Source organism: Janibacter sp. HTCC2649 (genome assembly GCF_000152705.1).
Taxonomy (GTDB): domain Bacteria; phylum Actinomycetota; class Actinomycetes; order Actinomycetales; family Dermatophilaceae; genus Knoellia.
Genome location: NZ_CH672413.1, coordinates 2,546,139 through 2,661,481 on the forward strand (window position 1 = coordinate 2,546,139; position 115,343 = coordinate 2,661,481).

General features: G+C 67.9%; 100 protein-coding genes (1 of these 100 only partly in view). 33 read left to right on the forward strand and 67 right to left on the reverse strand.

Annotated features, from left to right (window positions below):
- The coding region (locus JNB_RS22295) for a helix-turn-helix domain-containing protein (RefSeq protein ID WP_371177769.1) at positions 1 to 424 on the reverse strand (424 nt) is incomplete at its 3' end.
- A gap of 146 nt (positions 425 to 570) precedes the next feature.
- Between JNB_RS22295 and JNB_RS12215 the strand changes: the two genes are divergently transcribed.
- Together JNB_RS12215 and JNB_RS12220 are read left to right on the forward strand one after the other, a co-directional pair.
- Positions 571 to 2,040, forward strand: coding sequence for a glycosyltransferase family 39 protein (locus tag JNB_RS12215; RefSeq protein WP_009776789.1), 1,470 nt, complete (start codon positions 571 to 573; stop codon positions 2,038 to 2,040).
- A gap of 84 nt (positions 2,041 to 2,124) precedes the next feature.
- Positions 2,125 to 3,057, forward strand: coding sequence for an alpha/beta hydrolase (locus JNB_RS12220; RefSeq protein ID WP_009776790.1), 933 nt, complete (start codon positions 2,125 to 2,127; stop codon positions 3,055 to 3,057).
- A 5-nt stretch (positions 3,058 to 3,062) separates the two neighbouring features.
- On the opposite strand, the gene JNB_RS12225 is transcribed toward JNB_RS12220, so the two are convergent.
- Positions 3,063 to 4,001 carry a thermonuclease family protein gene (locus JNB_RS12225; protein ID WP_009776791.1) on the reverse strand — a complete coding sequence of 313 codons (939 nt, stop codon included), beginning with the start codon at positions 3,999 to 4,001 and terminating at the stop codon, positions 3,063 to 3,065.
- A 233-nt stretch (positions 4,002 to 4,234) separates the two neighbouring features.
- Here JNB_RS12225 and JNB_RS20525 point away from each other — a divergent pair, with 233 nt between their 5' ends.
- The gene (locus JNB_RS20525) at positions 4,235 to 4,732 is read left to right on the forward strand and encodes a hypothetical protein (protein WP_009776792.1); all 498 of its coding nucleotides are present in this window, start codon (positions 4,235 to 4,237) and stop codon (positions 4,730 to 4,732) included.
- 150 nt (positions 4,733 to 4,882) lie between these two features.
- On the opposite strand, the gene JNB_RS12235 is transcribed toward JNB_RS20525, so the two are convergent.
- From JNB_RS12235 to JNB_RS12270, 8 genes are all read right to left on the reverse strand, one after another.
- Positions 4,883 to 5,761: an ABC transporter permease gene (locus JNB_RS12235; protein ID WP_009776793.1), complete on the reverse strand. Its 879-nt coding sequence runs from the start codon at positions 5,759 to 5,761 to the stop codon at positions 4,883 to 4,885.
- The gene (locus tag JNB_RS12240; protein WP_009776794.1) at positions 5,758 to 6,918 is read right to left on the reverse strand and encodes an ABC transporter permease; all 1,161 of its coding nucleotides are present in this window, start codon (positions 6,916 to 6,918) and stop codon (positions 5,758 to 5,760) included. Before JNB_RS12240 ends, JNB_RS12235 begins: the two co-directional genes overlap by 4 nt.
- The gene (locus JNB_RS12245) at positions 6,915 to 8,489 is read right to left on the reverse strand and encodes an ABC transporter ATP-binding protein (RefSeq protein ID WP_009776795.1); all 1,575 of its coding nucleotides are present in this window, start codon (positions 8,487 to 8,489) and stop codon (positions 6,915 to 6,917) included. The genes JNB_RS12240 and JNB_RS12245 overlap by 4 nt, the downstream gene beginning before the upstream one ends.
- A 12-nt stretch (positions 8,490 to 8,501) precedes the next feature.
- Positions 8,502 to 9,569, reverse strand: a complete 1,068-nt coding sequence (locus tag JNB_RS12250) for a BMP family ABC transporter substrate-binding protein (protein WP_009776796.1) — start codon at positions 9,567 to 9,569, stop codon at positions 8,502 to 8,504.
- A 250-nt stretch (positions 9,570 to 9,819) separates the two neighbouring features.
- The gene (locus JNB_RS20530) at positions 9,820 to 11,508 is read right to left on the reverse strand and encodes an HNH endonuclease signature motif containing protein (protein ID WP_009776797.1); all 1,689 of its coding nucleotides are present in this window, start codon (positions 11,506 to 11,508) and stop codon (positions 9,820 to 9,822) included.
- A 163-nt stretch (positions 11,509 to 11,671) separates the two neighbouring features.
- A complete protein-coding gene (locus tag JNB_RS12260) occupies positions 11,672 to 12,463 on the reverse strand; it encodes a dienelactone hydrolase family protein (RefSeq protein WP_009776798.1) in 792 nt (263 codons plus the stop codon).
- A 32-nt stretch (positions 12,464 to 12,495) separates the two neighbouring features.
- Complete coding sequence (locus tag JNB_RS12265; RefSeq protein ID WP_237700653.1) at positions 12,496 to 13,716, reverse strand: MFS transporter; 1,221 nt, start codon at positions 13,714 to 13,716, stop codon at positions 12,496 to 12,498.
- Positions 13,717 to 13,805: 89 nt separating this feature from the next.
- Positions 13,806 to 14,228 carry a MarR family winged helix-turn-helix transcriptional regulator gene (locus JNB_RS12270; RefSeq protein WP_009776800.1) on the reverse strand — a complete coding sequence of 141 codons (423 nt, stop codon included), beginning with the start codon at positions 14,226 to 14,228 and terminating at the stop codon, positions 13,806 to 13,808.
- 98 nt (positions 14,229 to 14,326) lie between these two features.
- Here JNB_RS12270 and JNB_RS12275 point away from each other — a divergent pair, with 98 nt between their 5' ends.
- Entirely contained in the window at positions 14,327 to 15,448 is a 1,122-nt protein-coding gene (locus tag JNB_RS12275) for an NAD(P)-binding domain-containing protein (protein WP_237700654.1), read from the forward strand.
- Positions 15,449 to 15,588: 140 nt separating this feature from the next.
- Here JNB_RS12275 and JNB_RS12280 read toward each other — a convergent pair whose 3' ends face one another.
- The 3 genes from JNB_RS12280 to JNB_RS12290 all read right to left on the reverse strand — a co-directional run bounded on the left by JNB_RS12280 (position 15,589) and on the right by JNB_RS12290 (position 17,642).
- On the reverse strand, positions 15,589 to 16,350 hold the full coding sequence (locus tag JNB_RS12280) for an MOSC domain-containing protein (RefSeq protein WP_009776802.1): 762 nt from the start codon (positions 16,348 to 16,350) through the stop codon (positions 15,589 to 15,591).
- A complete protein-coding gene (locus JNB_RS12285; protein ID WP_040883764.1) occupies positions 16,347 to 16,778 on the reverse strand; it encodes an OsmC family protein in 432 nt (143 codons plus the stop codon). Before JNB_RS12285 ends, JNB_RS12280 begins: the two co-directional genes overlap by 4 nt.
- 102 nt (positions 16,779 to 16,880) lie before the next feature.
- Positions 16,881 to 17,642 (reverse strand): class I SAM-dependent methyltransferase, encoded by a 762-nt coding sequence (locus JNB_RS12290; RefSeq protein WP_009776804.1) that lies wholly within the window; start codon positions 17,640 to 17,642, stop codon positions 16,881 to 16,883.
- Positions 17,643 to 17,731: 89 nt separating this feature from the next.
- On the opposite strand from JNB_RS12290, the gene JNB_RS12295 reads away from it, so the two are divergent.
- The 11 genes from JNB_RS12295 (at position 17,732) to JNB_RS12345 (ending at position 24,690) form a co-directional block, all read left to right on the forward strand.
- The gene (locus tag JNB_RS12295; protein ID WP_009776805.1) at positions 17,732 to 18,154 is read left to right on the forward strand and encodes a VOC family protein; all 423 of its coding nucleotides are present in this window, start codon (positions 17,732 to 17,734) and stop codon (positions 18,152 to 18,154) included.
- An 11-nt stretch (positions 18,155 to 18,165) separates the two neighbouring features.
- A complete protein-coding gene (locus tag JNB_RS12300; protein ID WP_009776806.1) occupies positions 18,166 to 18,786 on the forward strand; it encodes a GntR family transcriptional regulator in 621 nt (206 codons plus the stop codon).
- Positions 18,787 to 18,975: 189 nt separating this feature from the next.
- Positions 18,976 to 19,857: a universal stress protein gene (locus tag JNB_RS12305; RefSeq protein WP_009776807.1), complete on the forward strand. Its 882-nt coding sequence runs from the start codon at positions 18,976 to 18,978 to the stop codon at positions 19,855 to 19,857.
- Positions 19,858 to 19,867: 10 nt separating this feature from the next.
- Positions 19,868 to 20,122 (forward strand): hypothetical protein, encoded by a 255-nt coding sequence (locus tag JNB_RS12310; protein WP_009776808.1) that lies wholly within the window; start codon positions 19,868 to 19,870, stop codon positions 20,120 to 20,122.
- Positions 20,119 to 21,009, forward strand: a complete 891-nt coding sequence (locus JNB_RS12315; protein ID WP_040883766.1) for a universal stress protein — start codon at positions 20,119 to 20,121, stop codon at positions 21,007 to 21,009. Before JNB_RS12310 ends, JNB_RS12315 begins: the two co-directional genes overlap by 4 nt.
- A 1-nt stretch (position 21,010) precedes the next feature.
- Positions 21,011 to 21,325: a hypothetical protein gene (locus tag JNB_RS12320; RefSeq protein WP_040883768.1), complete on the forward strand. Its 315-nt coding sequence runs from the start codon at positions 21,011 to 21,013 to the stop codon at positions 21,323 to 21,325.
- Positions 21,316 to 21,615 (forward strand): hypothetical protein, encoded by a 300-nt coding sequence (locus tag JNB_RS12325; protein WP_009776811.1) that lies wholly within the window; start codon positions 21,316 to 21,318, stop codon positions 21,613 to 21,615. Before JNB_RS12320 ends, JNB_RS12325 begins: the two co-directional genes overlap by 10 nt.
- A gap of 58 nt (positions 21,616 to 21,673) precedes the next feature.
- Entirely contained in the window at positions 21,674 to 22,435 is a 762-nt protein-coding gene (locus JNB_RS12330; RefSeq protein WP_009776812.1) for an SDR family NAD(P)-dependent oxidoreductase, read from the forward strand.
- A 47-nt stretch (positions 22,436 to 22,482) separates the two neighbouring features.
- Positions 22,483 to 23,730 carry an NAD(P)/FAD-dependent oxidoreductase gene (locus tag JNB_RS12335; protein ID WP_009776813.1) on the forward strand — a complete coding sequence of 416 codons (1,248 nt, stop codon included), beginning with the start codon at positions 22,483 to 22,485 and terminating at the stop codon, positions 23,728 to 23,730.
- Positions 23,731 to 23,779: 49 nt separating this feature from the next.
- Entirely contained in the window at positions 23,780 to 24,094 is a 315-nt protein-coding gene (locus tag JNB_RS12340; RefSeq protein WP_009776814.1) for a TusE/DsrC/DsvC family sulfur relay protein, read from the forward strand.
- Positions 24,095 to 24,165: 71 nt separating this feature from the next.
- A complete protein-coding gene (locus JNB_RS12345) occupies positions 24,166 to 24,690 on the forward strand; it encodes a DsrE/DsrF/DrsH-like family protein (RefSeq protein ID WP_009776815.1) in 525 nt (174 codons plus the stop codon).
- Between the two features lie 239 nt (positions 24,691 to 24,929).
- Here the strand turns inward: JNB_RS12345 and JNB_RS12350 are convergent, their stop codons facing one another.
- Positions 24,930 to 25,601: a BON domain-containing protein gene (locus tag JNB_RS12350; RefSeq protein WP_009776816.1), complete on the reverse strand. Its 672-nt coding sequence runs from the start codon at positions 25,599 to 25,601 to the stop codon at positions 24,930 to 24,932.
- Positions 25,602 to 25,739: 138 nt separating this feature from the next.
- Here JNB_RS12350 and JNB_RS22160 point away from each other — a divergent pair, with 138 nt between their 5' ends.
- Positions 25,740 to 25,874, forward strand: coding sequence for a hypothetical protein (locus tag JNB_RS22160; protein ID WP_009776817.1), 135 nt, complete (start codon positions 25,740 to 25,742; stop codon positions 25,872 to 25,874).
- A 34-nt stretch (positions 25,875 to 25,908) separates the two neighbouring features.
- Positions 25,909 to 27,045, forward strand: coding sequence for a N(5)-(carboxyethyl)ornithine synthase (locus tag JNB_RS12355; protein ID WP_009776818.1), 1,137 nt, complete (start codon positions 25,909 to 25,911; stop codon positions 27,043 to 27,045).
- Positions 27,046 to 27,164: 119 nt separating this feature from the next.
- Here the strand turns inward: JNB_RS12355 and JNB_RS12360 are convergent, their stop codons facing one another.
- The 7 genes from JNB_RS12360 to JNB_RS12390 form a co-directional block, all read right to left on the reverse strand.
- Positions 27,165 to 27,560, reverse strand: a complete 396-nt coding sequence (locus JNB_RS12360) for an NUDIX domain-containing protein (protein WP_009776819.1) — start codon at positions 27,558 to 27,560, stop codon at positions 27,165 to 27,167.
- A gap of 2 nt (positions 27,561 to 27,562) precedes the next feature.
- Entirely contained in the window at positions 27,563 to 28,441 is an 879-nt protein-coding gene (locus JNB_RS12365; RefSeq protein WP_237700655.1) for an amidohydrolase family protein, read from the reverse strand.
- Positions 28,438 to 29,313: an arylamine N-acetyltransferase gene (locus JNB_RS12370; RefSeq protein WP_009776821.1), complete on the reverse strand. Its 876-nt coding sequence runs from the start codon at positions 29,311 to 29,313 to the stop codon at positions 28,438 to 28,440. The genes JNB_RS12365 and JNB_RS12370 overlap by 4 nt, the downstream gene beginning before the upstream one ends.
- 86 nt (positions 29,314 to 29,399) lie before the next feature.
- The gene (locus JNB_RS12375) at positions 29,400 to 30,308 is read right to left on the reverse strand and encodes a hypothetical protein (protein ID WP_148232405.1); all 909 of its coding nucleotides are present in this window, start codon (positions 30,306 to 30,308) and stop codon (positions 29,400 to 29,402) included.
- 270 nt (positions 30,309 to 30,578) lie between these two features.
- Entirely contained in the window at positions 30,579 to 30,923 is a 345-nt protein-coding gene (locus JNB_RS12380; protein WP_009776823.1) for a metalloregulator ArsR/SmtB family transcription factor, read from the reverse strand.
- Entirely contained in the window at positions 30,920 to 31,408 is a 489-nt protein-coding gene (locus JNB_RS12385; RefSeq protein WP_009776824.1) for an SRPBCC family protein, read from the reverse strand. Before JNB_RS12385 ends, JNB_RS12380 begins: the two co-directional genes overlap by 4 nt.
- The gene (locus JNB_RS12390; protein WP_009776825.1) at positions 31,405 to 32,676 is read right to left on the reverse strand and encodes an MFS transporter; all 1,272 of its coding nucleotides are present in this window, start codon (positions 32,674 to 32,676) and stop codon (positions 31,405 to 31,407) included. Before JNB_RS12390 ends, JNB_RS12385 begins: the two co-directional genes overlap by 4 nt.
- Before the next feature lie 141 nt (positions 32,677 to 32,817).
- Here JNB_RS12390 and JNB_RS12395 point away from each other — a divergent pair, with 141 nt between their 5' ends.
- A complete protein-coding gene (locus tag JNB_RS12395) occupies positions 32,818 to 33,525 on the forward strand; it encodes a M50 family metallopeptidase (RefSeq protein ID WP_009776826.1) in 708 nt (235 codons plus the stop codon).
- Here JNB_RS12395 and JNB_RS12400 read toward each other — a convergent pair.
- Together JNB_RS12400 and JNB_RS20535 are read right to left on the reverse strand one after the other, a co-directional pair.
- The gene (locus JNB_RS12400; RefSeq protein ID WP_040884778.1) at positions 33,518 to 34,516 is read right to left on the reverse strand and encodes a DNA topoisomerase IB; all 999 of its coding nucleotides are present in this window, start codon (positions 34,514 to 34,516) and stop codon (positions 33,518 to 33,520) included. The two genes, JNB_RS12395 and JNB_RS12400, sit on opposite strands and share 8 nt — an antisense overlap.
- Positions 34,517 to 34,554: 38 nt before the next feature.
- Positions 34,555 to 34,890: a hypothetical protein gene (locus tag JNB_RS20535; RefSeq protein WP_009776828.1), complete on the reverse strand. Its 336-nt coding sequence runs from the start codon at positions 34,888 to 34,890 to the stop codon at positions 34,555 to 34,557.
- A gap of 101 nt (positions 34,891 to 34,991) precedes the next feature.
- On the opposite strand from JNB_RS20535, the gene JNB_RS12405 reads away from it, so the two are divergent.
- Positions 34,992 to 35,243, forward strand: coding sequence for a hypothetical protein (locus JNB_RS12405; RefSeq protein ID WP_148232406.1), 252 nt, complete (start codon positions 34,992 to 34,994; stop codon positions 35,241 to 35,243).
- A 15-nt stretch (positions 35,244 to 35,258) separates the two neighbouring features.
- Here JNB_RS12405 and JNB_RS12410 read toward each other — a convergent pair whose 3' ends face one another.
- The 3 genes from JNB_RS12410 to JNB_RS12420 all read right to left on the reverse strand — a co-directional run bounded on the left by JNB_RS12410 (position 35,259) and on the right by JNB_RS12420 (position 39,934).
- Positions 35,259 to 37,055, reverse strand: a complete 1,797-nt coding sequence (locus JNB_RS12410) for an alkaline phosphatase (RefSeq protein WP_009776830.1) — start codon at positions 37,053 to 37,055, stop codon at positions 35,259 to 35,261.
- A gap of 180 nt (positions 37,056 to 37,235) precedes the next feature.
- Positions 37,236 to 39,455, reverse strand: coding sequence for a catalase/peroxidase HPI (gene katG, locus JNB_RS12415; protein WP_009776831.1), 2,220 nt, complete (start codon positions 39,453 to 39,455; stop codon positions 37,236 to 37,238).
- The gene (locus JNB_RS12420; protein ID WP_009776832.1) at positions 39,452 to 39,934 is read right to left on the reverse strand and encodes a Fur family transcriptional regulator; all 483 of its coding nucleotides are present in this window, start codon (positions 39,932 to 39,934) and stop codon (positions 39,452 to 39,454) included. The genes katG and JNB_RS12420 overlap by 4 nt, the downstream gene beginning before the upstream one ends.
- 477 nt (positions 39,935 to 40,411) lie before the next feature.
- Between JNB_RS12420 and JNB_RS12425 the strand changes: the two genes are divergently transcribed.
- The 3 genes from JNB_RS12425 (at position 40,412) to JNB_RS12435 (ending at position 42,468) form a co-directional block, all read left to right on the forward strand.
- Positions 40,412 to 40,717 (forward strand): hypothetical protein, encoded by a 306-nt coding sequence (locus tag JNB_RS12425; protein ID WP_009776833.1) that lies wholly within the window; start codon positions 40,412 to 40,414, stop codon positions 40,715 to 40,717.
- Positions 40,714 to 41,361, forward strand: coding sequence for a hypothetical protein (locus JNB_RS12430; RefSeq protein ID WP_009776834.1), 648 nt, complete (start codon positions 40,714 to 40,716; stop codon positions 41,359 to 41,361). The genes JNB_RS12425 and JNB_RS12430 overlap by 4 nt, the downstream gene beginning before the upstream one ends.
- 132 nt (positions 41,362 to 41,493) lie before the next feature.
- A complete protein-coding gene (locus JNB_RS12435) occupies positions 41,494 to 42,468 on the forward strand; it encodes a triacylglycerol lipase (protein WP_148232407.1) in 975 nt (324 codons plus the stop codon).
- A 12-nt stretch (positions 42,469 to 42,480) separates the two neighbouring features.
- Here JNB_RS12435 and JNB_RS12440 read toward each other — a convergent pair whose 3' ends face one another.
- The 10 genes from JNB_RS12440 to JNB_RS12480 all read right to left on the reverse strand — a co-directional run bounded on the left by JNB_RS12440 (position 42,481) and on the right by JNB_RS12480 (position 66,882).
- On the reverse strand, positions 42,481 to 43,731 hold the full coding sequence (locus tag JNB_RS12440; protein ID WP_009776836.1) for a hypothetical protein: 1,251 nt from the start codon (positions 43,729 to 43,731) through the stop codon (positions 42,481 to 42,483).
- A complete protein-coding gene (locus tag JNB_RS12445) occupies positions 43,724 to 44,086 on the reverse strand; it encodes a hypothetical protein (RefSeq protein WP_009776837.1) in 363 nt (120 codons plus the stop codon). Before JNB_RS12445 ends, JNB_RS12440 begins: the two co-directional genes overlap by 8 nt.
- Entirely contained in the window at positions 44,083 to 44,214 is a 132-nt protein-coding gene (locus tag JNB_RS22165; RefSeq protein WP_009776838.1) for a hypothetical protein, read from the reverse strand. Before JNB_RS22165 ends, JNB_RS12445 begins: the two co-directional genes overlap by 4 nt.
- A gap of 106 nt (positions 44,215 to 44,320) precedes the next feature.
- Positions 44,321 to 48,151 (reverse strand): hypothetical protein, encoded by a 3,831-nt coding sequence (locus JNB_RS12450; RefSeq protein WP_009776839.1) that lies wholly within the window; start codon positions 48,149 to 48,151, stop codon positions 44,321 to 44,323.
- Positions 48,148 to 52,107 carry a hypothetical protein gene (locus JNB_RS12455; RefSeq protein ID WP_148232408.1) on the reverse strand — a complete coding sequence of 1,320 codons (3,960 nt, stop codon included), beginning with the start codon at positions 52,105 to 52,107 and terminating at the stop codon, positions 48,148 to 48,150. Before JNB_RS12455 ends, JNB_RS12450 begins: the two co-directional genes overlap by 4 nt.
- A 10-nt stretch (positions 52,108 to 52,117) precedes the next feature.
- Positions 52,118 to 53,125 carry a hypothetical protein gene (locus JNB_RS12460; RefSeq protein WP_009776841.1) on the reverse strand — a complete coding sequence of 336 codons (1,008 nt, stop codon included), beginning with the start codon at positions 53,123 to 53,125 and terminating at the stop codon, positions 52,118 to 52,120.
- Complete coding sequence (locus JNB_RS12465; protein WP_009776842.1) at positions 53,122 to 55,251, reverse strand: hypothetical protein; 2,130 nt, start codon at positions 55,249 to 55,251, stop codon at positions 53,122 to 53,124. Before JNB_RS12465 ends, JNB_RS12460 begins: the two co-directional genes overlap by 4 nt.
- The gene (locus tag JNB_RS12470) at positions 55,248 to 65,309 is read right to left on the reverse strand and encodes a DUF6603 domain-containing protein (RefSeq protein ID WP_009776843.1); all 10,062 of its coding nucleotides are present in this window, start codon (positions 65,307 to 65,309) and stop codon (positions 55,248 to 55,250) included. Before JNB_RS12470 ends, JNB_RS12465 begins: the two co-directional genes overlap by 4 nt.
- Before the next feature lie 6 nt (positions 65,310 to 65,315).
- On the reverse strand, positions 65,316 to 65,948 hold the full coding sequence (locus JNB_RS12475) for a hypothetical protein (protein ID WP_009776844.1): 633 nt from the start codon (positions 65,946 to 65,948) through the stop codon (positions 65,316 to 65,318).
- Positions 65,949 to 66,360: 412 nt separating this feature from the next.
- On the reverse strand, positions 66,361 to 66,882 hold the full coding sequence (locus JNB_RS12480; RefSeq protein WP_009776845.1) for a pyridoxamine 5'-phosphate oxidase family protein: 522 nt from the start codon (positions 66,880 to 66,882) through the stop codon (positions 66,361 to 66,363).
- Positions 66,883 to 67,140: 258 nt separating this feature from the next.
- On the opposite strand from JNB_RS12480, the gene JNB_RS12485 reads away from it, so the two are divergent.
- The gene (locus tag JNB_RS12485) at positions 67,141 to 68,535 is read left to right on the forward strand and encodes an IS110 family transposase (RefSeq protein ID WP_083784584.1); all 1,395 of its coding nucleotides are present in this window, start codon (positions 67,141 to 67,143) and stop codon (positions 68,533 to 68,535) included.
- A 43-nt stretch (positions 68,536 to 68,578) separates the two neighbouring features.
- On the opposite strand, the gene JNB_RS12490 is transcribed toward JNB_RS12485, so the two are convergent.
- Together JNB_RS12490 and JNB_RS22225 are read right to left on the reverse strand one after the other, a co-directional pair.
- Positions 68,579 to 68,824 (reverse strand): WhiB family transcriptional regulator, encoded by a 246-nt coding sequence (locus tag JNB_RS12490; RefSeq protein ID WP_040883775.1) that lies wholly within the window; start codon positions 68,822 to 68,824, stop codon positions 68,579 to 68,581.
- Positions 68,825 to 69,018: 194 nt separating this feature from the next.
- Positions 69,019 to 71,730, reverse strand: a complete 2,712-nt coding sequence (locus JNB_RS22225) for a hypothetical protein (RefSeq protein WP_009776848.1) — start codon at positions 71,728 to 71,730, stop codon at positions 69,019 to 69,021.
- A 788-nt stretch (positions 71,731 to 72,518) separates the two neighbouring features.
- Here JNB_RS22225 and JNB_RS21545 point away from each other — a divergent pair.
- Positions 72,519 to 73,019 (forward strand): hypothetical protein, encoded by a 501-nt coding sequence (locus JNB_RS21545; protein ID WP_158306141.1) that lies wholly within the window; start codon positions 72,519 to 72,521, stop codon positions 73,017 to 73,019.
- A 21-nt stretch (positions 73,020 to 73,040) separates the two neighbouring features.
- Here JNB_RS21545 and JNB_RS12505 read toward each other — a convergent pair whose 3' ends face one another.
- From JNB_RS12505 to JNB_RS20545, 11 genes are all read right to left on the reverse strand, one after another.
- The gene (locus JNB_RS12505; protein ID WP_009776850.1) at positions 73,041 to 73,682 is read right to left on the reverse strand and encodes a DNA-3-methyladenine glycosylase; all 642 of its coding nucleotides are present in this window, start codon (positions 73,680 to 73,682) and stop codon (positions 73,041 to 73,043) included.
- 127 nt (positions 73,683 to 73,809) lie between these two features.
- Positions 73,810 to 74,556 carry an SDR family NAD(P)-dependent oxidoreductase gene (locus JNB_RS12510; RefSeq protein ID WP_202795229.1) on the reverse strand — a complete coding sequence of 249 codons (747 nt, stop codon included), beginning with the start codon at positions 74,554 to 74,556 and terminating at the stop codon, positions 73,810 to 73,812.
- A 31-nt stretch (positions 74,557 to 74,587) separates the two neighbouring features.
- Entirely contained in the window at positions 74,588 to 75,487 is a 900-nt protein-coding gene (locus JNB_RS12515; RefSeq protein ID WP_148232410.1) for a DMT family transporter, read from the reverse strand.
- Positions 75,488 to 75,542: 55 nt separating this feature from the next.
- Positions 75,543 to 77,240, reverse strand: a complete 1,698-nt coding sequence (locus JNB_RS12520; RefSeq protein ID WP_009776854.1) for a ribonuclease J — start codon at positions 77,238 to 77,240, stop codon at positions 75,543 to 75,545.
- A gap of 269 nt (positions 77,241 to 77,509) precedes the next feature.
- Positions 77,510 to 78,472 (reverse strand): hypothetical protein, encoded by a 963-nt coding sequence (locus JNB_RS20540; RefSeq protein WP_148232411.1) that lies wholly within the window; start codon positions 78,470 to 78,472, stop codon positions 77,510 to 77,512.
- A 14-nt stretch (positions 78,473 to 78,486) separates the two neighbouring features.
- Positions 78,487 to 79,170, reverse strand: coding sequence for a DUF6345 domain-containing protein (locus JNB_RS12525; RefSeq protein ID WP_009776856.1), 684 nt, complete (start codon positions 79,168 to 79,170; stop codon positions 78,487 to 78,489).
- Positions 79,171 to 79,627: 457 nt separating this feature from the next.
- A complete protein-coding gene (locus JNB_RS21340) occupies positions 79,628 to 80,374 on the reverse strand; it encodes a hypothetical protein (protein WP_148232412.1) in 747 nt (248 codons plus the stop codon).
- Complete coding sequence (locus JNB_RS12540; protein ID WP_040883778.1) at positions 80,371 to 81,261, reverse strand: hypothetical protein; 891 nt, start codon at positions 81,259 to 81,261, stop codon at positions 80,371 to 80,373. The genes JNB_RS21340 and JNB_RS12540 overlap by 4 nt, the downstream gene beginning before the upstream one ends.
- A 184-nt stretch (positions 81,262 to 81,445) precedes the next feature.
- Complete coding sequence (locus JNB_RS12545; RefSeq protein WP_009776862.1) at positions 81,446 to 81,703, reverse strand: DUF1778 domain-containing protein; 258 nt, start codon at positions 81,701 to 81,703, stop codon at positions 81,446 to 81,448.
- A gap of 62 nt (positions 81,704 to 81,765) precedes the next feature.
- Positions 81,766 to 82,958, reverse strand: a protein-coding gene (locus tag JNB_RS12550) for an IS3 family transposase (protein ID WP_237700583.1) whose coding sequence is annotated in 2 segments (ribosomal slippage) — positions 81,766 to 82,677 and positions 82,680 to 82,958 — 1,191 coding nt in all. Because the reading frame shifts where the segments join, the coding sequence is not laid out codon by codon here.
- 259 nt (positions 82,959 to 83,217) lie between these two features.
- The gene (locus JNB_RS20545) at positions 83,218 to 84,822 is read right to left on the reverse strand and encodes a hypothetical protein (RefSeq protein ID WP_009776863.1); all 1,605 of its coding nucleotides are present in this window, start codon (positions 84,820 to 84,822) and stop codon (positions 83,218 to 83,220) included.
- Between the two features lie 106 nt (positions 84,823 to 84,928).
- Here JNB_RS20545 and JNB_RS12565 point away from each other — a divergent pair, with 106 nt between their 5' ends.
- Positions 84,929 to 85,405 carry a hypothetical protein gene (locus JNB_RS12565; protein ID WP_009776864.1) on the forward strand — a complete coding sequence of 159 codons (477 nt, stop codon included), beginning with the start codon at positions 84,929 to 84,931 and terminating at the stop codon, positions 85,403 to 85,405.
- A gap of 550 nt (positions 85,406 to 85,955) precedes the next feature.
- Here the strand turns inward: JNB_RS12565 and JNB_RS12570 are convergent.
- Positions 85,956 to 86,942, reverse strand: coding sequence for an IS481-like element ISJs1 family transposase (locus tag JNB_RS12570; protein WP_040883780.1), 987 nt, complete (start codon positions 86,940 to 86,942; stop codon positions 85,956 to 85,958).
- Between the two features lie 259 nt (positions 86,943 to 87,201).
- Positions 87,202 to 88,338 (reverse strand): PIN domain-containing protein, encoded by a 1,137-nt coding sequence (locus JNB_RS12575; protein WP_158306142.1) that lies wholly within the window; start codon positions 88,336 to 88,338, stop codon positions 87,202 to 87,204.
- Between the two features lie 291 nt (positions 88,339 to 88,629).
- Between JNB_RS12575 and JNB_RS12580 the strand changes: the two genes are divergently transcribed.
- Positions 88,630 to 90,345, forward strand: coding sequence for an ATP-binding protein (locus JNB_RS12580; RefSeq protein ID WP_009776868.1), 1,716 nt, complete (start codon positions 88,630 to 88,632; stop codon positions 90,343 to 90,345).
- A 269-nt stretch (positions 90,346 to 90,614) separates the two neighbouring features.
- Entirely contained in the window at positions 90,615 to 91,889 is a 1,275-nt protein-coding gene (locus tag JNB_RS12585) for a hypothetical protein (protein ID WP_009776869.1), read from the forward strand.
- Positions 91,890 to 91,896: 7 nt separating this feature from the next.
- On the opposite strand, the gene JNB_RS12590 is transcribed toward JNB_RS12585, so the two are convergent.
- Positions 91,897 to 93,396 carry a DNA cytosine methyltransferase gene (locus JNB_RS12590; protein ID WP_009776870.1) on the reverse strand — a complete coding sequence of 500 codons (1,500 nt, stop codon included), beginning with the start codon at positions 93,394 to 93,396 and terminating at the stop codon, positions 91,897 to 91,899.
- Positions 93,397 to 93,708: 312 nt separating this feature from the next.
- On the opposite strand from JNB_RS12590, the gene JNB_RS12595 reads away from it, so the two are divergent.
- On the forward strand, positions 93,709 to 94,920 hold the full coding sequence (locus JNB_RS12595) for an IS110 family transposase (RefSeq protein WP_040883616.1): 1,212 nt from the start codon (positions 93,709 to 93,711) through the stop codon (positions 94,918 to 94,920).
- Positions 94,921 to 95,738: 818 nt separating this feature from the next.
- Here JNB_RS12595 and JNB_RS12605 read toward each other — a convergent pair.
- On the reverse strand, positions 95,739 to 96,098 hold the full coding sequence (locus JNB_RS12605; protein WP_040884792.1) for a nucleotide pyrophosphohydrolase: 360 nt from the start codon (positions 96,096 to 96,098) through the stop codon (positions 95,739 to 95,741).
- 158 nt (positions 96,099 to 96,256) lie between these two features.
- On the opposite strand from JNB_RS12605, the gene JNB_RS12610 reads away from it, so the two are divergent.
- Both JNB_RS12610 and JNB_RS20550 read left to right on the forward strand, forming a co-directional pair.
- Positions 96,257 to 98,116: a DUF2075 domain-containing protein gene (locus tag JNB_RS12610; protein ID WP_009776873.1), complete on the forward strand. Its 1,860-nt coding sequence runs from the start codon at positions 96,257 to 96,259 to the stop codon at positions 98,114 to 98,116.
- Positions 98,117 to 98,190: 74 nt separating this feature from the next.
- The gene (locus tag JNB_RS20550; RefSeq protein ID WP_202795231.1) at positions 98,191 to 99,084 is read left to right on the forward strand and encodes an HNH endonuclease; all 894 of its coding nucleotides are present in this window, start codon (positions 98,191 to 98,193) and stop codon (positions 99,082 to 99,084) included.
- A 119-nt stretch (positions 99,085 to 99,203) separates the two neighbouring features.
- On the opposite strand, the gene JNB_RS21345 is transcribed toward JNB_RS20550, so the two are convergent.
- From JNB_RS21345 to JNB_RS12620, 3 genes are all read right to left on the reverse strand, one after another.
- Positions 99,204 to 99,626, reverse strand: coding sequence for a hypothetical protein (locus JNB_RS21345; protein WP_148232413.1), 423 nt, complete (start codon positions 99,624 to 99,626; stop codon positions 99,204 to 99,206).
- A 196-nt stretch (positions 99,627 to 99,822) separates the two neighbouring features.
- Entirely contained in the window at positions 99,823 to 99,945 is a 123-nt protein-coding gene (locus JNB_RS22170) for a hypothetical protein (RefSeq protein WP_009776875.1), read from the reverse strand.
- A gap of 306 nt (positions 99,946 to 100,251) precedes the next feature.
- A complete protein-coding gene (locus JNB_RS12620; RefSeq protein ID WP_009776876.1) occupies positions 100,252 to 101,073 on the reverse strand; it encodes a hypothetical protein in 822 nt (273 codons plus the stop codon).
- A gap of 201 nt (positions 101,074 to 101,274) precedes the next feature.
- On the opposite strand from JNB_RS12620, the gene JNB_RS12625 reads away from it, so the two are divergent.
- Both JNB_RS12625 and JNB_RS12630 read left to right on the forward strand, forming a co-directional pair.
- Positions 101,275 to 102,102 (forward strand): hypothetical protein, encoded by an 828-nt coding sequence (locus JNB_RS12625; RefSeq protein WP_040883783.1) that lies wholly within the window; start codon positions 101,275 to 101,277, stop codon positions 102,100 to 102,102.
- 71 nt (positions 102,103 to 102,173) lie between these two features.
- Entirely contained in the window at positions 102,174 to 102,575 is a 402-nt protein-coding gene (locus JNB_RS12630) for a hypothetical protein (RefSeq protein ID WP_009776879.1), read from the forward strand.
- Between the two features lie 208 nt (positions 102,576 to 102,783).
- Here JNB_RS12630 and JNB_RS12635 read toward each other — a convergent pair whose 3' ends face one another.
- Positions 102,784 to 103,071 (reverse strand): DUF1905 domain-containing protein, encoded by a 288-nt coding sequence (locus JNB_RS12635; RefSeq protein ID WP_009776880.1) that lies wholly within the window; start codon positions 103,069 to 103,071, stop codon positions 102,784 to 102,786.
- A gap of 141 nt (positions 103,072 to 103,212) precedes the next feature.
- Between JNB_RS12635 and JNB_RS12640 the strand changes: the two genes are divergently transcribed.
- Positions 103,213 to 104,223 (forward strand): intradiol ring-cleavage dioxygenase, encoded by a 1,011-nt coding sequence (locus JNB_RS12640; protein ID WP_040883785.1) that lies wholly within the window; start codon positions 103,213 to 103,215, stop codon positions 104,221 to 104,223.
- 48 nt (positions 104,224 to 104,271) lie between these two features.
- On the opposite strand, the gene JNB_RS20555 is transcribed toward JNB_RS12640, so the two are convergent.
- From JNB_RS20555 to JNB_RS12690, 10 genes are all read right to left on the reverse strand, one after another.
- Positions 104,272 to 105,276: a uracil-DNA glycosylase gene (locus JNB_RS20555; RefSeq protein WP_050766618.1), complete on the reverse strand. Its 1,005-nt coding sequence runs from the start codon at positions 105,274 to 105,276 to the stop codon at positions 104,272 to 104,274.
- Positions 105,273 to 105,662 (reverse strand): hypothetical protein, encoded by a 390-nt coding sequence (locus JNB_RS12650; protein WP_009776883.1) that lies wholly within the window; start codon positions 105,660 to 105,662, stop codon positions 105,273 to 105,275. The genes JNB_RS20555 and JNB_RS12650 overlap by 4 nt, the downstream gene beginning before the upstream one ends.
- A gap of 505 nt (positions 105,663 to 106,167) precedes the next feature.
- A complete protein-coding gene (locus JNB_RS12655; RefSeq protein WP_050766619.1) occupies positions 106,168 to 106,794 on the reverse strand; it encodes a hypothetical protein in 627 nt (208 codons plus the stop codon).
- 126 nt (positions 106,795 to 106,920) lie between these two features.
- On the reverse strand, positions 106,921 to 107,700 hold the full coding sequence (locus tag JNB_RS12660) for an FHA domain-containing protein (RefSeq protein WP_009776885.1): 780 nt from the start codon (positions 107,698 to 107,700) through the stop codon (positions 106,921 to 106,923).
- Complete coding sequence (locus JNB_RS12665) at positions 107,697 to 108,977, reverse strand: VWA domain-containing protein (RefSeq protein WP_009776886.1); 1,281 nt, start codon at positions 108,975 to 108,977, stop codon at positions 107,697 to 107,699. Before JNB_RS12665 ends, JNB_RS12660 begins: the two co-directional genes overlap by 4 nt.
- Complete coding sequence (locus JNB_RS12670) at positions 108,970 to 110,193, reverse strand: protein phosphatase 2C domain-containing protein (RefSeq protein WP_009776887.1); 1,224 nt, start codon at positions 110,191 to 110,193, stop codon at positions 108,970 to 108,972. The genes JNB_RS12665 and JNB_RS12670 overlap by 8 nt, the downstream gene beginning before the upstream one ends.
- Positions 110,190 to 112,514: a serine/threonine-protein kinase gene (locus JNB_RS12675; RefSeq protein WP_009776888.1), complete on the reverse strand. Its 2,325-nt coding sequence runs from the start codon at positions 112,512 to 112,514 to the stop codon at positions 110,190 to 110,192. Before JNB_RS12675 ends, JNB_RS12670 begins: the two co-directional genes overlap by 4 nt.
- Positions 112,511 to 113,659 carry a hypothetical protein gene (locus tag JNB_RS12680; RefSeq protein WP_009776889.1) on the reverse strand — a complete coding sequence of 383 codons (1,149 nt, stop codon included), beginning with the start codon at positions 113,657 to 113,659 and terminating at the stop codon, positions 112,511 to 112,513. Before JNB_RS12680 ends, JNB_RS12675 begins: the two co-directional genes overlap by 4 nt.
- Positions 113,656 to 114,630 (reverse strand): glutamate ABC transporter substrate-binding protein, encoded by a 975-nt coding sequence (locus JNB_RS12685; RefSeq protein ID WP_009776890.1) that lies wholly within the window; start codon positions 114,628 to 114,630, stop codon positions 113,656 to 113,658. The genes JNB_RS12680 and JNB_RS12685 overlap by 4 nt, the downstream gene beginning before the upstream one ends.
- Positions 114,627 to 115,343: the 3' portion of a hypothetical protein gene (locus JNB_RS12690; RefSeq protein ID WP_050766620.1), read on the reverse strand. The gene runs 606 nt beyond the window's last position; 717 of the gene's 1,323 nt are visible here — the last part of the coding sequence; its start codon lies off the right edge, out of view; the stop codon is at positions 114,627 to 114,629. Before JNB_RS12690 ends, JNB_RS12685 begins: the two co-directional genes overlap by 4 nt.

Sequence of the window (115,343 nt, forward strand, 5' to 3'; positions counted from 1 at the left end):
CGAGCACCCGCGTCACGATCGAACCGATGGTGCGCCACGCACATCGCAGGAGCGTGGTCACCGCCGTGATCGACATCTGCGTGGCGGCCCAGGCCGCCATGTCTTCGAACGCCGTGGTGTGCCTGGCCCCGTGCCGAGCCCACGGCACCCACGCGACCACGACCCCATGCTCACGGCAGCTCACCCGAGGGATCCGTGCGTGGACAAACACGCGTCGACGATCCCAATCCAAGCCACGCCATCGCCGTTGCCGACCACGGTCATAGCGCGGACACCGCCGCCGGCAATGTGGACACCGCTGCCGCGACCCGAACCTCGTGCGTGCCCGAACGAGCACAACGCCCTCGACCAATTCGGCCCCATCGACGACCACCTCGGAGGGGGCGAACCCGCACACCTGACCGATTACCCTCGTACTGAGCACGCTGCCGCGATCCCTTCATTCTCGTTCCTAGACAGTCGAGAACTTAGGCCGCAGCAGCGTGCTCACTCACGTTTACGACCCACACCAACAGCAGGAGAGCCGAAATTGGGTGGGTGAGGCACGGCGGGACCTGCCAGCATGACCGGGTGAGAGTCCCGCGGGGTTCGTTCATCTGCGCCGTCGTGCTGGGCGTGGTCCTCGTCGCTGTCGGCGGGCGCTACGGCTACCACCGCGACGAGCTCTACTTCATCGAGGCCGGGCACCACCTCGCGTGGGGACAACCCGACCAGCCCGTCCTCGTCCCGACCCTCGCCGCGGTCTGGGACACGATCACCGGTGGTCACCTCTGGGCGTTCCGCATCCTTCCAGCGCTCGCAGCCGCCCTCACGACGATCGTCGCGGCGCTCACCTGTCGCGAGCTGGGCGGTAGCAGACGCCATCAGGTCGCAGCCTCCGTCCTCACCGCCGTCACCTCGATCGTCCCCGGCACCGGCCACCTGTTCTCGACGACGACCTTCGACCTCCTCGGCACGGCCACCACGATCTGGCTGCTCGTCCGCGCCCTGCGCGACCGGCGCCTCACCTCGTGGCTCCTCGTCGGACTCGCCGCCGGCATCACGGCCGAGGTCAAGGTCCTCATCTTCACGGTGCTCGCGAGCTGTGCCGTCGGCATCGCGCTCACCAGCCAACGCCGCGTCCTCCGAGCCCCGGGCCCGTGGCTCGCCGCCGTCATGGCGACACTCCTGGCCGCGCCCTTCCTCCTCTGGCAGGCCTCTCACGGTTGGCCGATGAGTGACGTCGCCGCCAGCGTCGCGAGCGGCGGCTCGACGTCGTCGGCCGATCGCGGGACGGTCATCCCGTTGTCCTTTCTCATGATCGGACCGTTCCTCTCGATCCCGTTCGTCATCGGTCTGGTCCACCTCTGGAGGCGGCCGAGCCTTCGCTGGCTGACGATCGCGTATGCCGTGTTCCTCGTTTTCGTTGTCGTCTCCGGTGGCAAGGCCTACTACCCCGCAGGCTTCTTCCCGGCCGTCCTTGCCGCAGGCGCCATCCCCACGCTCGACTGGCTCGATGGGAGACACCGCACCCGCCTCGCCGCAGGAGTCCTCGCCGTCATGTCCATCCCCACCGCGCTCTTCTCGCTGCCCCTGGCCCCCCAGGGCTCAACGGTCTTCGAGGTCGCCACGGCGGTGAACCCGGACGGGGCAGAGACGGTCGGCTGGCCGGCATACGTCGAGACGATCCGCAAGGTGAGCCGAGCGCTCCCGGACCGTGACAACGCCATCGTCCTGGCCCGCAACTACGGCGAGGCGGGCGCGATCAGCTTGGCCCGACGCGACAGTGCCGTCGATCGCGAACTCGTGCCGCCGGCATACTCCGGGCACAACGGTTTTGCGGAGTGGGGGCCGCCGCCGCCCGAGGCGACCACGGCGATCGTCATCGGGTTCTGGCCGGACGCCGAACTCGCCGCGACCTTCACGACGTGCACCGTGCAGACCCACCTCGAGACGCCGAGAGACATCGACAACGACGAGGACGGGGCGCCGGTCCAGGTGTGCCGCGGGCTCGTGCGGCCCTGGAGCCAGTCGTGGCCGGCGCTGCGCCGTCTCGCCTGACGGCGGACTCCTCACATCCACGGCAAACGACCAGATTCGGCGGGTAGCGTCAGCAGCCGAGCCCAACCCCCACAGGAGCCTTCAATGGAGTCGAGCACCCTTGCCGTCACTGCGAACGATGGCACGTCGCTGCACACCTACCGCTGGTTGCCGGACGGTCCGCCGCGCGCCATCGTGCAGCTCGCGCACGGCATGGCCGAGCACGCGTCACGCTACGAGCGGTTCGCGGAGGCGCTGACGGGTGCCGGCTACGCGGTCTACGCGAACGACCACCGCGGCCACGGTCAGACCGCCTCGGCTGCGGACCACGGCTACTTCGCCGATCACGACGGGTTCAACACCGTGGTGACCGACATGAGCACGCTGAGTGAGTTCGCCCAGGCCGAGCACCCCGGCGTGCCGCTCGTGCTCTTCGGCCACAGCATGGGTTCGTTCCTCAGCCGCGCGTATGCCGCTCAGCACGGCGCGCGTCTCGCGGCTCTCGTTCTCAGCGGCACCGGTGGCGATCCCGGTCCGCTCGCTGCCGTCGGCAAGCGCGTCGCCGGTCTCCAGGCCCGGCTCCGCGGCCGTCACCACCCGTCCGGGCTCATGGACAAGCTCACGTTCGGGGCATTCAACTCGAAGTTCAAGCCGAACCGCACGGCCTTCGACTGGCTGTCGCGCGACGACGCCGAGGTCGACAAGTACATCGCGGACCCGTTGTGCGGCAACGTGTTCAGCGCCGCCTTCTACGCCGATCTGCTTGGTGGACTCCAGCAGATCAACAGTTCCAGTGCCTTTGCCGCCGTTCCACGCGACCTGCCGATCCTCGTCATGTCGGGCGAGCTCGACCCCGTCGGCGACAACGGCAAGGGTCCGCGCGAGGTCGCTGACAAGTACCGCAAGGCCGGGGTCACCGACGTCACCACGACGATCTACCCCGAGGGCCGCCACGAGGTGCTCAACGACTCCAACCGTGACGAAGTCACGGCCGACGTGCTCGCCTGGCTCGACAAGCACCTCCCCACGCGCGACTGACCTCGTCAGTTCCTGGCCTTGCGCCAGCCGGCGTCGAGGGCGTCCTGCTCACTGCAGAACCAGCGCTCGCCCTTGCTCTCAGTGATGACGGTCTGGTCGTAGCTTCCGCCACCTGGCACGTGGTAGATCTTCACGCCCTCGCTGTTGATGTTCCCCTTGATGACACACCCACCAGAAGGCTTCTGTGGGACTGCGGATGTCGCCCTGGGCGCCGGCGGGGCCAAGGGAGCGGCACAGGTCGCGCTCCAGATCCCGAGCCGCTTCGCCTTCGCGCGCTTCTCCGCGGCTTGGTACGCATCCCGGTGCTCGTAGGCACCGTCATAGGTGAGTTCCCGTGCGAAGCCGCCCTCGATGAGAACCTGTGCCACGAGCTGCCCGTCCGTCGTCGAGACGTGGCGGAGCAGGCGGCCGTAGCGATCGCGGTCGGCCTGACTCGGATCGCGCGCGAGATGGACAGACCTGCCCTGCACCAGGCTCTGCATCTTGCTGGACGCCTTCTGGGACCAGCACTGCGCCCCTTTCAACTCCGGAGCATCGAGACCGATGAGCCGGACGCGCTCGGTCTTTCCATTGACGAGGACCTTGATCGTGTCGCCGTCAGTGATGCCGACGACCGCCAGGTCTGCACCGGCAGCGGTCTTCGAAGCACCCTGAGGTTTGGGACTCGCGGTGGGTGGGGTGGTCGGTGGCGTGGTGGAGCTGGCCACCTGCGGGCTCGGCATCGCGGCCGCCGACGGTGCAGCTGATGGTCCATCGGAGGCTGGCGCCGTCGTCGCGGTGGCCGATGGGCTGCCCTCATCAGCGATCGCCAAGAGTTCTCCGGCCGCCCCCAGACCAAGTACCAGCAGCAGCAAGCCACACACGCCCGCAACCACGACGCGGAGCAGCGTGCGTCCGAGTGATCCGCGAGCTCCTTCCGAGTTCGCGGGCGATCCTGCGGCCATGGTGTGCACGCTAGACGGCAGCGCGCAGGAGCACGTGGGAACAGCGGAATTGCGCTCGGGCCGGGGACGCGGGCCAGCACGAAATGGTGCGAGATCCCGATGCCACTGACCTGGGCCCACTGCGCGAGGCCCTCCATGCCAGCAAAGAGCGCGGCCGTGTATCTGGCCCGGCAGCAATTCCTCCTGTTCCGTGACGAGCCCATCTCGGGCCTCACCGAACACGGAGGAAGCGCATGACCACTGGAGCAGATGTCATCAGGGCCCTGGCCCACCGTCCCCACGACCACGACTCCTTCCTGGAGTTGCTGGCCCGACACCACAGCAGCCTCTGGGAGGTCATCGGCGGAGGGCCTCAGGGACCGGGCGGCGTGGGTCGAGTGGCTCTCAACCCCCAGCCGATCCCGCCCGGTGAGGCTGGTCGCGTGGTGCTCCTGGCCATGGCCCGCGGCATCATCATCGTCGGGGGACGGAGCAAGACCGCACAGAGTGCCTTCATGGAGGACATCGAGGACTGGTGCGGCACCAAGTGGCCGCGGCGTTGGCCGTGGCCCGGGCCGGGTCCGTTCCCGGAACCCGACCCCCGACCCGACGCCCGAACCGACGTGCACGTCCAGGCGATGCTCGGTGCTGCCTTGGCTGCGGCTGAGGTGGCGGCGAGCTATCCCGCCGGTGAGTTGCAGGACGTCTTCAACAAGGCCTCCGAACAGTTGACCGAAGCGGCCTTCGCCTGACCCGAGACACACCCGGGGAGCGAGGCGACCGTCCCGGGGACGTCGAGAAAGGGCAATGTGCGCGTTTGCGACGAAGGAGCAACTGAGCGCACATTGCCTTTTCTCGACGTCTCGACTTCCGACTTCTCGACTTGCGACATCCGACCGGAGTCAGCCGACGATGCGCGACTCACGGTCGTAGTTCTTGCCGAGGAACTGGGGCACGAGCGCCCAGCGGAAGGCGAAGCCCATGACGAGCAGAGTCGCGACGTAGGGGAGCATCGCCACGAACTGGTGCGGGATCCCGACACCACTGACCTGGGCCCGCTGGGCAAGGACCTCCATGCCGGCGAAGAACGCGGCCCCCGCGAGGATGAACTGCGGGCGCCAGCCACCGAAGAAGGCGAGCGCAATCGCGAGCCAACCGCGTCCGGCAACGATCCCATCGGCATACACGCCCGAGAAGACCATCGGCAGGTAGGCGCCGCCCACGGCCATGAGCGCGGCGCCGATGGTCCCGGCCCACATGCGCGTGCGGTTGACGTTGATGCCGAGCGAGTCGGCCGCCTTGGGGTTCTCACCGACGGAGCGCAGGCGCATCCCTGCGTCCGTCTTGTAGAGCCACCACCAGAGGAAGGCGGAGAGCCCGATCGCGAGGTAGACCAGCACGTCCTGGCCGAAGAGGAAGTCGGGGAGCGGCGCGATGCGCGGCGGCTCGTCGTTGCCGATGACCACGCGATAGAGCAGCGACGCGGTCCCGCCAGCGAGGAAGAACAGTGCGAGGCCGACGACGAACTGGTCGAGACGGAGCGACGTCGTCGCCCACGACAGGACGAAGCCGACGGCCGCTCCGGCGAGGGCCGCGACGACGAGGCCGACGAGGTTGCCGCCTGCCTTGAGGGACACGACGTAACCCACGGCAGCACCGAGGAGCATGAGCCCCTCCTGCGCGACGTTGAAGATGCCGGCCCGGCCGCTGAGCATCGTGCCCTGCGCGACGAAGAGGAAGGGCACCATCGCGGTGATGGTGAGGCTGAGGAACTCGGTCATGCGGCCGCTCCCGTCGTTGTGGTGGGGCCCGCTGCAACGCTGGCCCGGCGGGCCGACCGCCCGGCTCGAGCTCGTCGCAACCGTTCGGTGGCGACGTCGGACATGAGCAGGAAGAGCAGGATGAGGCCCTCGAGGATGAGGACGATCTCGACGGGTGCTCCGGAGACGCGCTGCATCGAGCCGGCGCCGACCTCGAGGACGGCGATGCCGAACGCGACGAACGGGACGGCGGCGAGGGAGCCGCGGGCGATGAGTCCGATGATGATGCCGAGGAGCAGGAAGTTGGACTGGATGCCCTCGAGGGTGCGCTGGTGCACGCCCGAGACCTCGATCGCTCCGGCCAGGCCGGCGAGCCCACCGGCGACGACCATCGACATGACGGCCACCCGACCGGTGCGTATGCCGTGCAGCTTCGACGCGCGCTCATTGAGACCGACGGCCCGCAGCTCGAAGCCGGCGACGCTGCGCTTGGCCATGACCGCGGCGACCACGGAGACGAGGACGACGAGCAGGACACCGGTGTGCATGGGCGGACGACCGATGCCCGGGAGCACGGCACCGTCGCCGATGGGCAGGGTCACCGCACCACCGGCACCGGGGTCGGACCACACGACCGACGCGATGTAGTCGAGCACCTCGAACGACACGAAGTTGAGCAGCACCGTCGAGAGGATCTCGTTGATGTGGAAGGACTCCATGAGCCAGGCCGAGATGGCGGCCCACACGACACCGGCGAGCGTTCCGACGACGAGGACGAGCGGCAGCAGGATGACCATCGGCAGGTCCGACATCGTGATGCCCACGGCGGCCGCACCCACGGAGCCGAGGATCATCTGGCCCTCGCCACCGATGTTGAACCGGCCGGCGCCGAGCGGGATCGCGAACGCGAGGGACAGCAGGGTCAGCGGCGCCCACTTGTGCAGCGTCTGGACCAGGCCCGTCTCGTTGCGGAACGAGTTGGTGAGCACCGCCCGGAAGGCCTTCGCCGGGTCGTGCCCCAACAAGGTGATGAGAACCCCGACCACGACGAAGGCGGCGAGGACAGCGATGACGTAGGGCACGGCGGCATACGCCATGGTCTTGGCCCGCTGCGACAGCGGCGGCGCGACGGCAACGTCGGCAACCACGTCGGGAGCGTCCGTGATGTCGGTGCTCATGCGCCGACTCCTGTCATGAGGCGACCGAGGTCGTAGGGGTTGGCCTCGCCGCGCGCGAAGTCGCCGACGAGCTGGCCCGAGTAGGCGACCGTGATGCGGTCCGAGAGAGCGAGGACTTCGTCGAGGTCCTCGGAGATGACGATGACGACGCAGCCTTCCGAGGCCGCGCGTCGCACCCGGTCGTAGACGAACTGCGTTGAGCGCAGGTCGAGTCCGCGGGTGGGGTTGTGCAGCAGGAGGAGCTTGGGGTTGTGGGCGAAGGCCCGCGCGAGGATGACCCGCTGGATGTTGCCGCCCGAGAGCTGACCGCAGGGCGTCGCGGCACTCGGCGTCTTGACGCTGAACTCCTTGATGGCCTCGACGGCTTCGGCGCGCGCGGTGCGCCAGTTGATGAGGCCGGCCTTCGCTCTGGTCCGGTGGGAGCCGAGGACGAGGTTCTCGGTGATTCCGGCACCGGGGAGTATGCCGTCGCGCTGCCGGTCCTCGGGGACGTAGACCACGCCGCTGCGCAGCCAGGTCGCGGTGGGTCGGCCGACGAGCTCAAGGTCCTCGACGGTGAGCGAGCCTGTGGCAGAACGGATTCCGGTGAGGGCCTCGGCGAGCTCGCCCTGTCCGTTGCCGGCGACACCGGCGATGCCGAGGATCTCTCCCGGGCGCAAGGACAGGCTCACGTCGTCAACGAGGGGCTTGGCTCCGGGACCGGCGACGGTGAGGCCGCGGACGGTGACACGGGCAGGGGAACTGGTCACGTCCGCGGCCGCACCCTCAGGTAAACCCTCCAAGGAGGCCTCACCGAGCTCATCCTCACCCAGGGCGACTTGGGCCGCCTGAGCCAGTGCGGCTGCCTCGGCGTCTCCGCCGGCAACCTCACCGATCATGGTGGACGCGAGGTCGTCGGCGCTGGTGTCCGCCTTGTTGACCGTCGCGATCCACCGGCCGTCACGCATCACCGTCATCCGGTCGCAGACCTCCATGGTCTCGCGGATCTTGTGGGTGATGAGGACGACCGACATGCCGTCGTCGACGATGGCCCGCATCGACGAGAACAGGTCATCGACCTCCTGCGGGGTGAGGTTCGTCGTCGGCTCGTCGAGCACGAGGATCTTCGCGCCGCGATAGAGAGCCTTGAGGATCTCTACGCGCTGACGCACCCCGACGGGCAGGTCAGCGACGCGGGCACTCGGGTCGACCGTGAGGCCGAAGCGCTCGGACAGCTCGGTGATCCGCTGCGCCGGCGTCTGGGTCGACCCGTCCGCTGCCGTGAGCTGTGACGAGTCCGTGCCGAGGACGATGTTCTCGGTGACGGTGAAGACGTCCACCTGGAGGAAGTTCTGGTGGACCATCCCGATGCCCGCCGTGATCGCATCCTTGGGCGAGGAGATCGAGACGGGAGCGCCGTCGATCTCCACGGTCCCGGCATCGGGCGCGTAGAGGCCGTAGAGGACGTTCATCAACGTCGTCTTGCCCGCGCCGTTGCCACCGAGCAGGCCGTGGATCTCACGGTCGGCGACGGTGAAGTCGACCCCGTCAAGCGCCACGACCGGCCCGAAGGTCTTGCGAATGCCGGACATCCGGAGCAAGGGTCAGCCGATCTTCGCTGTGTTGAGCTCGACCTTGACGGCGCCGGACTTCACGTCGGCCATGGCCTTGTCGACCGCGGCCTTCGCGTCGGCGGGAACGCTGTCGGCGAGCTTGATCGTGACACCGGTGTCGAAGCCGAGCAGGTAGTTGCCCTTCTCCTCGCCGGCCTTGATCTTGGCGAGGACCTCGGCGAGCGGCTTGGTGAAGTCGTACTCGACCGTCCCGCCGTAGTGGGGTCCGGCGGCGGCGGACTTGTCGGTGTACTTCGCCGTCACCCAGCCGTCACCCGCGGCGCGACCCTCGAAGGCCTGGAAGGTGCCCGTTGCGCCCTGGTTGAGGGAGCCGACGATGACGTCCGCACCCTGACCGAGGAGCTGGGTGGTGAACTGCTGGGCCTTGGCGGCGTCGTTGAAGTCACCGGTCCAGACAGGCTTGAGGGTGGTCGTGGCGCCGCCGTCCTTGATCGCCTGCTCCATGGCGTGAACCTCGGCCATCGAGAAGGGCAGCGAGAGGCCACCGACGTAGCCCACGGTGCCGGTCTTGCTCAGCTTGGAGGCGAGGATGCCGATGCCGTAGAAGCCGAGGTGGAACTGACGGTCGATCGTCCAGACGTTGGCCGGCTGGTCCTTGGGGATGCCGTCGTACTCCGCGATGAAGTTCACGTCGGGGTTGTTCTTGGCGACCTTGGCGGTGGCGTCGTAGAACTGCGAGCCGTGCGTCCACACGACCGTGGCTCCGTCGCCGACAGCCTCGGTGAGGCGGGCCTCGACGTCGGGGACGGCAACCTTCTCGGTGAAGGAGACCTCGGCACCGGCGCTCTTCGCGGCGTTGAGCGCCGTGAGACCGACGGCGTTGTAGTCGGCGTCGTTGGTCGGACCGGAGAAGATGGCAGCGACGACGGCCTTGTCACCGCCGCCCCCCTCCGCAGAGTCGGTGGTGTCATCGCCGCTGCCGCCGCACCCGGCGAGCACGAGGGCAGAGATCGAGGCGAAGGCGAGGGTGGTCGCAGCTCGGCGACTGAGTCGTCCCTGGGTGGTCAGGGTGGTCAGGGGGGAACGCGAACGGGTCATGGCTGGTCCTCTGCTGGCCGGAACGACTCTGGGGCCGAGTCGCTCGCACGGTGTGCCGAGCAGTCTGTTGCGTCCGTCGCGGTGGGCTCATTGGCAGCACCTGCCCAACGCGCCAGAGCCCTGTTGGCAGTCTCAACCGAAGGGAGCCCGTTGTGTTGCGTCCTGATGTCGACCCGATTGCAAACCTTGCCAAACCACGCCAAACCCACCAACCGTGCGGTATGCCGCCCGCTCGCCTTGTCGTCCCGGCTCAGGACGTGTGGGTGCGTTCTTCGTCGAGCATGGTGGCGAGGGCGTCGTCGATTTCTGCCTCTCGTTGGGCTTCGAGGCGTTCGCGGTCCTGCTCTTCGGCGGTCCACTCCTCGATCCAGGCTTCGATGACGTGGTCGGGTGGTTCGTTGGCCCAGGGATCGGGGGGTCCGGTGTCGAGGCGGGCGCGTTCCGCCGCGCCCTGATCAGCCGTCGCCTGCTTCTTTGCGCGCTCCCGCCGGATCTTGTTCAGGCGGGCGGGGAGGTCGCGGTCGTAGGAGCCGGGAGTGAGGTCCCAGGTGACGCACCGGCCGTGTTCGTCGGGTGGGTGCACGGTCGCGATGAAGCGCTTGTCGTGGACGTGGGTGTGGTGGCGTTGACAGAGCAGGGCCGCGTTGGCCAGGTCCGAATCCCCACCATCGACCCAATGAACCAGGTGGTGCGCCTTGGCCCACCCGGCCGGAACATCACAGCCGGGATAGGTGCAGTGCTTGTCGCGGTGCCACAGGGCGCGGCGCTGTGCCTTGGTGAACAACCGCACGGCCCGCCCCACGTCCAAGATTTCCCCGTTCGAGCCGAACACGACCGGCAGGATGTCGGCGTCGCACGCGAGCTGGCGCACGACCGCCGGGGACAGCATCGTGGCCTGAGCGCGCGACACCATCACCCGTCCACGCCCGGAACCCTCAGTTTCACGGTCGAGGTCGGGCGCAGTGTCAGTGTCTTCGTGGTCGGGGAAGTGGGCCAGGAGGTCGTCGAAGTCAATGTTGACGTGCAACGTCGTCGACGCCCCACCGGGTGAACTCTCCGCGGCAGCGTCTTCACCGGCGACTCGACCGCAGACCTCGGCCAACGCTTCCGCCCGACGCTGCTCAGCAGGTCGCAGGTCCCGCTCTCCCGTGACGTCATTCGGGGCTGGCTTGGACAACGGTCCGATCGCGGCCTCCAACGTGGCGGCCTGCTCCGGGGTCAATCCCAACCGGTACTCGGTGATGTCGGCGTCATTGATGCGCGGCGAGGTCAGGTACGCGGCCTTGCGCACCTTCTCCTGCATGTCATCGAACTCACCCTCCGCCCCGAACATCGCGATCAGGTGCGGGCGCAGCCGGCGCGCCTCAGCCTGACCCCACTGCACCCCGTGATCCAGGATCGCGTCCGCCACGGTGGGCACGGCCTCGGGGCGCAACTGGTCCTCGAGCTTGGCCATCTCCTTGAGCGCCGTCAACGCCAAGGCGGGACCGACCTCCCCGGTCAGGACCCGCGCCCACACCACACCCTCGGGCCGCTCCGGGTCCGCATACGCGCCCGCGCTGGGACCCGCCGTGGACCAGAGCCCGCCCGGCACCGAACACGCCACAGCCTGCGCCAACTGCGCAACCTGACCCGCCCCGTCCTGTCGCAACGACGGTGCGTGCTCACGCACCCAGGAGTGGACCGACCCCACCCCGCGACGAGCGGACGTGAACTCACCCCGATGCGACGCCTCCGCGGTGACGCGCACCTGCGCGGCCCCCGCACGTGCCTTGACGTCATCGGCCAGACGCATGAACTCCGCCAACTCCGGCCCACTCAACCGGGTCAACACATCCCCCAACGGACCCGCCCCCGAGCCGTCGGAAGCCAACGCGTCACGGGCACCCTCCAACGCTGCGCGCAGTCGCGCGACGTCGGTTGCGGGTGTCTCGTCCATGCCCCCAATTGTCCTAGAACTCACGTTCGACTGTCAAGCATTTTCGGCTACGCTCTGGGCTGAATTCCGAACTCTCACAACCGAATTCACGCCGCAGGCATCGCGAGCAAGCCAGTCGTCAACCGGCCAGAATCCACGCTAACAACGCCCACCGACAGGCGCCTCAGGCGCCATCCAACGGCCCGAGCCGACGAGCGAAGAGGGCCTCCAGCTCGGCGAAATGCCGCTCGGTCGCGCCCTCGTCATACATCGCCGTGTCCGACATCGTGTAGCCGTGCGCCGCACCCGAATAGATCTCGTTGCTGGCGACCAACCCTGCCGACGTCAACGCCGCACCCAGGGCCGCAACGGCCTCAGGAGGCATCGACCGGTCCTGGTCCGCGTGCCCGAACACGAACTCCGCGCGAGCACTCCCCAGCCCGAGGTGAGGGCTGTCGTCCGTGTCGGTCACCAATCCACCACCGTGGAAGCCACCCACCGCCGCAACACCCGGGTCGAGGTTCGCCGTGCGCATCGCGAGGCGCGCCCCCATGCAGTAGCCCGTCGTGCCGGCGGCCCCACCAGCCACGCCGTCGAGCCCTCGAAGGGCTTTGAGGTATGCCGGGATGTCCCGTTCCGCCTGCTCCGCACCGAGGCGCTGGACTCGCGGTGACGCCAGCGCGAAGAACTCCTCACGGGCACCCGGCTCGGTGAGATCCCGCTGCGGCGCGAGGTCTGCGGCCCGACCCTCACGGAAGAAGAGGTTGGGTGCCAGGACGACATAACCCCAGTCCGCGATCTGCTGGGACATCTCTGCGATGCGCGGCCGGAGCCCGATCGCATCCATGAAGAAGAGGACACCCGGGAGGTCGCCGTGACCCCTTCGCTCTGGGGCAGCCAGACGCTCGGCACTCGGGCGGGCGACGTAGGCCTCGGCCACCCCGCCATCGGGCATGACGATCTCGATGGTCTCCACCCCAGCAGTCTGCACCCGCCCGAGAGGAGTCATCAGTCGGTGAGCGACAGGGCCATGGCCTCGTCGAGCCGTTCTTCCTCGACCGACTCCTCACGATCGAGGTGAGCGAGAGACGAGCGGCCGGCATACAGGACAACGATGGCGAGCGCGACGGCACCTGCGCCGACCCAGAAAGGAAGGTGCGGGCTGACTTCTTCGCCGAGCTTTCCGGCGAGCCACGGAGCAACGGCACCACCGGAGAAGCGCACGAACGAATACGCCGCGGACGCCACCCCACGCTCCACCGGGGCGGCCTTCATGACCGACTCGGTGATGAGGGTGTTGTTGATGCCGAGCGCGAACCCAGCCAGGACGACTCCGACGATGAGGACCGGCTTCGAGGACGTGAAGATGCCCATGGACGCGAGAATCACCGCGAACGCCGCCATCGCGCCATAGATCGAGCGCAGCGACCCGAATCGGTGCTGCAGGCGCGGCGCGACGAAGACCGACGAGAACGCGAGCATCGCGCCCCACCCGAAAAAGATCAGGCCGATCTGGATGGCACCCAGCCCCAGCGGGAACGGCGTGAACGCGAGCAGCGTGAAGAACCCGAAGTTGTAGAGCATCGCCGTGAGCGCGACGTGCAGCAGCCCGCGGTGACGCAGCGCGCGGATCGGGTCCGCGAGGCTCGTCGGCTTTCCCTCCGGAGGAGTCGCCGGGAGCATGAACGTCGTCAGCACCAGCGCAAGAACCATGAGTCCGGCGACACCGAAGAACGGCCCACGCCAGGACAGCTCGCCGAGGAGCCCGCCGATGAGCGGGCCCGTGGCGATGCCGACACCGAGCGCCGCCTCGAACAGGATGATCGCCTGCGCCGTCGAACCACGCGCTGACCGGACGATGGTGGCCAGGGCCGTTGCGACGAAGAGCGCATTGCCGAGCCCCCACACGGCGCGGAAGATGACGATGCCGGTGACACCGTCCTGGGTGCCGGCGAGTGCCGAGCCGACGATGATGATCGCGAGTCCGGCGAGCAGGGTGCGCTTGGCGCCGATCCGGCTCGAGACCGCGCCGGTGAGCAGCATCGCCACCCCCATGACGGCCATGTAGCTCGTGAAGAGCAGCGACACCTGCGACGGCGACGCGCCGAGATCATCGGCAATGGGCTTGAGGATCGGGTCCACCAGGCCAATGCCCATGAACGCGATGACGGAGGCGAAGGCCACTGCCCACACGGGCCGCGGCTGACGCCACATCGAGGTTTCACTCATGTCTGAACTTCCTATATTGATTGGCTATACATCTGGGTATGCCGCTGGGCTGGCTTGCGATCGAGGGTTGCCTCGGGTGCCCGGCTCGGTCAGGTGATGAGCGAGTCGACGATGCCGATGGCCCGGGTGAGGGTGGCGGCGTCGCGCTGGCTCAGGCCCTCGAGGAGCGGCGTGATGGCTGCCGTGCGCGAGGCGCGTGCCGTGGCCAGCTCACTCTCACCCTTGGCCGACAGGGCGATGAGGCTGGCCCGCGCGTCGTCCGGATCGGGAGTGCGGGTGAGCCAGCCGTGCTGCTCAGCCCGCTGGATCTGTGACGTCATCGTCGGCTGGCTGCAGTGGTCGGCCTCGGCCAGGTCGCCGATGCGGGCCGGGCCGATGTCTCCGACGAGGGCAAGGAGTCGCATCTGCGCCGGCGGCACCTCCAGGTGCGCGTTCCGCGTGGCCCACCGGTGCAGCCGCGCCACGGTCCGCAACAGCTGATCGCCGTCCACGGTCACTCCTTCGTTGATCACTCTACCCATACTACATAGGTTCCCAATGTTGTTCACCTTCTCCTCATGTTCCGATACGCGCTCAGTTGCTCCTTCGTCGCAAACGCACGCATCGCAACATGTGGAGAGGCGTGGTTGCGGCATACCTGAGCGTTCGTGGGCGTTCTGGAAGCGTGGATGTGTGGGACTCGATCGTGATCGGGGCGGGCCAGGGTGGACTGGCCGCGTCCTACTTCCTCAACCAGCGGGGCGTCGACCACCTCGTGCTCGACAGCAACCCGCGACCCGGCGGCGCGTGGCAGCACCGGTGGGACTCGCTCACGATGCACGAGGTGCATGGCGTTGCCGACCTCCCCGGCGACCCCGCACCCGGTCGCTCGAGCGAGCGCGCCAATGTTGCCGTGCCGAACTACTTCGCCGACTACGAGCAGCGGCACGAGCTGCGCGTCGTGCGACCGGTCGAGGTCACCGAGGTCACGAGCGCGGGCGCTCTGCTGGTCGTCCACGCCGGCGAGCGCGCGTGGCGAACCCGGACCCTCGTCAACGCCACCGGGACATGGACGAGCCCGAACTGGCCGCGTTACCCCGGGGCCGAGGTCTTCCGGGGAGAGCAGTTCCACACCGCCACCTACCCCGGGCCGGAGTATCTGCGCGGCAAGCGGATCATCGTCGTCGGCGCGGGGGCGTCGGCCGTGCAGTTCATCGGCGAGCTCGCGCCGATCGCCGACGTGGCCTGGGTGACCCGGCGACCTCCGGTGTGGCGCACGGAGGAATTCGGGCCGCAGACGGGCCTGCAGATCGTCACCGAGGTCGAGAAGCGCGTCGTCGCCGGCCTGCCGCCGAGCAGCGTCGTCGGGGCGACGGGGCTCATGCTGCGCGCACACGAACAGGAGGCGGCCGAGCTCGGCGCCTACGACGATCCCCTGCCCATCTTCGAGCGCCTGGTCCCAGAGGGTGCGCAGTGGGCCGACGGCACGGTCGAGGCCGCCGACACCATCCTGTGGGCGACCGGATTCCGTTCTGCCGTGGACCATCTGGAACCTCTGGGTCTGCGCGGACCTCTCGGCGGCATCCCCCTGGAGCGCGTCCCGGGCAACGTCCAGGCCGCGACGACGGCCGTCCACGACCGACGGGTCCACCTCATTGGCTACGGCCCGTCCGCGAGCACGATCGGCGCCAGTCGCGCAGCCCGTCGCGCGGCGCTCGAAGTCGCCCAGCAGGTCACCGACCGCGCATCCTGACCACGCGACTTCGTGCCCCGCACGGACACGGACCGCGAGGCGACTTCGTGCCCCAGACGGACGCGGCCCCACGGCCGAAGGCCTCCCTGAACGTGTCCGTGTGGGGCACGAAGTCAAGCAACCACGGGACGGGAGGGGAGTCAGCCGAGGGAGACGCGCCCTGGCGTCACGACTCTCGCGCCGAAGCCGAAGGGCAGGCGGCCGTCAGCAGCCTTCACGTGCTCAAGCAGTCGCGAATTGCGTTCTCCCGTCACGGGATCAAGGTCGATGACGGCGCAGCGCTCCAACGGCTCGCCGACCTCGACGACCGCATCGCCCAGCTGAAGCCTCACCCCCGGTTCCGGGTCCTCGTCCGAGTCGAGAGTGACGGTGGCCCGGAAGCGGACATCGAGAGCCGGCGGAACGGCATACCCAGTGTTTCTGAGAGCCTCGCAGAGGCGACGCAAGGCACCCGTGGTGACGATGGAGATCGGGTCGGCGTAGACGACGTCGCCGCGTTCGGCGCGCGCCAAGACCACGTCACGTCCGAGGTGCGAGGAAAAGACGGCGTTGAGTGCGGTGTCCTGCAACCGAATCCGTGCGCCACGCCCCCAATAGTCAGCGACGGGTATGCCGGCCCACGCAGAGCGTGGGACCCGCGCAGCGTCTCGCGTCGCCGCTTCCGTCGTCTGCCCGTCCGGGGTGGTCACGGACAGGCGGTCGCCGAGGTCGCGCGCGACGAGCTGGACGAGCGAAGGGTTCTCGACGGTGCGCAGGACACGTGCCGCGGCCCTGTCGACGAGGCACCAGGTGCGGTCGCCGACAGGGCCGTGGTCGTCGAGCTCGATCTCGTCGCGGTCGGTGTGGCGGGTGCCCTTGATGAGGGCGAGACCGAGCCGTTCGACGCGCAGACGAGAGGTCACTCGGAGAGCTTGGCCTCGAGCGTGATCGGGACGGCCGACAGGGCCTGGCTCACGGGGCAGTTCGCCTTGGCGTCCTCGGCTGCGGCCTGGAAGTCCTCGGCCGACATGCCGGGCACGGCGCCGACGACGTTGAGCGCGATACCGGTGATGCCGGTGCCGGGAACGAACGTCACGGCGGCGGTGGTGTCGAGGGTGGTCGGCGGGGTGCCGGCCTTGGCGAGCCCGTTGGAGAAGGCCATGTTGAAGCAGGACGAGTGCGCCGCGGCGATGAGCTCCTCGGGGCTGGTCTTGCCGTTGGCCTCCTCGGCGCGCGAGGGCCAGTTGACGTCGAACGTGCCGATGCCGGACGACTCGAGCGTGACCTGACCGTTGCCGGTGAAGAGGTCGCCCTCCCAGTGGTTCGTGGCGGTGCGGGTGGTTCCTGCCATGAGGGACTCCTTGTTCGAGGTGGACTTCCTGCCCTCATCCTCGTCGTGCCCCTCGGTGGCACACAAGGGCGGGGGTCGACTGAGGGTGCGGCAAGGGTGCGGTCAGGCGCGGCCGCGGACCGTCCAGGCGACCGCGGTCACGTCGAACGCGCCCTCGGCCGGGAAGCCGGACCGACACTCCTCGCGCAGTGCCGAACGAGCCTGCGGGTCAAGCGTCTTCACGTAGTCGCCCGCGGGCCCGACGCCGAGGGTGAAGGGTTCCCACCACTCCTCGAAGCTGGGGTGGGTGACGGTCACCGCGATCTCTCCCGCCTCGACCTCGGTGAGACCGGCTTCGTTGGCGAGCTCCTCGAGGTGGCCTTCGCGGGCTCCGGCGAGATGGGACTCGTCGGTGATGCTCGGGTTCAGCCGACGGGCGGCGCTCCACAGGGGGTTGAGCGGCGACCGGTCGCCGGCGAGATCCCAGGTGCAGGCCGACACCTGGCCACCGGGCTTCGTCACCCGCGCCATCTCCGCGATACCCGTGACCGGGTCCTGCATGAAGTGCACGACGAGCTGGGCGAGCGTCTGGTCGAACTCGTCATCCCCGAACGGCAGCTGCTCGGCGGGGGCGCGATGGACCACGAGGTCGGGGAAGCGGGCGCGAATCGCCTCGACGAACGGTTCCGACGGGTCGGCGGCGGCGACCTGGCCGACCCCCAGCCGGTCGATGAGGACGCTCGTCAGGGCACCCGGGCCGCAGCCGACGTCGAGCGCGCGCTCGCCACGCCGCACCCCGACCCAGTCGGCGAACACCGTGCCGAGCGGCTCGGAGTAGCGGCCCATGAACCGGCCGTACGCCTCAGCAGCAACCTCGAACGTCACCCGATGGACGCTACGCGCCTTGGGTTGCCACGTCGAGAGGCTTATGTATACATTTAAGTGACTTGCACACAAATCCTGAGGAGTATGCCGTGACCGCTCGTCCCTGTTTCCACCTCGCCATCCCTGTCGATGACATCGCCGCTGCGCGGTCGTTCTACGGCGGGGTCCTCGGGCTGTCCGAGGGTCGCTCCGCGGAGCAGTGGATCGACTGGAACTTCTACGGCCACCAGGTCGTGACCCACGAGGTCGCCGTCCACCCCGGCCCTGCTGGCCACAACCACGTCGACTCGCACGAGGTGCCGGTGCCGCACTTCGGTGCCGTGCTCTCGATCGAGGACTTCCACGAGCTGTCGGCCACGATGCGGGCCGCTGGGGCGACGTTCGTCATCGAGCCCTACCTGCGCTTCGAGGGCCAGCCCGGTGAGCAGTGGACGATGTTCTTCCTCGACCCGTCGGGCAACGCGATGGAGTTCAAGGCTTTTGCGGACGAGTCGCAGATCTTCGCGAAGTAGGGTCCCTCTCCGTGACTTCGACCAAGGCCGACCGGGTGCGTGAGGCGGTGCTCGCCGACATCATGTCCGGCGCCCTCACGCCCGGGTCGCCCCTCGACGAGGTCGTCCTGGCGCAGCAGCACTCGGTGTCACGCACCCCCGTGCGCGAAGCCCTGCGCCGCTTGCAGAGCGACGGCCTGCTGGAGACCGGCGCACGACGCCAGCTGCTCGTGGTCGACGTGTCGGTCGAGCACCGGCGCGAGATCACCACGCTGCGCGTGGCCCTCGAGGGTGCCGCGACCGAGGCGGCCTGCGAGCTGCGCGACGAGGACGACCTCGACCGCCTCGAGCTGCTCCTGCTCAAGCAGCGCCGGGCCGCCGACGCAGGGGAGGCCGAGACCTTCCTGCGCCTCGACGAGGAGTTCCATCTCGCGATGGCCGGGGCGGCCCGGATGCCGACGCTGTCGCGGATGCTCGGCCAGCTGGGGGCGTTCGTCCGACTCGGCCGCCTCGGGGAGCCGACCACCAAGACGCACATGCTGGGACTGGTTCGGGAGCACGAAGAGCTCGTGTCGCTGCTGCATTCTCGCAAGTCCTCCAGGCTCCGCACCACCCTCGCCACCCACATCGAGCAGACCCAGCCCCGCACCTGACCGACTTCGTGCCCCGCACGGACGGCGAGCGCCAGCGAGCTGTCCGTGCGGGCACGAAGTCGAGGCTCAGACGGGGAGCGTGGGGCCAGGTGGCAGCGGAATGCGAGGGGGCGGCATACGCGTCGGGACCTTCGGCCCTGTGGCGGGGAGGGGCCGGGGCCCCACGCTGGCGGGAGAGAGGAGTCAGAAATGACCACCACGCACCAACCGCAGGGAGCCATCGTCGTCGGGGTGCACAACCGGCCCTCCGACGACAACGCCATCAGCCAAGGGATCAGGCAGGCGCGGCTGTCGCACCGCCCGCTTCACCTCATCCACGCGCTCAGCCCGGGGATCGTGCCCTGGACGGCGGAGTACATCGAGACCAAGAACCTGGCCCTGAAGGAGTGCCGCGACCGCGCCGCCGAGAAGGCGTCGGACCTGGACATCTCCTGCACCCTTCACGTCGACGAGCCGGCTGGGGTACTCGTCGAGGCGAGCCGATCGGCCGCGCTCGTGATCCTGGGTTCGTCGGGCCACAGTCGATCGGTGGACGTCGCTCGGACGGCGATCACCCGCAAGGTCATCTCCCACGCCGCCTCTCCCGTCCTGGTGACGCCACAGTTCGTCGAGTGGGACGAGTCCGGGCGCATCGTCGTCGGCGTGGATGCCACCGAGCACTCGATGCCAGCCCTGGAGTGGGCGTTCGCCGAGGCGGCTGCTCGGAATGCGCGGCTTCTCGCGATCCAGACCTGGTGGTGGGAGGCTCCGGCCAGCTCACTCGGGGGCAACTCGTGGGACGGCGACGAGGTTGAGGTCGCCGAGTCCCAACGCATCCAGCTCACCGAGATGCTGGCCGGCTGGCGCGAGAAGTACCCGGAGGTCAGGGTCGAGACCTGGGTGACCCGAGGGCGTGCCGCCCGCGTGCTCGAGGAGCTGTCCGCAACAGCGCGCCTCGTGGTCGTGGGGACTCGCGGGCGGGGTGGGTTCGCCGGCCTCCTCCTGGGCTCGGTCAGCGACCACGTCGCCCACCACGGCCAGTGCCCCGTGGTCGTCGTTCCTTCCAACGCCCACTCACAGTCGCAGGGATGAGGTGGTTCCGATGATGGACTGGGAAGACATGGGACCTGGCAACGGCGCGATGGTCTTCGCCTGGATCCTTGGCCTGCTGCTGCTGGTCGGGCTCATTGCCCTGGCCGTGACCGTGCTGATCCCCGGTGATCGGACACGTGCCACGCACCCCCCTCACCCCGACGCCCAGTCGGCCGCTGAGTCCGAGCTGGAGTTGCGCTACGCCCGTGGCGAGATCGACGCGGCGGCCTTCGTGGAGGCCCGTTCGGTCCTGCGTCAGCGATGAGAGGTCGCAGACCGGTCGTCGTCGGGGTGGACTCCGGCCACGAAAGCTGGCTCGCCCTCGGGTGGGCAGCCGACGAGGCCACCCGACGTGGTCGACCGCTGCACCTGATCCATGCCCGCACCTCGTCTGATCGTGCGCGTCCCGAGGGGGTGGACGCTCAGGGAGAGCGGCTCGCGCCGACAGGCCTCAATGCAGCGGTGGCTCAGGCACGCACGCTGGCCCCGGGCATCGAGGTGACGGCCGAGGCGACGGACCAGACGCCCGTTCGCGCACTGACCGAGGCATCGTCCTTCGCCACCTGCGTCGTCGTGGGGGCGCGTGGGCGTGGTGCCCTGGTCGGGACGCTCCTCGGGTCCACCTCGGCGCAGCTCACGGTGCACGCAGCCTGTCCCGTCGTCGTGGTCCGCTGTCCGGCGGAGATCGGCGAGGGCCGCCCCACGGTGGTCGTGGGCGTCGACGGCTCAGCCCTCTCGTCGGCGGCCATTGGCTACGCCTTCGCCAGGGCTGCCGACCGTGGCATCCCGCTCACCGTGGTTCACGCCTGCCCCTCTCGTGCCCACGGTTCCCACGGTGCCTACGTCCCTCCGTGGCAGACCGATGACCCCGCGGCCGCGGTCGAACGCGAGCAGGCAGCCACGGCAGAGGAGGTCGCTGGCTGGGCCGAGACGTTCCCCGACGTCCGGGTCCGTCGGCACGTCCTCCGAGGCGATCCCGCATCGATCCTGGTCGACCACTCACGTGGAGCCGAGCTGCTCGTCGTCGGAAGCCGCGGCTTCGGCGGGATGAGCGGCCGGTTGGTCGGCTCTGTGAGCCAAGCAGTCCTGGGGCGCGCCCACTGCCCCGTCGTCGTCGTCCAGACAGAGTCCTCCACACAAAGGAGTCACTGACATGAACCGCCCGGACCCCGTCGCCACCGAAGTCGCTACAGGGAGCGGAGGTGGTGCGGTGAGCGAACGGCTGTCGGGGCTCTCGGTCGGGGAGCTGCTCGCCGAACTCACCGAGGTGGAGGACTCTCTGCACAGGTTGCCCGGGGTCGGCGCGGACGCAGACCCCGGGATTCACGAGAGCGTGCGACGCCCCTTGCGCGAGCGAGAGCACGCCATCCTGGGCGAGTTCACGGCACGCCGGCACCGGCGCGGACTCATCGCAGCCCCCTTGGTTCAGGAAGGTGCCCGCCGAAGGACATCGCCCCCATGGGTGTGAGGCCAGGACGGGTCGCCCTCCTCGTGGGACTCGTCTTCCTCCTGGCGGGGTGTGCAGCGACGGCGAACGACGCCGTCGGCACTGGCACCCAGAGCGGGTTCTGGCTCGGCCTGTGGCACGGATCCATCTCGCCCGTCACCTTCGTCATCTCACTGTTCAACGACCACGTCGCGATCTACGAAGTGCACAACTCGGGCCACTGGTACGACTTCGGCTTCGTTCTGGGCGCCTCCATCGCGTTCTCGAGCGCCGCCCGCTCCGGCCGCAGAAGCCGGGACCAACGGCCCTGACCTCGCGGCCTCCACGGGCGGACAGTGGAAGCACCACGAGTTGAGAGGAAGTTCGCACATGAACACCTACGGATTGGGCGGCAAGACCGCCGTCATCACCGGCGGAGCGTCAGGGATCGGTCGGGCCTGCGCCCACGTCCTCGCCCGCTCCGGGGCCGACATCTCCATCTGGGACCGCGACCAGGGCGCGATCGACGTGGTGCTCAAGGAGCTGCAGGACTGTGACTTCCGCGTGCACGGTGCCGTCGTCGACGTCACCGACTCTGCGGCCGTCGACCGCGCGATGGACGAGGTCGTCGACGTCCTCGGGCACGTGAGCATCGCCGTCTGCAACGCTGGCATCGGCGGCGAAGCCCTGACCAGCGGGGACTACACCGACGACGCCTGGCACCAGGTCATCCGGGTCAATCTCGACGGCGTGTTCTTCACGCAGCGCGCGGCCATTCGGGCGATGAAGGCCTCCGGTCGAGGCGGCTCCATCATCAACATGGCCTCGATCCTGGGCGCGGTCGGATTCCCGACGGCCACGGCATACACGGCTGCGAAGCACGGTGTCGTCGGGCTCACCCAAGTGGCGGCCTGGGAACACGCAGCAGACGGCATACGCGTCAACGCGGTCGGTCCGGGGTTCATCCGCACACCCCTCATCGAGACGCACCTGACCGAGGACGTCATCGCTGGTCTCGCTGCGCAGCACGCCCTCCAGCGCATTGGCGAGCCCGACGAGGTCGCCGAACTCGTGGCCTGGCTGGCCAGTGACGGCGCATCGTTCGCGACCGGCACCTACTACCCGATCGATGGTGGCTACCTCGCCCGCTAGCGAGTCGCCCCACAGCAACGCAACCAGGACCAGAAACGGGAGTCACCGTGAAACAGACGCTGCTCATCCTCGGCGGAGGCACCGCCGGAACGATGATCGCCAACACCGTGCGCAAGCGCCTGCCGGAGGTGGACTGGGACATCACCGTGATCGACCGCGACGACGTTCACCTCTACCAACCCGGGCTGCTGTTCATGCCCTTCGGCCGCTACACCCGCGACCAGGTCACCCGGTCGCGGCGCAGCTGCCTCATTGAGGGGGTGACCTTCGTCCTCGCCGAGGTCGAGCGCATCGAGCCGAGCAGCAACGAGGTGAGGCTCGTCGGCGGTGACGTCCTCGACTACGACTACCTCGTCGTCGCCACCGGCACCTCGAGCCGTCCCGACCAGACCCCGGGAATGCTCGGGCCCCAGTGGCGCAAGAGCGTCTTCGACTTCTTCACCGTCGATGGTGCCGAGGCTCTGGCGGCGGCGCTGACCCGCTTCGACCACGGACGGCTCGTCGTCCACCTCACCGACATGCCGATCAAGTGCCCTGTCGCACCCCTCGAGTTCACCTTCCTGGTGGACGCCTGGCTGCGGGACAAGGGCTGCCGCGAGGCCGTCGACCTCATCTACGTGACCCCGCTGGCGGGTGCCTTCACCAAGCCGATCGCCTCGGCGCAGCTCGGGCACATGCTCGAGGACCGCAGGATCACGGTCGAGCCCGACTTCCTCGTCGAGCGCATCGACAACGAGGCCAAGGCCCTGGTGTCCTACGACGAACGCGTCATCCCGTTCGACCTCCTCGTCACGATCCCGCTCAACATGGGGTCCGACATGCTGATGCGGTCCGGCCTGGGCAACGAGCTCGGCTACGTGCCGGTCGACAAGCACACGTTGCAGTCCACGCAGTGGCCCAACGTCTTCGCCGTCGGTGATGCCGCAGACCTGCCGACCTCCAAGGCCGGGTCCGTCGCCCACTTCAGCGTCGAGATCTTCGTCGACAACTTCCTGTCCCTCATTGAGGGCAAGGAGCTCACCGCCTCCTTCGACGGGCACGCGAACTGCTTCATCGAGTCCGGCGACGGCAAGGGCCTGCTCATCGACTTCAACTACGACACCGAGCCGCTGCCGGGCAGCTACCCCCTGCCGACCATCGGACCTCTCAAGCTCCTCAAGGAGACGCGGTCCAACCACCTCGGCAAGCTCGCGTTCCGCTGGGTCTACTGGAACGTCCTCCTCCCCGGACGGCCCCTGCCGCTACCCAGCCACATGTCCATGGTCGGCAAGAAGCCGCCAGCCCTGGTCCCGTAGTTCCCCACCCGACCTGTCTCCCACGACAGGTCTTTGCAAGGAGTCCGCCATGCCCGTCACCACCATTGCCGACCGACCGATCCACGTCGACGACGAAGGTTTCCTCACCAGCTACGACGAGTGGGACGAGCAGCTCGCCACCCACCTGGCCGCGCAGATCGGCATCACCCTCACCGACGCGCACTGGGACGTCCTGCGCTTCCTCCGCAAGGACTTCGCCGAGCAGGGCGAGACCGCGACCATCCGCCGAGTGGCCATGTTCGCGGGCACCCCCATCAAGTCCCTCTTCGCCCTCTTCCCGCAGAAGCCCGCCAAGAAGATGGCCTACATCGCCGGCCTGCCCAAGCCGCGCGGTTGCGTCTGACCCAGCCACCCCGCACACCCCGCAGGTCCACCCACCCAGCCACACGGCATACGCAGCATGGAAGGCATGACATGACCACCACCGAAGCGGCACCAGCGATCGTCCCCCAGTTCGACACTCCGTCCGCTACCGGCGGCGGTGGGCGCAAGCTCGCGATCATCTGCTCCAAGGGGAGCCTCGACATGGCCTACCCCGGACTGATCCTCGCGAATGCCGCCCTGGGCGAGGGCGTCGAGACGCACCTGTTCTTCACGTTCTGGGGCTTCGACATGATCACCACGAAGACCATGGCCGACCTCAAGTTCACGCCTCTCGGCAACACGGCCACGCACATGCCCCAGGGCCTCGGCGGTCTGCCCGGCATGACCCACCTGGCCACCTCGCGACTGCGGAAGTCGATCGCCGACCTCGACGTGCCCGACGTCCCGGAGTTCCTCGAGCAGATCGTCGCGTCCGGCGGTCACCTGTGGGCCTGCCAGCTGTCGGCCGACATGAACCACCTGACGAGCGAGGACCTCTACGACGAGGTCGAGGGGATCATCAGCGCGAGTGACTTCATCGAGAAGACCGACGGAGCGCAGCTGCTCTTCATCTAGCAACACAGAGGGGTATGCCGGTGGGTTGCGTTCGCGGCCCACCGGCACTGTCGTGTCGGCCCCCTTGGACGTCAGGGGGTCGTGGTCACGGGCGCCGGCGCCGGCCGAAGACGAAATAGGCGAGTGGACCGACCGTGTTTGATGAAGCTTGCGCAGGCCCACCACAGGCGGCTGCCCCTGACCCCGTCGACCGGTCGGCGCCTCAGGTCGCGCAGTGCTGCGATGCTGCGGCGCTGCGATCAGGACCCTACGGTGAGCCGGTTGATGACCGACGTGACGCCGGGCGTGGCCCAGGCGGCGTGCCCGACCTCGTGGAACTCGTGCCAGGTGTCGACCGAACCGGTCAGCTCGATCGCGGTGCCACGGACGGCGACCTGGACCCGGTCAGCCTCCACCTGGGCGTTGCGCACGAGCGCCTGCCGGATCTTCGCCTTCGCCTGGTCGGCAGCAAAGGGAAGCTTGGGCTTGATCTCGATGTCGTTCTGCACGAACGACACCCCGGGAGCGTGTCGGACCGCCCGCAGGGCCGCCTCGCGCTGGTAGTTCCAGGCGAGCGATCCACTGAGCGTGACGCGTCCGAGGTGCACCGCGACCTTGACGGCTCCCCGTGGGATGACGACGGTGTTCTTGAGTGCCTCGGCGGCTGCCCGCGCGATGTCCACGTCCTCGTGCCACCCCAGACGATGCTTGACGATGATCTGGTCGGCCACCCCCGTCACACCCCTGACGTGGAAGGTGGCCGCGAGCGCCGCCTCCTTCTCGGGATAGGAGTCGACCTCTCCCGAGAGGGTCACGGCCCCGTCGGTCACGGCGACACCGATGTGGTCGGCGTCCACGTCGGGCCACCACCTCAGCTCGTCGGTGACGTGGGTCTTGAGCTGGTGGTCTGTCTGGTGAAGTGTGCTTGTCATGCTTCCAGCCTCGGCCGGGGCCACGCCGCGAGACAGGGACCAAGGTCCGCCTGCGACGCGGCGATCGGGCCCCTTCGGCCACGGGGCGTAGTCTCCGAACAGCGGGACCCTTCGGGTCTCCCCACCAAGGGACTGAACATGTCCGACAAGTCACCACGCCACGCGTTGACCAAGAAGTCCGGCAAGTCCATCAAGGAAAAGCGGGCCGACAAGAAGTCGAAGGCCGCCGAATCAACCGGGATCGAGACGACACTGCATGGCAAGAAGCGCTGACACCCGTTCCACCCCCCTCCTCACGCTCGGAGTGATGGCTCACTCCCGCAAGGAGAACGAGCACCGGCTCCCGATCCACCCCACCCACGTCGAGCGGATCGACCCGGAGCTGCGCGCGCAGATCTTCGTCGAGGAGGGCTACGGCCTGCCGTTCGGTGTCACCGACGAGGCGCTCGCGGCACAGCTCGGCGGGGTGCGCACGCGTGACGAGCTCATCGCCGAGTGCGACATCATCCTGCAGCCCAAGGTGCAGTCGGAGGACCTCGCGGAGCTGCGCGACGGGCAGATCGTCTGGGGGTGGCCGCACTGTGTCCAGGACCAGGCGCTCACCCAGGAGGCGATCGACAAGAAGCTCACCCTCATCGCGTTCGAGGCGATGAACCACTGGGCGCGTGACGGCAGCTTCCTGCTCCACGTGTTCCACCTGAACAACGAGCTCGCCGGCTACTCGTCCGTGTTGCATGCCCTGGCCCTGTCGGGCACGACCGGCACCTATGGTCGCAAGCTCAGGGCGGTCGTCATCGGGTTCGGTGCGACGGCCCGTGGCGCGGTCACGGCGTTGAGTGCCCAGGGCATCGACGACGTGCGGGTGCTCACCGCCCGCAAGGTCGCCGCAGTGGCATCACCCATTCACTCCGTGCAGATCGTCCACCTCGACCACGACGATGACGACCCCACCCAGACGCGCGTCGTCACCAACGAGGGCCGCATTCCCCTCGATGCCTACCTTGCCGACAACGACATCGTCGTCAACTGCGTCCTGCAGGACACCTCGACCCCCTGGACCTTCCTGCAGGAGGAGGACCTGCGCGCCTTCCGCCCGGGCAGCCTCATCGTCGACGTCAGCTGCGACGAGGGCATGGGCTTCAGCTGGGCCCGCCCGACGAGCTTTGAGGACCCGACGTTCATCGTGGGCGACAACCTCACCTACTACGCCGTCGACCACACGCCGTCCTACCTCTGGAACTCGGCGACGTGGGTCAACAGCGAGGCGCTCCTGCCGCACCTGCGCACGGTCCTGTCCGGGCCCGACGCCTGGGTCAAGGAGACGACGATCGAGCGGGCCATCGAGATCCAGGACGGCGAGATCCACAACAAGGACATCCTCGCGTTCCAGGACCGCGAAGACACCTTCCCGTATGCCGTTCGCTCACCTGCCGCGACCGACTGACGACTTCGTGCCCCGCACGGACGGCGAGCGCCTGACGACTTCGTGCCCCGCACGGACGGCGAGCGCCAGCGAGTTGTCCGTGCGGGGCACGCAGTCGTGCTCTGCGTGACCGCCTGACCTCAGGCGCGGATCGCGTTGAGGAGGTCCGGCAGGCTGGCGGGGTCGGCGAGCGTCAGGTGCACCAGTTCGGCGGCTTCGAACCACCTGAGCTGGTCGTGCTCGTCGGGTGCGGCATTGACCGGCTCACCCTCCCAGCGGTCGACGACGAACGCGTGCATCTCGATGCCGGGATCCGAGAACGCCATGGGCATCGGCCGCGGGTCGAGGATCCGCACGCCGAGTTCTTCACGACACTCCCGGACCACAGCCTGCGCCGGTGACTCGCCCGGCTCGATGTGGCCGCCAGCAAGGTCCCAGCAGTCGGGATACCACCGCCGCTCGGGGTTCCGGTGCACCAGCAGGATGCGACCGTCGCGGATCAACGCCGCGGTTGCGATGGCAACACGAGTGGGCACGATCAGAGTCCGAACATGCGAGCACCGTTGTCGTGCAGGACCGCTCGCAACCAGCCGTCACCGAGGTCGAGCCCGACGACGGCCGCCACCGCCTCCTCATAGGGATACGGGATGTTGGGGAAGTCGCTGCCGAAGAGGATGCGGTCACCCAGTGCCACGAGCCGGCCGCGCTCTGCCACCGGGAACGGCGCCAGCTGCTCCATGAAGTCGTGGAACGCCATGGTCGTGTCGAGGTGGACGCGGTCGTGGTCCTCGGCCAGGTCAAGGAACTCCGAGTACTCCGGCGCTCCCATGTGTGCGATGACGAGCTGCAGCTGCGGGAAGCGGCGCAGCACCTCGGCGACCGGCCCGGGCCCGGTGAAGCGGCCAGCGTCCGGGCCGCTGCCGCAGTGGATGACGATCGGCGTGCCCGCGTCCTCGAGCTGACCCCACACCGGATCGAGCAGCGGGTCGCGGGGGTCGTAGTCACCGACCTGGATGTGCGACTTGAAGACCCGCGCCCCGGCCGCGAGGGCGTCTGCGACATCGGCGCCCGCCGACTCCTCGGCGAAGAACGTCGCCGTGTGGAGGCAGTCCGGCGTGCGGGACGCGAAGTCCGCGGACCACCCGTTGAGCCACGCGGCCATACCCGGTTTGTGCGGATAGAGCATGGAGGTGAACGCGATGACTCCGAACCCACGCAGCTGCGCGAGCCGCTCCTCCTCATCACCTCGGTACGTGATGGGCCAGGCGTTCCCGGTCCGCTCCTCGACGGCGTCGAAGAACTTCCACACCTTGGCGAGCACGGGCTCGGGCATGAAGTGGGTGTGCACGTCGACCATCCCGGGGATACTCAGGCGATCGATCGTGGCCCGCAACGGTGTCACCTGCGGCGCGGTCACGACTGGTCCTTCGATCGGAGGCGGCGGACGACGTCGACGAGAGCCACGCCCTCTGCCGGAGTGAGGTTCGCACCGAGGCTGTCGATGAGCTCCGGCAGCGAGTCGAAGTCGTCGGGAGTGATGGCGCGATGCTCGGTCGGCCGTCCCGGGCGCCTGATGGTCACGGAGTCCTCGGTCAGGGCCGCGATCAGCGCGGTGCCGTCCTCGTCGGTGCCCTGAGCGACACACATGAGTGAGGTCATGAAGTGGCTCGTCGGCTGGGTACTCGTCCAGTGGTGCCCCATCGCCACATCGACCGGACGCACCGGCAACGAGTCGATCGTGTGCATGACCTCCCACTCATCTCCGGTGTGCCGCAACACTTCCCACGCCTGCGTGGTGCCGTCCGAAATCGTGCGTATGCCGTGCCGCCACCCTTCCGCTGTCACGTCGGCTCCATCGACCAGAGGGATGGGAGCGAGCGGGGACCGACCGAAGCCCGGGTCGCAGATGAACCGCTCACCCTCGAGATCGACCATGACGACGAGGTGGGTGCGCGGCGCGAGCTGCGGGTCGCCCACACGACCAAGGTGACGGGTCACGGCATACCCGAGCCGGTGAAGAACGGCGGCGAAGAGGGAGGCGTGCTCGAAGCAGTAGCCGCCACGACCGCGCCCGACGAACTTCTCCTGGATCGCCGGCAGGCTGACGCCGGGGTGGGTGCCGAGGAGGACGTCGAGGTTGTCGAAGGTGAAGGTGCGGATGTGCGCCGTCTGCAGCCGGGTCAGCGCCTCGAGGCTCGGCGGCTCAGCAGCGGCGCCGGTGCGCGCGAGGTAGGCGTCGAGGTCCAGCGTCTCGGTGAGCCAGAGGTCAGCAGGCAGTGCGTCGGTCACAGCCCCATCCGATCACGCGGTACCCATCATGCCCAGAGCTGTACGTGCGATTCGGTCAGCGCGGTCCATGGATGTCCAAGACCTGGTCAGTGGCCGCAACCGTCGATGTTCTCCTGCGTCATCGACCACTTCCACTGCCCATCCTCCACGAGCATGTGTGCGTCCACGGGGACATTCATGCCCGACGTCGTGACCTGGGCGGACACCTTTGTCGCGGGCAGCTTCGCTTGGGTGCCGGGAATCGTGATCGTTCCGGCGTCCGTGACGCTCAGAACCTTCGACCACTTGAGATTGGGCACCTCCTCGCTGGCGCGGCACGCCAGATACTCCTTCTCGGAGACCACGTCGCGCTGGGCACTGACCAACGTGGCGTACTGCGCCTCCCAATCCTTCTTCTCGAACTGGTCGACCCACGTCTTGAAGGAAGCTTCAGCCGTTCCGGTCGGGGCGGCGGGGGCTGTCGAGGCCGTGGTCTCGTCCGCATCTGAGTCTCCCAACGAGCCTGTGTAAACAGCACAGTCGACGGGTGTGCCCGACGTGATCACGGACGCGTCGATCTTGATCTTGCCCGAGGCCGGCACGAGCTCCGGAAACTCGGAACCACCTCCGACGATTGTCCCAGCCTTGTCCGTGCACGCGATGGCGAGGCGTACATCCTTGAGTGCCTCCGCCGTGGGGTTACTCAGCTCGAAGCTGGCCTGCTGGCCGCCGTACTCAGACTTCGTGATGACGACCTTCGAGACCGGCAACTTAGGGAAGGGCTTGTCACTGAAGGTGCCTTCGGCCTGGACGTCGATTGTTGCTTCGACCTTGGCGACCTTTTCACCCGGCGCGAGAGTGACTTGGGTACCGACAATGTGGTCCGATTCAGGTTGGCTGAAGGACTCGAGCTGCGATTCTGACTTGAGCAATTTTCCGGCCGCGTCTAGGACGTTGAAATTGACCGTGACCGTCTGCCCGACATACGTCGAATTGTTGTGGACGACGGCACTCACCCACACGTACTCGTCGTTCTGACCAAAGCCACTCTTGACAAGAGTGCCCAGGTCCTTCGGCGCGCTCGCCTTCGCTGCGGGTGTGGCGGGGGCGTCCGAGGCAGACCCCGAGGGACCTTCGTCACCGCTTCCGCACGCTGCTAGCGAAAAGATTGCAGCCGATGCAATGAGCGCAGTGCGAATCACGTTTCCCCCGATGTTGATGATGAGTGCAAGAGGAATGTATTCGAGGGTTGTGCGCGTGTCCGTCGAATAGCCCGTTCTGGCCAGCTAGCTGCGATCGCTTTGGCCCTGCATGGACTCCGCCAGCCTCTTGATGCGGTGCAGGCGCGCGTCCCACGTCTTCCCGACGGCACTGAGCTGAGCCACGGCTCGGGCGAACTGGGCGTCGTCCAGTCGATAGTGCTTCTCTCGGCCGGTCGTCTCGGCGTGGACGAGGCCAGCGCGGTCGAGCACGGCGAGGTGCTTGGCCACGGCCTGCCGCGTCACGGGAAGCCGTTCGCCCAGGCTCGTCGACGTCGCCGACCCGTCGGTGACGAGGATGTCGAGGACCTGGCGCCGGATCGGGTCACCGAGCGCGGACCACAGCTGGTCGTCGATGACGGTGGTGATCACGAGCGGGCCACCTTTGCCGCGTGAGCGCCCAGTCGGGGCAGGAAGAAGTCCCAGCCGCGCTCGTGGTCGTGGAACGCCTCCTCGAGCACGGCGGCCTCCCAGCCCATCTCACGAAAGCCGGTCTCGGTCAGTCGCAGCACGGTCCCCGGAGGCGACGGCTCCAGGTCGATCGTCACGAGTAGCGAGTTGCCGGCAGCGGGCGTCTCCCCATCGGGCGAGGTCCACCGGAAGGAGAAGGTGCGCGGTGGGTCACTCTCGACGACGACGAAGGGGACCGGTTCGTCACGGTCGGCCCACACGAGCTGACCGATCGCGCCCGGGCGCGCACCTGCGTCGAGGGACGCGTCGTCGGACCACCACTCCCGGATGTGCTCCGGCCGGCTGATGACGTCGAAGACGACCTCGGGCGCCGCGTCGATGCGGATCTCCCGCTCGAGCGTTCCGAACTCGGTGAGCTCCATCGCCTGCTCCGTTCCCGCAATCATTGGTTGCGCTCCACGTTACCCGACGTCGTCAGCACCTCCGGGGAGGAGGCACGTGCGGCAGCCGCGGCAGCGTCCTCGTCCGCACTGCCCACCCGAAGGCCGAGCGTGGCCACGGCGATGGCGATGGCCGCGACAGCGAAAAGGCCGCCCACAGTGACAATCGCCCCCACGCCGTCGACGGTGATGGCCGCCCCACCCGCGAGGGACCCGATCGCGATGCCGGCATTGACCGCGGAGGCCGGGAGGGAAGCAGCCAACGGTCCACCCGGGCCGGCGAGCGTGACGACCCGGTGCTGGAGCGACGGCGCCATCCCCATCCCGAACAGCCCCATGCCCAGGATCGCGAGGCCAACGAGGATCGGGCTCGCCCCGAAGGCCGCCATGAGCCCGATCGAACCCAGCACCCCGACGCAGCCGACCACGAGGGCGCGCGCAGCGTGGGCATCAGCGAACCGCCCACCGACTGACGACCCGACCGTGGTCGCGACGCCGTAGGTGAGGAGGAAGGCGCTCACCACCGATCCCCGCACGTGCGTGATCTCGTCGAGGAAGGGCACGACATAGGTGAGGACCGACTGGATCGCGGCGAAGATGACGGCGCACAGCGCCAGGAGGGCGAGCACTCGCGGCGCGAAGGCGTGCCGGGCCTGCTCGAAGGCCCGACTGCCACCGGCCGTCGGCACGGAGGGCAACACCATGCTCGCGAGCGCCAGCACCAGGGCGGCGATGACGACGACCGCGACGAACGACGCCCTCCACCCGATGGCCTGGCCCAGCACGGTCCCGAGCGGCAGGCCGAGTGCACTGGCGCTGGCGAACCCGGAGATCACCACGGCCATGGCCCGGCCCGCCCGCTCCGGCGGCACCACCGAGGTCGCCGTCGTGATGGCGGCGGCGATGTAGAGCCCCTGCACAGCGCCGATCAGCACGCGCGCCACGAGGAAGGTGGAGTAGTCCGCACCCAGGGCCGGCAGCAGGTTGGCCGCGACGAACACGCCCGTCGAGCCCAGGACGACGAGTCGTCGGTCGAGGGCCGTCGTGAGGAAGGTGAGCAGAGGCCCACCCACAGCCAGCCCGACAGCGTTCGCCGTGACGAGAGCTCCGGCCGAGGGCACCGAGACATCAAGGTCGGCGGCGATGAGGTCGATCAGCCCCACGACGAGCATCTCGGCGCAGCCCATGACGAAGGCTCCGGTGAAGAGGACGGCAAGCACCACGGTCGCGCGAGGGACTCGTCCGTTCGCTGGGGTGGTCGAGGCCCTGGTCATGACGTTCTCCTTCGACGGCGCTTCAGAGTGCAACCTTTGGTTGCTTACAACGTAACGCGAGGACGCGGCATACGCAACCTTTTGTTGCCTTGAAGCACCCCGAACGGCATCACACAGGGCGCCCGCCTACGCTCACCGCACATGGACGTCGGCACCGAACTCTCCACGCGCCTGGGGTCAGCCGCGCCCGGACTCAACGCCGGCGCCCTCGCCACGGCAGCACTCGCAGCCCTCGCCGTGGTCCTCGTTCCGACGATCTGGCTGCAGCTGCGCATCGCCGTCACGCTCGTCCACGAACTCGGCCACGCGATCATCGGCATCGCGTTCGGCCGCCGCTTCACCGGCTTCGTCGTCCGCGGAGACATGTCCGGCCACGCCGTGACCGTCGGCCCGGCGCGCGGCATCGGCCGCATTGCGACGACCTGGGCCGGCTACCCGATGCCGGCTCTCGTCGGTCTCCTCATGGTCTGGTCGGCAACGACGGGGTATGCCGCCGCGCTCCTGTTCGCGTGCCTGCTCACCTTGGTCGTCGTGCTGGCCTTCGTGCGCTCCGCCGGGACCCTGGCCACGGTCGCGGCCGCCGGTGTCGGCATCGGCGCGCTCTGGTGGTGGCGCAACGACGAGGTCCAGGCGCTCGCCGTCGTGTCGACCGGGCTCGTCCTCCTCATCGGCGCCTGGCGCCACCTCGGCGCCCTCACGTCGGCCCACGGACGGCGCGACCGCGGAAGTGACGCGGCCGTGCTGAGGCAACTGACCGGCATACCCGCGTTCGTCTGGATCGGGACCTTCGTCGCCGTGCTTGCGCTCGCGACCTGGGAAGCCGCGCGGCTCCTCCTCGCCCTCAGCTGAGCAGCGAGCGGACGGCCTTCTCGAGGGTGGCCTGGCGCTTGAGCGGGTCCCGGCCGGTGGCCTTGGGGATGGCGATCGTCTCGCCGTTCTCGTAGTGGTCGATGACGCGGGGGTCGACGTAGGACTTGCGCGCGATCGTCGGGGTGTTGCCGAGGTAGTCGGAGACCTGCTCGACGGAGTCCTTGATCGCGCGGCGCCTGGAGGCCTGGGTGTCGCCCGGCTCCGGTGAGGTCGCCAGCGCGGCCGCCGCGTGGACGGTGGCGTGCCAGGTGCGGAAGTCCTTGGCCGTGACGTCGGCATCGAAGAGATTCGCGAGGTAGGCGTTGACGTCAGCGGCCTCGAGGTCGACCCAACGTGAGCCGTCGGTGCGATAGGCAAGAACGCGGGCGGAGGTGGTCCGGCGGCGGCGCATGACGCTGAGTGCCGCGGCGACGTCCTTGTCGCGGATGGTGACCTGCTGGGCGACACCACTCTTGCCATCGAACGAGAACTGCAACCCCTCACCGACCTTGCGGACGTGCTGGCGCTCGAGGGTGGTGAGCCCGAAGGAGCCGTTGGCGTCCGTGTAGACGTCGTTGCCGATTCGGAAGTAGCCGAGGTCGAGCAGACGCACGGCGACAGCGGCGGCCCGCTCGAGCGGCATACCCTCGCGGTGAAGGTCGCTGGTCACGCGGCGGCGGGCAGCGGGGAACTGGGCGGCGGCCTCCAGGACGCGGTCGAACTTCAGCTCGTCGCGCTTGGCGCGCCAGTCCGGGTGATAGAGGTACTGACGACGACCGGCGTCATCGGTACCGACGGCCTGCAGGTGACCGTTGGCGACGGAGCAGATCCACACGTCCTCCCAGGCGGGCGGAATCGCGAGGGAGCGGATCCGCTCGACGTCGCTCGCGGGCAGCCGCTTGTCGCCCTTGTCGACGTAGGTGAATCCCTTGCCGGCGCGTCGTCGCGTCCAGCCTCGGTCCTTGGGCGAGACGGTGCGCAGTCGGGTCATGAGCGCCATCGTCGCAGGTCAGGGGCTGAATTGGAGCGTTACCAGTCATGGCCGGTGGTGAGGAGGGCCGACTCCATCTCGAATCGCTGGCGGCGCGACAACGACCCCCGACCCTCTGGCACCGGGAGATCCACGCTGCGGCAGTAGTCCCGCAACACCAGGTCATAGGCGAGGTTGGTGGCCGCCAACCTCTCGGCCTTCCACGGCTGGTTGCCCTCCTCGACCTGCCGCACCAGCTGGGCCATCCGGGCGAGCTCGAGTCCGAGCAGGACCGGAGGCAGCGGCTCGGGCGGGCGGCGCTGCCGCAGGGCGACGACGACCGCCAACAGGGCAGCGAGCATCGCCAACCCGACCATGCCGAGGGTGCTTCCCATCCCGCTCACCTCTGGGCCATTTTCCCCCGAGGAGCCGCCCACCACAATGGCCCACTGCGTGCTGCTCCAAGGCAGGCAGAAGCGGGATACTCGCCATCCCCGTGGGCGACGCCCGTTCGTGGGCTGGCCGAGATCGGGCCGTGGTGGAGGCAGAGCGCGATGGACCCGACGAGGTCTTCACGTTCGCCCATGAAGTGGTCGCCATCGACGGGGACACGGTTGTCTTGCGGGTCGCTGTCGACTACCCGAGCTCGACGTGGCGTGACCTCTGGGTGGTGACGTTCGCCCCGGATGGTCGAGCCACGGCCTTCGAGGAATGGCCGTTCTCGCCCTCTCAGCCCGACGGGCACTGAACGGCCAACAGCCGATCAGGCTCCCGTCGGTTGGTCTTCTCGTGCACCGACCGGGCCGGTGGCTGCTGAGGTGCGGCGACTGCCGGCGACGGTCTGGAAGCTGCCGGTGTAGGTCGGCGCCAGTCCGTGAACGGTGCGCGGATCGGGGCGGGCGCTCGTGGGTACGGGCGTGTGGTGGTAGTCGACCTGAACCCTGTCCGGCGTGACGTCGATGACCGCGAAGCCGTGGCCGACGCCGTCGATGTAGCGGATCCACGGGTTGAGCTGCCGCGCGGCACCGATGGCCTGACGGGTGACCGCGACCACGACCTCGGGCGGCTGCCCAGCCAGTGGAGCCGTGCCGCCGATGACCTCGAAGAAGCCGTCGCTCGTGACGCTGGGGCAGACGAACTCCACTCCCGCGGACGTGTAGGTCGGGCTGCCGGGTGTCGCCGCGACCGGCAGGTCGCAGACGAAGGAGGCGTGGATGTCGCCCGTCAGCACGACGATGTCACCGGCGTCTGCGCTGGGCTGGGCGGCCGCGTGGGTGAGGAGGTTCGTGCGGTCGGCGGTGTAGCCGTCCCACTGGTCGGCGTTGACGAACGTGTAGCCCGGTGCGCCGAGAGCCGCGCCCGGGTAGAGGACGGGTGCGACCATGACCTGGTTGCCGAAGAGGTGCCAGCGGCGACCCTGCTCGGCGATGCCGTCCTTGATCCAGGTGAGCTGTTCGGGCTCGGGCAGGTGTCGGCCCGGGTGTGCGAGCCCACCATCGATGGCCGGGCTGATACCGATCGGCACGAACCCGTCGAAGGGGACATTGGGGACGCTGATCTGGGCGCTGCGGTTCTGCCGGGTCTCGACGATCGACAGGTCGCCGAGGTCGCCGAAGGTGAACCGCCGGAAGAAGCGGGTGCCCTGGTGGGGAGTCGCCTGCGACTGGTCGGGGAGGCGAAACGGCATCCACTCGAGGTAGGCCTGCATGGCCTGCGCGCGGCGGGCCAGGTAGTCACCCTCCGACGCCTGGTGGTTGCCCGCGCCAGCGGCCCAGGCGTTGTTGGCGACCTCGTGGTCGTCGAAGATCGTGATCCACGGGTGCTGGCGGTGCGCTGCCTGCAGGTCGCCATCGGCCTTGTGCAGGGCATGGCGCAGGCGATAACCCTCGAGGTCGATCGTCTCGGTGGGGGGCTGGGAGTCGCGGACTCCGGCGAGCGAGGCCGGGCCGTAGCGGTCGGCGCCGTTGCCGTACTCGTAGATGTAGTCGCCGACGTGCAGGACGAAGTCGAGGTCGTCGCGCTCGGCGATGGTGCGGTAGGCGTTGAAGTAGCCGCCGGTGTAGTTGCTGCAGCTGACAAGGGCCATGCGCAGTGCGTGGGTCTCGCCCTCGACGTCACCGGCCGTCTGGGTGCGGCCGGTGGTGGAGAACTCACCCAGGCTCTGGAAGCGGTAGTAGTAGCGCGTGTAGGCATCGAGGCCGGTCACGTCGACCTTGACCGTGTGGTCGCTGGCGGCGTTCGTCATGACCATGCCGTGCGCCACGACTCGGGTGAACTGGGAGTCCAGCGACACCTGCCAGCGCACGGGAAGGGGAGCGCCGAGGCCGCTGCCGGGTGCAGCGACGGGGGCGCCCTTGCCCTTGGGCGGAGGGGTGGCCCGGGTCCAGATGACGACGGCGTCGCCGGTCGGATCGCCGCTGGCGACGCCATAACCGAAGACACCCTTGCTCGCCGGTGCTGCGGCGGCGGCCGGGTCGAAAAGGCGGGGTACTGCCAGGGCTGCACTCGCGGCGGCCACACCCTTGAGCAGGCTGCGGCGGTCGACCGAAGGAGTCGTCATGTCTGGACGCTACGCCCGTTGTGTTGATCCGGAGGGCGATCGGCATGAACCCCCGCGCAACGCTGGGGAGCCACCGACTTCGTGCCCCATACGGACCATTCCAGCGGACGTCTTTCGTCCGTGGTTCGGTCCGTATGGGGCACGAAGTCGGGGTTGAGCTGGGTGGGTGCGGGGTGGTTCCTACTTCTTGACGTCGAAGCGGTCGGCGTCCATGACCTTGGCCCAGGCAGCGACGAAGTCGTGCACGAACTTCTCGCTGGCGTCGTCGGAGGCGTAGACCTCGGCGACGGCCTTGAGCTCGGAGTTCGAGCCGAAGACCAGGTCGGCGCGCGTGCCCGTCCACTCCTGGCCATTGGCGCCGCGACCCGTGTAGGTGTCGTCGCCAGCCGACGTCCACGTCGTCCCCAGGTCGAGCAGGTTGACGAAGAAGTCGTTCGACAGCGTGCCGACGCGGTCGGTGAGCACACCAGCGGTCGAGCCACCGGAGTTGGCACCGAGCACGCGCAGTCCACCGACGAGAGCGGTCAGCTCGGGCGCGGAGACGCCGAGGAGGTTGGCGCGGTCGATGAGGAGGTACTCGGCCGGCAGACGGTTGTCGCTCCGGTCGTAGTTGCGGAACCCGTCAGCCTTCGGCTCCAGCCACGCGAACGACTCGACGTCGGTCTGCTCCTGGGTCGCGTCGCCGCGGCCAGGGGTGAACGGAACCTCGACCTCGACGCCACCGGCGCGAGCGGCCTGCTCGACACCGACGTTGCCACCGAGCACGACCGCGTCAGCGAACGAGAGGTTGTTCGCGCCAGCGATCTCCTCGAGCGTGGTCAGCACCGGAGCGAGCTCGGACGGGTCGTTGGCCTCCCACGAGCGCTGCGGCTCGAGGCGGATGCGGCCACCGTTGGCGCCACCGCGCTTGTCGCTGCTGCGGAACGAGCCAGCCGCGGCCCAGGCCGCCTTGACCAGCTTCGTGGCCGTGAGCCCGGAGGCAGCGATCGCGGCCTTGGCGGCAGCGATGTTCTCGGCGGACGTGCCGAGCTCGTTGGCGGGGATCGGGTCCTGCCAGAGGAGCTCCTCGGACGGAACCTCGGGGCCGACGTAGCGGTCGACCGGGCCCATGTCGCGGTGGGTCAGCTTGTACCAAGCGCGAGCGAACGCGTCGGCGAAGTCGGCCGGGTTCTCGTGGAAGCGGCGCGAGATCGCCTCGTAGGCCGGGTCGACCTTGAGGGCGAGGTCGGTCGTGAGCATCGTCGGGAGACGCTTGGCGCCGCCCTCGTTCGGTGCCGGGACGGTGGCCTCGGCGTCCTTGGCGACCCACTGCGAGGCGCCGGCCGGGCTCTTCTGGAGCTCGTACTCGAAGCCGAAGAGGTGGTCGAAGAAGCCGTTGCCCCACTGCGTCGGCGTTGCGGTCCAGGTGACCTCGAGCCCCGAGGTGATGGCGTCGGCGCCCTTGCCCGAGTTGAAGGTGCTCAGCCAGCCGAGGCCCTGGTTCTCCAGGGGGCCGGCCTCCGGCTCGGGTCCGACGTGGGCCTCCGGGTCACCGGCGCCGTGCGTCTTGCCGAAGGTGTGGCCGCCGGCGATGAGCGCCACGGTCTCCTCGTCGTTCATCGCCATCCGCTTGAACGTCTCGCGGATGTCGATCGCCGAGAGGGCCGGGTCCGGGTTGGCGTTGGGGCCTTCGGGGTTGACGTAGATGAGGCCCATCTGGACTGCGGCGAGCGGGTTCTCGAGGTCGCGCTCACCGGTGTAGCGCTCGTCGCCGAGCCACTCGGTCTCGGGGCCCCAGTAGACGTCGTTGTCGGGCTCCCACGCGTCGACGCGACCGCCGGCGAAGCCAAAGGTCTTGAAGCCCATGGTCTCGAGCGCGACGTTGCCGGTGAGGATCATGAGGTCGGCCCACGACAGGCTCTGGCCGTACTTCTTCTTGACCGGCCACAGCAGACGCCGGGCCTTGTCGAGGTTGCCGTTGTCGGGCCAGGAGCTGAGCGGGGCGAAGCGCTGCTGGCCGGTGCCGCCGCCGCCACGACCGTCCGCGACGCGATAGGTGCCGGCGCTGTGCCATGCCATGCGGACCATGAACGGGCCGTAGTGACCGAAGTCGGCGGGCCACCAGTCCTGCGAGGTCGTGAGGACGGCCGCGATGTCGCTCTTGACCGCAGCGAGGTCCAAGGTCTCGAACGCTGCGGCGTAGTCGAAGTCCTCACCGAGCGGGTTCGTCACCGGCTGGTTCTTCGCGAGGATCTTGAGGTTGAGACGGTCCGGCCACCAGGTGCGGTTCGGGTCACCCTGGGTGGGCTGCGAGGTGGCTCCGTGCACGACGGGGCAACCGCCGGCTCCTTCGGAGGCGGGGGAGTCCTCGTTCATCTCCTTGACTTCGGCGTCGTCGGTCCTGTTGTCGTTGACGGTCATCGGCGTCCCTTCTCATCATTCGGTTTGGTGGTCGGGTTGGTGGTGAGTTCGGTTGTCGCAGTGGACTTCTGGCAGGTCTGGCACAGGCCCCAATAGACGACCTCCGCCTCGTCGACGGCGAAGCCCGTCGGGGCGTCGGATGCATCCAGGCAGGGAGCCGCGCCGGTCGCACAGGCGACGTCGGTGATCGAGCCGCACACACGGCATACGGCGTGGTGGTGGTTGTCTCCCACGTGCAGCTCGTAGCGCGCCACGGAACCGGTCGGCTGGATGCGGCGCACGAGCCCCGCGTCGGTCAGCGCGCTGAGGCAGTCATAGACCGCCTGGTGAGAGACCGAGGTATGCCGTGTGCGCACCTGCTCGATGACCGTTCCGGTGTCGGCGTGCGGGCTGTCGTGCAGGGCGTTGAGGACGGCCACGCGGGGACGGGTCACCCGGAGGTTCGCCCCTCGCAACAGGTCTTCGACATCCGTGGGCACGTGCCCAACCCTTCCGCCTTTTCTTGAACCTGTCAAGAAAAGACCTGCCTCCCTTCCGGGAGACAGGCGAAGGGCCCTCGGAAGTATGAGTTCCAAGGGCCCTTCAGGGTGATCGGTCGATGTGACGATCCCGATCGACTTCTCTTTGCCTCCGGTCCCGGGTGCCTACGTCACCTGGCTCCCGCAGCGAGCGAACCCGCTGTGTGGACCTTCTTCTCCGAGCTGTCCCGCTCTCCCCGGGGGGAGTGCGTAGGACATTTCTACGCCTCAATTGCGTTGTGCCACAGGGGCTTTGGCAAAACTTCTCCAAGTATTTTCGTCATCCACAGGGTGGGGCCAGTTGTGCACCGAAACGAGGCGGTTGTCCACCGGTTCTCGCCTGTGTCCCCAGCCTGTCCCCAAGGGCCTGTGGACAGCGCCCTCGACGAACATCGCGCGACCTCTGCGGCGGGGCTCGGGTCTCGGTATCTTCGCCACATGCCCCAGTTCGTCGAGCCCGACAGCGTCAGCCTGAACCTCAACGAGGGAGAGCCCACGATCACCCTGAGCGACGTGGAGATCTCCAGCGCCGAGGGGTGGTCCTTCCTCAACCGCGCGACCCTGCTCGTCGTCGACGGTCCCGACGACGAGGGGTTCCTGCTCCGCCGCCTCACCGAGCAAGGCGGTGACATCGCGCCCGCTGGCTGGGACGAAGCAGTCAAGGCGCACGGGTCGGTGACCGTCCTCGCGTCGGGGACACGCATCGTCGCAACGGCGCTCGAGCAGTCGAGCGAGGAGTCGTGAGCTACGACTTCGTCGCCCTGGTCCCGGAGGTCGCAGTCGGTGGCGACGACGAGGTCCTCGCCGCCGCCTCGCGGCTGACCGACGACGAGTCCGGGGTCGAGACGGTCGACCCGCGCATCGCCGCCTTCCACGCGGAGCTCGCCGCCCTCGTCGAGAACCTTCCCGACGACGAGAAGTGGATCTCGGTCTGGCCGCTGGCCCCGAGCGCCCAGGCACTCTTCGTCCCGGTGCCCTACCCGAGCGCAGACGAAGCCCTGCTCACGCTCCTGCGACTCACTGCCCGCCACGGCCTCGTCCTCGTGGACCTCAGCTCCGACTCCGTCGACCATCCCCCTCAGGGTCTCCCCGTCAGCGTGCGCGGCGGCGACGGCACCCGCCTCGGCGCACTGACCCGTGAACGACTCATCGCGCTGGTCCACGACGTCGGTGGCGACGAGCCGTTCCTCGTCCTCGACACCGGTGAGCGGTTTGCCCAGATCTACCGCGAGTCCGACGGCTCGTTCCTCCTCGAGCACGCCAACGAGTCCGGGCACGTCGGCACCACGGTGGCCGGTGCTGATGAGGCAGCCACGCAGCTCTGGCTGTGGCTGGACGACGATTCCGAGTTCGGGGCCGGCCTCACCTTCACGCCCGTCGCAGGCTGAGGGCACACGGTCAGGACGGACGGGGTCACATCGTGGTGTTGATTACTCACCGGTAGCCGAAGGGGTGGCGCGGCCGTAGTCTCTCAAGGACAGGCCCAACGCCGGGTCGGCCACGCAACAATGGAGTTGTCGATGCCTCTTCGTCTCACCCGTGTCATGCCCGCACTTGTCGCTGCCGCTGCCGCGGTCGCACTGCTTCCCCAGTCGGCCAGCGCCGCCACTGTTGCCGCTGATCCGGTGGGACCGGAACAGATCAGCTTCCTTCCGGCCAAGCTGTATTCGTCGCTCGCCCCCACCGCCCTGCCGCCGGGCACCAACGACTGGACCTGCCAGCCGTCGGCCGCGCACCCGCGCCCCGTCGTCCTCGTGCACGGCACGTGGGCCAACCGCTACGACTCGTTCGCGATGATCGCGCCGCACCTCAAGCGCGCCGGCTACTGCGTCTACGCTCTCAACTACGGCGATGAGAACGTCTCCGTCCTCGGTCAGCTCCCGGGTCTCTACGCCACGCAGACCATCAAGCCCGCAGGCGGCGAGATCAGCAGCTTCGTCGACCAGGTGCTCGACTCCACCGGCGCCGACCAGGTCGACATGTTCGGCTGGTCGCAGGGTGGGATCGCAGCCCGTTCCTACCTCAAGTTCTATGGCGGCACGAACGCCGCGAACCCGGCAGCCAACAAGGTGAAGAACCTCATCACCTTCGGTGCCACGAACCACGGCACGACGCTCTCGGGTCTGGGCGCACTCGCCGGCCAGCTGGCCCCGGCCACCATCCCGCCGGTCCTCGGCCCAGCCGCTGCCGACCAGCTCATCGACTCACCGTTCCTCACCGAGCTCAACGCCGGCGGTGACACCCAGCCGGGCGTGACCTACACGATCATCGGGTCCAGGTACGACGAGGTGTCGACGCCCTACCAGCGGACGTTCCTCACTGCCGGACCCGGCGCAACGGTCAACAACATCACTCTGCAGAACGGGTGTGAGATCGACCTGAGCGACCACCTCTCGGGGCTGTACTCCTACCGCCTCGTCGGCCTCGTGAAGAAGGCGCTCGACCCGACGGGCAACGTCTATGTGCCCTGCCTGCCGAATGCCCCGGTCCTCTGACTCCACCGGCTGTCAGGCGGTGAAGACAACGACCCGCGGCTCGAGGTTGCGGCGGTTGGTCCCGCCCTGGAGCGTCGAGCCCACCGCAACCCACGACGTGCGCCGACTCGGGTGCGCCCGGATCGTGAGGTAGTCGCCCCACTTGCCGTCCAGGGGTGAGTGGCTCGACGTCGCCACCGTCGCCATGTCCCACGCGGGCACGACCCCCGCCCTGGGCGGGAAGCCCGACAGCGACCCGACGGCCAGGGCTGGCTTGCCCCCGCCACCGAAGTAGGCCGCCATCCCGACCTTGCCCGACACCGTGCGTGCGAGCGCCGGATAGGCCCACGGCCCGGTCGCGGACCACAGGTCGGGCTCGGCCACGACCTTGAGCGTGGACTCGTCGATGACCGCGCACCGCACGAACGGGTGCGGTCGCCCTGCCCTCCGGCCGGACGACCACGCGAAGCCCAGGTGCGACCCCAGCCGGAACGCGCCGGTGATCCGGTCGTCGGCGCGGCTCAGCCACTCGGCAGCACCACCCGTGGCCGCATAGTTCCCGTCGTCCCACGGCGAGACCTTCACCGACCACTGCGTCACCGACGGCGAGGAGTCGGGCCAGGCGAAGACCCGCAGCGACGACGACGCAAGGTCGGTCGAGCCGAACCACATCGTGTCGCCAGCACCTGCCGTTCCTGCGCCAGCCACCGGCCGCAGCGACCCGGCCGTCGTCGTCGTCCAGTGCTCGTGCGGGAGCGGACCGGCCTTCGTCAGTCCCGACCGCGGCCAGCGCACGACGACCGCCCGCACCCACCGGTCCTGCAGGTCATAGACGTTGGTCGTCAGATAGAGGTGCTTGCGGGTGAGCCCGAGGTCGGGGAAGTCGAACCACACCTTGTCCCACGACGGCACGAGGTCGGTCGGTGCGAGGTCCCACCACCGCCAGGTCCCGGGCCGCCCAGTCGTCGAGACCGCGAGCCGCTGGATGTTGCCCTTCCCAGGCCCCGGCGGCTCGTACTGCAGCAGCCACACCCACAGCCTCCCCACCCTCAGGGTCACCTGGTCGCAGCCGAATCGCCCCTTGTCGGCGGGCAGCTCGGTGAATGGATCGAGGAACTGCCAGCTCGCACCGCTGTCCTCCGAGTGCGTCGCAAACCAGTTGCCCGTCACGAAGAAGCCACTGCTCGATGCCGCCACACTCGGCTCGCCGACGGTCCCGGTCTGGATGCCGGTGGCCGCATCGTCGAGCGGCAGGTCGGAGCGGATCGTCACCATGTCAGCCACCCGGCCCGTCGGTCGCGCGGGTGGGTTCCACCGGTTCGGTGGACTCGGTGGGTTCCGTCAACAGATCGGGTATGCCGCCCGCTCCCGTTCCGTCCGCCGGCCCACCTTCGCGGGTGGGTCCGGGCTTCTTGCGCCGGCGGGCCTTGGCCTTCTCCTTGGCGTCGAGGAGTGCGTCCGTGGCGGCTCCACCGAACTCGTCTTCCTCATCCGCGTCGCCACCGCCCCCCGCACCCCTGCTTCGTGCCGCGAGAGCGTCGGAGGCACTGGCCGGGCGCGGACGTCGCGGCTCCTGCCGTCCGGCGAGCTCGGACTCACCCGGCGTGCTCTCGGTGGTGCGCCCCTTCGGCCGGGTCATGGACGCGCGACCTTTTCGGGTCTCGCCCGCCACGCCTTCACACGGGACTTCACGGCGTTCCAGGCCTCGACGATGACGATCACGATGGGGATGAGGAGGACGGGGTATTCCTCGAAGAACGGTTCCATGGCGGTCCTTTCGATGGGGCGGATTGTCGACTTCGTGCCCCGCACGGACACGAATAGGAGGCCTTCGGCCGAAGATCGTGTCCGTGCGGGGCACGAAGTCGGTGTTCTAGGGGACGGCGGGGACTGTTGGGCGGGGGCCGAGGGCGACGACTCGGCACGCGGCATACGGCCACTGCCGGACGAGCTGGTCGACCGTGATGGGCAACGGGGCGATCGGGAGGATCGGGTTGTTGGGAGGCTCGACGTCGTCGTTGAACGAGCCGACGAGCGCGAGGAACACCACGGCGACCGGCGCCACGGCCGGGAGCGCCGGTGGCGTGAGGTCGACGTCGATCGAGATGGCCCGCGGGGTCCGGGCGTCGAGCGGCACGGTGAGTGGGATCCGCGCCGAGCCGTCGGGGAGTCGAGCGACCGTCCAGCCGGCTGGTGTCGGTCCGCCCTGCGCCGCCGAGGTCCAGGCCCGCGTGTGCAGGTCGACCACTCCAGCCACGGGTGCGGTGAGCCCGTCCGCGAGAGTGGGCACGAAGCGCCACAGCAGAACGGCCCACGCATCACCCGCCGCCACCGTCCGCGAGTCCCGGTGGTGCAGCAGCACGTCGACCGTCGACGGCTCCGAATAGACCGACCAGTTCGCACCCGAGAAGCCCGGCGGCACAACGCATTCCATGAGGTCGACCTCGCCCGCGGGCAGGGTCGGGACGGTCGGCGTGGACCAGGGCGGACGGCATACCGCGAAGGAACCGACGGGACCGGGAGCAACGGTGAGGTCAGGATTGAGCCGGGTTCCGACGATCGGGTCCCACAGCACTCGGTCGATGAACTGACCTGCCGGGAGCCCGAGACGGTTGCGTTCGATCGCGACGATCTCGCCCAGGGGCGCCGTCCACTGCCCGGTCGGCACGATGTTGGGGTGTCGCCAGCGCAGGGCGGTCTGGAACTGCCACAGCTGATAGGGGTTGGGGACGCTGCCGACGTTGATCGGACCACCGGGCCAGACGGGAGGCGCCGCCACGGGTACGCGCGGGCGGATGACGATGTCCGGACTGCTGTGCGCGGGCAGGGCGACGACGGGCGCCTGACGCGGGTCGGTCATCGGGGTCGGCAAGGTGCGGCGGTCGTCGTGGTTGTGGACCCGCACATAGGTCCGGCGCCGGGCGTCGTCGAGGAGGTCCACCTCCCACACCCCGCGTGACTGCACCGCGGCCCGCAGGATCCGTCGTCGGGTGGCCATCGGCGGGGGCGCGGCCGGCAGGGGCGGGACCGTGGGGTCGACCCAGATCCCGAGGTCCTGGACGCTCGTCTGCGGCAGGCCGTTGTCGAACAGGACCCAGTCGTGCAGGCCGGCGTCGTCATGGCGAGTGCCGTGCCAGACACCGGTCGCGGTCCCGACGTAGACCTGGTCCGGGTGGCCCGGGTCGACGACGGCGGCATACGCCGGGTCGAGGGGGCCGAGGACGCCCAGGGGGCCGGGCAGCGCACGCCGCAGACCGGTGGCGCGGAACCGGTCGTCGGCGGAGGAGTACCACCAGACCGTCTCGCTGTCGTTGCCCAGCGTGCCGAGAGTCGTGACATAGAAGTCGTGGGTTCCGGGGACGGGCGCCACGTCGGAGATGACGTGGGTGCGCGGGATGAGCACCGAGCTCGCGCGCAGCGACCAGCGCTCGTCCACCCAGTTGCCGGAGGGCAGCTGCCGGTAGCGGACGATGCCGTTGTCAAAGGCGGCGAGCAGCTCGGTGGCCGAGACCCAGCGGACGGTGTGAACGCGAAGGTAGTTCGTCACCGGGGTGCCACCGCGCGGCACACCCCTGGTCGTTGCGGCGAGGTTGATGTCGGCTCCGGCCGCGGTGCGACGATCACCCGCGGAGGCGCCGGTCGCCGAGGTGTGGACGGGCAGGACCCGCCAGGTGCACGGGGCGACTCCGCCAAGGTCGTCGGTGATCCAGACGCGGTTCGTCCCGAGGGCGATGCGGCCCCCGGCACCGTTGGCCACGGCGGAGGCACCGGAGTAGAACGACGACAGGTTGTTCTCGCGGTCGAGGGTGATCGTCGCCCAGTTCGGCTGGAGCGGCTGCCGCTGGAGCGGGTCGATGAACGATGCATGGTTGCCCTGCCACGCGCCCTGCACCTCCTGGGCGACGAGCACGTGGGGCTGGGTCGGGTGGAACGCCACCCCACCACCGTCTGCGGAGAACACCTGGTCCCACACCGTGTCGCCCGTGCGCACGAGGATCCCGTTGTCCTGCACGCCAATTGCCATGAACTGACCCGACACCGGGTGGCTCGCGAGGAAGCCGGCCTCGAGGGTGGCCAGACCATTGGCCCGGGCCGCGAAGGAGTGCGCCCGGCCACCCGCGGTCGACACGAAGACGCCGCCGTCGCACCCCACCCAGACCGTGCGGGCACCGGGGGCGCCGACGAGGCGGATGACGTGCACGTCCGAGTGGACCGTGTTGCCGATGAGTCCGGCGTCGGTGGCGCCGTCGCCGGCGGGAGGTGCGCCGATGCGCGAGATACCCGGCGCGGCCACGACGGTCTGAGCGGCCTGGACATCGACCGCCCACAGGGACGCGACCCAGCCGCCCACTCCGGTGGGCGAGAAGGCACTGCCTCCGTAGTAGAGGCGGTCGACGGTGCTGTCGGCGGTGCCATCGAGGTCCTGCGCGGCCGGCACCGGCGCCCGGTCCACGACGATGCACTGGTCGTAGTTGCTCTGGCCCGTGACGAAGCAGTCCAGCACGTTGTTGAGAGCGACCGCGACGGGTGGATTCAGGGTGGCGTCCGCGATCTGGAGGATGTTCGCCGGCCCAGCGGAGGCGAAGAGCGCGTAGATCCGGTTGCCAGCGGCGCGAGCGAGCGAGATCCGGTCATCGACGAAGACGGTGGCCGGGCCCAGGCTCGGCACCGGCGCCACGGTGGCCGCGGCGTTGTCGCTCGTGACCAGACCGAAGCCGTCAACTGCCAGGACGAGCCGGCCCCCGGGGAGCCAGAGAGCATCGGTCCAGACCGGGGCGGCGGGCCAGCCGGCCGGGGCGGGCGGAACCGTCCAGGCCAGCGCGCACGGCGTCCACTGATAGGTGCCGCGGGCCGGGAAGCCGCCAGCCGCCGGGACGGCCTGGCGCACGCCGACGAAGAGTCCGGCCGAGGTGGCCGCGATGATCCGGTGGGTCCGCGGCCCGGACGTCGCACCCGCGTCCGTCGCGGGGTCATGGACGATCCGATAGATGCGCGCCCCCTCGAAGGTCGCCAGAGCGTTGACGTCCGGTTCCCACGGGTCGTCGTGCGTGGCGGCCAGGGTCACGGGTCCGACCGCCGACAGCACCCCGATCCCGCCCTGCGCGGCACCCGAGTGCGACGGACTGGCCGACACCTCACCGGTGCCGACGATCACGAGGTCGTGCGCCGCGTCCACGCCGAAGACCACCTCGACACAGCCGATGGTCAAGGCATTGGTGCGGCCCCCGGCGGTGCGACTCCGCATGACCCACCCGCCGACGGGAGCCCAGGTCGAGCCGGCGTCCTCGGTGTACCAGAGGCCACCGTTGCCGGACGCGGCATAGGCACGCAGTCCGTTGGTCGACACGGCGAGGTCGTTGATGCGGCCGGTGACGCGCGGCCTGCTCGTCGCCTGACCGAAGCGCACGACCGAGGGCCCGATGGGCACCCACCGGCCAGCGGCGGTGTTCGACGGTGCGGCGAGGGGGTCGGGCCCTCGCCGTCCGCCGCGTCGGGGAGCGGCCTGGGCGGACTCCAACCGCTCGAGGGCGTCGGCGAGCGCGGCCCGGTCGGGTTGGCCGCGCATGGTCTCGCGCCACGCCTGACGTCGACGGGCGTTGCCCCGCTTGATGGCCTTGGCGGCAGCGCGCGTGGCCTCCGGGGCCTCGGCGACCGGAGCGTCGGCGGCGGCGTCGGCAGCTGGGCCGGTGTCGTTGTCGGTCATGGCGCACCTCCCGCAGGCGCGGACCCCGGAGCACCGGGCACGGGCTTGGGCGTCACCCGGATCCAGCCCTCCTGCGCCTCGTGCGGCATCGGCGGGAGGTAGGCCGACGTCGACGCCGCGATGATCGGGTCATCGCGCCACGTCAGCGGCCCCGTCCGCCGGGTGAACTGCTGGTCCGGCCCGAACGACGCCACCTTGGGCAGCCGGATCTGGGCCGGGTCGACGAGCACGGGCCCGGTCCGCAGTGACGGCACGAGCCGCCGCAGCCCGGGGCTCACCCACTCGTCGGCCAGCGCCAGCGACTTGCGCGGCAGGATCCCCGACGTGAGGTGCACCTTGCCACCGGGGAGCATGAGGATCGTGAGCCGTCGGGTCTCGCCGACACGGACCTCGACGGTGTCCTCGAGCTCGAGATAGGGGTGCTCGAGAGGCCGCACCGCCGGCACTCCGTTGTCGCCGAGAAGCCCGAGCTGGCCGCGGTGCCGACCGCTGTCGAGCGCCACGCCGGCCACGACCTTGTCGACGACGTGGAAGTGCGTGTAGTCGTCATCGACGAAGAAGCCGAGCACCGCATCATCACTGCGCCCGAGCTCACCGATCCGGACCGGGAACCGGTACTTGGACAATTCGGCGTATGCCGCGTGGCGCGCCGCGACCGCGTCACCTCCGCCTCCTCCCGCGGTGACCGTCACCTCGTCGACGTCGTCAGGGGCGTCGAGTCGCAGGGTGGCGCGGACGACGGCGATGGGCCGACCGACGAGCCCGGCGATCGTCGGGGTGCCGAGCGCGGAGAACGCATCGACCGTCCACAGCGTCGAGTCGACGGCCCGCAGCAACGCGGTGAGGGCGCTGGACTCGCCCGGTGCTTCGGCGGCGTGACGGCCGGCGATGTCCGCCCGCACGACGCCATCCGCAAACAGACCAATGTGTTGGGCGTGGGTCGGCAGCGCCGTGAGCGGCCCGGCATCGGGAGGGATCGGCCGACCGGGCGCGGGTTCCCACGTCACGGCATCACTCACCGAGTCGTGGGTCAGCTCGCCGATCGGGTCGCCGTTGCGGTCGAAGACCTCGAGCGACTCGTCCATGTGGTCGGGCAGCAGGTAGCCGCACACCGGGTTGATTGCCACGTCGGCATGCACCTGGTCGACCCACGCCTCGAGCGCCGTCGCCGGGTCCGCCTCGAGCGGGTGCGCCGGGTCGACGAGCCGGAAGAGCCAGCGGGCAGCGTTCTGGATGCGCGGGGTGAGGCGCAGCTCACCGGGCGTCCCGGTGTCGAGCTGCGTCGTCGTCAGCACGTCATCCACCGGCACCTTGAGGGTGCGACCGAACGCGTCGACGAGCCGCAGCTCCACGATCGTCGCCGTGCCACCGAAGATCGGCACGGGCACCTGGTCGGCCACCGGCTTCTTGGTGCCCTCGTCGCGTACGACGATCCCCTCGTAGCGGATCCCGAGCAGTTGCTCCCGCAGTCCGTCGAGCGACGCGGACGCGAGGTCGAGCGGGTCGAGGAGGTTCGCGAGATCGCCCAGCGCGACTTCGTCGGCGTCCTCGAGCTGGGAGCTCGACGGATCGGCCTCGTCCCGTCGGTTCTCCGCATCGAGCCACTCGCGAATGCCCTCGGAAAGCGCATCCCCGACGCCGCGATGCAGAGGTGAGCGACCGGCATACGCACGGGTGATCGGTGAGGAGGCCTGTGCGCCAGCGAGATCGGTCGAGCCCAGCTCCCACCCGTCGAGCGACGCGTCACCGTCGAGGCGCACCCGCCACTCGAGGAAGAGCGGGACCCAGGGCTGCCGCCAGTTCGTGATCGCGACCGGGCTCGGTGGCGTTCCGTGAAGGACGCTGTATGCCGCGAGCTCGGCGGCGCTGTCGACTGCCGCTGGGCTGCGGCGCTGGGCCGCACGGACCCAGTTCACCCTGCCCTCGTCGTCGGCGGCCCGCCGGACCCCGGAGTCGGCCCGGTGGGCGATCTCGGTGAGCGCGCCGATTCCGGTGCCGTCATAGGCCGCGTCCGCGCCATGGATGCGGGCCAGCTCGGCGACGAGGCGGACGTGGACCGGGCCGAGCTCCTTGCGGTTCGTCGCGCCGGCCGCCGCGAGCCAACCGTGGTGGTAGCCGTCGAGGAGCGTTGCCTCGCGCACGATCCGCGTCACCTCGGGAGGGATGGCGCCGTTGCCGAGGGTCGGGACGACGATCGCGCCCTCGACGACGCCCTCGCTCGCCGACACCACTTCACCGGGGTAGCGGCAACGGAGCAACCCGCCGTCGTGGAGGCCGTCGCCGTGGTGGCGCTGGTTCGGCTTGACCCCGGAGATGGCGACCATGAGCGGTGCCGGGCGGTAGCGACGCGGCGGCGCCTTGGGCACGGTGCGCGCGGTCGGCCCCGCGGGTGGTGCGCTCGCGGACGGCGACGGTCGTGGGGTGCCGAAGCGGGTCTTGCGCTGGTTCTTCATCGCATCGACGGTGACGAGGCGCTCCGCGAACGCTCCGTCGGCGCGGGCCTTGGTCGTGCGCTCCGCCGCGAAGATCCGCACCCCCTGGGTGAACTCGACCTTGACGTCCTCATAGTCGGAGCCGGCCATCGCCCCGCGTCCCTTGCGGCCCACGCGGGTCGGGCCAAAGGGTGACGAGTCCTCGGCGCGCACGACGTCTTCGTGGCTGCCCTCGACCGGAGGTCCGGAGAGCGACCAGAAGCCGTCGGCGTGCTCGCGTTCCTCGAGGTCGGCGAGCCCGTCCTGGGCTCCGAGCTCGGCGAGGGTTCCTCCGGTGAAGGCGGCGACGAGCCGCTCGGAGAACTGCCGCTGCTCCGGGGTGAGACCGAGCCCGGCGGCGAGTCCCGGTGCGGCGAACGCGGCCGCGACGTCGTCGAGGTCGAGCCCGGCCGAGGCACCCAGGTCCTCCGAGGCCGGCCGCTCGTCGAGGCCATCGGCGGTGCCGTCGATGGGGACGCCGAGGACGCTTCCGTGGCACAGGGCGTGATAGCGCGTGGGGGCGATGCCGATGAACGTCCGCTCCGTGGCGCGCACCGGGAGCCCGGCCGTGGGCGCGAGGTCCTCCTCCTGCACGGTCGTGGTGCCGTACTTCCGCACCATGGTCATCGGCGTCGACCCACCCGCCGACGTCAGACCCATCCTGCGGACGAGCGTGTTGACCCGCGGGTCCGGCGGCTCGTCCCAGGAGTCCTCGCCCTCGAGACCGAGCGCCCAGCCGAGCTCGCCCATGATCCGCTTGAGATCGGTGGGCCCCGTGGCCGCCGCGAGCGGGTCGCCGGAGCTTCCGCTCCACCACCCCGCCACCGTGTATGCCGCCCTGCCCCCGTCCCAGCCCTGCGGCGCCGCAGGCGCCAGGCCGGCAAGGTCGGTCAGCGGGTCGTGGAGGGCAAAACGGTTGCGAGACGCGGCATACGCCGCTGTCCAGAGGGGTGACCCACCACGGAACCCGTCGAGCGGCACGAAGGTCTCCGCCTCGGGCGCGGAGGTGGCCGCGCCGGAGTAGTCGAGCAGTGAGGTGACGACTCCCGTGATCGCGTCGATGACCCAGCCGGTGACGTGGATCGAGCGCGAGCCGACGGGGTAGAGGTGGCGGATGACGACCCAGCGGTCGGGGAGGGCGGGGAGCTTGAGGTCGCCCGTCGTGGCCTCGGTCGCCCCGCGGAGGAGCGCATCCGGCATGGCCCAGTGCAGGTGGACCCCGGCCGCGAGCGGAGTGCCGGGATCGAAGGGCGCGACGTCACCGGTCCGCCCGGCCACCGCGACGACCGGGTCACTGCCGCCGGTCGGTGCCACGAAGGCCTGGACGTCGACGGGGACGAGGATGCGGCGGTCGCGCGGGAGGTGCTTGTCCCAGGTCTCGAACGTCGCGAGGTCGACCTCGGCGGCGGCCAGTGCGGCCCAGCGTTGGCTGTAGGCGAGGTCCTTGAGGACGGTGCCCGAGACCTTGAAGGGGATGTCGCTCATCGTCGCCACCTCAGCCCGGGTTCTTCATGGAGACGAACGTCTTGGTGACGTGGGCGGCATACGAGATGGCCGGTTGGAAGACCGTGCCGATCGGGACGTTGCCCGGCTGGGTCTCGGCATCGCCGAAGACCTGGCGCCAGGGGAAACGGATGAGCTGGAGGGCGTACTCCGCGGAGTCGAGGCCGTCTCCCGCGCCCGTGTTGGGGTGCTTGGGGAGGGCGAGCTCCTTCTCGATGGCCTGGATGTCGACGACCCCCGCCGCACCATCGGCCCGGAACGGCACGGTCACCCTCTGGGTGGCGAGGGGCTTGAGATCCTCGAAGGTGTTGCGGTCTCGCGGCTGGAACGTCGCCGTGAGCTGGCTGCCGCTCGGCGTGACATCGAACCCGAACTGCACGCCCTGGCGCGGCTCCTCGATGTGGACGACGGCGGGGACGCCGTCGAAGAGGACGAGCAGGACGGCGGGGGCCAGTCGCTCCATGCGGAGCAGGCGCATGCGGCGTGGGTCGACCTCGGGATAGGTCGCGTCGTCGGCCTCGGCCGGGTCGACGGAGAAGGCGCGGACATGGAGCCCGGGCCAGCCCGAGACCGCGCGGCTGCGCAGGATGAACCCGCTCACGGCCTCGACGCTGCCGGCGAAGCGGGGGCTGCCGGGTTCGCGGCGGGCGTTGCGCTCCTCGACGTCGAGCTCGTCGCGGACCGCGTCGTACTGAGCGGTGAGCTGCACCCGGTCGTCGCTGTTGACGGTGCCTGCCGAGAGGGCGCCCTGGACGATGGCATCGGTCCAGCGGCGGTCGAGATAGAACCAGCGGATCGACTCCTCGGGAAGGAGCTCGGTGTCGGCGACGAGGTTGGCGAACGGCACCCCTTCGAGGAGGCGCAGCCGCACGAGCCAGCGACGGAGCTCGGCCGGGATGGCACCGGGTGCGTCGTCGTCGAGTGGAGGATCCGTCACATCGACCGTGGCCGCATAGAGCTTGGGCAGGTCCTCCATCAGGTGCTTGACCTCGATGATCATCGCTCGTCCTCCCCGTCGGTGTCGTCGCTGTCGTCTGAGGAGCCGCCCAAGTCATCGAGCACGGCGTCGAGGGCATCGGGTGCCCGCCGGGGACCGCCCCGGCCGGGCACGTTGACCCGGTCGATGGGCCCGAACGTGCCGGCTCCGAGGATCGGGTTGAGCTGGGCCGGGACGCCGAGGGCGCCGAAGGCGAGCAGCCCTGTGGCGAGGTCATGGTCGAGTCGCAAGGCTCCGGCGGTGAGGTCGGTGACCTCACGCCGGGGCAGGTCGCGCAGGTTCACGACGGGCAGCGGCGCGTCGCGGATGACTCGCGCCAGGTCGAGGAGCGGGAGGGAGAGGTCGGCGTCGATGGCGAAGCCACCGGCCAATGACTTCGCCAGGCCTTCGCCCTCGAGGGCGTCGAGACGCATCGACGTCCCGGCAGTGACCGGTGGCAGCGGCTCGCCGATGACCGCCGACGGGCTGGCCGCGAGGCGACGGGCCAGACCACGACCGAGGAGCACGCCAAGTGCCCGATCCGGCCGCATCTTGAGCCCTTCGAGGTCCATGCCTTCGAGCGTCTTCGCCCACATCGCCTCGCGCCGGGCCGTTTGGTAGTGCGTCTGGCGCCACGAGAGCAGGGCGGTGACCATGGCTGGAGTGCTCAGCGCGAGCAACCGTCCGATCTCGAAGGCGACCGCGAGAGAGAGGTCCTCGCGTCGGTCGGGCACGACGGCACGCAACTGGTCGGCGGTGTGCGCGAGCGGCAACCGGTCCGCCTCGGTGTCCGCGGGGTGCGGCAGCAACGGCCCGCGATACCAGGCGCGCACGTTGTCGCCGCGTCGCGTGCGCTGGTCGATGCCGACGTGGCCGGTCTCGACCACCTCGAGCGGCAGCAGCCCCGGGGTGCGACCCGGCGTGCGCAGCGGGTCCCCCGGCGCCGGCGGGATGGCCGGCTCGGGCGGGAGAGTCCCGAGCAGCCCGGAGTCGAGGTGCTCCTCCATGAGGCCACGGAAGGTCACCTGCCCGACGGACGTGAACGACCAGTGGAGCAGGACCGGGAAGCGGTACTGAGGGTCGAGCAGCTGGAAGATCCCAGAGGTGTCCTTGAGCTTCCCGAACGGCTGCGCCATCTTCGCGTAGACCGAGTCCGACGCCGCGGCCGTGCCGGTCGCCCACCCCTCGCGCAGCTGGGCGCTGACGATCTGGCTCTCCTTGACGACGGTGGCCTTGCGGGTGGCGAGCACCTCCATCCCGGCGGCGTGCGGACCGCCAGCGATGTGCGTCGTGGCGTTGACCGACGGGCCCTTCCAGATCTCGGCGGCCTTGGTCGTGCCCATGATCACGTGGTCGCTGTCGGCCGCGTCGAGGACGAGCTCGGCGATCTCGAGCACCGCGTAGTCAGAGAACGTCCGCTGCGGCGGGGACTCACGGCGCAGGACGTTGAACTGGCCCTCGAGGTTGATCAGCGCACAGAGATAGGTGACCGGGACCTCGAGCCCGGCGGCGTCGCGTCCGGGCAGCGGGAGCCGGTTCGCGACGACGACCGACAGGAACCCATCGTCGTCGCCCATCATCATCTCGGTGTCGTGGATGTCGACCTCGCGGGCGTGCGCGAGCAGGGGCACGTCCTTCTGCGTCGGCAGGACCTTGTCGATGATCGACTGGCGCACGAGCAGGTAGTTGCCCTGCGCCACGTCCGGCACCCCGGGCAGCACCTGACCGGGCGTCACGCACTCGGCCACGGGCTTGTTGAGGATGAGCTCGGCCTCGCTCTCGGCGATGACGACGAGCGCGAGCCACGGCGTCGTCGGCTTGTCGAGGTCGGTCTCGTTCTCGGGGTCGACCGTCCGCTCCCACGGCAGCGTCCGCCGCTTGATGACGATCTGGGGCAGCCGACTGCCGTACGCCCCCTCGGTGTTCGCGGGCGGATAGGTCGACAGCACCTGGTCCGGCGGCAGCTGGAACCGCGGGGACGTCACCCGCACGTGGGTCTGCAGCGCCTCGACGGGCAGGGCGCCGGGGGCGAGCGGACCCTTGGGCCCCGTCGCGCTGAGGTCCTGGTCGCTCGTGAACCGGTAGTCGCCGGCCGGCAGGACCGGTGCGAGGTTGGCGTAGAGCTGGAAGAAGCCGTTCTTGACGGTCATCGCTGCCTCCTCGGTGCGTCGGTCCAGGTGAGCTGGGCGCCATCGCCGTCCGTGGCCAGCAGGCGACCGACGACGGCATCGAGCCCGTCCCGGGCACAACGTTCTGCGTATGCCGTGTGCCCACCTTCGGGGTCGACTGCGGCGAGCACTCCGGTCACCTGCCAGGTCCCGCCCGAACTGACCACGACGCGCACCCCGCCCTCGGCGATCTGCTCTCGGTCGGGGATGACCTGGTGGACGAGCACAGTGGTGGTTCCGAGGACGACGGCAACGGGGGGCCGATGGGTGCCGTCGGCGGCGAGCGCCGGTGTCGCGCCGATGAACTCGATGTCAGCGGACGTGAGTGACGAGGGTGCCTGGCCAGTGAGGGCCACGGCGATGACCGTCACGGGAGCGGAGAAGCGGGTGATGATCTGGCGCGCCGTGGCCACGAGCTCGTCGGCCTCGCACCACCCCGTGGCGGTGGCGTTCTGGAACGACCCACCGGCGGCATCGACGCTCAGGGTGCAGCCGGCGCTCACGCCGACGTGGCTGCCGAGCCGGGCGACGCGGCTGCGCGAGGTCCACCCGACGCTCGACGGGGTTGTGGGCGCCCCAGCCGTTCCGGCCGATCCGGCGGCTGCGGCGGGGAAGGCCGAGCCACCGGCGTGCGCCGCGACGAGAGTGGTCCCGACGGGCACCTCGACGCTGGCACCCGAGACGACCGAGTCGCTCGTGACCGTCCGCCCGGTGACGGTGACGATGCGTGCGCTGCCGTCGACGGCCAGCGAGGGGCGGCGCTCGGGATCGACGTCGATCTGGGCGTCGGGGCTGCGCAGGACGACGATGTCGCCGGGGCGCAGCCGGGTGCCGGTGGCGTCAGCGCGGGCCGCGCGCGAGTTGCGTCGTGGGGTGGGACGAGTCGTCCCGGCCAGTCCACCGAGCCCGCCGACGACCGGTCCACCACCGCCGTTGGCGAGGGAGGAGCCCACGCGCCCCACGGCATACGTGCGAGTTGTTCCGACGACGTCGGTGCGCGGAAGCGTGGTCGCGAGCACGGTGCCGCCGCGCACCACTCCCGGCGCTGCGGCCCGGCGCAGGACGACCGGCACGTGGGCGCCGAGGCGGCCCTTGACCGACTCGAGGGTGGGGGCCGGGCGGCGCTTGAGGCGACCGTCGGCGACCGTCGTGCCTGAGGCGCGCACCGCTGCACCGACGCCGGACGTCATGAGGGCGGCCACCACGGGCCGGTGCGCGATGGGGACCTTGACGGTGGCGACGTCCGCGAGCGAACGCGCACCGTCGGCGCCGTTGGCCTTGGCGAGACCGTCGGTGAGGGAGCCGATGCGGGGCGGGGAGACACGGTCGCGGCGATAGGAAGCGCGGGCCAGAGCGCTGTGCTGCCCGGCCGCCATGACGTCGAGAACCGTTGGGAAAAGCGTGGATCGGGCGAGAGTGAGGGCAGCATCGGACGTGCCGGGCACCGGCAGGTCGAGATCGCGCGAGGTCTTGAGGAAGGCGGCCCGGGTGGCGCCGGTCGCACGGAGCGGGAGGGGGCGGCGGCCGGCCACGACGCGGCGGTACTCGATCTGTGGCCCGACCGGGTTGAGCGTGATCCCGGCGACGAGGGTGATGCGGTTGCCGGCCGTGATGACGTCGGTGCTGGGGAGCGCGGGTGCGGAGCCGAGTGACTTCGGGGAGCCCCAGACGCCGAGCGGGTAGTGGTCGCGGTCGATGCGTGATGTGCCCGCGAGGGCCTGGAGGTGCGCGGCGTCGGGCTGCCAGTGGCCCTGGAAGTCGAGGCGTTCGAGCGAGACGCGCACGGTCGAGGTGAGGCCACCAGCACCCATCGGTGCGAGACCGAGCCCCGTTGCCGCGCCGTTGGAAAGAGTGAGCGCCACCGGGGTCGGGGTGCCGAGTCCGAGGTCCACATGGGACGCCGGGATCGTCGTGGTGAAGGTCAGCTCGAACTCGGCGAAGACCTGGAACGGGAGGGCGAAGGTGCCGTCGGAGGTCGGCGCACCCTTGGCGCTCGTCGTCGCGGTCGGCAGGGTCCCGCGCCCGGTGATGGCCGAGAGCGCCTTGGCCGCGTTGCCGGCGTCCTCGAGGTACTTCGTGACGAACTTGTCCCACGGCAGGGTCTCCGGCTCGACCCGGGTCTTCTGTCCGAACTCGACCGGCACCGTGCACGGCCCGATCTCGAACTCGGCCTTGCCGGCGAACTCCGGACCCCAGACCTTGATCTTGGCGCCGATGGAGATCGAGAAGGACAGCGACCCGAACGGCCATGGGAGGTCGATGTCGATGCCGGCGGAGATGCGGGCGTAGGCCATGACCTCGAACCAGAACGGGTCGAAGTAGACGATGCCGTGGGCCCCGAAGGCGACCTTGGCCCAGACCCAGCCGAAGTCGAGGCTGACCTCGATGTCGACGCCCGCCATGAGCGCTTCGGAGGTGAGGGCGAAGTAGGAGCCGCCCTTGATGACGATGGCGTCGCTGATCTGCCAGACCAGGCCCAGCCGCGGCACCTGGGGGTAGCCGACGGGCACCGGGAAGTCGGGGTGGTAGCCGCCCATGGTGAGGACGAACTGTCCGGCGAGCGGCCCCTTCCACCAGATCGCGAACGCGAAACCGCCGGTGAGCCGGACGTCCTCGTAGAGCAGCCACGAGTTGTCGGTGAGCTGGGCCTTGATGAGGAAGACGCCCTCGGTCGTCGAGAAGTGCGCGAGCAGGGCCAGCTCGATCGAGACGATCGCCGCACCTGGGCGGGGCAGGGCCATCCGGGCGAGGCCGAAGAGGTTGATCTCGAGGCCGTTGCCGAACGACACAGCGATGACCGCGACACCGTCGACGAGGTTGAAGGAGGTGAACGAAATACCTGCGGCGAACCAGAACTCACCCATCCGGTGGGGGAAGTACTCGGAGAGCTCGCGCAGGCGCACCATCGGGTCGGAGGGCGGGGAGGCGGCTGGGTCGAGGGCCTGGATGAAGGGGAACTCGCCGAACCTCGACAGATCGTCCGGGACCTTGAGGCCGCGGTTGATGCCCAGGCCTCCGCCGATGCCGGTGAGGAAGAACATCGGCGGCCCGCCGAACGGACCGTTGACGCCACCGAAGATGAAGAACGACGCGTTGCCGTGGTCGTTGGTGAACCCGCCGAAGACCGACAGCCCGTATGCCGCGAAGCGCCCGACGAGCATGCCGACGTAGGAGACCGCTCCGGCCTCGGTGAACTTGAGCAGGCCACCGGACAGCGAGACCCCCGCCATCTCGGCGGCGACGGCGATGCCGTTGAGGTCGACCGCCCAGTTGCGCAGGTCGGCGACGTCGCCGCCCTTCCAGGTGATGCCGAGACCGTCGACGGCGCCCGTGAGGCCGAAGAGCGAGATCTGGCCCGAGAAGAGCAGGCTGATCGAGGTGACCGAGCCGTCGCTCTCGGTGGTGTTGAGACCCACGCGTTCGACATAGAGCGGGCCGAGCTGACGCTGGATGACGAGCCACCACGGTCCGGGCGGGTCGCCGGCACGCAGGGTGATCCCGAGTTCTTCGGTGGGGCCGGGGTGCTTCTGGAGAGCGAACGACGGGCTGAACGACGGCCGGCTCGAGCCGCTGGCCGAGCCGACGTCGGTCATGAGCGAGTTGGCCATCCCGTTGTCGCCGCCACCACCGGCCGGTGCCACCGAGAGTCCGTCGAGCTTGAGGCGTATGCCGCCGCCGAGGCCTTCGCGGCCGGCCTCGCCATAGAGGTTGACCTCGATGGCGTCGATCGAGAACCCGTCGAGGTCGACGATGGGGCGCGAGGCACCGGAGAAGCGCAGCCCGACGCCGGCGATGCGGACGCTGGGGACGAGTTCGAGCGAGGTCTTGGTTCCTTCGAGCAGGAAGATGTTGAGCCCAGCCGGTGGCGTGCCGGTGATCCAGTCGGCGCGCGACACGAGTTCGACCTTGGGGTCACCGCCGGACAGCTCGAGCGGCTTCTGCACGTCGAGGCGCACGCCGATCCGCTGGTTGCTGCCCGTGGTGGGTTCGGCGACGAGCCCGATCGTCACCTGGTCGCCGATGTCGAGTGAGAAGCCGGGCGTGATGGTGGCGCAGTTCCAGGCCAGGGTCTGGAGGCGGCCGAGGAGCTGCTCGGGGTGGAAGAGGGCACGCACGAACCCGGGGTCGATCCGGCGTTGGGCGTTGCTGAAGACGACGTCCTTGAGGAGCGTGGTGGCCCGGGTGCTGATGACCGTGCCGAGCTGTTGGGAGACGAGCCCGGAGACGATCTCGACGCCGATGCCGAGGAGGTCGGCGGCGATGGCCTCGGGGGTGTCCAATTCGCCGGGAGTCGTCCCGCCGGTGATCGCCCAGAGCTTGGGCGGCAGGGCGTCCAGCCCCCACCGGAGCTGGACCGACTCGATGTCGTCGACCGCCAGCCCGATCGCTACGAGACGGCTGAACTCGCCGCCGGCCACACCCGCCCGGATCACGACGACCGGCCGCAGGGTCGTCGGCCCGAGCGCCACGACGAACGGACCACCGCGCACCGCAACGCGCACCCCGGTCGCGTCGAGCCGCAGCTCGTCGACCGCGAACCGCCCCCAGTCCCCCAGGGCGATGTCGCACCCGAAGCTGACCGACGGCGTCCCCGAGCCGTCGATGATGACCTTGAACGGACGCGTCGACCCGTCGAGGGCACCGAGGTCGAACCGCCGGACCATCCCCGTCAGCGACGAGGCGACGACGGTGTGGCCCGGGTCGAGAGCATCGGCAAGGACGGCCAGACCGGTGGACGCGAGCGCAGGGAGCCGCGTGAGCAGGACCGCGCCGGGCCCGGGTGGCTGGGTGTAGAGGTCGAGCCTGGCCTTGTCGACCCTGTTGGCGACGAGCAGGTCGAGCGCTCCGCAGAGGTCGAACGTCGCCTGTGCCACCTGCTGCCGCAGCGAGGCCGCATCGCTGCGGTGGGGGATGAGCTCGTTGAGGGCGAGGACGATGAGCGACTCCGCCCCCGAAGCGAGGGCGCTCCCGAGACCCGGGCCGGCCGGGACGAGCCGGATGGGGCTCTCCGGCGTGGGTCGCACGAGGTCGAGCCGCACCGGCGCCGGGTCCGACCCGCCGACCCCGAGGTCGAGGCCCCACCCGTCGACGGTGACGCGCGCGTCGAGGAGGGCAATCGGCGCACCGGTCAGGCCGATCGACAGGCCACCGGTGAGGTTGGTCGTGATGGGCCGGCCATCGATGGTGGGCGCGAGTGAGACGTGGGCATCCGCCTGGAGCCGACCACTGACGACGGCATAGGTCACGGAGACGTCATCGGTGAGTTGCCAGGTCCCGCTCGTGCTGCCCGGCTTGAGGACGCGAGCCGCGGCGTCGAGCAGCGTGACCGTCGACGCCAACGGGTCCACCCGAGCGCGCAGCCACCCACCCGGATCACTGATGAGCCCCATCGGCAGGATGAGGTCGCGATCACCGGACTCAAGGTCAGCGGTGCCGAGCAGCCCTGCGGCACTGAGGCATTCGTCGAGCAATGGGTCCTCGACGAGCTCGCGCAGGGCTGACCCGAGACCCTGGAGCAGCAGCGCGGGCAGGAGGGTCGTCGCGAGAGGGACAAGGCTCTCGGCATTGCCGTTCGGGAGCAGGGCGATCGGCACCACGGCACGCCCCGGGGCCGCGCTGTCGAGACGCAGACTCGCGCCTCCCAACCCCGCGTGCCCGACGAGACGCACTCCACCCAAGGAGTCATCGAGCGAGCCGAGGCCGACGTCGAGGCCGACACCTGCGGGACTCGCGGTGAGGCCGACGGTCAGCGGCACGGGCTCGGTGAGCGCCAACGACCCGGTGATGGTGGCGGTGGCGAGGTCGACGGTGAGCTGCGCAGGTCCGCTTGCGATCCGGAACGCCGTGAGCGCAACGTCGCTCGGCACCACTCCACCGACGAGCGCGCGGAGGGCGGTCGCCACGGTCTGGGGCGCTGTCGCGACGGCCGACCGCAGCGTTGCCGCCGGGTCGTGGAGCAGTCGGTCGAGTCCGCCGGGGTCGAGCCCGTCGTCGCGCACGAGCCCGATCGCGGTGAGCAGGCGGCCGAAGTCGGCGTTGGCACGCAGCCGCGCCACGACCTCGCCGAGCAGGATGCGCACCTCTGGCGGAGCGCCCGTCTCGTCACCCGTGACGACCCAGACTTCCCGGTATGCCGTGTGCGCCCGTGCTTCGTGCAGGGTCACCTCCGTGCGTCCGACCGTTCCGTCGAGCGGCACGTGCACGGCGACGGCGGCCCACCGGCACTCGAGGTCGTGCTGCAGGGCGCCGGGTCCACCGACGAGCCACCCGTCGGTGACGGCCACGCTGAGGCTGACCGTGACCTCGCGCAGCGGGCGCAGGTGTGGCGCAACGCGATCGACGGCGAGCAGGTCGATACGGGCGCTGGCCCCGAGGAGGAGTTCGCCGATGGTGCCGTCGATGACGGGGAGGTCGAGCCCGACGTGAACTTCCTGGGGCGGACCGAACGGCAGCGCCTCGAGGGCGCGCAGCCGCGCTTGGACCACCTGGGCGACGAAGGCGCCGAGGGCGCGTTCGAGGTCGAGCCGTTCGAGAGTGGCGAAGCAGGCGTGCACGCGCACCGACGAGTCACGGCTCACGGCCAGAGCGCTGGGCAGTTGGGATGGCTCGGTTCGGCTGCGCCACAGCACATCCAGCGCCTGTCGGTCCGGCGAGGAGCCGAGGGCAAGGGTGGTGTCCGGCACGGCCGGCAGCTCGGTCGGAGCGAGAGCGGTGAGGAGTCGCAGCGCATCACCGGAGAGGTCGGTCTCGAAGGCCGTCGTGGCGACGGGCCCCCAGGGCGTGCCGACGGTGACGACGTCATCCACGAGCGGCGCGACGGTGCCTAGGCCGGTGGCACGCACCGTGGCAGCGCCCGCGCCACCGTGACCGACGAGCAGCACCGGAGCTGTCCGGGCAGAGAGCGCGGCAGCCACGCGCTCCGACTGCGCGAGCAACCCGTCGTGGTCGGGACGGTCCGCGGCTGCGGCGGCGACGGTGGGCACGAGGACGAACCACGGCCCGTCGCCGGTCGCGGGAACGGTGGCCGGGTGGGAGCCGGTCGCGTCGACGCGCTGACCGCTGGGGACGAGCTCGAGCCAGCCAGATGACCGGCCGTCGTCGCAGCCGACGTGGACGACCGCAGTCGGGACACCGCCGACTCCCGGGGTGACCGGAAGCCCGGTACCGAGTCGCGCGGAGGCGACCAGGGCGGCATACGTCATGCCTTCACGAACGGTGACGATGACGCCCGAGTCTCCCGAGAGCACCTGGTGTCCACCCGAGTCGGTGGTCGTCGGAACCCCGATGAGGCCGTCGGTCGCGGACCACCGGCTGACGAGACCGGTGAGGCCGAGCCCGAGTCCGGCTCGGCCGTGCAGCAGGTCGGCGAGGTCAGGGATGGCCGGCGCCACGGTGGCGAGGACGGTGGCCGTCGTGGCGGCGCTGGGGACGCTTGCTCCGGTGAGCAGGTCGAGCGCTTCGGTGAGGGCCCGCCGGGGACTCTCGGGGCGGCAACCGGGCACGGTCCAGACCGCGAGTCCGGGAGCGCCGGCTGCACCGCCGACGGGCAACAGCCAGGGGCGTTCGGGTCGGCCCTGTCCCAGCGGCGCCGACAGCGAACCCGCCGAGAGCAGCCAGGCGATGGGGCGCAGCGCGGCGCCGAGCCGGCGGCAGTCGAGGGTGAGCTCGAGGAGCCACTGCTCGATCGCGGCCGTGGGGTCGGTGAGCAGCACGTCGAGGGCCAGCCGCGCGCGCACGGAGGGTTCGGTGGTCAGGGCCGCTGACGGGGCACCCCACCCGACGAGGTCCGCGAGCGCCGTGAGCACGTCGCTGCCCAGCCGGCGGAGCAGGTTGCCGATGACGGGTTCGAGGGCCGCCCAGTCGGGCGCCCAGTCGGGGTCCCAGTTGCCGCGGGCATCGAGGCGCGGCAGCGGGATCGGGAGGAGGTCCGAAGCACCGGCGCCCGCGGCACCCACACCGCCGAGGAGTGCCCCGACGGACGGGACGCGAAGCGCGATGCCGGCACCGCTGGGTGCAACGCGCACACCCGAGCGAGGCGACCAGGTGACGTCGACTCCGAGCCGTGGCGCCTCGATCGCGAGGCCTGCACCCAAGGTGAAGACGGCCGGACCGGCGCCGCGCGGGCCGATGCCGGCGCGGCCGACGACGCTGTCGAGGAAGGTCGTCGCGCCGGTCGACAGGTCGACGGTGAGGAGTGAGAGCCGGGCCGAGGCATCGACGCGCAGGTCGTCGAGGACATCGAGGTCGGCCACGGCCGAGATCGCCAGGCGCAGCGTCGTGCCCTCGCGCCAGAAGTCGAGACCGACCGTGTCGTCGTCGCCGAGCACGATGCGCCACGGGTCGCTCTCGATGCCGGTCCCGGGGACGACCGGACCGCCACCCCCGCCGCCCACGACGCCGAGCAACAGCTGCCGCAGGGCCGCGAGCGCCTCGGTCATCGCCGTCTGGTCTCCCGTGACGTCGAGCCAGTAGTCGCACATCGTCGCCACCGGGTCTCGGACGATGTCGAGGATGCCCGGGCTGGCGACGGCGCCTGGAGGGTCGACGCCGAGCAGGATCTTGAGGAGCGCGCCAGCATCACCGAGTCCGTCGAGGGCGTCGGAGAGCACGCCGTCGAGGACGTCATCGGCCGCGTCGATCGCGGCATCGGGACTGGAGAGGTCGACCATCGGGCGCACGGCCTGACCCGGCACCCCCACCTCGTGCAGGGTGAGGACGAAGGCCGGTCGCCGGGCCTCGTCCAACCGGATCCCGACGTGGACCGACGCGAGCCGGAAGTCCGCCGTCGTCCCCGCGAACAACCTCGTGCCGCCGGCGTCCAACCCGAAGACGGCCTCGGCCCGCAGCGCCGGGATCGCCGTCGCCGAGCCAGTCCCGGTGTCGGCGCACAGGAGGTCGACGTGGGCCCGAGCCTCCGCGCCCGACCGGGTCCCATAGGCCAGCTCCACCCACGGAGTGAGCGTCGGGTGCCCACCCGTCCCGGCAGCGACAGCAAGCCCGACCAAGACCGTGCACGGCCCCACCGTGATCGAGACAGCGTTGCGGTCGGCATCAGCCGTCCCGCCGGTCAGGGTGGCCACCTCACCCAGCCACGCATCCAGCGAGGCCTCGTGCTCGAGGATGTCCTCGACCCAGTCGACGAGCGCCGGCAGCCCGCGCTCGATGATGTCGTGCAGTGGCAGCGCGGGCAGGTTGGTCACCCCGTCGCGCAGACCGAACATCCCGGCCAACGCCCGAACCTTCGCGAGCGCCACGTCCGTGGTCGACAGGGCAGCGACCTGGGCGCGCACCAGTCCGACGATGAACTCGATGAGGTCGGTGCCGACCGTGGCGAGGTCGTCGAGGGTCAGCGTCCTGGTCGTCGGCGCCGTCGCCCCCGGGAGCTGGAGGTCGATGAGCGACAGGCTGAACGCCACCGGCTCGGGCCCCGTCGGGATCCCCACCGACACCGACATCCCGCGCAGGAACGCCTCCCCGGCCACGGGCGCCGCGTCGGTGAACGTCGCCTCGACCTCGACCCCGATCCGTCCGCCCTCACGACCGAGCAGCAACCACGACGGGTTGGGTCCATCGGTGGGGCGCGAGTCGGTGCCGCGGGCGACGTGCGCGATGGGGACATGGAGCCGGGTCGTCACCTTGGGTGAGACCCGGTTGTGGGGATCGGCACCGCTGCCGGTGCTGTGCTCCACGCCCACTCCGATGCGCACCGTCCCGGCGGAAGCCGACCCGGTCGGCTCGAGAACGGCATACACAGTGACAGCCGGATCGTCGTTCGCGAACAGCGGAACCCACCGGGCACTGTCGTCGTCGTGGCCGGTCGGCGGTCCGAGCGTCGAGTCGACGAACTCGGTGAGCGCGTTGCGCTGGTCGTCGTCGGAGAGGATCGTCGCGAAGCCGTTGGCGTTCGAGTGCTCACTGCCGGTGCCGCCGACGGGGTCGCTGAACCAGTCCGGGTTGTTGTCGCCGCTCGCTCCGCGGGTCAGCCCGATGGCGCGCGTCAGTGCACCGAATGCCCCGAGATCGTCCTCACCGAACGACATCGCGGATCACCCCCTCATGGCCGCCGTTCGTGACATGGGTTGGATCAGGAGCACACCCTGCGCCGCGGCGATTCCGCCGGGGATCAAGGCGCGAGATTGGGTGTCACGGCCGAGCTGCGCGCACGTGCGGCGTGCCAGCTCGACGAGCGACTCCCAGGCGAAGGCGGTGATCGCGTCCGACCACAGGTCGACGACGATCGGTGGCCCGTTGGGCCTGGTGAAGGTCGACATCACGAGTCCGGTGGGGGCGTCGACGGTGCCGACCGCGAACGGCACGGACACCTCGGCGGGCTTGTCGAGCTGGTCGCAGCTGACGGTGACGCTCATGGTGACCAGCCCCTCGTCACAGGCGATGGCGGTCGCCGCCGTGTCCACCTCGAGCTCGCTGGCGCCCTGTTGCCAGACAAGGACGGGCGTGGTGCCGCGCGGCAGGTCGGCAACAAGGCGGACCACGTCACCGAGCAACTTCTGGGCGTCACGCGTCGGGATGCGGAGCAGGTCCTTGGTGGGTTTCCCGATGGGGACGCGGCGTTCGAGCGGCGTGAACCACTTGGCCTTGTCGAGGGTGGTGCGCAGGCGTGACAGATCGGCATTGTCGACCAGCGGTGCCGACACCCCGAGTTGCGCCTTGCCTGCCATCACGGACCTCCGGGGAAGGAAGAACCGGACGTCCGAGTCGTGTACCGCAGCGGAGGTCGACAACTCGACACGCGGTGGAACCGGCCATGGCATCCATCGCTAATCAGAGCAGTGTGCGACGTGGCCCACAAGGCGTCCGATGACCATTTCTGGCGTAGTCACCGGACGTCATTTTCGGGCCAGTTGCTGCGTTCCCTTCCTCGGTCTTCCGGCGCCACCGACGCGGTGGCTCACAGGCAAGGAGGAGCGGGTATGCCGTCAGATACGTCCCAGCCCAACAAACTTTCCACTTCGGTCCAGTTCCCCCCAACCCGACTTCGAGGTGCTGGTCGGTCAGCACGTGCCGCAGCCTGGCCACGGCCCACGAGCGCCAGCTGGCTGCCCGGGTGGGGACCCTGAGTGGGTTCCGGGCTCAGAACCGGAAGCGGGTGCAGTCCTTCGGGAAGGCGAACCACGCCATCGCGCGGTGCGGCGTGATGACCCGCAACCCGCCGCCGTCCTCGCCCGACCACGAGTCCGGGCCGGGGGAGTAGCCGCTGTCCTTGTACTTCGTGAACGCCTCCGACAGTCGCGCCCCGAGGTCGTCGGCATCGGCGCGCGTGGCCACCGAGTCGCCCTCGATGATGACGACCTCAGTCCCGCTCTCGAGCGTCAGGGTGACGGCCGGGTTCTTCTCGACATTTTGGGTATGCCGTGTGCTCGGCGCTCCGTCGTACCAGAACTTCCCGTCCAACCAGACTCCCCACCGCGGCACGGAGTGCGGTGTGCCGTTGGGTCGGACGCTGCTGAGCCAGTAGTGCATCGACTGCACCAGACGAGGTTCGACGTCGGCCCAGGTGAGCTGACCGTCGGTGGTCTCCGGGATGCCGTAGCCGTCCGGGAACACGGGACGGTCGGCGCTGGGTTCGCCAGATGTTGCTGCCGTGGTGTCCATGCCTTTGACGCTAGCCCCGTCCACCGACATTTAGCGTTGGGGTAGGTTCGCGGGCGGCCGAACCACCGACCGGGACACGTGGTGATCCCTGAGCGCTGAGTGGTCGTCCGCGAGCCGGTGTCTGGTCGATGCGGTGTCCCTGTTCGGGAACTTGGAGCCAGCCGGTTGGCGTGGACTCCTGCTTAGAGAATGTCTGGGCCGCGGCCGCGAGGGTCAGTCACCTGATGGATCAGGATCCGACTGACAGGAGCGGTGACGATGGTATTGACATTGGGTATCGACGTGGCCTGCAGGGCTGCGCATCAAGCGACACTCGTACGCGATGGCGCGACCGTGTGGCGGGGCAGAAAGTTCTGGACCCGGCCCGCGGATCTTGATCGGTTGTGGGCCGATCTGGACCTTTGTGACCCGGGCGATTTGACGGTCGTTGTTGAGCCCACCCGCAATGCGTGGATCGTGGTCGCGGAATGGTTCCGGCGTCGCGGAGCCCGGGTGGTGATGGTCCCGACGACGCAGTCGGCGGACCTGCGGAAGTACTACTCCAAGCACACCAAGAACGACCGGATCGACTCTGAACTGCTCGCCAGGTTGCCGATGCTGCACCCCGAAGGCTTGCGTGAGTATTCCGGCCAGGGACCAGCCGACGCGCTACGGCGGCTGGTCAAGCAGCGCTCGACGATGGTCAAGCGCCGCACTGCGGTCTACTCCCGGCTCGACGCTCTGGTCGAGCTCCTGGGCCCTGCCTGGTACGAGGTGCTCGGGTCGAACTATGGCATCGCTGCGCTCGAGTTCCTGGCCCGCTATGCCGACCCGAACGCGGTGATCCGGCTCGGTCAGGCACGGCTGGCCAGGTTCCTGATCGCTCGTTCGCGCGGTGCGTGGCGTCAGGATCACGCAGCAGGACTGGTCGTGGCAGCCAAAGACACCCTCGCCCTGTGGGGACCTGCCGGGATGGACTTTGCCGAGCTCGCCGACGACATCGGCCACGAGGCCGAGCAAGCCTTGTTCCTGACCCGTCAGATCAAGCAGATCGACGAGCGGGTCGCGAACCTCTACGCCGAAGCCGACCCCCAGGGCATCGTGGCCTCCGCCCCCGGAGTGGGCCCGGTGATCAGCGCCGTCATCGCCGGCCGGATCGGCGACCCGCACCGGTTCACTTCGCTGGCCGCGATCCGCGCCTACACCGGGCTGGTCCCCAAAGTCAGCCAGTCCGGGGTCCGCAAGGTCGAGTCCTCAATCACCAAAGCCGGCGACCCCCTGCTGCGCGAAATGTTGTTCACCGCCGCCGACCAAGCCCGCAAGATCGACCCGCAGATCGCCGCGAAATACCAGCGACTGATGGTCGGCGACCGCCACCATGACTCCGCGATCTGCCACCTGGCCACCCAACTGCTCACCCGCATCGCGACCTGCATGCGCACCGGCCAGCCCTACGCCCTACGCGACGTCGACGGCACCCCCATCACCGAAGCCGAGGGCCGAGCCATCGTCAAAGAGCGATACCAGATCCCTGCGCGGCACCGCGACAACCTCCGCCACAAGCAGATGCGCGACCGCCGCAAGCAGGCGGCGAGCCCGGAGTCACAGAAGTCGCAAAGCGCTCCAACATCCGGGCCCGCCAACACCAAGCCTACGAGCCGCCAAGTGGCTTGACTCTGGTTAGGAGACACCGCAACCCGCGGCGACTTCGTGCCCGTCAGGCTGCGGTGGCGCGTTTGCGCGGGCGGCCCACCCGAGGTTTGCGCTCGACGATCGCGCCGTCATGCAAGATCTGGCCGCCCCAAACTCCCCAGCGTTCGCCGCGGTCGAGTGCACCGTCCAGGCAGGACCGTCGCAGCGGGCACCGCTGGCACAACGCCTGGGCGAGCGCGACGTCGCCCGGGTCGTCGGCAAACCACAGGTCGTCGGCGTGGACCTGACACGGGGTGAACGCGGAGCTCATCGCGGGACCTTCCTGACCTGTCGGCATCAGCGGTTGCTGACAGGTCAACGGTCGTCGGCTGAGGTAGCCGCCCACATCGGGCATGTGCCGTATTTCGTGCGCGGCACCCACCTCAGCGGCGATTGTCGCCATGCGAAAGCCGTGGGGCCGGGAGAACCCGGCCCCACGGCATACGCCATGGTTTTGCGTTGTGGTCAGAGGCTCGAGAGGGCCACCTTCCAGATGCCGCGGCCGTGGGTCGCGGCGTAGAGGCTGCCGTCCGGTGCGACGTTGAGGTCGTAGACGGTCGACAGCGGCAGGGCGCCCGCGGTGCCGGAGACTCCGCCGACGCGCTTCCAGGCCGTGACGTTGCCGGCAGTGTCGAGGGAGCCGACGAGCACGCCGTAGTCGGTGCCCGCGACGAGCGAGGTGCCGACGTGGACGAGGTCGGTGAACGGGACGTCCGGCGTGCCGGCTGACTCGTTCGTCCAGGTGACGCCGCCGGTCTTGGTCAGCACGCCCTTCCAGACGTGGTCCTGAGCAGCGCCCGGGCCCTCGATGAAGCGGCGGTTGTAGCCGTTGAACGCCACGTAGATGGTGGCCGTGTCAGCGGAGACGGAGTCGATGGAGACTGCGCTCGGGTAGCGGTTGGGCAGGCCCGTCATGCTCAGCTCGTGCCAGGTTCCACCGAAGTTGGTCTGCACACCCCGGGTGAACCCGGCGCTGTTGCAGTTGGACTCGCCACACCAGCCGGCCACGACAACGTCCTTCGTCGCGTCCCGCTTCGCGCTCGGGTCGGCCACGGCGTCCAGGGCAACGGTCATGCGACCGCCGCTGCCGAGGGTGGCCCGCTTGGTCCAGCCGTGACCGGCCAGCGTTGCGGCGTCGTTCGCGGTGGTCGAGAAGCCGAGATCGTCGGTCCAGATGGCGTTGCCACCGGCCACCCAGCGCTCACTCGCGTGGTCACCGGTGTTCTCGGAGCCGCGGACGACCCGGAAGGGAGCGGTGAAGCGGGGGTTCGCGTCCGGGACGGCGAGGTCGATGATGGCGCTCTTCGACCCGTCCGTCTGGCCGCAGTTCGTCGTCATCCACAGCTCGAGGTAGACGTACTCGTCGAGGATGTTGCAACCGTTCTTGGGGTTGACGATGCTGTCGCCGCCGTCGCCGCCGAACGGGCTGACCATCTCGGTGTGGCCTTGGTTGTCCTTGCGGTCACCGCGGATGAGCGCGCCACCGTTGTCCTGGAGGCCACCGAAGACGGCGTATCCGGAGCGCTCCGGGTCCTTGCCGACGCCGACCGAGTAGTACTGCAGCGTGCCGAGACCCGGCGAGTGGTTGACCCAGTCCGTGGCGTTGCCCTGGGTGTTGACCTTGCCGTTGACCGGACGGGACTTCACACCACCGTCGTTGCCGACGTAGACGCGACCGCCGCTGATGACGATCGAGTGCTGGTCTGAGTGGGTGGTCTCGGGGCAGGTGTTGTCGGACTGCTTGAGGGACCAGCACTTGAAGCCGAAGTTCCAGTAGGGACCGACCGCGCTCCAGCTGGAGCCGGCGTTGCTGGTCTCGTAGATCTCCTCGAGGCCGAGCCAGACGTGGTCCGGGTTGCCCGGCTCGGTGGCGATGAAGTTGTTGTACCAGGCCTGGACTCCGGGGCTGTAGCCCTTGCCGTCGGCTCCGTGCAGGGCCGAGCTGGAGTTGCCGAGCTTGTTGCTGTCGGCGATGCGGTTCCACGGGCCTTCGAGGGTTCCGGTCGAGGAGCGGTAGACGCCGTCAAGGACGGTGTCGGCTCCCTTGATGAGTCGCTGGGGTGACTCGACGACGGTGTAGAGGACCGTCTTCTTGCCGGCCTTGTCCGTGCCCCAGGCGAACTCGGCGTTGCCGACCGACTGGTTGCCGAGGGTGCCCTGCGGCTGGACGAGGACGTAGGTGCCGGTGGCACCGGCTGCACTCTTGTAGAAGCCGTTGTAGCCCGCGCCACTGCGCCAGGCTGCGTTGGCGAGCACGGCGCCGGAGTCGTCGATCGCGACGTCGTTGACGATGTTGCTGTAGGGCGAGGCGATGTTGGTGTCGTCTGCCGGGTTGGGCATGAAGACGTTGGTCCAGTTCATGGCCGATTGCGGGGAACCGTTGGCGGCCAACGGGTAGCGCCACAGGCCACGGGTCGTCGCGGCATAGGCCCAGTGGTGGATGTCGTCGAAGCGCACCTTGTTGATGCCGCGGCTCTCGAGCTCGGTGCCGCCCAGGCGGTCGGCGTCGGTGAACTGCGCGGTGGCGGCGCTGGCGTCGGCGGCGCGGCCGTTGCGGAACATGCCGGCCCCGACGTAGGAGGTGGCGCCGGTGTTGGCCTCACCCGTGGCGTACCAGAGGGCGTTGTCGTGCCACTCGAGGTCACCGGTCGACAGCGACAGGATGCTGTCCGAGAGGGGCTGCCAGGCTCCGTCGTCCGAGGGGTCGGCCTCGACGTTGAGCTTCTTGCGCCAGACGCCACCGTTGGCGCCGCCGGCGAAGAGGTAGCCGCCACCGACCGCCAGACCGGTCACGCGTCCGGCGACGAAGCCGGCACCGCCGGAGGAGTTCGAGAAGTTGGGGTCCCGGTAGTTGGGGTCATCGGCGTCGTAGCTGAGGTTGGTGACCTCGCTCCACGCACTGCCGTTGGAGGCCAGCGTGCGGAAGTTGCCCAAGCTGCTGGACAGCTGACCGGCCGCGACCGAACCGTAGGGCGCCTGTCGCGCGTTGGCCGCTGACGTCAGCGAGGCGAGGATCTCGCTCGACTCCGAGTTCGGGTCGCCGACCTTGCCCTCGATGCCGTGCTCGGCGGCCTCGCGTGCCGCTTCGTCTCCGCTGGCCTTCTCCAGATAGCCGCGATAGTGCGGCTGACTGTTCTCCTCCTGGATGTGGGCGTAGATGCCCGCGGATGCTCCCATTGCGACGAGCGCCGTTGCAGCGGTAGCCGCAATCAAACGTCGCCGTACTGCTCGTGTTGCCATGGCTTGCCCTCCTGGGCGTGAACCTGCCTGGATCAGGGATACGCCGCGGATCCGGCCGCTCAGATGGGGGTCGCAGGCACCGGCGCAGTTGGAACCTACGCCCATGCCGGAGGGGTGAGAAGGCCTGGGAATTGACCAGATTCGGGCCGTTCTCAGGGTCCTCTCAGGTTGCGTCCGGCCCACCTCACCCGTGACCCCACAGGTAGCCCAATGAGGGGAGACATTTCAGGTGATGGTTGGGCGCTCTCACCGGCGGGACCATGTGGGGCAGCGCTTCATCTCTCGCGCCTCAGGAGGCCCGTATGGGTGCTCAGCCTCGACAGAGGTACCGCCGACCCGGGCTCGTCTGCGCCGTCGGACTCGTCGGACTCCTCGGACTTGTCGGCCTTGTCGGCTGCAGTGCGGACCCCGACCCATCCCCGCCGCCTACCTATACGCCTACCACCACGTTCACGCCATCGCCGACTGCGACGCCCAGCCCGTCGACCCTGGGCACCCACCAGACCCCCGATGCCTCCTGCCCGTCAGGGTGGAACGGACTGGAAGTCAGCGTCGATGTGGCGGACGAGTTGGAGTACCTGGACACCATTCCGGCGTGCACGTCCGACGGGACCCGCGTCTGGCTCCGGAACAACTCGGACGTGGTCTGGACGATCTCCTTCCCGACAAACGCCGCGTCACAACGCACGTCGGCCGAGCCTGTGGCTGAGTCGTATCGGAGCATCGTGGACGGAAATGCGCCGGGATACGCGGTCTTTGCGCCACAGGACCAGATCGTTGTCGACGCGCCCCCGACCGCCGTCTCGTTGAAGCTGAACACCCAGCTCAGCGTCGCTTGGGAAACGCACAAGATCGCGGTGGAGGAGCTGACGTCGTGGGGTCAGGCCTACGCGGTTGAGGCTCTGCGGGTGAAGGGCACGACCACCACGCGAAGTGTCGTCACTCAGTGCACTCTGTCGGGGTACGACATCGGGTCGACCGTTGCCAAGGTCCAAGCGCCCATGGATGTGGCTGACGTGCAGGGCCTCATGACGGATGCACTCGGTGTCGGCGTCGCGGGCAACACGTGCTGGCAGGCCAGTCGTTCCCTCGGGCGGCCTGCGGGCGTGGCCGACGATGTGGCCACGGGCATGACCCGATATCTGGAGAAGCCCGCCGTCCTCGAAGGGGTGCACACCCGCATGGTCTGGGTCCAGCGGGGCGCCAAGCTGCTCAACCTTCTCTGATCAGGAGACGCTGCAGGGACCTCACGGAGCGAGGTCGACGTTGGTCTCTCGCCGTCCTCGGCGCGAGAGGTAGCCGTGCCACAGCAGTCGCGCAGCCGTGGAGCGGTGCGGTCGCCACTGTTCTCCGAGCACCTCGAGCTCGCGGCCATTGGGCACGTGGGCAAGCCCGAGCCGCTCGGCCACGGCGACCTGGAGGGCACGGTCACCGACCGGCCAGACGTCGGGCCGATCGAGACAGGCGAGCAGGTAGGCCTGCGCCGTCCAGGGACCAATGCCCGACAGCTGCGTGAGTCTCTTGATGGCCACCTCGTCGGGCAGCGTGGCCAGCCCGGCCAGGTCGAGGTCGCCGGAGCCGACGGCAGCGGAGAGCGCACGCAGGTAGCGATCCTTCTGGCGCGAGACACCGTCCTCGCGCAGCTGCTCGGAAGTGGTCGCGAGGAGTGCAGCGGGGGTCATGGCACCTGTTCGCGCGCGGACCCGGGCATAGGCGGCTGCGGCAGAGGCCAGCGACACCTGCTGCTCGAGGATGAGGAGAACCAGGCTGGGGAAGCCCGGCGGCCTTGACCACCGCTCGGGCACCCCGTGGTCGTCGAGCTCGGCGGCGAGGTGCGGATGGCCCGCCGCCACCTCCGCGACGTGCCGCGCCCACTGCGTCTCGTCCACTCTGGTCGGCTACCTGGCGCGCGCGGCGGGAGAGTCGGGCGAGGCGAGGTGACCACGACTCATCCACGCATCGCTGCCTCGCGGAGCAAGGACGTTGAGCACTGCGAAGAAGTGACCGCCGAGCCGGTCAACCGTCACCGGGCGGTCTTCGAGAGCGCGGACCACGATCGCGGCGGCCTGGTCGGGACTGAGCGAGCGACGCTCCGCGACACCCGGCACCGTCGCCACCATCGGCGTCATCACCAGCCCGAACCGCACGCTGGTGAAGGTCACCCCGTCGGCATAGGTCTCGCGCCCGGCGATGCGGCCCCATGTGTCGAGCGCCGACTTCGACGCGAGGGCTGAACTTCGGCTGCTTCTTCTGCACGCCCCAGCTGGTGACGTTGACGACGTGCCCGAAGCCCTGGTCCCGCATCGCCGGCAGCACCGCCAGCGTCAGGCCAACGGCACCGAAGTAGTTGACGGCCATGGTCCGCTCCACGTCGTGGAACCGGTCATAGCTCAGGTCGAGGCTCCGTCGGATCGACCTGCCCGCGTTGTTGACCAGGTAGTCGACGCCACCGTGGTCGGCATTCAGCCGGACGGCAAGCGCGTCCACCTCGGCAGCGTCGGTCAGGTCGCACACGTGGACGACGGCATCGCCACCAGCCGCCTCGATGGTGTCGCGGACGCGGCGCAGCTCTTCGCCGCGCCGGGCGAGCAGGTGCACGTGCGCGCCCTGTCGGGCCACCTCGTATGCCGTGGCCTCGCCGATGCCGCTCGACGCGCCGGTCACGAGCACGCGCCGTCCTTCAAGAGGGCCGGAGTCATCGCCGGTCAGCCGCCGCCCCAGCCGTCGGGCCCGGGCAACGGGCGTGAGCAGGAGGCGGGACACGTGTTGAGTCTCGCAGCGACCTCGCCCCACATCAGGTCGAATGCACCACTTCGTCCGGTGCCACGTCCCGGCGCCTGCCGGGCCAGCGGTTGACGGCGAAGACGCCGGCACAGACCAGCACCGTTCCCACGGCCAGAGGCCAGCCCAGCTGCTCGTCGAGCACCAGCCAGCCGAGGAGCACGGCGACGACCGGGACCAGGAAGATGCTGACCGCCACGCGCCCCACCTCACCCGTCGTCACGAGATGCATCCAGAACAACCACGCGAGCGCCGTCCCGATGAGCGCCGTCCAGGCGATGGCGGCACCGACGCGCGGAGTGAGGTCGAGGCCGTCTGACCCCGGGCCCGCCGTGGCGGCGACCGCAGCGAGCAGGACCCCGCCACCGACAAGTGGGAGCGCCACCGCCCACAGGGGTTCGACGCGGGACACCGTCCGCTTGACGGTGATCGTTCCCAGCGACCAGCAGAGCGCGGTCGCCACGGCCAACGCGATGCCAGAGGACGACACCTGACCGTCGTGGCGCAGCGAGACCACGGCGACTCCGGCGAAGGCGGTCAGCGCGCCCAGCACGCGGACCGGACCCAAGGGGTCCCCCAGCAGCGGCCGGGCGAGCAGCACGGTGAACACCGGCTGGAGGTAGAGCAGCAGCGAGGCGTAGCCCGAGTCGAGATGGTCGATCGCGAGCACCTGGAGGCCGAAGAAGCCGACCACGTTGAGCTGCGCCAGCAAGGCGTACGGCCCGAGGTTGCCGCGCAGGCCGGGTCGCCTCCCGGACGCCAGTGCAACGAGGGCAAGGAGCCCGCCGCCGATGAGACACCGCGTGGCGGCCAGCACCAGTGGGGGGCAACCTTCCAGCGCGATCTTGATCGACGTGAACGTCGAGCCCCACGCCAGGATCAGCAACGCCGTCACGATCAGCCGGGTCCGCACCGGCACAGGATGGCAGATGGCCTGACACCTCGCCGGCGTTGCCCGCCGCTCATGATCAGGCGTCGACGACCACCGGAATGATCAGGGGGCTTCGGCGGTGCGTTCGGTGCGCCCAGGTGGAAGCGGCTCGACGGACGAGGTCCTCGATCTGCTCCAGGTCCTCGATGCCATCCGCGACAGCCTTGGTGAGGGCCTTCTGGATGAGGGGCGTGGCCGCCGAGAAGTCCAACAGGTCGGGCGGGAAGCCGTGGGCGAGGTAGTCGGGCTCCTCGGCCAGGGTTCCGGTGTCCGGGTCCATGATGCAGACGATGGTGACGACGCCCTCCTCGGCAAGGGTGCGGCGCACATGCAGCGTCTCCTCGGTGGCACCACCCACGGTCATCGCGTCGACGTAGACCAGCCCGGCGGGGACGTTGCCGGTGATCTTTGCGCGACCATCGATGAGGTCGATGACGCTGCCGTCCTGCGCGATGAGCACCCGATCCGCGTCCACGCCGGTGCGGATGGCGATGTCGGCGTTGGCGCGCAGGTGGCGCCATTCGCCGTGGACGGGGAGCACGTTCGTCGGCTCGATGATGTTGTAGCAGTAGGCCAGCTCGCCGGCGCTGGCGTGACCGGAGACGTGGACCTTGGCGTTGCCCTTGTGGACCACGTTGGCGCCCCAGCGGGTGAGCTCGTTGATGACCCGATAGATGGCGTTCTCGTTGCCGGGGATCAGGGAGCTGGCCATGAGGACGGTGTCGCCGGGCATGATCTCGACGGGGTGGTCGCGGTTGGCCATGCGCGCCAGGGCTGCCATGGGTTCACCCTGGGAGCCGGTCGCGATGATCGTCATCTGGTCCGGTCGCAGTCGCTCGAGGGCCTTGAGGTCCTTGACGACGAGACCGTCGGGGATGGTGAGGTAGCCCAGCTCGCGGGCGATGCCCATGTTGCGCACCATGGACCGTCCGACGAACGCGACCTTGCGCTTGTGTTGGTGGGCGGTGTCGAGGACCTGCTGGATGCGGTGCACGTGGCTGGCGAAGCTGGAGACGATGACCCGGCCCTTGGTCTCGCGGAAGACCTTGTCGATGGCGGGGGCGAGTTCGCCCTCGGACACGGTGAACCCGGGCACTTCGGCGTTGGTGGAGTCCGGGAGGAACAGGTCAACGCCCTCCTCACCCAGCCGGGCGAAGGCGCGCAGGTCGGTGACGCGGCCATCGAGCGGGAACTGGTCCATCTTGAAGTCGCCGGTGTGCAGCACCAACCCGGCCTTGGTGCGGATGGCGACGGCGAGGCCATCGGGGATGGAGTGGTTGACCGCGATGAACTCGCAGTCGAAGGGGCCGAACTTGCGGCGGTCACCCTCGACGACCTCGATGGTCCTCGGCTTGATCCGGTGCTCGGTGAGCTTGGCCTCGATCAGGGCGAGGGTGAGGCGGGAACCGACCACGGGGATGTCGGGACGCTCGCGCAGCAGGTAGGGAACCCCACCAATGTGGTCCTCGTGCCCGTGCGTGAGCACGATCGCGTCGACCTTGTCGAGGCGGTCCCTGATCCAGGTGAAGTCAGGAATGATGACGTCGACCCCGGGCTGCGAGTCGTCGGGGAAGAGCACACCGCAGTCGACGATGAGGAGTCGGCCCGCGTGCTCGTACACGGTCATGTTGCGCCCGATCTCGCCGAGCCCGCCCAACGGCACCACCCTCAGACCGTTCGGCGGCAGCGCCGGCAGTGAACCCGTGCGCTTGCTGCGCGTCGACCGCCGACTCATCGCTGCACACCCGCAACCGATGGGGTGTTGGGCAGTGACGTTGGGCGGGGGTGGGGCAAGCGGTTCACATGTACTCCGTTGGTGAGATCTCGACCGGCCAGGCAAGTGCTGATGTCGCTGGGTGCTGGCGTCCAGAGTCGCGACAAGGGAAGCGTCCCAGATGTGTGGACCGAACACGACATCACCTGTGTGGAACCACGGCTCAGGGTCCTTGGAAACGCGGCACCTGGCACGCGTTTCCAAGGACCCTGGGCTGGTGCCCCCGAGGGCTACTTGCCGCGAACGCGACCTCTCACGACGACGCCCGGCTCGAGCCGCCCGCCGCCGTAGCCCGCCTCCGCCAGCGCCTTGGGGTGCGCCAGCTGGAGGTACTGCCCGAACCGCACCGACACCGTCTCGTCGCGACCCACCTCGACGCCGCTGACCTCGCCCTCGACCCTGAGGGCCGGCGCGGCATACGTCTGCACGACGTCGGCCGGCAGCGCGAGCAACCCGAAGGTTGCCGCCGTGATGGTGATGCGCGCGCCCTCGCGGACACCGTGGCCCGACCAGCTCTGTGCGAGCAGTCCGGAGAACGCCTCGTCGAGTGACTGGGTCGCCACTTCGCCGGCGGTCTCGACGCCGCGGTTGACGTGGAACATCCGCGCCAGCGCCGGCCGGCGCCCGTCGTCCTCGGGGTCGAAGTGCAGGTTCGTCTTCGCGCCGGGACCGATGAGCGGAAGTCCGTGGACGGCATACGCGAATCGCACTGTTGCGCGCCCGGGTCCGCTGTCCACCTCCTTGCCGTCCTCGTTGAGCTGCGCCCACTGCCCGAGACTGACGTCGAAGCTCGCGTACTCGTCGCGAATTCCGATGCGGCGCAACAGTTCCAGGCCATGGTGGCTGAGTTCCTTGGCCGTCGAGTCGCCGAGACGGTAGGTGCCGTCGTCGTCGCGTTCGACGTCGCTCCACTTCCGGCTTTCATCGGCGTATGCCGTGAGTCGCTCCGTGTTGCGCGCTCGGACCGCGCCGCTCGCCGAGAAGACCTCGACCTGGCCGCGGTCGCTGCCGACGGCGTATCCGTGGGGGACTTGGGCGGTGCCCTTGACGTCGATGTCGAGGACTTCGGCGATGGCTCGCGTGGTCTCCTTGCTGTCGCGAAGGCAGGGCGGGGTGTGGGTGACCACCGGGGTGATCCTGGGGATGTCGGGCAGGTCGACCTTGAAGTCGATGTCCGTGAATTGCATTGGCATGACTGGCTCCTCGCTCAGCACGTGCCGCGCGCGGTCCAGAAGGACCGGTTGCTGACGGGGTCGTTGGACTCGGCGACGCGCAGCCGCTCGTTGTAGGTCGGGGCGTCCGGGGACTCGGCCCGCAGGTATGCCCAGGTGACGTTGCTGCCCTCGACGATCTCGTTGGCTTCGGCCCAGGCTTCGCGCACGGGGATGTCGACGCGGAAGAGCCAGCTGCCGGACCAGTAGTAGAGCCAGGCGGAGTACATGGCGAACCACGTCCCGCGTGAGGCCTGCCCGCTGCCGGAGTACGAGTGGTTGTGGAAGCCGAGCATGTAGTGCAGCCGCTGGAACGCCGGGATCCAGCGTCCGACGGAGTTGCTCGACGTGTGCTCGAGGAGGTCGCAGGCGTGTGTCGCGAAGATCTCGAGGTCGTTCTTGCCGAAGTCGATCGCTTCGCTCGCGTTGACGCGGCCGTCCCAGACGAGGAACTCGTTCGGGTTGCCGTGCGAGCTCATCTGCATCGCGTCGACCTGGTCGCTGCGTTGAGTGGTGTTGGCGGTCGTCACGAAGTCGGACTCCTTGACGTCGCTCTCACCATGGTTCTGGGTCCAGTCGAACTCGGACAGCCCCCCAAGCGTCGACGCGAAGCCTTCAGCCTCGAGCCGGCGCCCGTCCACGGTGTCCCTGATCCACCACGACCCCACGTACTTGGCCATGTCGTGCCCCCTTGCTTTGTGTTTGACCACCGGGAGTCGGTGGCGACACAAACAAGGAGGACCGGGTATGCCGCCCAGATACGTTCTCGTGAGCCGCCTTTTGAATGTTGTCGCCTTGATCCAGGCCGTTCGGCACACTGGATGAACGCGAAGATCGCTCTGGAGGGAGGGGCCGTGAAGGTTCGCGCACCTGCCACCGTTGTCGCAGAGGGCGACGGGTGGAGCATCTGCCTGACCGGCCTGCCGATCGCGGCGGACGGCACGACCCTCGAAGAAGCGCTCGAGGAGGCAGCTCTCGCGCTCCGCGACTACGCGACTGCCTGGGGCGATCGGTTGTGCCTCGCTACAAACCAGGCCGACAACTCAAGTTTCGTCCGGTTCGTCGAGTCCTCCGACGACGTTCAACTCACGGCTTTGCTACGGAAGAGATCGCCCGTCCGGTCCGTGATGTCGTTGGTCAGAGGGTGTCCCAAGAGGGCCCGGAGAAGATTTCTGCTGTGGCCCGGCCGGTGAAGCGAACGAGGAGCCGGAAGTGGAAACCGACCTCGGGACCGTTGGCCTGTTCGACGACCACTTGCGGGTTCTCCACGGACTCGACGACATCAATGAGCGGGTCGGGAAGCCAACCCAGCCGAATTTCGTCGGTGTCTGTCACAAGTTGAGCTTTCGGGTTCACCTCATTGCCATGGTCAACAACGAGTCGCAGTGGCTCTAGCGGCACCAGGTCGCTGATGCGTTCCTGCTCGCGCTCGGCGAGATACCGGACGCCATGAGTCAGGAAGGTGAAGGAAACGTCGTCTCCGATTCCGACACTCGGCGCACTCAGCAACTCAACCGTGTCGCCCACTCGCTGACCGTGCGATCGAGCGAGAACTTCCATCGGTGCCGCGTCTATGGGCAGACCGAGCGCTTCAAATGAGTCGCGTCGATCTGGACGACGAGATGAGATCACTCGCTCCGCAAAGAGTGGAAACAGATGACCGGAGGACATTGGCCCTTTCGTCGCGGCCACGAGTCCAGGCAGGGGCCGAAAGTCTGACCGCTCGAGCTCGCGGCGAAGATACGCGAACGTGTAGTGCCCTGCCTCCTCGGTAAGGAAGCCGACGGGTCGGTACTGCCGCGTGTGAGGGTCGCGAGTCGTCACCAGCAGACGCATGGAGGAGGCAACCCTGCGAGCCCTGGGCTCAAAAACAGTCGAGGTCATGCCTGCAGCCTCCTTCGATTGATGTCCAGCAGTCTAGTGAGAAACGTACGGCGTGCCTCTGACATCTCAGAGATGTTGGCAAGCACAGCTGCGACGCTTTCCTCAGGAACCGCCGCCAGCCGAACCCGCCACTCCTTCGCCCGACGCTCAGCCATGTCCTCGGCTCGGCGCGCCAGATCGACCAGTGACTGCTTCGCGCCGTCCTCGAATCGACCAGCGAAACCTCTCGCGGCGAACTCCTCCACGCTGATGCTCTTGAGCCGGTCCTCCTGGGTCCCGGATGCGAGTGCACTGCCGTGGTCGAACGATGCGGCGAGAGCTCTGCGGTCATCGTCCTTGTTCGTCAGAAGTCCCCAGTTGATGGCGTGACGATCCGTGTTGGCAATCCACGCATCGAAGACCAGGTAGCCGACGAAGACGTCGAACGCTGGCCAGTCCTCGCACGAGGTGCCAGGCGGACCAGCGGCCCCGACCAACACGCCGGCGATGTTCGACAGGTTGTGGCCCAGGCGATTCTTCAACCGGTCGTCACCCGCACAGGTGACGTACCCATCGACCTCCGAGAGCATCGTGTCTCCCGATTCCAGGGTCCACCCGTCAGGAGTCACGTTGTGCGAGATGATTCCCGCGTCTGTCGAGGCCCGAGCCAATTCCACGCGGGCGGCTGGAAGGTCAAGCAAAGCGGCGAGTTCGGACGAGAATTTCTCGGACCAGTCATCAAACCGGCGATATGAGGCCTTCTTGATGGGCTTATACAACCACCAGTCGCTCTGCTGTTCTCGAGTGACGACGTCAGGTGGAGCCACCCATCCCTTTGGGTCGAGCCCTCGAGATTCCTGGAAGACCAAGGGCCAAGAACTGATGTCTTGGACTCGGTATTCGGCCATGACATCTCCGTCGCTGCTCGTCCGATACTCGACTCATCCTTGCATCGGAGGGCGACACTCCACCTCAGTCATGCACAGGCAGCACGCCCAACCGCAGGTGAGTTCTGGGCCTGCGCTCGCGGCGAGGTCACACCCCGATCGAAGCGGACCTTGGCGAGCCCCCTGACCGATCCCGATGCCTGGCTCAGGCGTCGGCCTTGCGCGCGGCTCGCACCGAGCGAAGGAGCGACTTGAGCTGCGGGTTCGGCTTGGCCTCGGCATCGAGTGCCGCCTCAAGCTGCAGCACATCGGCGGGCGTCAGCCGAAGTGCGCGCTCTTCGGCCAATACCTGACGTGCACGATCCAGTGCAGCGGCAAGCATGAAGCTGGTCAGGTCCTGGTCCTGGACCTCAGCGGCTTCACGCAGGAGGTCCAGCGAGTCCGCACTGCAGCGGAGGTTCACGCGTTCAGTCTTCGTGCTCAGGGACTGCCCCCGGTCTGGTTGACACTCGGGGTTGATGATTCTCAGGCCGCTTCTGCGGCTGCGTAGATCATCTCAAACTCGATCGGGGTGAGCTTGCCCAGGGCCCGCTGGCGACGGCGGCGGTTGTACTTGGTTTCGATCCAGATGACGATCGCGAGCCGGAGTTCATCGCGGCTTTCCCAACGCCGCGTGTTCAGGACGTTCTTTTGCAGCAGTGAGAAAAACGACTCCATGGCGGCGTTGTCACCGGATGATCCGACGCGACCCATCGACCCGCGCAGGCCGTTGTTCTTCAGCAGGCGCACGACCTTCTTCGAACGAAATTGGCTGCCCCGATCCGAGTGCACGATCGTGCTCACCGGTGCGCGCAGCGCGATCGCGTTCCGCAGCGCCGATGCGGCCAGGGACGACTTCATCCGTGAGTCGATGGAGTAGCCCACGATTTTGTTGGAGTACACGTCCTTGACCGCGCACAGGTAGAGCTTGCCCTCACGTGTGGGGTGCTCGCTGATGTCGGTCAGCCACACCTGGTTCGGTCCGGTCGCAGCGCCGGTGAAGTCGTGGGTGACCCGGCCCTTCTCGTCGACGCTGGCGAGCAGGTCATCGTGCACGGCCGGTCCGGGCTTGCCGGCCTTGCCCCTGCGCCGGTGGTGCGAGGCGAAGATCCCTGCGGTCGAGCACAGCCGCCACACACGGTTCTCTGAGGCTTGGACGTTGTGGTCCTCGAGCTCGTCGGCGATGAATCGGTAGCCCAGCGTGGGGTCGTCTTCGTGGATCCCCCGGATCACCTCGATGACGTGCGCGTCATCCCAGTCCCGCTGACTGACGGGGGCGTTGAGCCACTTGTAGTACCCCTGGGTCGACCAGCCCAGGACCCTGCACGCCACCGCGACCGGCACCCTGATGCGGGCACCGGTCGCGGCCAATTCGCGGACGAGAGGGAAGACTATTTTCCCGGCAGGTTGGCCTGCGACAGATAGGCAGCGGCACGCCGCAGGACCTCGTTCTCCTGCTCAAGGAGCCGGATCCGCTTGTCCTTCTCCCGAGACTCCATACGGGCGGCGTCGGTCACGCCGGGACGGTTGCCGTCCTCGATGTCCGCCCGCTTGAGCCAGTTGGACAGCGTGCCTTCGGAGATTCCGAAGTCCTTCGCGATCTGGGACATCGCAGCGTCGCCCTTGCGGGCCACTGCCAAGACGTCGTCGCGGAACTCCTTGGGATATGCCTTCGCCATGGTGAACATCCTTCCAGCGAGGACGAATCCTCACAGGTCAGGTGTCAACCAAACTCTGGGCAGACCCTCATGTCATTCTCCCAGCCATTCGAACTCAACCGTACACACCATGTACGTACGTATCGAATGCTTTCAGCCCTCGTTGACCGTGGCCCGAAGTGGCGCTCGTACGGTGTTGGGAAAGGAGTGTCTTTGCTTCAACATGTGAAGCAAAGACACTCCCTAGGCGGCTGGATCGGTGTCAAGCCCCGATGAAACCTCAGCCGATCCGAGGGATGCGCACCCGGTTGAGGTCCTTGACGCGGCCCCACTGTGGGCGGGCGCGACGTCCCTGCACGCCGAACGTCATCCCGGCCCACACCGTCGTCCCGGAGAAGCGTCCGCTCTCCTGCGTGTGGTTGAGCAGGGTGAACCGCTGGATGTTGTCGTCGGCGAAGGGGATCGAGAACGACAGCTGATAGCCGTCGGGCGCCACGAAGTCACGCAATGCCAGCGGCGCCCCACCGTCAGGCGTGTAGGTGCCGGCCCACGGCCCGGTCGACGTGATGCTGAGCCGTCCGTGCCAGCCGTCGTGGTTCATCTCCCAGTCGCCCTGCCATCCCGCGCTTCGCAGAGGGCTGGGGATCGCTGCTCGCGCCATCGTCACGCCGAACGGGCAGCCGTTCCACCACGTCACGCCGGCGGCGAGGCCGTCCTCGCGGGTGAACTGGTAGGCCCGGAACTCCTGTCCCGACTGCATGCCCGGCGTGATGCGTCCGGCTTGGTCGGCGATCCAGAAGTGCAGCTGGCGTCCGTCGTCCTCGGTGCGCCCATTGACCTGCCGGGCAGGCCCGCCGTTGAAGAAGTAGTCGCCGACCTTGGTGAAGTCGCCGTCCGCAGCCCGGAAGTTCTGGGTCCGCCGCAGGACGAGCTGCCCCTGCCACCCGTCGTGGTTCATGTGCCAGCGCCCGATCCACGTCGCCTCCAGGTCACGCGCTGCGTCGGGCGGCTCCATCGCGGTGATGTAGGTGCCGCCAAGCAGTGGGGTCGTGGCCATGGACCAGCGTTCGGGGCCGGGGGAGCCCCAGGAGTTCTTGACGATCCACTCCTCGGTGGTGAGGTCATAGCCAATGATGAGGAAGCAGTGGCCGGGGATGTCGGTGATGACCTCGTGGCCCGCGTCGATGACGGCCATGACGTTCTCGCGTGACGCGCTGGGCAGGAACTGAAGGGACCGCACACGGTAGCGGGCGGCATACCGGGCGGGTGTGGGTATGTATCGCTCGTCGAACTCGAATCGGTCGAACTGGTCCTGGGTGCTCGTCGTCCAATCCAGGGTGCCGATCGCCGGGTCGGACGTGCGGATGGTTTCGAGCTCCACGTCCGATCGGTAGGGCGCGGCGGCTTCGTCGGGGATGGCGCAGCGAGCGACCTTCGCGACGATGTCGGACGAGCCCTGGAAGCCCTCGTAGGAGGTGTTGTTCTCATGGGCGGGCGAACCACCGAGGTAGAAGTCGAACAGCTCGGCGACCTTGTTGAGGTGGAAGAGGAAGTCCTCCGAGAGGTCGAGCACGACGCCGTGGTCGCGCCGGTACGCGGCTTCCATGGCGGCCACCGTCGCGAATGCGTAACAGGTCCCGCGACCGCCTTGATTCCGGTATGCCGTCTGGTCCGGTTCCAGCGTGACCGTGCGCCGGGGCGGGGGCCGGTCCTTGAAGACGGGCGTCCCGACGAGGCCGCGGGCCGCAGCGAGTTCGAGGCGTTGGGCGATGTCGTTGCGCTGTTCGGCGACGTCGAGCAGGACGTGGGGGCGAGGCGCCTTGGTGAGGAGGACGTCGTTGAACCGGTCGAGGGTGACGGTGTCGAAGAGTTCGTGGCCGGGCATGGCAAGCCTCCAGGAATGCGGGCGCGCGGAATGGCGCACCTGTCATCAGGGAGGAGGCCTTGGTGGAGTGGGAGATACGTCGGGCGCGATCGCGTTGGATGGTGCTGTGAGCGAACTCGAGGTCATGGACCACTGCCGGCTGCTGCTGCGCGGAGTGCGCGTGCTGCACGAACGCGGCCTCGAGCTGGCGCGGATCAGTCCGGGCATGGCGCCCTCAGGTCTCTATTGGCGACTCACCATCGCACCTGCCACCGCCTTCGATCCGGAGAGCCGGCTGGGCTGGCAGCTCCGCGGCTCGTCGCCCACGGTGTCGTGGACGTCGGGCAACAGCCCGGAGTACGCCGGGCTCGTCATGACGTCACGCACCACCCCGGCCGAGGTCGCCGATCACATCCTCACGCTCCTCCCGGAGCGCTCCTTGCGCGGCGGGGACATGCCATACATGCGTTGGTATGCCGGCCTGCTCGCCGAGTGCGAACGCCTCGAGACCGTGCCGGTCGCCTTCTCGGACTCGTGGGAACCGCACAGTTGGCACGTCGGCTGGGGCGGCCCCGACTACCCGCCCCCGCCACCCGCTGCGTAGCCGAGGTCAGCCCAGACGAAGAGCCTCGGACCAGTCGTGCGAGCTCATCTGCATCGCGCCGACCTGGTCGCTGCGTTGAGTGGTGTTGGCGGTCGTCACGAAGTCGGACTTCTTGACGTCGCTCTCATCGTGGTTCTGGGCCCAGTCGAACTCGCACAGCCCGCCGAGCGTCGCCGCAAGCCTTCAGCCTCGAGTCGACGACCGTCGACGGTGTCTCCGGCCACTACGACCCCACGTACTTGGCCATGTCGTGCCCCCTTGCTTTCCTGTTGCACCACCGGGAGTCGGTGGCGACACAAGCAAGGATGACCGGGTATGCCGCCCAGATACGTTCCCGTGAGCAGCTCTACGCTCCCGTCGGCCTGGGAGCCTTTGCTTCAAATTCTGGGGCAAATGCTCAATCTGCCCTGTCAGCGCTTCCGGAACACCGCACGAGCGACATCGATCCTTGGGCCCCACTTGGGCGGATTGCGCCATAAGCCCAAGGGCGGACCGATGCGTTGACCCCACCACCACCAGTGACTGGTGGCCAGGACGTCGTCAGACGCGCCTAGCTGTACTGACCCGACAGGTTGGTTAAGCGGGTGATGGGTGGCTTGTTCCCGCAGGCGGTGTGGGGTCGGTGGTGGTTGTACTCGTGGAGCCATGCTGGCAGAGCTTGGCGTCGTTCGGTTTCTGAGGTGTAGCAGCGGGCGTATCCCCACCCGTCGGCCATGGTGCGGTGGAAGCGTTCGATCTTGCCGTTGGTCTGCGGACGGCGGGGTCGGGTGCGGGAGTGCTTGATCCCGAGCTCGGCGCACACGTCGCGCCACAGGTGCGAGATGTAGGCGGATCCGTTGTCGGACAGGACTCTGCGTGTGGTGATGCCACGGACAGCGAACCAGGCGACGGCGCGGCGTAGGACACCAGTGGCGGTCACGGCGGTTTCGTTGTCGTGGACCTCGGCGTAGGCCACACGAGAGTGGTCATCGATGACGGTGTGCACGAACGCGTGGCCCATCTTCGGCTGGTAATGCTTGTTCCTCGGTTTGCCCGGGGTGCCTGCCCGGTTCTTCCCGCCTTGGGCTCGGCCCACGAAGCGCCACCCGCCACCGTCGGGGATGTTTCCGAACTTCTTGACGTCCACGTGCAGCATGTCCCCGGGGCGCTCGTGCTCGTAACGGCGCACCGGCTCCCCGGTGGCACGGTCGACGTGCGCCAACCGGTTGAGGTGGCACCTGGTGAGCACCCGGTGCACTGTGGAGGGTGCAACCCCCACGTGTGCGGCGAGCTGGACCGGGCCCAACCGTTTGCGCAGCCGCAACGACACGATCCGCTTCGTCGTCGAGGGAGACGTCTTGGCGGGCATCGCGTGTGGACGGCTCGAGCGGTCGCTCATCGGTTCACCAGCGGCGTACCGATCGGCCCATCGCTTCACCGTCGGCCAGGAACATTGGAATCGTGCCGCGACCTCGCTGATCGGGACTCGCTGATCGACGACGAGCTGAGCGACCTTGAGCCGGTGACGAACCGTCAAAGCGGCATTAGCGTGGGACATGAGGGCCTCCTGTGTGTGGCAGTGGTGACTTGGCAGTTCCACTCCACCGCGGGAGGCCCTTCCCGCGCCACTGATCAGATCAGCGGATCGCAATCACTCAACCAACCTGTCGGGTCAGTACACCTAGCCCTCTGAATCCACTCGGGAGGACCCCAACACCCCGCGCCGAACTGCGGAGGCTAAGGGTGCCGGCCTCACGCCCAAATCGTCAGGACGAGTTCGCCCCAGCCGGACTCACTCCCAACCGGAGAATGCTGCCCTATCGACTGCTCGCACCGCCTTCGCCGTCGAAGAGCCGCAACTGGTCAGGGTGGTCGCCAGGTCTCGGCACGGCGGTGTCCCGGTCGAGAACGAACTCGAACGAGTCGAAGTACAGCGGCGTCTCAACGTCGCGCTCATCGTGCACGACCGTCATCAGGCCGGTCATTGGGATGGACGTCGTGATCTGCTCCACGCCGGTCCAGTTGTTCTCATGCTGAATCAGACCCGCCTGGCGCGCTTCCTCTGAATTCATGGACACCTCGACCTCAAACTCAATCGGGAACTCGTAAACGACTCGATTGGCACCGCTTTCAGTCTTCTCGTGGCTCAACCGCTCGAGATACCCGAATCCGTGGCCGCCCGTTCCACCGTAGCTCACATCGGTGATGTTGGAATCTGGCGGCAGCCCGAGTTCCTCTGCCGTGAGACCCGGATCCTCGAACATGTCCCAAGGCGCAAACATGGCCGCCACCTGTTCGTCTCTGGCGAGGCCGGACGCCTCCCGAAGGTCCGAGACGTCCTTCCAGGGCACCTGTTCGGTCAGCCACTTGCCCAAGTTGCGCACGAGAGTGACGTTGCCCTCAAGGGCCGCGACCTCCGCTTCGAGTTGGGGGGCAAGCTGGAGATTTCGTCCGGCGAAGTCCTTGTCCTGACTGACGAGATACACGTCTCGGCCTTGGTTGGCGAGCTCGACGCAGGTCATCCACGTAAGCGTGTCCCGGTAACCGCTTCCGTTCTGGTCAAAGGGCGGCCTACGCGACACGGCGCGGGCCACGATCTCCTCGTGAGGAGTCTGTGGAGTTGCCGCGACCTCGATCCAAAGGCTTTCAAACCTTTCCCTCAGCACGAGTTCGTAGTTCAACTGGTCGTTGGATTCCGGCACTGGGAAGCCTGAGGCAACGCCCGTCACTCTTCGGAACTCGGTCGCAGCCTTTGTCATCGCCCGTCGAGCGACTGTGTAGTGACGCTCGTGGTTAGCAACCGCCTCGGCGACGACCGAGGCCGGGACAACCGGGTCGACTCGGTGTGAGCTAGATAGGAAGCGGAGAAGCGGGAACTCGAGGCCCGCCAGAAACCAGTCCCTGTGAATCTCCGTCGCGTCGAGCACGACACACGGGGTTGTCTTGCTCCTCATTTCCATAATCGGGAGCCTAGGTGGAGCTCGCCCACTCCCGCCCGGCGTCACCGCGCCGGGACAGATTCGTCCGGCCTCGTTCAGGCAGGCTCGTGAGTGGCTGGTCTGCGCCGTACACCCCCCGGGCGTCCAGTGCGCCCCGTCGCCGTCTGATCGCGCCAACTGCAGCCCGTTTCCTGACTACCTCTTGCCGTTTCAGTCCCGGCCAACAACCTGGGGTAGTCCGGCCTGGATCTGGGGTGGAACCTCAATCCAAAGGATTTTACAGAAGTTAGCCGATAGTGTGCCCGAATGACTATGCACACCTCCGTCGTCTCCCAAGAGCACCTCCTTCGACAGGCGGTCCTCAACACCAGTCAGTCTATTGAATTGCTACGGGAGGCTGTTTCGAACAGCGTCGACGCGGATGCACGGAACATCGACATCAAGTTGACGAACGACAACGGCGAGATATGGAACATCGTCATCCAGGACGATGGCAACGGTATGGAAGATCAGCACATGAGAGCGTTCTTTAATGCCGGACAATCCGTCAAAGACTTTACTCAACAGGCTATCGGCGAGAAGGGGCTCGGTTCAAAGACCTCGTTCGTCGCCAAGGGCATACTCGTCGAGTCGCGGCGTCATTCAAACCCCACGGTCCTATTGGTGGGCAAGATGGCGGACCCATTGACTTCCCTGGCGGGTGGATCAATGCCGGACTACTCTATTGACGTGAATCCGAATGGGCACCTTGGCAGCCTTTCCACAAAAGGAACTCGGATCGAACTGTCTGGAGTTCATCTAACAAGCTTCAACGGCAAGAAGACCGCAGATGGTCCCGAAATCGCTGCACGCGTGATGCACTACCTGCGGAGCATGTGCGCAACAGGAACGGTAAAAAGTAGGCACACACAAAAGGCTCACATCCTCCAGAATGTGATGAACGTTGGAACAATACCCCAAGTATCGCTCGAGGTCGTCACATCGACAGGGACGGTCAACATCGGACCTCTCCCGGGCGTCTATCAGGTTCCAAATCCCGACCTTGCGCCCACCGGCGGTCCACTAGAAGAGGGGATTCAACGGAACTCCAAGAAGTTTTGCGACGTTTTCGATTTTTCCGGAAGCAAGACCATCAGCGTTCAGGGCCAATCGTTGACCGTCAACTACGACGGGACCGCCATCATTGCCGGTGATCTCGTGCGCCAGGAAATGCTGCGAGACGAGTTGAAGGCGGGGTGGACGCAGAAGTCTCAAATGGGTGTGCATCTATGCAAGGACTTCATCCCCCTGCGCAACAACACCTCGCTCTCGCGGGATCTTTTGGACGACGAGTACTACTACGACTTCAAACTGTTCCTGAACTGCCAAGACTTCCAGCTCAACGCGGACCGGAACGTCATCACTAACGAAGAGTCCGACGAGATAGCATGGATCTGGGCTGATTTCAAAGCAAACGTCCTTCCGCAGATCAGGGCACGGACTACGCCGTATCGGCAAATGCGCGCGGCCGAGGATGCCGCGATCGAGGCTTCCAAGAAGACGGCACAAGCGGCGTCGCTCAAAGCGGGATACTCGTCCGCGTCAGACATAACCATCACTAAAGTTGGCGCATCCCTGAATTTCGTCAAAGAACCCAAGAAGGAGGCCGACGTTTCGCACCTTCTGGCAATGATGATCCAATCCGGCTCCTGGGCGCCCGAACTAACACCGATCGATAAACTCGGCCAGTACATTGACGCGTCCACGGACATACTTGCGGAAGACTCGCTCGGAAATGTAATGCTCGTGGAGGTCGAAAACCAGTTGGGGAACCTATTTGCCCACAGGCATCCGATGACTTCTTACGACATGGTTGTTGTCTGGTCGCGGGGAGGTATGGCACATTTGAGTCAGGCGAATGCGCCTTGGGGAACAAACGGATCGAACGTTACGGTGACCCTTCAGCAAATACCGGGGAGTCGCTGGGAGTTGAAATGGGGAACCAACTCGAAGCCGGTTATCGTCCTCTCGGAGATTATCTGAGTGTGTGACGTTTGCCCAACGTCGAGTGAAACCCGCAAACTTGGCAACAGTTGGTAACCTGAGGCGACATTGCGTCTTCAGTGGCCTTCTAATGGCAACTTGGAAACTCTCTCGGGCTTCCCTCGTTCGTCCCGCTCTGTGTGGATGCAACCAACCGAACCGATTCCATCTGTGAGGGGCAGCGAGCCCGAGGTGCCGGTCTCCTTGATCAACAGGCCGAGAAATGCCGACGAGCTTGGTTGGCTGGGAAGGGTGGTAGAAATCTCCATATGGGTTCCGTCTCCGTTGATCAAATCGGGCCGGACGGCACCCTCCTTGCAGATGTCGACACCACTCTCAGTGAGAGCCGCAAGAATGCGCTGCTGCTGCACGCTCTGCCCGGGGCCACGGTCGAGATCTACGCCAACGAACGGGTGATTCGTTTTCGTGACCAGATCATCCTCAAAAAGCAGGTAACGCACCTAGGCAACCCGTGGCCAGGCTTCAAGAAGCGGATTCAGATCCCCAAGTCATGGCTCGTCGTGGAGCGCCAAGCGCGCGCAGATGATCTTGTCCCCCGGTTCGTGGGCATCTACCACTACGGCGAGGTCACGATCTTCGTTGACTTCGACCCCCGTACCTACGTCGGACGCAAGGCCAACAACTCCGCTGCGCACGTATCGACCAACGACCTGTTCCAGGCGCAGACGTTGGGGCAGTTCTCGAGGGAAGATCACAACGCCAACCGACTCACGAGCATCCGAGCCGATGAGTTCGAGGCCTACTTGCTGGCCGGGTACGCAGCAGACCCTCGCGTCGAAGTTTTCGAGCAGTTCAACGCCGAGTTCCTGACTGGATCCGAGCTCGAGGCGCTAGTAGCGGTCAAGCAGATGCACGCGGCCTCTTGGCCGGACACATTCCAAGGTGAGTGGCCTGGCTTCTATCTCGAATACAGGCTCGACTCGTACCTCGACAGGGAATCTCACACTGATCTGGTCCAGTTCCAGAAGGAGAAGAAGCGAGGTCGGTTCGACTACGACCTCGTGCTCGCTTGGGATGGCGTGCTGGAGTTCTACGGGGATCTCAAATCCTCCGACGTCACAAAGCATGTGTCACCAGGCAATGACGCTGAGGACCTCAGGCGGTGCGTCTCTGAGTACGGACGGTTCTGGTATGTCCTGTACGAGCACGAGACTCTCCACGCGCGTGACCACGGCGACGTCGCGACTGTCGAGTGGAACGAGTGGAGACGCTCGGTCGGCCATCAAGGTGCGAAGGACTTCAACCCGCTCTCATACGCCGGAAGGTTCAAGCAGTCTGTCCGGTACGTCTCCATGAAGATCCTCGAGCTCAACGAGGCGAACTTCGGCCTCGTCCTCGGTGACTTCAACCAGGGCAAGCAGCAAGACGGTGCCGCCAGAGCCATCAAGGTGATGATCAACAAGCGGAACATCGACAACTTCTTGATCTACTCGGACAAGGTCGAGCCCGACCTTGCGGGCGGCACCTCAGGCCCGCCACCGGAAGCACGTGTAGGAGAAGCCGACCGGGATCGGCTCTTCTAACGCCCAGTCAGCCAGCTTGAGCATCCATGGCTGACCGCTCCAACGCGTCAGCCTCGAACGCGTGAGCTGAGGGGGACAACGCATCGCCGCTCGGGTTACGAGGGGCGTTCAGCACCGCTCGAGTCAGCCCCTTCGGTAGGTCCGCGGAATTCTGCTCGACGTGAGCGCGGAAGACGTGCCATGCCGCGCCTGCGGCGACTCCGTTCCCGACCTGCTTGTACGAAGCCTGATCACGTTGGCTACCAAAGGCGAACGACCTTGGCAGCCCCTGCAGCCGCGCGGCCTCATGTGGCGTGAGCCTGCGTCCACGGCTGCCCACGATGGATGTCTGAGTGATGGCTACGAGTGCCGGAAGGTAAGTGGGCGCCTTCGCCCTGATCCCCGAGGGGCGGAAGTGCATGACGGTGTGCCACAGCGACGCCGTGTCCTGGGCCTGCCACTCCAACTTCCTGCGCGAGTCAGGGAACTTAGCGAACACGGGGTTCGCCTTCTTCCACGCCTTGATGATGTCGCGGTGCTCGTCATAGAACCTAGCGTTCTTGACCAGGATGCTGGACTTCCATCGGGGCAGAGCTTCCAGCTCGAGAGGGTCGAGTCCACGCTCGGGGATCCAGGCATCGGCCCACAGGGGGAAGCCCGGCAAGCGCACGCCCCGTGCGGACCACATGCGCTGCACGAGGTCGTCCCACACGTTGATCCACTGGGTCTCAGCGGCTGTGAGCTTGTACTTGGCCAGGTCCGGGATGGAGGCGTCGTCATCGAGAATCCACTCGGCATCCCAGTCGCGGACGTTCCAACCATCCACCGGCCTGCGGGCAACGGTCGGTGGCACGTCGACCTCGGCCATCGCACGCTCAGGGCCGACGAACGTTCCGAGAATGAAGACCCGGTCCCTGACCTGAGGTGTTCCGCCTAGAGAGGGCGGAAGGAAATGTGGTGAGAAGACTGATGGCGTCGAGGACACCCGGTACCCCAACTCGCGCAAGGTCTGGATAATCACCTCCCACTCGTGGCGGTGGCGAGGGCCCGCAAGGTTGCGGACATTCTCAAGCAGTACAACTGCTGGCTGGCGCTCCTCAAGGATGCGAGCGATGTTCCAGAACAGGGTGCCTCGGGCCTCGTCCATGCCGCGCTGATAACCCGACTTCGAGAACGGCTGGCATGGGAAGCCAGCAGCCAGAACGTCATGGTTCGGCACGTCCACGGGAGCATCGTCGGGGGTCGCGATCGTGATGTCCGTGTTGACGATGGGCTGTTGCGCGGTCGGCAGGGGGTCCACCCAGTTGCGGACGTAGGTCTGGCGTGCCTCGCGGTCGATCTCGGAGACGTAGACGCACCGGCCGCCAGCGTGATCGAGCATGGCGTGGAAGCCACCTATTCCAGCGAAGAGATCGACGTAGGTAAACGGCGTGATCCCTTGCTTCATAGCGCAAAGCTTAGCTGATTGGTCAGCTAAGTCAAGCATCCGAGCTGAGCGCGTGAAGTCGCCTGGCAGGGTCTCGGTCATGGCAAAGCAGCCCCTCGTCGTGCACGCCCTGGACCCTGATCCGCCGCGTGAGGTGTTGTGATCCGTACATGGCTGTTCATGCCATCACCCGGCACTGACACTGATGATGTTTGTTGCCCCGAGGGTCATGACTCTGGCACTGACTGTCGGCCTGCTGGCTTGACCATCAACTGGACCGCCTGACTCTCGGGGTCCCGCGCGCCGGCCGGGCGGATATGACCTCATAAGAGCCTGGCGAAGCCTCATCAGTGTCCTGTCTGCTCGCCCGACCGGCGTCGACCAACCGAATCGACACGGAAGGCACTTTCCATCATGACAGTGACAAATCTCGAGCCCGGAACGCTTGTGGGAGGCGTTGACACCCACGCCGACACCATCCACGTCGCGGCTGTTGACTCGTGGGGGAGGCAGTTGGGTGACCAGGAGTTCCCCACGACACCTTCGGGGTATCGGCAGGCCCTGGCGTTCCTGACCGGTCGAGGTGAGGTGGTGGGGATCGGGATTGAGGGCACCAGTTCGTATGGAGTGGGTATCACTCGAGCGGCCGGTGAGGCGGGCATCGCGGTCTTCGAGGTGGTGCGGCCTGAGCGGGCGGTACGCCGGCGCGAGGGCAAGTCGGATCCGTTGGATGCCTACCAGGCGGCCCAGGCCATGTTGAGCGGTAGGGCAACCGCGGCAGCGAAGTCAGCGGACATCACCGCGCTTCGCGCTCTACACAATGCTCGGCGCTCAGCTGTCAAAGCCAGAGCAGCAGCACAGGTCCAGATTCGCCACCAACTGGTGACGTCCCCGGCCGACCTGCGGGAAAAATATCGCAACCTCACCGCGGCACGCCTGATCCAGACGCTCGCAGCCTGCCGCCCCAGCGTGCACCCAGATCTCGAAGAACGTCTGGTCCTGACCGCATTGAAGTCCCTCGCGCGCCGCCACCAGAGCCTGACCCGAGAGATCAGCGAACTCGACACCGAACTGACCACAATGATCGAAAGGGCCGCGCCCCATCTACTGCACCTCCACGGCGTTGGGAACACCACCGCGGCACAACTGCTCATCACCGCCGGCGGCAACCCCGACAGGCTGCGCAGTGAGGCTTCGTTCGCCGCGCTCTGTGGCACCGCGCCCGTCCCGGCCTCGTCAGGCAAGACCACACGCCACCGGTTGTCACGCGGGGGTGACCGACGCGCAAACAACGCATTGCACACCATCGCGATGGCACGGCTCAGGAACCACCCGCCCACCAAGGCCTTCGTACAGCGACAGCGTGACCGCGGCCGGTCCACGCCAGAGATCCTGCGGCTCCTCAAACGCGCCATCGCCCGGGAAATGTTTAAGCAACTCACGCGGCCACACGAGGACCTCGGCGTCCACGACCTGCGCCCCACCAGGCAGGCCAAGAACATCACCCTCGCAGCAGCAGCCCACGCACTTGGCCTAGCAACGATAACCATCAGCCGAACCGAGCGAGGGCTGCACATCACTCCAGAAGTCGTTAACCGCTACCGCGAGTGGCTCAATACCGCTTGACAGACATAGGAGCTTCAGTCAGCGGCCAGATGCGTAGGGCGGCCGCAGTCGAACGACGTGCCAGCGGTACTCCTGGGTGACTGCGGTGGAGATCCGGTTCCTCGGCGTTGCGCGGCATCGCATTCAACACACGTCGGCATTTGGCCCGCCCAGAACGTCTTGCGGACGGACCCCGTTGCGCAAAATCCTGACCCCCTCTCACGACAGACATGAGATTGCGCCGGGGTGGACTAAATTCTGGCCTTCCTCCGACCGACCAACTGTTTCTACATACGCGATTGCACAAACCGGTCACAAACCCACGGCGCGCGCGATACAACTGGCCCATGTCGAAGGAAATCGAAATTGCAGCCATCGCCCGCCTCGTGGGCATCCCTGATCCCGGTCTTGGTATCGGCTCGTCGGTGCCGAAGGCGTTGTTCGATGGGGTGTGTCGGCGCTTCGGCCTCGACGCGAGCGGAACTATGCCCGCTCAGGCGGAGCGCATAGTGAGAGCTGCTGACATGCCATATGTGCAGTCGGCTTTCGACAGTCGCCACTCGGCCTCCGGCGGTGGGTCAACTGTGACCCTCGAGGGACTCCGACAGATCCGCACCGCCGCACAGCGACTTATCGGACGCGAGTAGGACCAACTGGGCGCAACGCCAGCCAGTCGTAGCACTACAACCGGATGCAGGCAGGCGCCTGGCAGGCGCCTGCTGATGCGCGGCAAGCCACGCGCGGGCGGCCAGTTCCGACGACTTCGCGCCGAGATTAGAGGCCGGGGTCAGGGTCCGTGCGCGGAGCGTTCGGCATGAGGGAGGAGCGCTGCACTCGGGTCACCGCCTCTCGGGCGCGCGACCTCTAACTCCCTCGGCCGGGAACCTCGAACTGGCGCCTTCAAGTTTTTTGCGCGCAGCGGCGAGTAGGTCCACGCCCAGGACATCGGCGAGGTTGAGTAGGTAGATGAACACGTCTGACATTTCTTCTGCAGCTCGCCGCTGGCGCGACCCCGAGCTGAACTCGGCGAGCGCCCGATCAGCCGGGATCCACTGGAAGAGTTCGGAGAGTTCGCCGACCTCACCCACCAACGCGAGGATGAGGGATTTGGGGTCGTGGAACTGTGCCCAGTCGCGCTCGGCTCGGAAGGCGCGCAGTTCCGCCTGAAGGTCCTCAACGGCATACGGCTCGTTCGTCATATCCGAATCCTCGCACCGGAAGACCCTCGCCAAGGGCCCATCTCCCACCGCACACAGAGAGCCGCAGTTAGAGTCGCTCACGTCAACGCGGATCGACGAGCTTCTGAACTTGGACATGCTCCCCCGCACGCTTATGTCGTGCTGCCCGGGAGTTCCTTGTGTCGTCGTTGTTGCGCTGCTCTGCAGCGGGCTTCTCGGCGCTCGAGCTTGATCTTGAGCAGCGGTTGGCGCAGCAAATGAAGTGCGCGACCGGTCGCTATCCCTCTCCCGGCGAGCGGCGTTCGTGGAGTCGTAGCCTCCCCGTGCTCGCCGCGGATCTGCATGACGCGGGGCTCTCCGGAGTCGAGATGCTCGTCGAGTTCCAGTTGCCGCTTACGAGTAAGCGGGCAGATGTGGTGCTCGCCGGCGTCGATCGGCGAACGGGACTCCCGGGGTACGTCGTCGTTGAACTCAAACAATGGACCGACGCCGAGCGCTTTGAAGACAGCGATGAGCTCGTTGTAGTGGGCGGCTACGGAAGCCGACCCGTCACGCACCCTGCGGCCCAAGTCAGTGACTACGTCGACTACCTGACGGACTTCACAGCCTCCCTGGCAGACTCCGGTCAGAGCGTTCGCGGAGTCGCCTACTTGCACAATGCGACGGACTACGGAGTGAGTGACCTCCTGGCGTTCGGGGCGACACGCGACGGACGCATGTTCACTGGCCAGCGAAGGGCCGAGTTTCAGGCCTATCTGTCCGACATTTTTGCTCCCACAAGTGGCGCGTCAGCTGCGGACCAGCTCGTCGGAAGCGCTATCCGCCCATCTCGACAACTGATGGCAGCCGCGGCAGATGAGGTCCAGCGGCGCGAAGTCTTCACTCTGCTCGATGAGCAGAAGGACGCTTACAACTACGTGCTCCACTCGGTGCGGAGAGCTGCTCAGTCCAACACCAAGACCGCAGTGGTGATCTCGGGAGGTCCCGGCAGCGGCAAGAGCGTCATCGCTCTGTCGCTATTAGGCGAGCTCAGCCGGCAGGGCCGCACGGTCATTCACGCGACCGGATCGCAGTCATTTACTCAGACGCTCCGAAAGGTCGCGGCCCAGGGCAACCCCCGCGTGCGGAAGGCCTTCCTCTACTTCAACTCCTTCATGTCGATGGAGCCCAACTCGTTGGACTGCGTCATCCTCGACGAGGCCCATCGAATCCGCGAGACCTCCGTTAATCGCTACACGCGCGCTGAGATGCGCACGGGCAGGGCGCAGGTCGACGAGTTGCTCTCCGTTGCCCACACACCGGTCTTCTTGCTCGATCAGCACCAGGTCGTGCGGCCGGGGGAGATGGGAACCGTGGCAGACATTCGAGCTGCAGCCGCCGCACGTGGAATCGACGTCATGCAGGTCGACCTCGATGCCCAGTTCCGGTGCGGCGGCTCACTCGAGTACGTCCGATGGGTTGAGGGTCTGCTCGGGCTCGGCGGTACGGAGGCCCATCAGTGGATCGGCGACGACCACTTCTCAGTCGAAGCGATGGAGAGCCCCGAGGAGCTTGAGGCGTGGCTGGCAGCCAAGCAGTCCGGCGGTTTCGGAGCACGTTTGTCGGCCGGCTACTGCTGGCCGTGGAGTGACCCGCGGCCCGACGGATCACTGGTTCCCGACGTACAGATCGGCGAGTGGTCTCGGCCCTGGAACCTCAAGGGCGACCGCTCCGTGGGTGGGGCACCCCCCGCGCCCCTCTGGGCGACCGACCCCGCAGGTTTCGGACAGGTTGGCTGTGTCTACACGGCGCAGGGCTTCGAGTACGACTTTGCCGGCGTCATCATCGGACCGGACATTGTATGGCGTGATGAAGGTTGGAGCATCGCGCGCGGGGCTAATAAGGACCCATCCCTGCGAAGCCTTACGCAGGTTCCCGATGCTGACTTTGACCGGCTGGTGCGGAACATCTACAAGGTCCTGCTGACGCGTGGCATGCAAGGCGTAGGCATCTATTCGCCTGACGACGAGACGCTCCGACATATCGCGTCATTGATCTGATCTCAGTTCACCAACAACGCGGATCGACAGGCTTCCCGTAGGACATGCCTCCCCGCCTCCTCGAGAGGCTCGGCATGTCGACCCACATCATCCTTATCGATCACAACGTCCCTCAGCACTGGGACTACGCGAAGCAGAACGGCTTCTGGGACCTGCAGAAGGACTGGCAAGGGCTGATCGCCGGCGATGAGGCCTACTTCTGGATCACTGGCACCCCGGGCAGAGTCGTGGGACGAGCTCGCCTGACGAGCGGCAAGGTCCCTCTGCCCCTGGGCGCCCCACATGCATGGTCTCCGCGGGACAGCCGTCGCGGCGACTACCACTTCAGGATCCAGCTCGCAGACTTCGAAGACATTCCCGTGGTTCGACTTAAGTGGGGCGAAGTCCGAGCCGCTACCAACAGCCCCGGTCGCCTCAACCCCGTCACAAGAATCCCGGATGCCGGAGTGTCTTGGTTGCGAGCACGTCTTGGAATGGCAACAGACCCCTATGACGAGGCAATCACGGCCATCCGCCACAGCGGCAACGCCGACATCGACATAGAAGTCATGCTTGAGGACCGTCGCGTACGAGTACCTGCCTCCGTCGTTGTCAGACGTGGTGCCAGAGCGTTTCGCGATCAACTCCTGACGGCTTACGCAGGCCGCTGCGCAGTCACAGGAACGTCGACCGCGGGCGTGCTTGAGGCCGCACACATGTCTGACTACAAGGGTGACCAAACGGATCGTCCGTACAACGGGCTGCTCTTACGCGCTGACATCCACACGTTGTTCGACCTGAACCTGCTGACCATCACCACGCCCGACTACACGGTGCATGTTGCGCCCGAGGTCAAAGACAGCACCTATCGAGATCTCCACGGCAAACGGTCTGCGGTTTTGCCAGCGTCCATTCATGACAGACCCCACGTCGACCTGTTGGCGAAGCATAACTCCAAGTGCGACTGGCTAGCAAAGAAATCGAAATGATTCAGGAACCCGAAGCTTCTGGCGCAAACTTAACTGGTTCGGCTTTCTCCATGGGTGCTGGCACGCGGGAGGGTTGAGACGCTTGATCGTCGTCCTTCGGCTCGGGGTTTTCTTGCCAATCATCGGGTCCGTCTTGGGACGAGTTGTCGTTTGAAGCGCGGCGCCTCCCTACTCACGTCACCCAATAATTTGGCGGCGAAGGCACCCGCGAAGCCACCGACGATCGCACCGACAACTGCGGTACCGACGCCCACCCATACTGCGAGTCGTTGTGCCTTGGCGGTTTCAACTGCCATGCCTTCGAGTTCGGCCCGGACGTTTCCGGTCGCCCGTTCCACATCGCCAACAGCACCTTCGACCTCCTTTGTGGATGCTGCCAGCCATTCGGCATGGCGACCTGCGATTAAGAGGAGGAGGGCTCCCAACACAGCGAGCCCGAGGAAGACGTGACCCTCAACCTCGGCGCGCACCGCGTAGAGCCGACGATCCCCAGGGCTCAAACTCTCGCCCCACCTCTCCCTCCGACGGCCCAGAATGCCCATACGGGGCAGGCTAGGTCACAGCAAGGCCGCGTGAATGGGTTCCCGGTTTGAGGACACCTCGTCGCCTCCAAGCCGGTCCTCAAGCGATCCTGCTCCGTTTGGTCAGTGACTGCTTGCAACTGGAATGAAACACGACACACCGCCAGAGTCGCCTCGGATCAGGATTGGTCTCGTTGAGCAAACATGCAACTTGACATCATTCCTGGGCGGAGGCCGTCAACTCCATCATCGAACGTGAGTAGGTTTCGCCGTCAATCTCGCCGTCGTGGTACTGGCGCATCAGCTCGTCGATTTCGGCCTTCAGTTCTGCGCGGTCCATCTTTGCTCCCGGTATGTTGAGGTGCACGGCGTCCTCTAGATTGCAAAACGCCTTGGATGTGGCGGCCGCCCGGCTTGGGCGACCTATGGAATTGGATCAGAGCCCACTCGAGACTACGAGGGGCACCTTACGGAACGCTTTGGCAGCGGCTGCTCCCTGTCGTTGTTTGGCCTAGTTGAGCCGATGGGCGACTCCTGTACAGCTTCGTGCATGCCTTCGACAGACCGAACTGAGCGATGCTGTTTCATTCAACCTCACAGATCCCACAGGTGGCCTCCCTCAACGAACTGCAGGCCAAGTCTGGTCCTAGGGCGCAGCAATTGGCCTGACTTCGACGTCTTGCGTCCGGGGTTCCCAAACTGCGCGAAACGAGCAGTTTGGGCCGTCGACGCCCAGGCTGGGGGCATCCCAAGAGCCGCCAATGACGTAGTAGGAGGACTTGGAAGGGTCAGTGCACCCAGTGGCACGAAGCAGGCTGGCCCTGCCATTCTCGTTCACAGTGACTCTCACCTGGTTTGGTCCGTCGCTGGGGACAACCTCCAGTAGCGCGGGAGCGATGACCAGGAATCCTGCGATAACCGCGTTGGCGCCAACGAAAGTCCATTTGAACCTTCTATACGGGCCCCGAATGCGGTCGTAGATGGACCACTGCCGGATGGCGTCACCTGCAAGGGCGAGACGGCTCGCGCGCGCATCATAGTCATCTCCGCCGACGTCGGCGTCAGCGAAGCGGACGAGTTCTGCGTCGTAGGTGGCCTTGTCGAAGAAGTACGGCATCGCGATACCGGCGCCCATGGCGCGAGCGACGTCTGCGCGCGGAGACATTCCTTGCGAAGTGCTCGAGGTGTGCCCTGTCTGCAGGTCCGCAAGGTCGATTGGTTGAACAGTGAGGACCTGTTGCCCTGCGAACAACACCCCGGCGATGGATGCAAAGAGCGCAAGAACGATCAGGAGAACCGGTCCGTGGCTGACGGCCCAGTCCATCAGCGAAGGTGCTGCGCGGGCGGAGGCGACCATGTCGGGGCCCACAACCAAGGCGGCCGCGGTCAGTGCCGCAGTAGGTATGAACGCAGTGAGCCACTTGACGGTGTCTCTGATCGCTGCTGTCGCCGACTCATAGATGGACATCAACCCCCTCCAACGCGGGTCCTTGCTTTACCTACATGTGAAGGTACACTGTTCGGGTCAGACGGTCACCTCGTGAAAGGTCGAGCCTTGCCTTCAGACTACGGGCCAGTCCCCATCAGTCGCTTCAAGGCAGAATCCTCGCGCATCTTTGACGCGCTAGAGGTTGGCCGTCGCGTGCTCGTCTCCAGACAAGGTCAAGTGGTGGCCTCTATCGCACCTGCTAGCGCCGCAGACCTGGCCTTGCTAGTGCAGTTCGCGATCAACGGCGGAACGGAAGAGGACACGCTCTCAGCGCGGGCTGTCAACCAAGGGTCGCCCTCCGCCTTCGTGAACCGGGCCGCGGCGGGTGAGCGGCTGTTGGTAACCCGGGACAACAAGGCCCTAGGTGTACTCCAGCCCTATAGCGCCGACGACGAAATCGATCGACTCCGAGCCCGAGAGGTAGCGCTGACCGAATTTGAGCGCCTCCATCCCGAGGCGAGCCAGGCGGAGCATGTCGCGTTTGAAGACTCATTGGATGCGGCGCCTGAGCCAGCAAGGGACGAGATGTTCGTGGTCTGGAACACGGAACGAACGAGCACGCTGGCTCACATCACGCATGAGCTTCGAGGATCCACAGTCCATGCGGGGTGGGGGCACATTCCCCCGACGGCCAAAGCGGCAATTAGGCGGCTCATGCCGCCTAAGACACGCCCTTCGGCCAAGAAGATTTGGGAGAAACACTCAGTCGTGGAGGTTAACCCATTTCGCCCGCAACTGAAGATCGGTGCAACGGATCAGTTGATTGCGCGATCCCTGTGGAGGCCGGCCGCACTTCTGGAGGTCGCGGGCAAAGAGAAACTGGACCGGTTCGCTGAAGTAGTCGAGGTTGGCAGCAAGTTCGCGGTCAGCGGGTCGGGAAGGGTGAAATTGGTCGAGAAGGGCGACAAGATCCGATACAAGTCCGGCGGCGCTGTCGAGGTCGAGTTCGGCGGTGATGAACTGCTCATCCTGTCGAAGAGTGCAGTCGTCGAAGTGGTGGAGGACTAGCCGAAAAGGCGCGTCTCGAACCTCTGCTCGTGGTTCAATGCATCCCAAATGGTCAGCAAACGAGCGGGGGCATGATGGGGCGGGGCATCACGACCGAGAACTTCATCGACCCGCTTGTGGAGTGGAATGCCCGCCTCGCATATCTGGGCCACTTCGGGCTGGAGAAGCAAGTTCGTGACCTGCTCAAGGGAAACGTCATCACAGCAAGGGATGGCGACGTCGAAATTGCCTACTCAGACCAACCCACAGCGGGCCACCACATCCTCACGGTCAGAATCCCCGACGCTCCTCGCGTGGCAGACATCGGACTTCGAGTCTTGACACGTGACGACGCGCTCGCAGCCGTGGATCGTGACGGCCGTCTACCCACACCCAGCACGGATCGATGGCGACAGGCCGGAGCGACACCCGACTTCGTCGAATGGGAACTCTTTAACTGCGTCGTGTGGAACGTCAGCTCCCGCGCCAACTAGACGTGTTTACCCCCTCGCTGGCCACCACCTCAGCGTGACGCGACCGCATGTATGCCGTGAGGCCACCCATGGTTTCGTCGTTCCCGTGCCGCTCGTGGAGCTTCGGCGCCGAGCGATTGACCGGACGTGCTGGCGGGCTGTTGATGGATCGAAGTCAGGACCGAGCGCGCCTGTCGTTCGCTATCCCCTGACCTGCGCGAATCAAGCGTCAACTATATCGAGGCTTACGTTGACGGCATCGCCTTTCCTTGATGCCTTCGGCCGAACGGACTGCCTTCTTCACCGGCAGGACGTAGCTGCCGATCTTCGTGTCGGGGAAGACCGACGTGGACCAGGTCGTCGCACCGACGGTCACGCGCACTCGCACGGACCCGAATGCCCTTGCGGCGCGCGGGATTTCGGCGATCTCGTCGGCGGCATCTGTGGGCAGGGTGACGAAGTACCACCCGCCTTGCGCACTCCACTCCCACAGCGGGGCGACAAACTGGAAGCGCATCCTCGGATGCTACGCACCGGCCCCCGGTCGGCCCCACGAATCCGCCACCACAGCCTGAGCACAGGATTCGCAGACCGAACGCGTAGGCCGACCCGGCACAGTCCTTCCAGTCAGCGCGAACCAGTCGTGAAGGAAGTCCACATGAGTCACAGTCCAGAGCCGCAGCAAACCGCCAGCGGGCCGGCATACGAAGGTCGTCTTCTCAACCGTCCGCAGGACGAGGTCGTGGACCAGGGCGCGGCCTTCGACGCGCGAACCCTCTTCTCCCGTCGCCGGATGCTGAGCGTCATGGGACTTGGCGCAGGCACCCTCACTCTCGCGGCCTGCGGCGCCGACGGCACGACCACCACAACCGGCACGAGTTCGACCACGGGCGCCGCCACCACCAGTACCGGCGAGATCCCCGAGGAGACCAACGGCCCGTACCCCGCCGACGGCACCCAGGACCTCAACGTCCTCGAGCAGTCCGGCATCGAACGGCAGGACATCCGCTCCAGCCTGGACGGCGGCACGACCGCCGAAGGTGTGGCGCTGACGATGGCGTTCGTCGTGACGGACATGGCCAAGGGCAAGCCCTTCGAGGGCGCCACCGTCTACGCGTGGCAGTGCGACGCCAAGGGCCAGTACTCCATGTACACGCAGGGCGTCGAGAACGAGACGTTCCTGCGCGGGGTCCAGGTCGCCGACGCCGACGGCAAGGTGAGCTTCACGACGATCGTCCCTGGCTGCTACACCGGCCGCTGGCCGCACATCCACTTCGAGGTCTACCCGGACCTCGCGTCGGCGACCGACGTCGACAACGTCATCGCCACCTCGCAGGTCGCCTTCCCCATCGAGATGCTGACGCCGATCTTTGAACGCGCCGAATACGCCGGCTCGACCAGGAACCTCACGGCCATTGGCTCCGTCGACAAGGACATGATCTTCGCCGACAGCATCGCCCTGCAGACGCCGACGCTCACCGGCGACATCACCAACGGATACGCCGCGACCCTCGCCGTCAAGGTCGACACCGCCACCACGCCGAGCGCCGGCGGCGGCATGGGCGGCGGAGGCCAGCCGCCCGCAGGAGGTCAGCCCCCATCGGGTGGTCAGCCCCCATCGGGTGGTCAGCCTCCCGCGGGCGAAATACCGTCCTCACCACCGAACTGACCGTACTTCTCGCCAGAAGGCAATCCCCTGAAGCATCAACGCAAGCGATCAGCGGTCGCCAGGCGACCCGTCGCGCGCGATCCCATACGCCGTTGCCAGGGCCGAATTGAACTCCAGCAAGGACCGACCTCTCGTGGACGCCGCCGGTATCGGGCTGGGATGTGTCGCCTTGATGATCTCGATGCCCCGAGCCCGTAGGTCTCGCTCGTCCGGGGCGATCGACGCTTGAGCCCGTCGGCCAAGTGCCAATATCACGCGAATCTCCGGTGCCAGCTCGAGCAGTTCTTGAAGGTAGCGGCGTCCGCGTTCAACCTGAGCGGAAGTCACGGATCTGTTCTTCTTGCCATCCCCGACGTACCAAGGCACGGCATTCCAAGGTAGGCCGAAGGTTCGAGGCATCCCGGAGTCCTGATACCCAAGCCATACGTTCTTAGCAGTTTCGTCGTCGTTGTCAGCCGACAGCATTCGGGAACCGAGCGCAGCCGGCCCGGCAGGGGACTCAAGGAGGAAAAGGACTCTGGCGCTCACCCCTCCCGAGTCGGGGTCGACGTACGGCACAAAGACAGGTGGCGCATCTTCGCCATGTTCCGTCGCCCATTCCTCGGCGATCTCCGTACGGATCTGGTCAACGAACTGATTCACCGGTGCCACGTGGTCCTCCCCCCACCTGGCTTGCTTTGCAGCAAGGAAGGCCGAGTCCTTGTGCATCTTCGGGGCTGATGAGAATTCCGTCGGCAACGAGAGGACAGCCGGTGACAGGTTCGCGGGTGGCCGATCTGATTTGTGGGCCGACGGATGCTCCCTGAGTCGGTCGAGGACATCGGCCCACTCATCACCAAACGTGCCGCCACCAGCGTGCCTGTCGGCCAGAACCAAGTAGAAGGCCCACCCACGCAGAAAGTCGACGCCACACCACTCTGGAACCCGGTCATTCGCCTTCCACGAGCTGCGGGCGGAGCGCAGGAGTTTCTCAAGATGTCCCGGCGACGCGCCAAGCCTTTCGTAGCCGTTGTAGGTGTGGGCCCAGTGGATCTGAGCTTGGGTGGGTGTCATCGATACTGCCTCGTCTGCGCGTCTCGGATCGTTCTGACCACGTCCGGTGGGAGCTCGACGACCTCAATGTCGACACCCAACTCTCTGATGGCCGCGCCCTGCCAGGAGCGGCCTCTCAGGTGGGCGACTGCCAGTTCATCGGAGACGCAGAGGATCAGACGGTACGGGCGCTTCTCCAAGCTCTTGGCGATCCACGCAAGTTTGGTCGCATCGTTGACGAGCTTGTATTTCTGGGCCACCTTGGCCGGGCCCTGATGCGCCCAGCATTCGACGAGGACGCGCAAATCTTCACTTGCCCCATCCACCTCCACGAACGCGCCCGAAGGATGAGTCAATCGGCGAGGGTTCAGGCTCGTGTCAAGGCGTGCCCCGAGCAAATCGAGCATCACTCGCTCGGCGTTTCTTTGCTCATGTGAACTTCCAGCCGCGACTGACGGAGGTACTCCTGGCGGGGCCTGAGGCGCCGTCGGGCTCTCCGTCGACTGCCGCGGTGGTGAGACTTGAGGTGCCGCGCTTGAGGCGATGGCCAAGGCCTTGGCGCGGAGTGCATCACTCGGCAGCCATCCAAGAACCTCCTCTCGCTCCAGCTCTGTGAAAGCAGCACCGGTCGACAGTGACCGAGCGAACTTGGCGGCGTGCTTGGCATCATGCCCGGGCTGATAAGTGCCCTTGGTGGACCCACCACAACCACAGAGACAAACCCGACCCTGCGGGTCGCGGATCGCGTTGACCAATTTTCCTGAAGGCCCGACCCTGCGGCTCAGGAGGCCCTGAGCCTCCAGGCGTCGACAGATTTGGTTGACCTGTTGCCGCGGAGAAATCTCGCACCGCTGGGCAAGTGCGTCATCGTCCAGCGGGATATCGCTCGCACGAAGGGCACTGAGGAGCCTGTCAGCGTTCGTCATCAGCAGCCTTCTGGCTCACACCACCATCAACAACGGTGTTGAGGCGTTCCCGAATCTGGTCTCTTTCGCGGGCGTATGCGGCAGCCCCACCGCCATCGAGAACAGGTATGCGGATGACTGGGGGTTGACCGAACGCCGGTGCGAGAAGGTCACGCAGGGCATCGTGGTAGGCCCGCTGCCTTTGGCGTCCGCCTGCACCGAAGCCCACGGCTGCCTTGGAGGCTCGGTACCGGTCCGAGCGAGGTGCCAACCGGGCACATAACGCCACGTAGCCCGCATAGTCGAAACCTAGGAGTACCCCGCGTGGATAGAGCATGAGCGACGTCGCTCGAAAAGACGTGAAGTGCTGGCTCTCGTCAATCTCGATGAAGGTCCCGGTGTTCGGATCCACGAAGTCACCCTGCAGCGGCGTCGACCGCTTCCCAGCTTGTGCAGCAAGATCTCCGCCAAGCGCGATGAAGATCCTTTCCAGCGCGCTCCGTACGTCCACTGCCTCAGGTGGAAGGCCCAAGTGACCACGTTGATTGATCCACGGCACTTTCGCCAGATCAAGGTGCAGGCCGTCCTTGGCCGCCGCCGCTCCGAAAGCACGCTGACAGTCCCCTACAGGCACCGAATCACCTCCGTCACGACGCTCGCTATGACAAGGATGCCCGTGAACTCTCTAACGACACTCCTGTTCGCCCAAAACGTTTGGCCTGCCGCCCGCTCGAGGGCGGCATACTCACCGTTTTGTTCGTCAGGCCAGGGCGGAGATCTCGTCGTCGCTGGACGGGCGGAGCACGATCCGGGTCCACGAGCCCACGTAGATCCGGTCGTCCGCGTCGACTTCGCGCTTCTGGCCGGTCGGGATCGACGTCGTGGGGAGGTCGCCGACCGAGTCGCCGATGTAGGTGCCGTTGGACGAGGCGAGGTCCTCGACCCACCAGCGGGTGCCGTCGGTCGTCAGCTGGGCGTGACGCCGGCTGACGCCGTTGTCGACACCGCAGTCGATGTCGGGGTGGATGCCGCGGCTGTTCGACACGCGGCCAATGAGAAGCGAGGTGTTGCGCAGGGCGAAGACCGCCGGCGGACCCTGGCTCGGCAGCGGGTCCGAGCTGCCCTGAGCGGTGTACCAAGCGGGGTCAATCCAGAGCTCAGCCACCCACGGCGTGGCAAGGTCCTTGGAGGTGTTGGCTGGTGCCTCAACCGGAGGGGCAGCCGCTGCGGAGCTGTCTGCGCCACGCGGGAGAGTGCCGGTCGTGTGGTCGTAGCCGCAGACCTCACAGAACAACGCGTCGGGTGAGTTGGGTCCTCCGCAGTTGGGGCACGGCCGCGTCGCTGACTCCGGTTCCGGGGCGGCGGCCGGGGTGTCCGAGGGAGAGGAGGAGGCGGCAGGGTCGCCTGCCGAACCAGCCTCGCCGGACGCACCCTCCGCAGCAGGGTGAACGCCGGTCGGGGCGCCGTCGGCATTCATGGCCGCCCCGCAGATGTCGCAGTAGTCGGTGGCCGTGGAGTCGTGGCCGCTGGGGCACTTCATGGCTTGCGGACCCGGGTGGTCTTCGTCGACGCGGTGTCCAGGGCCATCTCGTCGGCCTTCTCGACAGCCTTCTTGAGCTGGACCGTGCCGGCGTCGGCGTCCTCGATGTCGACGACCTTGCGCAGTTTGGCGGTCGCCTCGTCGTTGCCCGTCTCGGCAGCCAGCTGCACGGCGCGACCGAGCTTGGTCGTCGCGGTCTCCTCGTCGCCGACCGCCTTGGCGGCCAAGCCCTCCTGGATGACCTGGGCGAGCTCGGCCTGGCCCGTGTAGTGGGCGACCTGCTGGTCGATCCGGGTGGTCAGGGCGGAGTCGTCGGACCACTTCGCCTTGACCAGGCCCTGCGCCTTGACCTCGTCGCCCACGACCACCTGGACACGCGCGGCCAGCTGCTCCTGGCCGATCGCCTTGGCTGCCAGCCGGATGGCGACGTGGTAGTCGCGGGACTCGTCGGACCACGCGCCGGTCGGATAACCACCCGTCAGGTCGTTGACCACCGAACGGCGACCGGTGAGGTCGTCGACGGTGGGGGAGACCTGCTTTACGAAGACGACCGTTGAGCCCTGCGGAGCCCAGACCCGCAGCTCGGCGTCGGCGACACCGCGTGACATCGACGTGCGCATGATGGCCTGGAACTCGGCCCGCAGCTGGCTGGGCGCCGGGATGATGTCGATGGTGCCGAGCAGTGCCTGGGCGATCGGCCTGATGTCGGCCACCTTCCAGTCGACGCCGACACCTCGGCAGTCGCACTGGTAGTAGCCGGTGGCCCGGTCGGTGGCCGCCTGGAGCACCTCTGGCGCCTCGTTGTTCTCACCGTCGGTGAGCAGGATCGCGTGGCGTTGCTGCACTTGGGGCACCGAACCGAAGACGACCCCGGCGAGGTCGAGCCAGGTGCTGATGACGGTCCCGCCGCCAGCTCGCAGCTGCGCCACCGCCGCGGACGCCTGGGCGCGTGAGGTCGCCGTCATCTGGACCATGGCGGGCCCGCTCGTCACGTTCGGATAGACGAGGAAGGCGGCGCCGTTGCCCGAGATCACGGAGAAGTAGGTGCCGTCGACGATCTCGGCCAGCGCGGCCGTCGCGGCCTGCTTGGCGGCCTCCATCGACTCGACACCCATCGACCCCGACGTGTCGATGATGATGATCTCCCCAGCTGCTGCCGAGCCACCCTGACCGGCCACGCCGGCACCCGAGCACGTGACCGAGACGATCGCGTTGACGTCGGTGCCCCCGTCGGGAAGGAACTCGTTCTGGTAGACCGCCGCGGTGAACTCAGCCATGGATCTGCCTTTCGTCGTTCGTGAGATTCTCCACCACCGGCTCGATGACCGCCTCCACCACCGGCACGGGGCCGACCCGGGCCAGCGTGACCGTGATGTTGTCCTGACCGCCCTGCGCATTGGCCCAGGCCACCAGGGCCGAGGCGAGGGCGAGCGGCTCCATCGTGCCTGCCGCGTCGATCTGTGCACGCAGTGCCGCCGGCTCCGAGGCGTAGTTCCACAGGCCGTCCGAGCAGACGAGCAGCCAACCCGGCTGGTCAACCGTCACGGTGACCACCCGAGGCACCACGTCGGGGCTGTCGGAGCCGAGCCACTTCGTGATCGCGTGGGCCTGCGGGGAGGCCTCGGCCTCGAGCCGAGGGTGCCCGGCGTCGATGAGCATCTGGGCCATCGAGTCATCGGTGAGCAGCTGGGTCCCGCCGCCCGCGTCGGGGAGCAGGTAGGCACGGGAGTCACCGATGACAGCGCACCGCAGCGTTGCCCCGTCGACGAGGCCGACGACGAATGTGCACGACGCGGGTCGCGGCGAAGACGGCTCGGTGTTCGCGATGACCGCGGTGTTGGCGGCAGCGGCCGCCAACGTGAGCACCCGGGTCGCTGCGGCATCGGCACTGGTCGCACCACCGATGCCCTTGGGCAGTGGCGCTCGCAGCACGTCGAGGGCGGCACGCGCTGCCGCCAGCGACGCCACGTCGGAGTCGTCGGAGTTGGAGACGCCGTCGCACACGACGAGGACGGCCCGCCCGCCCTGAGTCGGCTCGGCATACAGCGCCATCGCGTCTTCGTTGCGGTGATGCTTGATGCCGCGGTCGCAGACCCCGGCGACCCACGGAGCCGGTGCGTCCTCGAAGTGGTCGCGCTCCGACGGAGCCTTGGAGCCACAGACCGTGCAGTACCCGTCGTCGCCCACCGGCGAGCCACAGCTGGCACAGGCACGCGGACCAGCAACCGTGGGCGGCGCAGAGGCGGACGTGTTGCGGTTTGTCGGCGTGCTGATCGGGCTGAGATCGTCGAGGGGCGACTCGGGACCTGCCCCATCCGCAGCCGCAGCCGAGACGTCAGCGACGCTCGCGCCGCACGCCTCGCAGAACTGGGCACCCGCCGCCAACGTGGCCCCGCACGACGGGCAGGCCGACCGAGCAGCCTGGGCCGCCTGCGCAGCCCCGTCAGCAGGGTCGTTCGGAGTCGCCTCGGCGGGCGCCGGCAACTGGGTCACGTGCTCGTCCAGGGGCGCACCGTGTTGGCGCGGTCGACGAGGGCGATCCGCTCCTCGCGGGTGCCGGCCTCGCGGGCCAGCGCCCGATAGCTCGCCTCGAGCGCGGTGCGCAGGGTCTCGTCTTGGGCGGCATACGGCCCGATGTTCAACGGTTGTGGTCCGGTCTCGCCGACGATGGCGATCGCCTTCTCGAGGATCCGGGCGGTGAGGCCCTCACGCTCGACGGTGTCGAGCCGCACCCCGTCGACGCTGGTCAGCGCCTGGCCCAGCCGGCCGAGGTCCTTGTCGGATCCCGCCAGCAGGACGTCGGCGCGCAGTCGGCGGGCCTCGCCATAACCGCGGCTCGTCGACGGCACGAGGTCAAGCGCCTTCACCGCGCCATCGGTGTCGCCGGCCGCCGCCCGCAACCGGGCGATCCCGAACGCCGCGGGCGCGACATAAGCAGCGTCCGTCTGGGCACACGTGCGATAGAGGCCTTCGGCGACGTCACCCTGACCGCCCGCCTCACACGCGACGGCGAGCGCCAGCTTGGGTGCCAGCTCGCCGGGAACCTGTTGATAGACAGCGCTGAACGACGCCTGCGCATCCGCCCAGTCGGAGGACTGCAGCGACGCGAGCCCCTGGAGCCACAGCGCCCGCCAGTCCCACGGGTCGAGGGCGAGCAGCTGCGCCGCCTGCTCCTTGGTCGCCGAGCCGTTGCCGTCGAGGAGGTACTCCGCGCCGCGGGCGAGGTGGACCTCGGCCGTCGCCTCGGGCGCCTTGGCGAGGTCGGCGAGCCGCTCCTGGGGTTCGCCGGGGGCCAGGCTGACCAGCCAGGCGTATTGCGCGTCGGTCGTGTCGGGGCGCAGCGACGGCAGCTGGTTCCAGTCGATGCGGGCCGTGGAGACCGCCGGGGTCGTGAAGCTCACCGACGCGGCGGAGGTCGTGCTCGTGCCCACGGTGCGGGCGGCGACAACCTCGCGCAGCACTCCAAGAGCCTGGGCTCGCAGCTCGTCAGCGGAGGCGAACCGGTCGGCCGGATCAGGAGCGCAGCACTTGGCGACGAGCCAGTAGAACGAGTCGTGGTCGCGGAACACCGGGGTGGTCGCCGGGTCGGGCAGTTTCGACAGGTAGGTCGACTGGTAGCCCTTGAACTCCATCGTGAGGACGACGAGGGTGCGGCCGATCGTGTAGACGTCCGAGGCGATCGACGTCCCCGACTCGGCGACCTCCGGTGCCTGGTAGCCGACCGTCCCGTAGATCGCCGAGTCGTCGTCGTCGATCCGGCGCACCCCGCCGAGGTCGATCAGCTTGACGGCGTCACCGACCTGGATGAGGTTGTCCGGCTTGAAGTCGCAGTAGACGAGCCCGAGGTCGTGCAGGTACTGGAAGGCCGGCATGATCTCGACGATGTAGGCGAGGGCCTGGTCGACGGGGAACGGGTCGTAGGAGCCGTGGGCTCGCATCCGCTCCTTGAGCAGCTGCTTGAGCGACTCGCCGCCGACGTACTCCATGACGATGTAGCCGGCCTCGTCGTGGGTGACGAAGTTGTAGATCTCGACGATGCTCGGGTGCTCGACCTGGGCGAGGAACCGCTGCTCCGCGATCGCCGCGGCCAGTGCGTCCTTGTCGCCGGAGTTGAGCAGGCCCTTGAGGACGACCCAGCGGTCAGAGACGTTGCGGTCGCGCGCGAGGTAGATCCAGCCGAGTCCGCCGTGCGCGAGCGCACCGGCGACGAGGTACTGCCCTCCGACGAGATCGCCGGACTTGAGCTTGGGCGTGAAGGAGTATGCCGTGCCGCACTTGGGGCAGAACCCTTCCGGTCTCCCGGGCTGGCCGTCGATCGAACGACCCACTGCCGCACCGCAGTTGGCGCAGCTGCGTTTGTCCTCGGGCACCGAGGGGTTGGTCTGCACGGCCTTGGCCGGGTCGATGGCGCGCGCCGGCGGGATCGTCGTGATTCCCGCTCCGAGGCGGGCGGCGCGGGTCCGGGACGACCCGACCCGGCGGGTCGCCGTCGAGCCCGAGCCGGCGCGACGCGAGCCGATCGCTGCCGACTGGATCCGGTGCGACGTGGAGGCAGTCGAGGCCGTGCCGGCGACCCCCGCGGGCACGGACCCAGCATCGCTGGCGGGAGTTCCGCCTGGCGTCCCGCACACGTCGCAGTAGCCGTCGGCGATCGTGCCCGAGCAGCCGGGCTGGGCACACTTCGCGCCGTCGGACGCCGCGGGCGCCGAGGATGCCCCGGTCGCGGCCGAGGCCAGCTCGGACGGCGGCATCCCGCAGACGTCGCAGTAGCCGTCGGTGACGGTGCCCGAGCATCCGGGCTGCTCACACTTCACGAGGCGGTCCTCCCAGCATGCTTCACCGGTGCGGACTGCCCGGCGAGATCGATCCACGCGAGATAGGCACCCACGAGGTGCTCGACCACGGCGACCGGGGTAGGCCTCCGGTCGAGCAGGTCCTGCGCCAACCGAGCAGCGGCAACCACATCGGGCTGGGTGCTCACGCCGGTCGCCTCTGCCTTGACCTGGGCGGCCGCGAGCCGGTCGGCGAGGGAAGACCGGGAAGCCAGCGCAGCGGCATACCGCTGCTCTGCAATGTCCATCGCCTGACCGACACGGACCAGACGTTCCCCGTATGCCGCGAGCGCACCCGGGTCTGTCGGTGCGGCACCCAGCAGGGAGACGTCGGGGACGGCGTTGCGCGGGGCCGGGAGAACGGTGGCGACGGCTTCATCGGCCAACGCGCTGACGTGGGCCTCGCGGGTGGTGAGGTCGGCGCGCACCCGCTCGAGCGCAGCGAACTGGTCACGAGCCTCACGGCGCTGCACCCCACCGACGATGAGGTCACGCTCGGTGCGGGAGGCGTCGTTCTCGAGCGGACCAAGGAGTCCACCGACGTCGCCACCCCGCTCGAGTCGGACCCCGACGTCGGCGACCCGAGTGGTCAGGGCGTCGAGCTGGCGCTGGGCGGTGGGCCGGCTGGTGGGGGGTTCGAGAGCGACCTGGTCGTGCAGCCGGTCGAGCTGGGCACGCAACGAGCGAAGCCGACGGGCGCTCTCCTCGACCGCCGGGGCCAGACCGAGCCGGGCCCGCAGCGCACCGGCGAGGGCATCGGAGAGGCGGCACGCCTCTGGCACCGAGACCATGGCGCCAGCGGCAGTGGCCGCCGCGCTGTCGAGCCGGCCCCAGATGAGCACGGCGATCCGGTCGAGGTCGCTGGCGTCGACGCGACCGCCAGCGAACGCCTTCTCGAGCTGGTCGCGGCGATCGGCCACCGACTTCCACAGGGCCATGGAGAGGACGACATCGCCGGAGACCTCGTGGTGTCGTGGCGACGTCAGCGCTGCCCGGTCGATGTCGTCGAGCTCGGCCCGCCGTCCGGCGACCCAGGCGTCGAGCTCGCCGAGATAGGCCAGAACTGCTGCAGGAGTGGGCCGCTGCGCCAGTCCACCCGGAGCGACCGGCGCGAGGACGTCGCTCACGGTGTCGGCCGACCGTAGGACGGCGCCGGCTGGCCGGTGCCCTTGCCGAGCTCGGGCGCGAGCCAGGTGTTGTAGGACGTCGTCCAGTCGCCCGACGTCCGGTCGTTCTCGAGGACGGTGTTGACGAACTTGACCAGGTCGACCTGGTCGGCCGCGATGCCGACGCCGTAGGGCTCCGCGGTGAACGCCTTCTCACTCAGCACCACGGCATACGGGTCCTGGGACGCGAGCCCGGCGAGGACCGTGTCGTCACCGGTGATGGCCTCGACCTTGCCCTGCTGGAGGTTGACGAGGCATTCGGTGTGGGTGGTCGCGGGAACGGCGATCGCCTTCGGCGCAAGCCGGACGAGGTTGTCCAGGCTCGAGGTGCCGGTCGGCGCACAGACCCGCTTGCCCGCGAGCGAGGCAAGGCCGGTGATGGTCGAGCCCTTGCGGATGAGGATCTTCTGGCCCGCGCGGTAGTACTCGGCGGAGAACGCGATCGTCTTCCACCGGTCGCAGGTGATCGTCATGTTGCGGACGACGACATCGACCTGGTGGTTCTGCAGGACGGGAAGCCGGTCGGCCGCAGTGATGACCCGAAGCTCGACCTTGGCGTTGGGGCCGAGGATGGCGTCCGCGATCTGCTGGACGAGGTCGATGTCGAAGCCCTCGATCCTGCCCAGGAGCGGGTTGCGTGAGCCGAGCAGCCGGGTGTCGGCCGAGACGCCCGCGATGAGCCGCCCACGGGCCTTGATCTTGCCCATCGTCGACGCGCTCGGGATGCCGCTCGGGGCGGGCAGGGCGCCGTCCGGGGCATAGGACTGGACCGCGTTGGTGCACGACTGTGCGGTCGGAGCCTTGCCCGCGGTGACCGATGCGGAGGGCGCCGCCTTGGGCAGTGGGGTGGGCGCCACCGACGAGCACGCTCCGAGCCCGAGGGCCACGGTTGCGGCGACGACGAGGGGTGCGGTGACCCGGGTCAGCCTCATGAGTACTCCTCGATCCGGGTGGTGACCCCGCGCCAGGCGGCGGCCGCTCCGGCCAGGCCGGCCACGAGGGCGAGGATGAGGAGGCCGAGGAAGAGGAACCGGCCGCTGTCCAGGTCGTCCGTGGTGCGGTTGCCGGCGGCATCGACGACCTTGCGCAGGGAGTCATCGACGGCGTTGAAGGCGGCGGTCGAGCTGCCGCTGGCCGAGCTCGTGGCCGCCGCCACTGCCTGGTCCCAGTTGCCCTCGGTGTCGAGGGCCACGATCTTGGCGTGCGCCGCGGCATAGGTGCTCCACTGGCCCGCGACCGACCCGAGGGCCTCGCCGGAGGTCTTGTCGACGATCGTCGCGGCGGCGGCCTCCCACTTCTTCTCGTAGGTCGCCCCGCTGCCTCGGGAGATGAGGCGCAACGACTCGTTGGCCTTCGCGTCGTTGGCGGCACTGCGGGCGATGACTCCGTCGACGACCGTTGCGTACGAACCCTTGAGCAACCTGCTGTCCTCCGAGCCCTGGTTGCCGGCGGCGACAGCGGCGAGACCGACCATGACCAAGGTCGCTGCCCCGGCCGCGACGATCCCGACGTTGAACCGGCGCCTGAACCGCTGCGCCAGCTGCTGGTTGAGCCAGCCGAGCGCGACGAGGGCGAGCAGCCCGGGAAGGACGACGAGGATCCACGGCAGTGGCGACATCGCGTCACGGGAACGCTGCTGGTTGGC

Excerpts from the sequence above, each read along its gene's own strand:
- JNB_RS12220 (WP_009776790.1), top strand. The coding sequence starts at position 2,125 with ATGGAGTCGAGCACCCTTGCCGTCACTGCGAACGATGGCACGTCGCTG.
- JNB_RS12225 (WP_009776791.1), bottom strand. The coding sequence starts at position 4,001 with ATGGCCGCAGGATCGCCCGCGAACTCGGAAGGAGCTCGCGGATCACTC.
- JNB_RS20525 (WP_009776792.1), top strand. The coding sequence starts at position 4,235 with ATGACCACTGGAGCAGATGTCATCAGGGCCCTGGCCCACCGTCCCCAC.
- JNB_RS12235 (WP_009776793.1), bottom strand. The coding sequence starts at position 5,761 with ATGACCGAGTTCCTCAGCCTCACCATCACCGCGATGGTGCCCTTCCTC.
- JNB_RS12240 (WP_009776794.1), bottom strand. The coding sequence starts at position 6,918 with ATGAGCACCGACATCACGGACGCTCCCGACGTGGTTGCCGACGTTGCC.
- JNB_RS12245 (WP_009776795.1), bottom strand. The coding sequence starts at position 8,489 with ATGTCCGGCATTCGCAAGACCTTCGGGCCGGTCGTGGCGCTTGACGGG.
- JNB_RS12250 (WP_009776796.1), bottom strand. The coding sequence starts at position 9,569 with ATGACCCGTTCGCGTTCCCCCCTGACCACCCTGACCACCCAGGGACGA.
- JNB_RS20530 (WP_009776797.1), bottom strand. The coding sequence starts at position 11,508 with ATGGACGAGACACCCGCAACCGACGTCGCGCGACTGCGCGCAGCGTTG.
- JNB_RS12265 (WP_237700653.1), bottom strand. The coding sequence starts at position 13,716 with ATGAGTGAAACCTCGATGTGGCGTCAGCCGCGGCCCGTGTGGGCAGTG.
- JNB_RS12275 (WP_237700654.1), top strand. The coding sequence starts at position 14,327 with ATGTGGAGAGGCGTGGTTGCGGCATACCTGAGCGTTCGTGGGCGTTCT.
- JNB_RS12285 (WP_040883764.1), bottom strand. The coding sequence starts at position 16,778 with ATGGCAGGAACCACCCGCACCGCCACGAACCACTGGGAGGGCGACCTC.
- JNB_RS12305 (WP_009776807.1), top strand. The coding sequence starts at position 18,976 with ATGACCACCACGCACCAACCGCAGGGAGCCATCGTCGTCGGGGTGCAC.
- JNB_RS12310 (WP_009776808.1), top strand. The coding sequence starts at position 19,868 with ATGATGGACTGGGAAGACATGGGACCTGGCAACGGCGCGATGGTCTTC.
- JNB_RS12315 (WP_040883766.1), top strand. The coding sequence starts at position 20,119 with ATGAGAGGTCGCAGACCGGTCGTCGTCGGGGTGGACTCCGGCCACGAA.
- JNB_RS12320 (WP_040883768.1), top strand. The coding sequence starts at position 21,011 with ATGAACCGCCCGGACCCCGTCGCCACCGAAGTCGCTACAGGGAGCGGA.
- JNB_RS12325 (WP_009776811.1), top strand. The coding sequence starts at position 21,316 with ATGGGTGTGAGGCCAGGACGGGTCGCCCTCCTCGTGGGACTCGTCTTC.
- JNB_RS12330 (WP_009776812.1), top strand. The coding sequence starts at position 21,674 with ATGAACACCTACGGATTGGGCGGCAAGACCGCCGTCATCACCGGCGGA.
- JNB_RS12340 (WP_009776814.1), top strand. The coding sequence starts at position 23,780 with ATGCCCGTCACCACCATTGCCGACCGACCGATCCACGTCGACGACGAA.
- JNB_RS12345 (WP_009776815.1), top strand. The coding sequence starts at position 24,166 with ATGACCACCACCGAAGCGGCACCAGCGATCGTCCCCCAGTTCGACACT.
- JNB_RS12350 (WP_009776816.1), bottom strand. The coding sequence starts at position 25,601 with ATGACAAGCACACTTCACCAGACAGACCACCAGCTCAAGACCCACGTC.
- JNB_RS22160 (WP_009776817.1), top strand. The coding sequence starts at position 25,740 with ATGTCCGACAAGTCACCACGCCACGCGTTGACCAAGAAGTCCGGCAAG.
- JNB_RS12355 (WP_009776818.1), top strand. The coding sequence starts at position 25,909 with ATGGCTCACTCCCGCAAGGAGAACGAGCACCGGCTCCCGATCCACCCC.
- JNB_RS12385 (WP_009776824.1), bottom strand. The coding sequence starts at position 31,408 with ATGATTGCGGGAACGGAGCAGGCGATGGAGCTCACCGAGTTCGGAACG.
- JNB_RS12390 (WP_009776825.1), bottom strand. The coding sequence starts at position 32,676 with ATGACCAGGGCCTCGACCACCCCAGCGAACGGACGAGTCCCTCGCGCG.
- JNB_RS12395 (WP_009776826.1), top strand. The coding sequence starts at position 32,818 with ATGGACGTCGGCACCGAACTCTCCACGCGCCTGGGGTCAGCCGCGCCC.
- JNB_RS12400 (WP_040884778.1), bottom strand. The coding sequence starts at position 34,516 with ATGACCCGACTGCGCACCGTCTCGCCCAAGGACCGAGGCTGGACGCGA.
- JNB_RS20535 (WP_009776828.1), bottom strand. The coding sequence starts at position 34,890 with ATGGGAAGCACCCTCGGCATGGTCGGGTTGGCGATGCTCGCTGCCCTG.
- JNB_RS12410 (WP_009776830.1), bottom strand. The coding sequence starts at position 37,055 with ATGACGACTCCTTCGGTCGACCGCCGCAGCCTGCTCAAGGGTGTGGCC.
- katG (WP_009776831.1), bottom strand. The coding sequence starts at position 39,455 with ATGACCGTCAACGACAACAGGACCGACGACGCCGAAGTCAAGGAGATG.
- JNB_RS12425 (WP_009776833.1), top strand. The coding sequence starts at position 40,412 with ATGCCCCAGTTCGTCGAGCCCGACAGCGTCAGCCTGAACCTCAACGAG.
- JNB_RS12435 (WP_148232407.1), top strand. The coding sequence starts at position 41,494 with ATGCCTCTTCGTCTCACCCGTGTCATGCCCGCACTTGTCGCTGCCGCT.
- JNB_RS12445 (WP_009776837.1), bottom strand. The coding sequence starts at position 44,086 with ATGACCCGGCCGAAGGGGCGCACCACCGAGAGCACGCCGGGTGAGTCC.
- JNB_RS22165 (WP_009776838.1), bottom strand. The coding sequence starts at position 44,214 with ATGGAACCGTTCTTCGAGGAATACCCCGTCCTCCTCATCCCCATCGTG.
- JNB_RS12450 (WP_009776839.1), bottom strand. The coding sequence starts at position 48,151 with ATGACCGACAACGACACCGGCCCAGCTGCCGACGCCGCCGCCGACGCT.
- JNB_RS12455 (WP_148232408.1), bottom strand. The coding sequence starts at position 52,107 with ATGAGCGACATCCCCTTCAAGGTCTCGGGCACCGTCCTCAAGGACCTC.
- JNB_RS12460 (WP_009776841.1), bottom strand. The coding sequence starts at position 53,125 with ATGATCATCGAGGTCAAGCACCTGATGGAGGACCTGCCCAAGCTCTAT.
- JNB_RS12465 (WP_009776842.1), bottom strand. The coding sequence starts at position 55,251 with ATGACCGTCAAGAACGGCTTCTTCCAGCTCTACGCCAACCTCGCACCG.
- JNB_RS12470 (WP_009776843.1), bottom strand. The coding sequence starts at position 65,309 with ATGTCGTTCGGTGAGGACGATCTCGGGGCATTCGGTGCACTGACGCGC.
- JNB_RS12475 (WP_009776844.1), bottom strand. The coding sequence starts at position 65,948 with ATGGCAGGCAAGGCGCAACTCGGGGTGTCGGCACCGCTGGTCGACAAT.
- JNB_RS12480 (WP_009776845.1), bottom strand. The coding sequence starts at position 66,882 with ATGGACACCACGGCAGCAACATCTGGCGAACCCAGCGCCGACCGTCCC.
- JNB_RS12485 (WP_083784584.1), top strand. The coding sequence starts at position 67,141 with ATGGTATTGACATTGGGTATCGACGTGGCCTGCAGGGCTGCGCATCAA.
- JNB_RS12490 (WP_040883775.1), bottom strand. The coding sequence starts at position 68,824 with ATGAGCTCCGCGTTCACCCCGTGTCAGGTCCACGCCGACGACCTGTGG.
- JNB_RS22225 (WP_009776848.1), bottom strand. The coding sequence starts at position 71,730 with ATGGGAGCATCCGCGGGCATCTACGCCCACATCCAGGAGGAGAACAGT.
- JNB_RS12520 (WP_009776854.1), bottom strand. The coding sequence starts at position 77,240 with ATGAGTCGGCGGTCGACGCGCAGCAAGCGCACGGGTTCACTGCCGGCG.
- JNB_RS20540 (WP_148232411.1), bottom strand. The coding sequence starts at position 78,472 with ATGCCAATGCAATTCACGGACATCGACTTCAAGGTCGACCTGCCCGAC.
- JNB_RS12525 (WP_009776856.1), bottom strand. The coding sequence starts at position 79,170 with ATGGCCAAGTACGTGGGGTCGTGGTGGATCAGGGACACCGTGGACGGG.
- JNB_RS21340 (WP_148232412.1), bottom strand. The coding sequence starts at position 80,374 with ATGACCTCGACTGTTTTTGAGCCCAGGGCTCGCAGGGTTGCCTCCTCC.
- JNB_RS12540 (WP_040883778.1), bottom strand. The coding sequence starts at position 81,261 with ATGGCCGAATACCGAGTCCAAGACATCAGTTCTTGGCCCTTGGTCTTC.
- JNB_RS20545 (WP_009776863.1), bottom strand. The coding sequence starts at position 84,822 with ATGCCCGGCCACGAACTCTTCGACACCGTCACCCTCGACCGGTTCAAC.
- JNB_RS12570 (WP_040883780.1), bottom strand. The coding sequence starts at position 86,942 with ATGTCCCACGCTAATGCCGCTTTGACGGTTCGTCACCGGCTCAAGGTC.
- JNB_RS12575 (WP_158306142.1), bottom strand. The coding sequence starts at position 88,338 with ATGAGGAGCAAGACAACCCCGTGTGTCGTGCTCGACGCGACGGAGATT.
- JNB_RS12580 (WP_009776868.1), top strand. The coding sequence starts at position 88,630 with ATGACTATGCACACCTCCGTCGTCTCCCAAGAGCACCTCCTTCGACAG.
- JNB_RS12585 (WP_009776869.1), top strand. The coding sequence starts at position 90,615 with ATGGGTTCCGTCTCCGTTGATCAAATCGGGCCGGACGGCACCCTCCTT.
- JNB_RS12590 (WP_009776870.1), bottom strand. The coding sequence starts at position 93,396 with ATGACCGAGACCCTGCCAGGCGACTTCACGCGCTCAGCTCGGATGCTT.
- JNB_RS12595 (WP_040883616.1), top strand. The coding sequence starts at position 93,709 with ATGACAGTGACAAATCTCGAGCCCGGAACGCTTGTGGGAGGCGTTGAC.
- JNB_RS12605 (WP_040884792.1), bottom strand. The coding sequence starts at position 96,098 with ATGACGAACGAGCCGTATGCCGTTGAGGACCTTCAGGCGGAACTGCGC.
- JNB_RS20550 (WP_202795231.1), top strand. The coding sequence starts at position 98,191 with ATGTCGACCCACATCATCCTTATCGATCACAACGTCCCTCAGCACTGG.
- JNB_RS21345 (WP_148232413.1), bottom strand. The coding sequence starts at position 99,626 with ATGGGCATTCTGGGCCGTCGGAGGGAGAGGTGGGGCGAGAGTTTGAGC.
- JNB_RS22170 (WP_009776875.1), bottom strand. The coding sequence starts at position 99,945 with ATGGACCGCGCAGAACTGAAGGCCGAAATCGACGAGCTGATGCGCCAG.
- JNB_RS12620 (WP_009776876.1), bottom strand. The coding sequence starts at position 101,073 with ATGTCCATCTATGAGTCGGCGACAGCAGCGATCAGAGACACCGTCAAG.
- JNB_RS12630 (WP_009776879.1), top strand. The coding sequence starts at position 102,174 with ATGATGGGGCGGGGCATCACGACCGAGAACTTCATCGACCCGCTTGTG.
- JNB_RS12635 (WP_009776880.1), bottom strand. The coding sequence starts at position 103,071 with ATGCGCTTCCAGTTTGTCGCCCCGCTGTGGGAGTGGAGTGCGCAAGGC.
- JNB_RS12640 (WP_040883785.1), top strand. The coding sequence starts at position 103,213 with ATGAGTCACAGTCCAGAGCCGCAGCAAACCGCCAGCGGGCCGGCATAC.
- JNB_RS20555 (WP_050766618.1), bottom strand. The coding sequence starts at position 105,276 with ATGACACCCACCCAAGCTCAGATCCACTGGGCCCACACCTACAACGGC.
- JNB_RS12650 (WP_009776883.1), bottom strand. The coding sequence starts at position 105,662 with ATGCTCGATTTGCTCGGGGCACGCCTTGACACGAGCCTGAACCCTCGC.
- JNB_RS12660 (WP_009776885.1), bottom strand. The coding sequence starts at position 107,700 with ATGAAGTGCCCCAGCGGCCACGACTCCACGGCCACCGACTACTGCGAC.
- JNB_RS12665 (WP_009776886.1), bottom strand. The coding sequence starts at position 108,977 with ATGGCTGAGTTCACCGCGGCGGTCTACCAGAACGAGTTCCTTCCCGAC.
- JNB_RS12685 (WP_009776890.1), bottom strand. The coding sequence starts at position 114,630 with ATGAGGCTGACCCGGGTCACCGCACCCCTCGTCGTCGCCGCAACCGTG.